Origin of the sequence: Amphibacillus xylanus NBRC 15112 (genome assembly GCF_000307165.1) — a bacterium.
Lineage (GTDB): Bacteria > Bacillota > Bacilli > Bacillales > Amphibacillaceae > Amphibacillus > Amphibacillus xylanus.
This window is the reverse complement of sequence record NC_018704.1, coordinates 1730143-1845485: the sequence shown is the minus strand read 5'-3', so window position 1 is coordinate 1845485 and position 115343 is coordinate 1730143. Positions and strand designations below refer to the sequence as shown.

Sequence of the window (115343 nt, the reverse complement as noted above, 5' to 3'; positions counted from 1 at the left end):
CAGTTCATGAATGAATGATCGATTATTTAAAACCTCTAAATGTATGACGTTGTAATAAAAAACTGAGAAGAAGATAAATCGAGATAAATAGAAGCGGTAGCGTGATTAAGATTGGAGCGATGCGCATTAGCCCAAATAGATTGAGAATGACAGCAAAAATAAACAAAGCCAATCCGATTGCCAAACGAACGAATTGAGTCATATCCATCCCTACACTTCAAAATTAATTTTTAGCTGCTATTCATATAATATGTATATAAAAATAAAAAAATGATGCTCACCAGCTAAAAACCGGTGAACATCATCATAAATTAGTAAAAATATAATTGCTATTGCTTTTGATAATGCCAATATGATTGCCCATTAACATAAACTTTTTTCACAATTTGTTTGAGTTGAAGTTTTTTCATTTCGCGTTCTGCTTTTTTAACAGAAAAATCATAAATAATAGCAATTTCCTCTGAACTTGTGAAATGATAGTATGACATAAAGTCTTCAAGTTCAGGTTTATCAATTGGCTGAATCTGTGTTTGTAGCAATGTTGATAAGACTTTTACATAAATATCGTATCCGTAAGATCCAGCGATTTTTAAGCCTTCATCTTCATCTGATTCACTAAAAAAGACTATTGATGGTGTTTGATCAATTTCCATTTCCCTTGATACTTTTAAATCACATCGCAAGGCTTTTTTTGCACTGTTAGAATGGAGATCGCGTATGAATTCATCAACATCGAGCTTCGCTTCCTTTGCAACCTGGATTAGAACATCATCAATTGAGATGTCAGTCTGATTAAAGAGTAAATGTTCTTGAATTTTTTGCAAGTACCGTCTACCAGCATTAATTCCTTGAAGTTCAGCAGCTTTGATTGCGAAGAAGATGTCTGCTGGATACTTCAATTCTGTTCGGTTAAAATTTTTCGGACCAAAACATTTTTGCGGGTGTAGCATCATGCGATGGTTAATCTCATCAATTTGTTCAGGGTGATTAATAAAAAATTGATTAGTTTGTAATAAATGACTACATAAAATGGGTCGAATCGTAAAAAAACGACCGTATTCAAGTTGTAATTTTCTAATATATGGATTGATTGTCCATGAATTCGGACAGATCGGATCAATAAATAAATAAATTTCAATAGGTTTTTTTAGAAGATCAAAATAGCTACACTGGACCTTTTTTGTACGAGTGTTGAAATCAATGTAAGGTTCAGTTTGTTTGAAGCTCAAATCGATTCTCCTTTCTTTTGGTAAACTGCTGGTTAGACAGTTCATTTCTAAATATATCTACATTGTAACAAGGACTATGATGATTGAGCAACTGATAAGCCTCGATGGAAAAAACTATCAAGCGCCTAACGTTTGAAAGAATCGTGCTATCTTATTGTTTGTTGTCTTTCTTTCAATGTTGTATTTCGTTAAAAAATCAGCTAACTTACTGTTTGCTTGTAAAAAGCTCGTTGCCTCTACTTCGATTTCATAATCAACTACGCCATTATAATAGCTTTTATCTAATACATATGTTATGTCATCATCGTTTAATTCAATACGCTCAGTTTTTAGTTTTCCTCGATATTTGAGGGTTTGATAATCTATTCCTAATTGGTTCAGTATGACTTCAAGCTGATTGATGCGCGTTGGCTGTTCGTTAATCCACTGATCTTTAATTTCAGCAGAAATCTTAACATGTGTCTCAAGTAAACCATCTGCTTGTGGCTGTTTTAACGTTATAACATATTGGCCATTTTTTTCACGTATTCTTAATGCAGAGCCGTGATGTCTTAATGCTAAATCATCTGTTTCAAAATAATAATTAATTTGCGTTTGAACTTGTGCTTGATCTTGAATAAAGTAGTTAAGTACCCGATTATATTCTTGTTCAGTTAACATATTCTTTGCTTCGAATTCCATTTCTTGTTGCAAATGATCAACTCCTTATTGTTCAATGTGACTACGTTACTTTGCTTAAAAAAGTCACAGAAGCGATAAACTTAGTATAGATGATTGTTACGATAAAAGTCGAGAAATCATCTCGAAAAATTAACCTGCTGTGATACAATAAAATTGAAGGTGGTGTAAGAATGAAAGAGCGAATCGATTGGACAACATTTTTAGTCCCTTATCATCAAGCAGTAGATGAATTAAAAGTAAAGCTACGCGGAATGCGAAAACAGTATGAAATTGAAAAGCAATATTCACCGATTGAACTCGTCACAGGCCGCGTGAAACCAGTGGCAAGTATTTTATCAAAGGCGGAACGGAAAAATATTGGCTTGCATGAAATTAAAGAAAAAATTCAGGATATCGGTGGAATTCGAATTGTTTGTCAATTTGTTGATGATATTTACACCATAGTCGACTTACTCCGTGCTCGTCATGACTTTGAAATCATTGAAGAAAAGGATTACCTAAAAGAAAAAAAGTCAAGCGGTTATCGATCATATCATCTTATTATTCGCTATCCAGTTGCCACAATTCATGGTGAGCAGTTTGTCGCTGTTGAAATTCAAATTCGTACATTAGCGATGAACTTCTGGGCAATTAATGAGCATTCACTTAATTATAAATATAGTGGTGAGATTCCAAAGGATATTCAAATGCGGTTAAAAAAAGCAGCGGAAGCAGCCTTTCAATTAGATGAGGAAATGGCGAAGATTAGAGAAGAAGTACAGGAAGCGCAGTGGATTTTTCATAAAAAATAGTAAATGTTAAAAGGTGGCCATGATGATGATGAAGTTTTATGTTGCATCAAAAGGTGATCATAAATCAAATATGATTAAATCTATGGTTGAAAAGTATTTATTGGATTTAGATTTAGAAATTAGTCAAGAAGCACCAGAGTTAGTGATTTCAGTAGGGGGAGATGGAACGTTTTTACATACGGTTCATGACTATTTTCACCGACTAGAAGAGACTGCTTTTATTGGCTTACATACTGGTCACTTAGGCTTTTATGCCGATTGGTTGCCAGAGGAGATTGAAAAGCTTGTGATCGCCATATCAAGAAGACAGTTTGAAATTAAAGAGTACCCTTTACTTTCAATGAGTATTCATAAAGAAGGCGAGACTAAACCAGAAAAGTATTTAGCATTAAATGAAGCGACAATTAAAAAAATTGAAGGCTCTCTCGTTCTTGATGTGAAAATTAACGATATGCATTTTGAACGTTTTCGTGGTGATGGTTTATGTGTCTCAACACCATCAGGGAGTACGGCTTATAATAAAGCGTTAGGTGGTGCGATTGTGCATCCATCGTTGTCAACAATGCAGGTGACTGAAATGTCTTCGATTAACAATCGAGTCTTTCGTACGATCGGTTCACCCCTAATTTTACCGAGCCACCATATTTGTCAGTTTGTACCAGTTAATCGCGATCAAAAGTTTGTATTAACGATTGATCATATGACGAAAAGCGTTGAAAATGTTGTTTCGTTAGAATATACAGTTGCGAAAGAACGGATTCGTTTTGCAAGATTTAGACCATTTCCATTTTGGAAGCGGGTTAGAGATTCATTTATTTCAGATGAGTATTAAGTGTTATTGGAGAAAGGTGTAGAGAGCGTTGTTAATTTGGCAAGTAACAGAAGCGGAGAATCAAATGATTCTCCGTGATTTTTTGAGAGAAAAGATAGGTTTATCACGTGCAATGGTGAAAACATTAAAATTTGATGGTGGACAGATTTTGGTAAATGATGAGTTAGTTACTGTTAGAAAGGTATTAACAGCAGGTGATCAGGTAAGGCTTGTATTCCCTAAAGAAATACGATCACCGAGCTTAACACCAGTTAAGTTAAAGCTAGACATTATCTATGAAGATGACTTCATAATTATTTTAAATAAAGATGCAAATATCGCAGTTATACCTTCACTTGGTAACCAAGAGCCAGCGATTGCGAATGGTTTGATTTATCATTATGATCAACAAAATGTTGATTATACTGTTCATATTGTGACTCGACTAGATCGAGATACGTCAGGGCTAATGCTAGTTGCTAAACAGGATTATTGCCATAGTCTACTACATCAGAAGCCTATAGAACGGCATTATATGGCGCTTGTCCACGGTAAACTAATGAATCATTCTGGCACAATTAATGCACCTATTGGTAGAAAATCTGAATCAATTATAGAACGCATGGTGACACCAGAAGGTAAGCAGGCGATTACGCATTATCAACTTATTCGTGCGTATGATGATTATAGTCTTGTCGCTGTTCAATTAGAAACAGGGAGAACACATCAAATTAGAGTGCATTTTGCTCATATTGGTCATCCGTTAGCCGGTGATCAGCTTTATGGTGGATCAGTAGATTTAGTTAAACGACAAGCGCTCCATTGTACAAAATTATCATTTAATCATCCGATTACGAATGAACGTTTACAGTTTGAATCTAACTGGCCAGAAGATCTTAATGTCATTGAAAAATAGTCGCAGCGTTATTCGTCGTATTGATGAAATTTTTCAGCTTGTAATGGCTGATTAGAAGTAACTGTGACAACTTTTTCCTCAGGTAATTGAAACGCAGCTAGTTTATTACCAAAGACACAACCGAGGTCGATGTTGATTGTTTTGTTTAGTTGTCTCGGTTTTAAAACAGGTGTATGTCCAAAGACAATCCATTGATCACCGTGGTAATCCTTTGCCCAGTCTCGACGAATAGGTCTTCCATCAGGGTGTTTAGCACCAGTGACATCACCATACAAGACGAAAGACTGAACTTTTTTATCATAACGTCCAATGTAATCTGATCGAATTCCAGCATGGGCAACGACGGCTTTTACATCAGGTAATTGGATGTACAAATCAGCTTGCTCATAAAGAGTAATAAATTTTTGCCGTATCATTTTTTGATCGCGATTTGAAAGTGCTTGGTATTCTTCAACAGTCGTTTCAAGTCCATGCTGAATTTGAACTTTATTTCCTAGGAAATATCGATAGAGTTTATTACAATGATTCCCAGGTGTGTAGTAAGCAATTTTATCTACTATGACTAGCTGATAAACGAGTTCAATAACTTTTAATGATGATGGTCCACGATCGGTTAGATCACCTAAAAATACAAGCATTCTTTTTTCAGGGTGGTAGTAATTTTGTCCGTTTGATTGATAGCCTAATTTATCAATTAATTTTAGGCACTCCTCATAACAACCATGGATATCGCCGATAATATCATATTTCATGATTTAAACCTCCATAACACTTGTTTAAGTTAAGTTTAGCATCTGTCTGGTTTTCAATACAAAGAAAGTGTACAATTTTAGTGTAAAGGGTATCAAATAATAGATATTGTAGACAATGTATTGATGAATTTATTAACTTTAGAGAAAGAGGAGGGTTTTAGTTATGAATAATGTGACGATAAATGCACGTGAAAAAATAAACGATGCCATTGAAGCAGCACTTATAAATGAGGATATTAACCAATTTAGGGATGAATTCCTTAAAATACACCCTTATGACCAATCAGAGTTTTTTGAGGCGCAAACTGAGGAAGTTAGATATTTAATTTATTCCTATTTGTCTCCTGAGGAAATGGCTGATGTGATTGAGCATGTCGAACGAGAAAAACAAAGTGATTTTATCGTTGAAATGAATCCAACCTATGCTGCACAAGTCTTAGCTAATATGGCAACAGACGATGCAGTTGACCTTTTAAATGACCTTGATAAAAATAAAGTTGCTAGTTATTTGACGATCATGCCTGAAGATGAAGCTGACGAAATTAAAGATTTATTACATTATGAAGAGAAAACAGCAGGAAGTATTATGACGACAGAATTTGTCGTTGTAAACACTCATATGACCGTGAAAGAAGCAATGCGTCACCTTCGAAAAGCAGCTCCAGATGCTGAAACGATCTACTATATTTATGTCGTAAATGATGATCAGCAATTGATTGGTGTTATCTCATTACGTGATTTAATCATTGCAGAGGGAGATTTGACGATTGATGAAGTGGTGAATCGTCAAATTGTTTCAGTGTCAGTAGGTGATGACCAGGAAGACATTGCACGAATGATGCGAGATTATGATTTCCTAGCACTTCCAGTCGTTGATTTCCAAAATCATTTATTAGGGATTATTACAGTTGATGACATTATGGACGTAATGGATGAAGAAGCAAGTGATGATTACTCCAAATTAGCTGGGGTCGATGTTGACGATGTTGATCAAAACCCTATTACTGCAGCAAAAAAACGATTACCTTGGCTAATCATTTTATTAATTTTAGGCTTATTTACAGCAAGTATTATCGCACGTTTTGAAGAAACGCTTGAACAAGTCGCATTACTTGCGATTTTTATTCCACTCATTGCTGGTATGGCTGGTAATACTGGTACACAATCATTGGCGGTTGCCGTTCGAGGGATCGCAACAGGTGAATTCCAAAAGCACGGTATTGTCAAAACAATTATGCGTGAATCGATAACAGGAATGATTACGGGTATTACGTGTGGATTAGCGATTTGGTTAATCATCTTTATTTGGCAAGGAACGATGTTTTTAGGCTTTTTAGTCGGGCTGTCGATAGCGATAACGTTATTTGTCGCGACGATTTCTGGTGCGCTTGTTCCTTTATTAATGAATCGATTGAATATTGATCCAGCCGTTGCATCCGGGCCATTTATTACGACGATCAATGATATTATTTCAATTACAATATACTTTGGTATGGCAACGATGTTTATGCAATTTTTACTATAAATAAAATAGCTTCATAATTATAAGGACAGCATGAAATAATAATTGCTGTCTTTATTTTGTTTTCAATTAAAGAAAAAAGTTGTTTTTTTTGATTGATTCCGTTAATATAGTATCAGGTACTAATAACAAGTTATAAAATCGCCGGGAGGTTGGTAAAATGAACTTTTCATTATCAGATAAAACATATGTCATCATGGGTGTAGCAAATAAACGAAGCTTAGCATGGGGAATTGCTAAGGCACTTGATCAAGTTGGGGCGCGGTTAATTTTTACTTATGCAAGTGAACGATTTGAAAAACCAGTAAAACAATTAGCCGAAACATTAAGTGGGAACTCGTCATTATTTTATCAGTGTGATGTGTCAAGTGATCAATCGATTCAAGATACATTTAAGCAAATTCAAGCTGATGTCGGTACGATTCATGGCGTCGCTCACTGTATCGCTTTTGCTGAACGAGACGATTTAAAGGGGGAGTTTGTTGATACATCACGTGATGGTTTCTTACTTGCGCATAATATAAGTGCGTATTCATTAGTTGGTGTAGCTAGAGCTGCTAAACCATTAATGACTGAGGGTGGCAGCATTATAACATTAACTTATTTAGGTGGAGAACGAGTTGTCCAGAATTACAATATTATGGGTGTGGCCAAAGCAAGTCTTGATGCAAGCATGAAATACTTAGCCAATGATTTAGGTAAAGATAATATTCGAGTGAATGCTATATCAGCAGGCCCAATCCGAACTTTATCGGCAAAAGGTGTTGGTGACTTTAATTCGATTTTAAAAGAGATTGAAACGAAGGCGCCACTAAGACGAACAGTAACTCAAGAAGAAGTAGGATCTACTGCATATTACCTATTAAGTGATTTATCACAAGGCGTTACAGGAGAAATCATTCATGTCGATGCAGGATATAATATTTTAGGTTTAGCATAAAAAAAACGAGCAGAGCTGCTTGTTTTTTTTATGGGTTATAACACATTTTCGGCATTTTTCATATAGTAATTAAAGAGAGGAGGATGTGTTCATGGCTTCAAAACCATTATTATTTATTGATCAGTCTAGCTCAATGACTCCACATGCGCCAATGCAAGCTGAATACCATACTGAATATGAAGAATCTTCAAACCCATCAGTTCAACAAGAACTGGGTAGACATACGAATCAATCGAGAAATGCATTTAATCAGATGACTATTGAGGAAAAACTAGATTATTTAGCCAAGCCATCTGCTTTTTTACCGAAATTAAACTGTAGATTTTCAGTAGGTAATAAACTTTATCGCGGGAGAATTATAGCTAGAGAAGGACAGCAGTTTGTTTTTGAAGATAGACATACAAAAAGGAAACGGAATTTTATGATTGAAGAGATTAGTGATTTAAGGATCATAGGCTTTTGATAATGGAATTAGCTTCCCTGTCTGAATAGATTGACAATAAACGTGCTAAGTAAAAAGAGGTTCCAATAATGGAACCTCTTGTTTGAACCTTATAGTGCAGTGATTGGAGGTAAGCATGTAACATGACAGAAGCAATCTAAATCTACAGTGATACAAATACCTGTTGCTTGTAAGTTTGCTGTAAATTGAGTAACTGGTGAAACTGGGTCAGCTTCTGGATCATTTGGTGTTCTTAATAATTCAAGGACTGCACAGTTTTTGCTATCAACTTTTTTAACTCTAAAGTAGAAGCTTCCAACTACGTCTGCAATCGCGTTAAATGGTGCACCATATCCTTTAAATGGCGTACAATCTTTACAATATAGCAGGACAGGAACAGTGTCTAAGTTCGTTGGAGCCTGAGTATCACCAAGCAATTCCGCTATTGAACGTTCACAACTTGTATCACAACAATCCCCTGCAATATTGTCCTGAGCTGCAACAATTTCTTTTAATATATCCGCTACACAACTACCTGTGTGATATTTTGAGCCGCATGACATAAGCAATTATCCCCTTTCATATAATCTTCTTCACTTATAAGGTATGTGCAAGTAGTTTGTTAGTGTGGGCAAATGTGGATGGGATAAAAAAAAGGCACATTCAGTTCGTGTTCACATAAACTATTAGCGACTTCATACTTAGTTAGAAAAGGAGTGATAAGTAAATGTCTGATCAAAGAAAAATTATTAAAGTAAAGGACTTGGTAATTCAGGCTGAAAACGTCTATTTTGAACCTATCGTTCGTAAAGGGAGACCAGGACATCCATTCTTTGGCCCTCGTCCACCTAGATTCGAACAATCTGAAGTGGAAAATGAAGAACAACCTATAGAAGAGTCAGAGAATGATGAGGAAGAAGTTGAACAACAGTCAGAAGATCAACCTAATCGTCGTCCACCATTTTCATGGCTTTAGAAAAAATAGTGAAATATTTGCATAAGAGGATCAAGAAGCGGGTATAGATTATTGAGGAGGGATGGTCATGGGATATATTCTGCCAATCACCAATTATCAAACACTACATTACCATGAACGTATCAGCGTAATAGAGCGTGATTTTATTCCAGTAGACCGCATCTACCCAAAAGAGGTTAAAGTCCGCTATTTTACTTCTGCTCATGGTAAAATGGCAAGGTTCACTCACCAATTTAAGCCTTTAAAGCAAACTACAAATAATCAGACGCAACAAACATCAAGTTCAGATCAACATGATGACCGTTATGCTGAAATAACAGGAATTGGCCGCCAAATCAATTATTCTATATAAAAAAAGCCGCTTTTCACATCTTTTGAATGAAAAGTGGCTCATCTTCTAAATACTCTGCATAAAAGATCTCTTCGATTGAAGAGATTTTTTGTTTTTTAATCTGGTCGTATAGCCAGTCTTTGTCTTTGTTGATTTCAGCTAGATTATCTTCAATAATTTCACCATCATTTATTAATGTAACAGGTAAATAGACTTTTTCATCTTGAAGTTTAAGGTCTTTTCTTGTAGGTGTTTGTGAGCGTGTGTTATTTAATACAGATATCGTACCGTCATTTTCTAAAATGGCATATTCGACATCTCTTAATGAAAATACATCCTTTAAGCGTAATAAATGTTGAAATTGATTGATGTCTAATTTGTTTTTCTTCATTGCTTCACGATCGATCTTGCCTTTTCTAACAATAATAGCAGGGCGGCCTTCTAGTAAAGAGCGTGATCCCTTGAATCGTTGAGTAATGAACTCTGTTACATACATTAACGTACCCCACGTAGCAATCGCAAAGGCTACATGTGGTATGCCTACATTTTCATCGTACAAAGCATTACCAACTAACTCACCAAGTAATAGTGCTGAAATAAAGTCAAAGGCAGTTAGTTGTCGAATTTGTGTTTTTCCTAATATTTTTGCAATCACAAATAAGGCAAAATAACCAAAGACAGTCTCGAAAAATACAGAGCTATAATTATATCCCATTTATTGTCCCCCTTTAACTTCATAATGTAAGGTTAGACAAATTTTATAAATTATATACTTATAACTCATCCAGATTGAGCGATAAAAAAACGATGGCATTATTTAGCCATCGTGACATGTTGAATATTTGCTTCGTAAAATGGTTCAGATGAAACGGTGTAACCGAGGGATTGATAAAATTCAATGACTTGAGACTGCGCATTTAAATAAAAGCTTGAAATCTGTTTTTCTGATAAAAATGACTCAATCGCAAGTATCAGCTTTTTTCCATAACCTTTGTTTCGATATGATTTTAATACAGCAACACGCTGAATTTTACCTTTGTGATCAATGATTCGAACTCTTGCCACCGCAATCGGTTCTTGATTCAGATAACCAACAAAATGAATTGCTTCCGCATCATATTGGTCATGCTCAATTTTAGGGTCTACACCTTGCTCTTCAATAAAAACTTGATTGCGAATTGACAGCGCATCTGCTATTTCTTTGTCTGTCTGTGCTTGAATAACTTGAAATGTCATAATAATCCTTTCTTAATAACGCTATTTTTATATTTAATTATTAATTGCAGGTTCTCTTCGCCGTCCTGAGATGTTAACTAAAATCCCTGCTGAGAGTAATGTAAAGACGAGTGATGTTCCTCCGTAGCTAATAAAAGGTAGTGGGATTCCAGTGATTGGTAGCACGCCGCTCACTGCACCTAAGTTAAAGACCGCTTGAATGATAATTTGAAAGGTCACGCCTAACGCTAATAATCTTAAATATAGTGAATCGACTTCTTTTGCGATACGAATACCTCGATATAAAATAAACAAGTAAGAGCCGATTACAAAAATAACAGCAATTAAACCAAGCTCTTCAACAATAACAGCCATAATAAAATCCGTATGAGCCTCAGGTAAGTAGCCAAGCTTTTGCACACTATTACCAAGACCATTGCCAGAAAGCCCGCTTGTAGCGATTGAAATATATGAATTAATTAATTGATAGCCATCACCACTAGGATCATCGAATGTATTCATAAAAGATGTAATTCGATTTAATCGATACGGTTGAGAAATCATAATGAAGAATAATCCAGAAAGCCCGATTGAACCTAGTAATAAAATATGACGCATCTTTACACCACTAAAGAAGATAATTAGACCACAAATTAATAAAATATGAGTTGCAGTCCCAAAATCGGGTTGTTGTAAAATAAGGTAAAAAACAAATGCCAATATTAAGAGAGGAGGTAATACTCCTTTTTTAAATTGGTCGATATAAGGTTGTTTTTTTGCATAAATATGAGCAAAGTAAATGATCATAAATACTTTAACAATTTCTGAAGGTTGAAATGTAAATGGGTATGCAAGCCATCTTCGAGCCTCATTTCGCACAACGCCAATACCTGGAATTAATACGAGAAAGAGTAGAATAATTGAAATAATGATTAAAAATGGGCTTAACTTTCCTAAAGTCTTTAATGAAATAAACGACATGACAGCAAAGACTGATAATCCCAGAACGAGAAACACTAATTGACGCATAAAGAAGTAATGACCATGATCATATTGTAATGTACTAAGCGTATAGCTAGAGCTGTAGATCATAATCGTACCAAAAACTGATAGTGCTAAAACAACCGCAATCAGTCCATAATCAAATTTTTTCAGTCGTTTCTTCATAATCATTTCCCCTATTCCATTGATTCGTCCTCACCAAACATGTAAGTTTTTGTTCTTAGATGGACACTTGTGACTAACCCTAGGGCCATCATATTCGTTAATAATGAACTCCCACCATAACTGATAAATGGCAGTGCAATACCTGTAATCGGCATTAAACCAATTGTCATACCGATATTTTGGAAAATTTGAAACGTATATAGTGCGATAACACCAATGCAAATATAAACACCAAATAACGAATTGGCATTTATCGCAATCGTGATAATTCGATAGATAAGTAAGAAAAATACGATAATTAATAGACTTGTCCCAATAAAGCCAAACTCCTCACCAATGACAGCAAAAATAAAATCAGTGTGAACCTCAGGTATACGTCCACTTTGAACTTGATAGCCTTGATTAAAGCCAGAACCAGTAAGTTGTCCCGATCCAATGCCGAGTAGTGCTTGTTGGAGCTGGTAGCCAAATCCTTGGGAATGCTCGGCAGGATTTAACCAACCATAAATTCTTGAAAGTTGGTGACTATGAATAAGCTTACTAAAAAGCTCAAAATTATTAAAATATAAGAAGACTAACGCGCCTAATCCACTGATTCCTAATGCCGTAAGTAAATAACTCATTTTTAATGAAATACTTGATGTGTAAATTAACATCGCAACAGCAAAGATAATCATTAAAGTTGTTCCTAAGTCAGGCTGTCTTAGGATTAAGACAAGTGGTATTGCTGTAAAGAAGAGTATTTTAATTGTTACAACAATGCTTTCTTTAAAACTAAGTCTGCTCTTTCCTAGTTTTGCAAGTAATGATGATATTAAGATAATTAAGAAGAACTTCATAAATTCTGAAGGCTGAACATCAATAACTTTCAAACTAATTGCACGCTTCGCACCAAGTTTCTCAACACCAAATACCTCAACAGCCATTAGTAGAAGTATGCCACAGATATAGAGTGGGATTGTTAGCTTCTCAAGTATTTCAAAATCAATTGAAGCAACGACCATCATGGCGATAAAACCTAGTCCATAAAAAACTAATTGTCGTTTAACAAAGTATGTACTATCTCCACTGGCATATTGACCAGAGGCACTATAAATAGCTACTAGGCTAAAGATTGCAAGGATAAAGACTAAAAATGCAATTGTATAATCAATTGGAATTCTTCTAGATTGGAGATTGTTTTGTGTTTCCATTTATATTCCTCATTTTCTAAAACGGATTATTAGACATTGTTTTATGTGTGTATTCTTATCATATCAAAAAAAGCTAAAAGGTGTTAATCAGATCAAATTATCTGAAAATTTATCAAGACTTGACGAAAAAGTCTATTTCGATTATATTATAAACACGCTATAAATTAAATAGGACTTAAGCGTATAAATTAACCTTAATAACCTATCCCATATTACGGGCTGTTAGTTCAGCGGGAGAACGCTTCGTTGACATCGAAGAGGTCACTGGTTCGATCCCAGTACAGCCCATAGTAAAAAAGCTTGACCCAATATGGGTTAAGCTTTTTTTTGCTGTTTATTTTTTTGTGGGTTCGTTTTTTTTCTAAACATTGATACGATGATCAATAGGAATGGGATGAATATAGCGACTGTCATATCATAATACGACCAATATTTGGAAATTATTTCGCTGTATTCAGTATAATTTGAAGCAACGAGTATTGACGTTCCAAATAAAATAAAGCCAAATGGATAAGTTAACTGGCGATAATTTTTCAAGTTAAATAGTTGCTTCACACCAATGTGAAATGCATAAGAGTACAGCGTAATTTTAATAAAAACAGTAATCATCCAAAAAATTGCAATTAATCCTTCGATCCTCTGAATGTAGTGCCCGACAGAAATTGACCGTGCTAAGATGAAGGTAGGGTATACGTTACGGATCGTTGTTGGTACGCCTAAAACGATAGTACATAGTAAAACATTAATAAATAATGCAGTACCTCCAAATAATGCACCTGTTAAAAAGTTTTTTCTGAATTTATTTTTTTTCAGTATATTCGGTATAAACATTAAGATAACGATTAACTCCATGAATGGAAATGACGTTGCGATAATCGTTCCATTGATTACTGGTTTAAATCCATGTCCGAGTAATGGCCGAATCCACTCGATTTGAATACTAGGTAATACTAGGGTAAACAATGTCACCAAAAATAAGAAAACGACAGGATAGAAAACTTCACTCACACGTGCAAGTGTTGCTAATCCAGATCGAACGCCAAAGATAATAACAGTAATAAACAATAAATTAATGACCTTTATGGGCGTTTCAAGCAAAATTTGTGTCGTAATAAAATCGCCTAATTCACGTAAAAGGATGGAGACTGAGAATAGTAAATAAAGTAAAAAAAACATTACGACAATTGAGCCAATTGGCTTACCGAGAATTTTTAGAATTACCTGTACAAAGGATAGATTCGACTGAAGTTTACTTACTTTTACAAACAAAAGTACTACGAGTGAACCAAAAAGTAAACTTAATAACATCGAGATCCAAGCATCCTGTTTAGCGACAATTGCTACTGATGCTGGTAAGACTAATATGGCATCACCAACTGTTATGAGCGCAACCATAATGGTAAGTTGATAGGAATTAATCATTTCTTTTGTACTCATTTTAAGTAAGATCTCCTTAACTAAGCCAACTTGCGACAAGTTGGCTTATTGGCTGATAGACTATCTTAAGCCATTTAATTAAACTTGGAACTTTAATGTTTATATTAGCAATCAAATTTATCCCAATACCAATGATTAGGAACATAAAAAAGCTTACTTTATCACTTTTGATATTTTTTTGTTTGATTGTTGGATATTCTATGAAAATGATCATAGCAGCGACAAATAAAATGATTATTATTTTCAACATAACTTACTCCTGAATGTACTGTTGAATTGAATTTTTTGTAGAGCCTAATTGTGTAATGTTCACACCCACATCAATATTGACCTCTAAATTCGCAAAATGCTCTTGCCAATCGTCTTTAAGCTCTGCCCAAACTTTAGGATGATAACGATAGATATCTTCACCAAAGCCAAAGATGTCTAACTGATATTCCGATTGAATCATTTTAATAGATGTTTGAAGATCTGTTTTAAGTTGTTCTGCAAAATTTTTTTCTAGTTCGTTAATTGAATTGGGATCTAATAAATCTAATGAACAATTGGATTCACCAATATTTGCGATTGAACGAATATTAACATCAATGAATGGTTTGCCTTCTTCATTTAGCTTAGCTTTACGTTTAGTTTTGGATTGGAGAATTTCTAAAGATATCTTTCCGCTGTCGGAACAAGTATAGTTTTCAATGGTGTGAGTAATATTGTCTGTCAAATAATTCACCGATTTTATAACCTCTGAATCAATATAACCAATAAGCTTATCCTCTTGTAGGATCCCTGCACCGTTGTAAATATAAGTAGCAGGTGGTTCTGTGCTTTCAGTGTTAGCTTTCGTCGGCCCAACTTCTAGATCACCCACAACATCAATAACAGGGATAATAGGACTTCGCCCAGGTAATGCGATTATATTTAAAAAGTCCCTCATATCCATAATATGAGTACTACCGGTAATATCTGCTGATATCTCTAACATAGAAAGGATCGCTTTCATTGGGATTTTTTCAGTTACGGTTTGCATTTTTAATATATCTTTAGCTTCTGTATCCCTAGTTAATATAATCAAGAAATCAGAACGAAAGTCATTATCACGTGAAAAATAGTCGATAACTGCAGCGATCCCTTCTTTAGCGACCTCCTGACTAATGATAAGCGCTTGTAAGTGAGAGCCATAGGGCCTCTTTGAGTTTGTAAGGCTTAATTTTCTCGTCGCATCATACATCGTTACCCCAAACTCACTCCGAACATTGACAGGAATCACACCGCTCGTACCTAACTGTGAGGTTACTTCACTTGAATTGACGGTTTGTACACTAACTCGATAACCATCCTCAGCTTTATCGATAGCAACGCCAGTAGCTACTGCTAATTCATTTAATTCTTTTTTATCCCAGCATCCAGAAAGAATCAAAATACATATGATTAATAGTAGCCGAAAGTGTAGTTTCATAATAAACGAATCCTTCCTTCTAGTTCAATTGTGTGGTTTCTCATATTTTTGTTAGCATCAATCATCACTAGTTTAAGTATCTCAAACCTAAATTGCTTATCATTTCGGTGGTCGAGGCTTTGGTGTTTGATTTCTAATTAAATTCTTACGCTTTAATTCTTTTGGTCTTGTTCGCATGAACCAAAAGGGGAGTCGAATGAGTGTGTCTTTTTGTTCATCATTAATATAAGGTGCAATTGAGCTCATATATGGTACACCAAATGAGTGAAGATTACATAAATGTAAGACTAATGAGATAACCCCGATCATGACCCCGAATAACCCGAAGCTTCCGGCTAATAGCATTAACGGGAATCGAAGCATTCGAGTAGCAATAGATAAGTCATTAGATGGGAAAACAAATGATGCGATTGCAGTTGTTGAAACGACAATAATTAAAGCTGCTGATACAAGTCCTGCTTCAACGGCAGCTTGACCAATCACTAATGTACCAACGATTGAAATTGCAGAACCAATCACTTTGGGCATTCTCAAGCTTGCTTCTCGCAAAATTTCAAAAGCAACTTCCATTAACAGTGCCTCAAAAACCGCTGGGAAAGGGATCTGTTCTCTTTGTGCAAGCAAACTAAAAAGTAAATCAGTTGGAATCATTTCTTGATGAAATGTTGTGATTGCAATAAATAATGATGGAGCCAAAAAGGCAATTAAAAAACACATATATCGAAGTACACGTAACGCAGAGCTTATGCCGGCTCTTGCATAATAATCCTCAGCAGCTTGAAAGAATTGGACAAATAATGCTGGTGCTAATAAGACGAACGGAGTCCCATCTACTAATATGGCAACACGTCCTTCTAAAATAGCACTTGCTACTACATCTGGACGTTCCGAATTATAGAGCGTTGGGAATGGTGTTAACGCTTCATCCTGAATCAATTCTTCAATATAGCCACTTTCTAAAATGCCATCAATAGCTATTCGATCTAAGCGACTTTTTACTTCTGTTAGTAAAGCTTGATCGACTGTCCCTTCTAGATACATAATCGCCACATCTGTTTGAGTTACTGTGCCAATCACACGACTCTCCATCCATAAATTTGGTGATTTTATTTTCCGCCTAATTAAAGCAGTGTTGGAACGGAGGTTCTCTGTAAATGATTCTTTAGGTCCTCGTAAGACACTATCATTCGTGGATTCTGTAATACTTCTTTGATTCCACTTTCTTAGACCGATTTCAAATCCTTCTGTTTGGCCGTCGACGAGGAATATGACACTCCCTGAAAGTAAACTAACTAATATCGCATCAAGATCACTGATTTCTTTTACGTCAGTTGCGTTCAATACTAGATTTTTTAACTGATCCAATAACGAATTTTTATTTTGAAACTGATTTTCTTTAATATTGTTAAACTTTGCGCCTAACAGTTCATCAATTAACATTTGGAGTGCTACTGTGTCTGTTAATCCATCTGTATAAAATACTGCGACAGATATCTTAGGGTTTGCACCGAGCTTAAACTCTCTTATTACAATATCTTGACTATTTCCTAGCTTTTCAAGAATCGTTTGTTTGTTTTGTTCTAATGAAGCTGATAATGATTCTTTTACTGGTAGTGTTCTTTTCCACATGATAGTTGATCACTCTTTTATTCATGACTTTTAAGTAAAGATTATATTTAACGGAACTATACATTAAAGTATTTCCAGACACGGAGTTTTTATCCTGAGTTATTTTAGTCGTACCATAACCTCTATTTAATTATTTAATGAGACAGTTCAGTTTCAGTCTTGTAAAGAGAGAGTAGTTCAAGACAAAAAAGTTATCTAGATTATTATTTAGTCGTATCAGTTTTTTATACCTAATTGAAATTGTATGGTATGATTTTAATTAGGCTGTTTTTAAAGGAGCGATTATGATTGGTGAAAAGTTATGATTTTACACAAGGGAATATATTCAAGCAACTTTTTGTATTTTCTGGGCCAATTATTTTAACTAATTTACTTCAAATCTCATATCAATTTATCGATAGTTTATGGGTAGGTAATTTAATTGGTGAAGAAGGATTAGGGGCAGTTTCCTTAGCTGGTACAGTCTTAACAACAGTGTTAGCGTTTGTGATTGGTTTAAATAATGCAGCATTAACAATTTTATCACAACAAAAAGGTCGTGGTAGTGAAGCGGGATTAAAGCGATATTTAAATGCATTTATCGTCATCTTAACAGTGCTATCACTGGTATTTGGTATCTTTGGCTTTCTATTCTCGGAGCCTATATTACGATTAATGGGTACACCAGCCGACATGCTAGACATGGCGGATGCTTATTTGAAAATAAGTTTTCTAGGAATTTTATTTATCTATGGATATAATTTTATAGGGACGGTATTTCGTTCAATTGGAGATTCCAAGACGCCATTATATTTTGTTCTGATTGCTGTTATTTGTAATGCGATTATCGATCCAATCTTTATTGCAGGATTTGGTTGGGGAATTAAAGGCGCGGCAATTGCGACAGTCTTTTCTCAAGCGCTGGCATTTCTGATAGGTGCGATTTATACATATAGACATAAGCTTGTACCATTAGTAAAGCCACACTTACCAGCTAAGAATGAGATTTTTACAATCTTAAAATTAGGGGTTCCTGCTGGACTTCAAATGAGTGTGATTTCGGCAGGTAGTATGGCGATTATGGGAGTGGTTACCTCGTTTGGCTCACCGGTTGTTGCTGGTTATGGAGCTGCAAAACGATTAGATAGTATAATTATGCTACCAGCTCAAGCTCTGGGCACATCAGTTAATAGTATGGCTGGACAAAATATTGGAGCTGGTAATTGGAAAAGGGTTCACAAAATTACGTTATATGGCTTTATTTATAATGTTATCTTTATGTTGGGTTTTGCTGTTTTGATTTTTCTGTTTGCTGACTATGGAATTAAGTTATTTCTCCAGGAAGCACAGGCAGTTGACTTTGGGACGAAGTATTTAAAGATCATTGCTTTTTTCTATCCGTTTTTAGGGATTAATTTTATCCTGAATGGAACAGTAAGAGCCTCAGGCGCGATGTTTCAAGTATTAGTCCTTAATTTTATTTCATTTTGGATCTTACGTTTTCCCTTAACATCTATATTTGCTCAGCGTTTTGGTGAGAATGGTATTGGCCTTGGCATGGGGCTAAGCTTTTTAGTTAGTAGTATCGTTGCTTTTCTCTATTATCAATTTGGTAAATGGCGACATAAAGATCTCATTAGGGAAAAATAATATTCTATATCGTTGTTTTTAAATTTGCTCAGCTAAAATAATTTTTCATATTAGAAGGAAGTGGAGATTTTGATTCGTCGTTTTTTTTCTTACTATAAGCCGCATAAGCGCTTATTTATTGTTGATTTTGCATCTGCAGTTATCGTAGCATTATTGGAGTTGTTTTTCCCTGTTGCAGTTCAGTGGTTTATTGATGAACTATTACCGAGTGGAAATTGGAATCAAGTAGTAAAAATAAGTATTTTATTATTTATCGCTTATTTATTAAGTACATTTTTACAATACGTTGTAACCTACTATGGTCATAAATTGGGTTTGAATATTGAATCTGACATGCGTGAAGAATTGTTTAATCATGTTCAAAAACAATCTTTTCGCTTCTTTGACAATACGAAAACGGGTCATATTATGAGTCGAATCACTAATGACTTATTCGATATTGGAGAGCTTGCTCACCATGGACCAGAGGACTTCTTTATTGCTGTGATGACGTTTATTGGTACATTCTCGATTATGTTTACAATTAATACGCGACTCACAGTGATCATCATGTTTATTATCCCTATTTTAATTGTATTAATGAGTTATAGTAATGTGAAGATGAGTCAGACTTGGCGAAAGATGTATGATCATATTGCTGACGTTAATGCTCAAGTTGAAGATGCTGTTTCAGGGGTTAGAGTCGTACAATCTTTTACTAATGAACAACATGAAATGGATCAATTTGCAGAAAACAATAACCTATTTAGATCAGCTAAACTAATGGCTTATCGTGTGATGGCTATTGTACATTCGAACATTTATTTAGTCATGCGCTTTGCAATTCTTTTTGTACTTGTGGTAGGGGCATGGCTAAGCTTTAATGATCAATTGTCTTATGGAGAACTCGTTGCATTTGTTTTATATATGAATGTATTGTTTAACCCGATTCAAAAGATAAGTGCATTACTTGAACTTTATCCAAAGGGAATGGCGGGTTTCAGACGTTTTACTGAATTGATTGACGTTGAGCCAGAGGTTGAAGACCGTCCGGGTGCGATGGAAGCAACGAACCTAAAAGGGGATATCGTTTTTGACGATGTAACATTTGGTTATGAGAAAACGCAAGCTCCAATCTTAAAAAATGTGAGTTTTAATGTGAAGGCAGGAGAAACGATCGCACTTGTTGGACCTTCTGGTGCTGGAAAAACAACGATATCAGCACTAATTCCTAGATTTTATGATGTCGATCGAGGAAGTATTTCGATTGATGGTGTTGATATTCGTGACTATACTAAAACGTCATTAAGACATCAAATCGGTACAGTCCAACAGGATGTTTTCTTATTTACCGGAACTTTAAAAGAAAATATTGCTTATGGAAAGCTAGATGCTACTGATGAAGAAATCATAGAAGCAGCTAGACAAGCCCATATGGAAGATTTTATTAATGAGTTACCAGATGGTTATGATACACAAGTTGGAGAGCGTGGTTTTAAACTATCAGGTGGACAGAAGCAGCGCATTGCGATTGCGAGAATGTTTTTGAAAAATCCTCCGATATTAATATTAGATGAAGCTACATCTGCATTGGATACAGAAACAGAAATGATTATTCAAAAAGCACTAAATGACCTGGCGAAAAACAGAACAACTATTGTTATTGCTCACAGACTTGCAACGATTAAGAATGCAGATCGAATTATGGTTGTCACAAAAGATGGAATTGCTGAAGAGGGTAGTCATGATGAATTAATTGAGCAGGATGGTATTTTTGCAAAGCTTCATAAAATTCAAATGAAATAACAGGTATATCAATGGATTTTGGTCACGAGTGTGGACTAATTTATCATGATATACTTATACGAAAAAACAGGCGCAAATTTTCGCGCCTGTTAAATTTATTTTTCGATTCTTAGATTTGACAGTGTTAAATATTGTCCTTCTGAGACAGTAATGTACGTGTTACTCTCAATATTATCATTTGTGACTATATCTTCTAAGCGATGTGAACTACTAGAGCTAACTTCTAAATACCCCATACCTAATGGTGCATCTTCATTTAATAAAACTTGATATTCACCAGGCTCTATATCGACACCAACCTTATACATTCCATCACGATAAATACCGTCATCAGGTATGACAGATGGGGCTTGATCTACAGGGTACATTTTGCCACTTTGTAATTTGAAATACTCACCATCATTTAATGTAACGTACGTATGCGCATCATTCATTAAGTTATCATTAAAAATTATACTATCTAATTCCCCAGTACTATCTGAGGCACTTTCGATATAACTCATCCCATCAGCAAAGACTAAATATTCACCTGCAGGGATATCGCTGCCAACTTTATATGTTCCAGACTTAATTGCTTCAAATTCATCTTCCTGATCAGTCGGATCCTCTTCAACTTCATCAATGTCTGTATCATCAGCTGGATCTTCAGTTACATCAGGCTCATCAACATTCGTTTCATCAGTTACTTGAGGTTGATCATCAGTTGTCGTTGGATCCTCTTCATCATCATTCGAAAATAATGCAAATAAAACGACAATGATGATTAACCAAAACCACCATCTTTGATAAAATTTCTTATCTCTATCTTTAGCCATTAACTTATCGCTCCTTTATAGAGTTATCAACCGCATAAAATATAGTTTTATTATTGATTAGTTTCGAAAAAATATGCAGTAAGTTATTTCGGTTTGTCGAGATGCGAGCATAATGATGGCTATTTAGCTTTTCTGAAATACGCACGCTATGAAATAGATAGAATTATGTCAGTTAAGCTTGCTCTAGCTGTAAAGCTAATAGTTGTTGAATTATTAATAAAACCGCATCCTCTTCATTTGAGCGTGTAATAAAACTTGCGCGCTCTTTTAATTCTGCTAGCATTGGAAATAACTTTGGTTGATCAATTTTTATGACTTGAATGAATTTCATAATGACTTAATTGGCTATAAAACACGAACAATTGGGTTACAGGTGACGCGGTGATTTCCACTCTAGGCGGACGCTTTCCGCGGGATCGGCCTCAGCTAATTGATAAAAGCTTTCCAAGCTTTTATCACTGGATCTTCGGACACGATTGTTCCCGCTGGAGTCGCCGCCTGCCGTTCTAATCACTTGATTAGGCTTCTTTATTTACGTATGATATTGTATTTTCATTTGTAATTGTTCGTGTTCTTAACTAGATTTTGTATTATGAAATTGACTCACTTAAATAAAGCATGAAGAATAAATAATGATGAGCTGCTTAAACTTACTTTTATCTATGGTCTGAAATTTATAATTGCTCTATATTCTTACTAAAGTTTAATTTAACTAATTCTAGAATAGTTCATGCTATAATAGGATAGATTTGAAGATAGATGTAGAGGAGATTAGTCTTTATGAAACAAAAAAACTTTATCGATTGGTGGTTACGCTTTATTAAAGGGATTTTTATTGGCTCAGGCTTTATTTTACCTGGTGTTAGTGGCGGAGCCTTAGCCGCGGTATTTGGCATTTACGAGCGAATCATCTTATTTTTAGCTAATTTAACGAAAAATTTTAAAGATAATGTACGGTTTTTCTTCCCAGTAGGTCTAGGGGCAGTAACAGGGATCTTTCTACTATCATTTGCGGTCAGTTTTTTATTAGGTAATTATGAAACAATTATCCTTTGGTTCTTCGTTGGATGTATTGTAGGTACCGTACCAGCGCTTTGGAGAGAAGCAGGTAAACGGGGGCGAAATAAAAAGGATATCGTTAATACAGTCATTACATTTATAGTGTTTTTCTTGTTTTTATCGTTTGGTGAACAGCTCCTTACGACTACGATTGAGCAAAATATTTGGACATGGACAATTGCGGGTGGTTTAATTGGGTTAGGGATGATCGTACCTGGACTCAGTCCATCAAATTTCTTAATTTATTTTGGTATGTATAAAGCAATGTCTGATGGGATAAAGAATCTTGATTTTGGTGTTATTATTCCAATTGGTGTTGGTGCTGTATTATGTGTATTAGCACTTTCAAAATTAATTGAATTTATTCTGGACCGTGCGTATTCGACACTATTTCATTTTATTTTAGGTGTTGTTTTTGCATCAACAGTTATGATTATTCCAACAAATTATCAGGGGATTAATTGGATAGGAATACTTTTATGTGTAGTTCTTTTTGAATTAGGAATATTACTTGGTTGGTGGATGAGTGAGTTGGAGCGACGCTATACGTAAACTGATTAATCGCTAAAGGAGCAGGTCATTGGTTAGTGTTTTTACTGATGTTATACAATATCGTGGTTCACATTATCAATTTGGATTTGAGCAAGGTAAGCAATTAAAATCATCGATTCTATTAAGAAATCGGCAAATTCAATCAAAGAAGCGGCGCAAACGTCACTTTTATACAGATGTAAATGAGGCAGTACAATTACTTAACCAATTTAGCCCAATGCTTTTAGCTGAGATAGAGGGGTTAGCCGATGGGTTAGACTGGTCATTTGAGCAAGCAGTTAGAGCATTTAGTGGTTACTATTTAGAAGAGGAAAGAAGCGGTTGTTCGATTATGACAGGTCATGACTTCCTTGTACGTAATTATGATAGTCATCCAAGTAGTTATGAAGGCCGTTTAGTTGTCTATCAACCAAATGATGGGGGATACGCAACAATTGGTCCATCAATGCAAATAACTGGTCGCATGGATGGGATTAATGAGAAGGGCTTTTCCATGGGGTATAATTTTACTAATCGAATTGGTTCTGATGATGGGTTTGTCTGTAATATGATAGGACGCATATTATTAGAAAACTGCGCAACAGTTGATGAAGGTATTGAATTATTGAAAGCTATACCACATCGAAGTGCTTTTTCTTATGTGTTATTTGATCTTACAGGAAGATCTGTTGTCGTAGAGGCTAGTCCGAGAAGTGTTGTTGTAAGGCCAGCTAATATGTGTACAAATCATTTTGAATTACTACATGAAGAAAATCGTTATCAAAGTGATGAATCGATTGAACGATTAAATAAAATCAAAAGCAGTTGGCAACCCAATTTATCAATTAGAGAGGCCTATCAAATGTTTAATGATCGAGCAAACGGGATTTTCTCTGATCGATATGGCGCTTGGTCAGGTACGCTTCATACAAGCTATTATGAGCCAACTACATTAACAGCACTTTACGGAATTGGTGCTAATCAAATACCTGTTCGAATTAATTTGGCAAATTTTTTAAAAGGCGAAACGATTCGAATTAAGCGAGTGACAGGTCAATTAAATGCAGATGTACCTTTTATCAATGATAAATATTCAATTGAATTAAAATAACCTCCCTAAGATTTTTAGGGAGGTTTGCTTGTTTATAATTGAATACCTAATTGCTCAGCTTTCTTACGAATGTAAGCTGTTGCTTTGTCGTATTCTGCTTCTGTATCAAGGTGCTCCATCATTAGTGGAATCTCAGGACCGAGCTTGTCCATACCCAGTAAGAATGCATCATAATCAAGAATACCTTCACCAGGTATTACTTCACTTAAATGTGTTGTAAGCTCTGTTCCAAGTGCAATATCTTTTGCGTGTGCAGTTTTTGTATAAGGTCCTAATTTTTCAAAGAACTCTTCAATCAGCTCACGATTACGATACACTTTTCTTGGACTATTAAGCATATTCACAGGGTCAAAGTGAACAGCAAATTCTTTACGATCAATTGCTTTCATAAGCTCTAAGTATGTTTCTGTATCATCTGGTAGTGCCCATGGCATCATTTCCAGGGCAAAGAATGTGTTAGTAGGCTTTACATCGTCAATAATCTCTTGAACTGTTTTGACAATTAAATTAAAAGTTGCTTCAGAGAAATTATCAGGATGGGGAGCATCCCACTGATTGCCTCGAGATCCAGAAATATTAACACATACATTAGCTCCAATTCGATCTGCAAGTCTTAATTGATCTTTACAATAGTTAATTGCTTTTTCACGCACGACTGGATCAGGACTTATTGGATTTGACCAAGCGCCTACTTCTGCAATAACAATATCTGCAGCTTCAGCGGCTTTCTGATAGCTTAAGATTTCCTCATCACTTGCTGTATGATCGATTGGAAATACAGCAGCACGATAGTTTTTTTCTTGTAATTTTTTTATCCATTTTTCAGGTGTAATATCTTCAATAAAAACTTGTCCACCTAAACGCATATAACCCCTCCCTTTCAAATAACATGTTACCGCTTACTCTATTATAGTATAGCTTATTGTCTATATATAGACGAGTTTTTTATATTAGCTACTTTTTTGGTTGGTTTTGGTGGATTTTCTATAGTTTATTAGGAAAAGTGTATAAAACCGAGGTTTAAGTTTATAGACAAAATCGCTAAACTTATGATGGATGATAGGCTTAGTGAGGAGTGGACATCATGCAATACGAAAACCCAGTAATAAAAGGATTCTATCCAGATCCAAGTATTGTTAGAGTGGATGAAACGAATTATTATATGGCAACAAGTTCTTTTGAATACTTCCCGGGTGTACCAATTTTTCATAGTGTCGATCTTGTCAACTGGCAACAGATTGGTCATGCCTTAACAAGAAAGTCACAACTCGATTTATCAAACACCCCAAGTTCTTCAGGTATTTACGCACCGACTCTACGTTACCATCAAGGAACATTTTATTTAATTACAACAGATGTCCGAGGGATCGGGAATTTTTACGTTACAGCAAAGGATCCCCGCGGTCCATGGTCTGAACCGATTAAGATTCCATATGGAAATATTGATCCATCACTTTTATTTGATGAGGATGGCAAAGTTTATGTAACGGTTCAAAATGGAGCTGGGTTAGATTCACATGTGATTCAATATGAAATTGATCCTTTAACAGGTGAGGCGTTAACTGAACCTGTCAGAATTTTTGATGGAGATGGGGGCGAATGGACTGAAGCGCCGCATCTATACAATATTCATGGTTTATATTATTTACTTTGTGCAAGTGGGGGAACAGGACTTAATCACCGTGCGATAATTGCAAGAAGTGATCAACCGTACGGACCATTTGAATTATGTGAGATGCCAATCTTAACCCATAATCAATTACCCGATCACCCAATTCAAGCACTTGGTCATGCTGACTTTGTCGAAGATAATGATGGCAATTGGTGGGCAGTATTTTTAGCAACTCGCCCAGTCCAAGGTAAATACACAATCTTTGGTCGAGAAACATTCCTAGCACCAATTGAGTGGACAGAAGATGGTTGGCCGATAATTGATCCTAATAAAGGAACAGTTAATCAACTGATGGAATCTACAGAGTTGACGGCAACTAATATAAATAGACCTAATGAGTTTTTTACTGATTTTAAAGAACGAAAAATGTTACCAAACTGGTATTACTTAAGATATCGAGACGAGAATTCGTATTTACATCTTTGTAGTCGAAATGGTTGGTTAAGATTAGATGGAAATAAGGATACTTTAAATGATCAATTAGGTGTACCGGCGTTTATTGCTGTTCCGCAAACTGATATCGATATTGAAGTGTCTACTGAAATGTTATTTTCACCTGAACAAGATCAAGAAGAAGCGGGATTGGTTGCGCGCTTGAATGAACGTGCACATTATGACCTCGTTATAAAACGGATAAAAGGTAAGCGTTATCTTTTAGCTCGTCAAACAGTTACAGGTGACACGGTCGTCTTAGCAAATGTTCTAATCAAAGAAGATCAATTAGAATTGAAGTTTGCGATCGATCAAGAATACTATTATTTCTTATATAAGGCAAAAGGTAAGTCATGGGTTCAATTAGCGAAGAGTCCATTAAAATATTTATCAGTCGAAGAGAATGGTGGTACAGGAGCTGTATTCACTGGCGTTATGCTTGGACTATATGCAACAGGAAATGGTCAAGATAGCAAAACACCTGCGTATTTTAATTGGTTTAAAATTAAACGAACTAATCAAAAGACAGAATAAAAAGGTTGTACAATATATAACGTTGGTGAGTTTGAAAACTTACTAACGTTATTTTTTTATTTTAAGTATGCACTTACCATATATTCAGAATAGTTTTATTCACACATACAACAACGGTCAAATTGAAGGGATTAACAGTTTGAGTCAAGTATTTGTAGGCAATTTTTCTACGTTAATAATGAAAGCGGATTCATCATTTTAAGGTGACCCCTTGATAAAGTTTTTGCCTTTTTTAAAAACCAGATAACTCCTTTAACACGTTGTATATCGGAATATTTGCCTTTCCTTTTAGGTACATAAGATTGTCTCTGGTAACCTGACCAATGGTTCTTTTAACCTTTTCTTTATAATGTCTTGGTGGTTTCTTTTCCAGCTCGATTTCTGTCCATTTATCTATTCGCCCGAATAAAGTCTTTAGGGACAAATTATCCAAGAAGGCCACTAATGCAGTGCCCATGGCACTTACACCTTTATCCGACCAACTACGGCCATTTTTTAGTCTTTTGGCAAACACACTCATGGTTCCCTCTGCGCTTCCCATTGGACGCATACCAGTTGTATCAATTCCCTGTTCTTTTAACCATATTCTATAATCTCCCAATGCTTCTGGATATTTTTCTAATTGGCGGATAAACGACACAAGTCGTTCCTCCTTCTCCTCATCCTCAAGCGTTCCTACGGCACTGTTAAGCTCTGTTAAGAACGTTTTGTATTTGTATGCCGCAAGGGCTTTACGAATGGACCGATAACGAGGATGCTTGCTGAATATACTCTTAACCTCTCGTGCCACATGAAAGCGATCAAGAGAAAAGAATACACGACCTTTAAAATACTCACGACAGGATGTAATCCAGTTGGCACCATCTCCATTTATAACCAGCTTGTGAAAAGTCGGGTCATATTCGAAGTTTTCAATTAGAAAGTCCTCAAAAGCCTCCCAAAAGGGTTGCTTTCCTTTGTGAATAAAATGACGTTTGTTCTTAAGGCTAACCCGTTTTCCATTGACTTCCCATCCTTGATGGACAGCTGCTATTTTCTCTTCTTTTCCCTTTTTCCATTTACCTTGGCGTTTTACAAATAAACCATCTACTTCTACAAATAAGACGGGTTGGAGTATAGGTTCACGCTTTTTAGGTTTACACGTAACCTCTAATAGGTGTTGACGAATTGCCTCATGACTGATAACCCGGTAACCTAATAGAGTTTGTAATGTATTAGCTGCATTTCGATAGGAGCGACCCTTAACAGCTAGCTCAATGGCAGCTTCCTCAATCAATGGACTAAAAGAACCGGCCTCCTCAAACTCTAGATAACGATCAAGAAGATAGACATATTCCCCAGTTGATCGGTCAAGGTAATAATTGCGATATAATTCAATCTCACCAAAGAGACTAGCTATATTAAACTTTCTTTTATCAATAAGACGATAGCGCTTTTTATCACGTTCATCGGCAATCTGTTGGTCCATATCCTCCAAGACCTGTTTCATAACGAAACCAAAGGTTTCTTGTAATTGTCTCCAAACCAATTGCTCAATTTGTTTTAAATTTGGGTATTTTATGATATTCTTTTCCATGAGGGATTCTCCTTTCGGTAATGGTGTTTTAGTAGACTATCATTTTACCAAGGAGTGTCCCTTTTTTCATGACTTTTGCTTTGTTTCCTACCGCGCTATCGCTTGCTGGCCCCTTCACTTAGTGAAGGGGTTAATATATTTTTGCGCCCACAATAATTTTACTCATACGGATTAACAACAAGATCAAGGTACTAAGCAAAGTCGCATACGGTTATCGTAATTTTAATAATTTCAAGAAACGAATTATGATTCACTTCAAGTTTAAATCAATAGAAACAAATTTGAGTAAAAAAATGCAAAAAGAAACACGATAAGAGGCAGCCATTTAATTTAGACGTGAAAAATAGCAGGTGAAATACACGAGACTCCTGCGGGAATAAATCTTTTCGGTGGGACGAGTAATCGCAGTCCCAGCACGAGCTGAAGATCCACTAAGGCAAGCGCTCTTTGCTTGCCTTAGTTAGCTAAAAGCCGTGCCCGCGGAAACATACTAAGATTAGTAGTACAAGACCTAGGCCAGGTTTTGTGCTACTATTTTTTTATAGTAGAAGTGAAGTAAAGCCGAATCACGCTAAGGACCTTGAGTTCGACGATCGGAAACTGGCTAACTTCACTCCCTTATTTGAATCAGCTTAGTATGTTGGGTCCCCAGAGACCGTGTATAAGAAAGTGGAATCGATAAGGTAAAGTGGAGACTTCTACAAAAATATTAAGGAGGAGAAGAAAATGAGATGCGTTATTGCTTTCGACGTTAGTCGAAAGAGTAGTACCATGGCCGCTTACAACGAGCAAGGTAACTGTGAATTTGAAGGGAGGTTAATTCATTCAAAAACGGGATTCTCTAATTTAAGTAAAATCATTAAAGATCTAAGTGAAAAGAATAATTATACCTTAGAATTTGTTTTTGAAGCGACTGGAGTATATTCGGCTGCTTTAGAACGATTCTTACGAGAGAATAATCTCGTTTATTATTCTTTAAATCCTTTATTAGCACACCTTAACACCCAATCTCTAAGAAGAAACAAAACAGATATAAGTGATGCGCATCAACTGGCTAATAATCATTTTAAAAACGATTATTTCCAAACTTATCGCGAAGATTCTTATTACGAACAGATGCGTACAATGTCACGTCGCTATGATGAGATTATGAAAGAGAGGATTCAGTACAAAAATCGACTACATGCATCATTACAATTATCTTTCCCAGACTTTGATACGGCTTTTATTAACAAATCAAAACTTTATTATAATCTTGTACAAGTATTCCCTCACCCAAACTTGATATTAAAACGATCTAAAACAGTTATTAAAAATCGTATTAAAAAATGCACTAAGAAAAACTATTCATTAAAAAAGTTAGAGGAAAGAGCAATTTTATTGATTGAAATCGCAAAGGATTCATTTCCAGCAGTTGATGAAACAGACTATTCTTGTGAGTTAGTAAGGGATTATGCCAAGAAAATATTAGAGATGGAGGAAGAGCAAGATGAAATCATTCAAAGAATGACAGAAATGTCAAAAGACCGTAAAGAATACAGGATCCTTCGGTCATTTCCCGGAATAAAAGATAAATTAGCCTGTAGAATCATAGCTGAACTAGGGGATTTAACACGTTTTAAAAATAATAAACAACTAAATGCATACGCCGGTATAGATATCGTAAGATATCAGTCTGGAAATATGGAGTATAAAGATCGTATAAATAAACGCGGTAATAGTAGACTGCGTGGTATTTTGTATTTTATGATTGTCTCAATGCTTTCTGCTAAAGGAAAACAAATAAATCATTTAGTTGATTATTATTATAAATTAAAAAAACAACCCTATAATAAGCATCATAAGGTTGCAGTAGTCGCTTGTATGAATAAATTCTTGAAAGTCGCATTTCATCTTATTCAAAACGACCTATTGTATGATTATGAGAAAGCTTCAAGCCAACAATAATCATACTATGATTTAATTATAACACAATAGACCTTGAAAAAAAGACAAAAAACACAAGGTCTATTCGAAGTGCAAAATTTTAATTAATTCCCGGAGGGGTACCCCTCCGGGAATTAATTAAAAAAAGGGATTTAAACACTTGACTAAACGTAAGAAAGCGAGTGTATTTCACCTGCGGTGAACAAGTTGTATCTTTATTAAAACTAAGATAAATTTATTTTCGACTAATTATAAAACCTACCAACACTATTTGACATTGAACCAATAAACAACAGTCCAATTAAATGGACTGTTGTTTCATTTCTTTTTCTTTGAGTATTTTGTTAAAGTTGCTGAAAAAGATAATGACTGTTACTGCAACTGCGATAAAGTCAGCAATTGGTTCAGCAACAAGCACACCAAATACTTTATTCGTAAAGAAGAATGGTAAGATTAGAATTAATGGGATTAATAAAATTACCTTTCTCAGTAAAGCTAAGAATAGTGACATTCTTGCTTGACCGAGTGCGATAAATGTTTGCTGACAAGCGATTTGAGCACCAAACATAAAGACGACACCCATATAAATACGCATATTATTCGTTGTAACCTCAACCAAAGATGGATCGCTTGTGAATAGTGCAATAAAAATATTTGGAAAGAATTGAACTACAATCCAAAATATTGTTGAATAAGCGATCGAACTAATAAATAGATATTTAAATGCTTTTTTAACCCGATCAAATTTATTTGCACCGAAATTGTAACTAATAATTGGTTGTGCACCTTGAGTAAGCCCCATTAATGGAAGCATTAATATTTGCATTAAACTTGCAGTGATTGTCATCGCACCAACATTTAAATCACCGCCATATTTTTGGAGTGATGTATTAAATGTAATGTTTAATAAGCTCTCAGTACTTTGCATAATAAATGGTGATACACCTAAGCTAATGATAAGTATGACATAAGATTTCTTTAATCGAATATATTTAGGGTGTATTTTTAGTGTTGATTTTTTACCTGTTAAGAATTGCATGACCCATACAGCTGATACAGCCTGTGAAAAGACCGTTGCAATCGCAGCTCCTTTTACACCCATATCGAATCCAAAGATTAAGATTGGATCGAGCACGATATTAAGTACAGCACCAATTAACACTGTTAACATACTATACTTAGCGAAACCTTGTGTTGCGATATATGGATTTAAACCGAGAGCAAATTGAATGGCAACTGATCCAATGATGACAATTTTAATATAGTCCCAGGCATAATCAATGGTTTGATGACTAGCACCGAACATGAATAGTAAATCTCTCCCAAAAATTAAAAAGACCGCTGTCAGTAGAATAGACAACGCAATCAATAATGCAATACTATTACCGAGAATTTTCTCAGCTTCATCCTTTTTTCCTTCACCTAGTTTAATCGCGGCTTGTGGGGCACCACCCATTCCGACTAGTGAACTAAATGCAGTAATAATCATAAAAATTGGGAAGCCTACCCCAACACCAGTTAATGCATCAGCACCAATATCTGGGATTCTACCGATATATATTCGATCGACGATATTGTAGAGCATATTAACGAGCTGTGCGAAAATATTTGGGATTGCAAGTGCAAATAAAAGCTTGCCTATCGGTGCACTGGCAAGTCTGTCTGTAGTTGTTTCCAAATTTCATTCCCCCTCTAAACTATCTTATCATAGTCATGATAAAAAAGCTGAGAATACAATCTAGCGATTTAAAGGCCTTGGATTTATATGCTCCAAGGCCTTTAGAGAAATTATAATAATGTTGACGCTCCGTCAATATATACTTCTGTTCCTGAGATATGGCTAGCTTGGTCAGAGCCGAGGAAGTACACAAGATCAGCTACTTCTTCAGGGGTACCAGGTTCACCATCTAACGGCTGCGATCCTTCAGGGTATTCTACTGGAATTTCTATTTTTTCAAGGTTTTCTTTTTCGGGAAATGTGTTTTCTTGAATATTAGTTTTTATCCAACCAGGACAAATAATATTAACTCGGATTCGATAGTTAGATAGCTCAAGTGCTGCCATTTTTCCAAAAGCCATTTGCCCAGCTTTACTTGAACTGTATGCTGCCATTCCAAAGCCAGCAAATTCTCTATTCCCATTAATAGAACTTGTAATCACAATACTACCACCGTTTTTTTTCATATGAGGGATGGCATATTTAACGGTTAAAAATGTTCCTTTTAAATTTGTTTCAAGAGTTTCATCCCATTCTGTTGGTGTAATATCTTCAATAGGCGCTAATTTGCCATTTATCCCAGCATTGGCGAAGACAAAATCCAATTGTCCAAAATGGTCAACAATTGAATTGATTGCTTGTTGAATTTGTTCAGGATCTTTGACATCAGCTTCAGCAATAAAAGCTTGGCCATTTTGATTTTCTATCGCCATTTTTACTTTTTTAGCATTTTCCTCTTTGATATCTATTAACCCGACTTTTGCACCAGCTTTTGCAAATCGAATTGCAGTTGCTTCCCCAATGCCGGAGCTTGCTCCAGTTATAATGGCTACGCGATCTTTCAAATCTACTTCACTCCTTTGTTAGTACAATTTCTCTATAATATACCCATTTTTAGAAATAAGACTCTTGATAAATTGATATTTTGGTTCAACGTCAAATAGTGTTGGTAGGTTTTATAATAAGTCGAGAATAAATTTATATTAATCTTAATTAAGTTATAACTTGTTCACCGCAGGTGAAATACACTCGCTTTCTTACGTTTAGTCAAGTGTTTAAATCCCTTTTTTTAATTAATTCCCGGAGGGGTACCCCTCCGGGAATTAATTAAAATTTTGCACTTCGAATAGACCTTGTGTTTTTTGTCTTTTTTTCAAGGTCTATTGTGTTATAATTAAATCATAGTATGATTATTGTTGGCTTGAAGCTTTCTCATAATCATACAATAGGTCGTTTTGAATAAGATGAAATGCGACTTTCAAGAATTTATTCATACAAGCGACTACTGCAACCTTATGATGCTTATTATAGGGTTGTTTTTTTAATTTATAATAATAATCAACTAAATGATTTATTTGTTTTCCTTTAGCAGAAAGCATTGAGACAATCATAAAATACAAAATACCACGCAGTCTACTATTACCGCGTTTATTTATACGATCTTTATACTCCATATTTCCAGACTGATATCTTACGATATCTATACCGGCGTATGCATTTAGTTGTTTATTATTTTTAAAACGTGTTAAATCCCCTAGTTCAGCTATGATTCTACAGGCTAATTTATCTTTTATTCCGGGAAATGACCGAAGGATCCTGTATTCTTTACGGTCTTTTGACATTTCTGTCATTCTTTGAATGATTTCATCTTGCTCTTCCTCCATCTCTAATATTTTCTTGGCATAATCCCTTACTAACTCACAAGAATAGTCTGTTTCATCAACTGCTGGAAATGAATCCTTTGCGATTTCAATCAATAAAATTGCTCTTTCCTCTAACTTTTTTAATGAATAGTTTTTCTTAGTGCATTTTTTAATACGATTTTTAATAACTGTTTTAGATCGTTTTAATATCAAGTTTGGGTGAGGGAATACTTGTACAAGATTATAATAAAGTTTTGATTTGTTAATAAAAGCCGTATCAAAGTCTGGGAAAGATAATTGTAATGATGCATGTAGTCGATTTTTGTACTGAATCCTCTCTTTCATAATCTCATCATAGCGACGTGACATTGTACGCATCTGTTCGTAATAAGAATCTTCGCGATAAGTTTGGAAATAATCGTTTTTAAAATGATTCTTAGCCAGTTGATGCGCATCACTTATATCTGTTTTGTTTCTTCTTAGAGATTGGGTGTTAAGGTGTGCTAATAAAGGATTTAAAGAATAATAAACGAGATTATTCTCTCGTAAGAATCGTTCTAAAGCAGCCGAATATACTCCAGTCGCTTCAAAAACAAATTCTAAGGTATAATTATTCTTTTCACTTAGATCTTTAATGATTTTACTTAAATTAGAGAATCCCGTTTTTGAATGAATTAACCTCCCTTCAAATTCACAGTTACCTTGCTCGTTGTAAGCGGCCATGGTACTACTCTTTCGACTAACGTCGAAAGCAATAACGCATCTCATTTTCTTCTCCTCCTTAATATTTTTGTAGAAGTCTCCACTTTACCTTATCGATTCCACTTTCTTATACACGGTCTCTGGGGACCCAACATACTAAGCTGATTCAAATAAGGGAGTGAAGTTAGCCAGTTTCCGATCGTCGAACTCAAGGTCCTTAGCGTGATTCGGCTTTACTTCACTTCTACTATAAAAAAATAGTAGCACAAAACCTGGCCTAGGTCTTGTACTACTAATCTTAGTATGTTTCCGCGGGCACGGCTTTTAGCTAACTAAGGCAAGCAAAGAGCGCTTGCCTTAGTGGATCTTCAGCTCGTGCTCTTCCCGCAGGAGTCTCGTGTATTTCACCTGCTGTTTTTCACTTCTAAATTAAAGGTGCCCATGAATTCGAAAAAAGAACTCACCAACACCAAAAATTATAGAACCGATATTTTAGTAAAAAAAACCGACTAGCGCTAAAGACTAATCGGTTTATGATAATGTTCTCTGTCGAAAAACTTCTTCAATTTTATTTTCAGGTAGTGGGGGAGTAGTATAATAGCCTTGAATAAAGTCGACGCCTAAGCTGGCGACTAAATCGTATTGTTCTTGGCTTTCAATCCCTTCTGCAACGACTAATAGATCTAATGAGTGAGCCATTTCTATAATTGCTTTTAATATTGCGACATTCGCATCTACCGCTGATAAATCATCAATGAATGATTTATCAATTTTTAAAATTTGGAATGGTAAATGACGTAATGATGAAAGTGACGAGTAGCCCGTACCAAAATCATCTAATGATAATTTTACTCCCATATCAATAAGTTGACCGAGGATCTTCTTACCTTGATCGAAATTATCTATCATCATACTTTCAGTAATCTCAAATGATATTTGTCTTGGATCAATCTCAGTAATATCGAAGATTCGCCTCAACTCTCTTGTGAAATTAGGATGATTAATTTGTCTTGATGAGAGATTAATAAATAACTTAATCGGTAGGTCGAATTGTCGTTTCCACTTTTTCATGACACGAATCGCTTCATAGATCACCCATTCTCCAATTGAGACGATTAAACCAGTCTCTTCAGCTAGAGGAATAAAATCCCGTGGGCTAACTTGACCAAATTCACGTGAATTCCAGCGAAGTAACACTTCAACAGCATAAATATCCTCTGAATTTACGAAATAAATCGGTTGAAAATGAAGTGACAGTTCATCATATTCAATCGCATGGCGTAATTGTTCCTCTAATTTAATTTGATTAACATTGTGATGTTTAATTTGATCATTAAAGATATGAATTCGATTACGCCCTTCAGATTTAGCGCTGTACATCGCGATATCAGCAGATACAAGCAATTCATCTGATTTACAATTATGCGGGAAGACACTAATCCCTACACTTGTTGATATTTGATAATGTCGATGTTCATCGTATATAGGTTGGTTAATCAGATGGACGATATTGCTGGCTAGCTGATAGGCTTCATCATTATCCTTAATATTCGGCATGATGACAACAAATTCGTCCCCACCAAAACGAGCAAAGAACTGGTCATGTGACAAGATCGGTTTTACCCGCTCAGCGATAGTTTTTAAGATGTGGTCGCCGACTTTATAACCATAGCTATCATTTATAATTTTAAAGCGATCAAGATCACATAGAATTAGTGCAAGATTTTGATTGTTTTCTTTTGCTGTCTCTAATACTTTTTCTAAATGATTCTCGAAAGATATTCGATTCGCTAATCCTGTCAATGAATCATAGAAAGCAAGTTCATGAATTTTAGCTTCCACGCGTTTACGATTGGTAATGTCTTTAATTGAGCCAACCGCTGATACCATTTTTCCTTGGCTATAAATTAATTGTCCTATGATATGAATCCATAATAACTGTTTATTCGAAGTGACTAGGCGCACTTCAAAGTCTACTTGTTTGGTTACTTTTCGATCTAATTCAAGTTTAGCTAAGAAAAAGTCTCGATCATTTGGATAGATTAAATTAAGAACATCGATAAAATCTACTTGAGTATAGTTTGTACTCCTACCAAACTGTTGAACGATACCACCGCGACAGGTCACCTGTTTTGTCGTATCTGTATATTCCCATATACCATCGTAGATAATATCAGTGACCATTTCGAGTTGCTGGGCATATGTATTCATGCGTTCGATAATTTGTGCGCGTAAATAGTTAGCCCCAAAGTAGTTTGCTAGTTGATACGTTGTGTGTAAAGGCATGAGCTGCGTAGGAATATCTTCTAATCCTACAAAGCCGAACACACCAAAATAGTGTTCATCTTGAATAATCGGAATGACGATAATTGTATTGTCATTTTTCATAAATGTAGAGTTAAATAGTAATTCTTTCGGTGGGAAATGGTTTACGTCAACTTTCCCGTAAAAATATTGCTCTGTCGGTTTTTCGGTTATCTCTTCAAATGTTTCAAATGTATGTGTTTTAATTGTTTGGTCATCTTTCAACCCAATTAAACCTTTTCTAATTGGCGTCTGATTTAGCCAGTTAAGCTGTAATAATTCTTCTGTATTTAAAAATTGCATTTGTTGTCCCAAAACAAAATTTCTTGAAATCATATTCGATAAATAATCGATTGTTTCAATTGGATTAGTTAAGCCGATATGACCATCTTCCCACTCACAGCCACAGCTACTACGAAATACGGGATAGGCATCTAAGTAAGCACTTTTCCCGTCAAATTTGTGGTTCTCAATATAATATAAGAATGCCTCAACAATATATCGTCCTATATCATAAAAATTAATATGTATCGTTGATAAACTATGTAAGTTAGACTGTGCAACAGGAATATCATCAAAACTAATAACCGCAATATCTTCCGGAACATTAATATTGTAATGTTTTAGCTCATTAATAATTTCAGCAGCGATTAAATCTGTACCACAAATAAGTCCATCAATCTTTTCTTTTGATTGGGCAATTTCATTTGTAATCATAGGAATATTATTTCTATAAGTATCAAAGAATTGATATGTGTGGTTTGAATCACTATGTGTTTCAAACGCCTCAAGACGCTCAATACCATCACGATAATTTTTAGTACCAACATAACTAATTCGATTACGACCATGATTCTTCAAGTGAGTAATCGCTTTAATGATTAGATCTTCGTTATCGATTAAAATTTCATAATCGGTTTCTTGAAGTGAATTAATACCTATAATTGGCTTACCTTGATCTTTAATTTCTTTAATATATTGAGGATCAGTCATATCCATTACGACAACCCAGAGATCAACGTAATCAAGTGCGTAGCCCTCAACATAAGTAGGTGTTGAAGCGACAACGACGACTTTTATTCCTTCTTTATCTGCATAATGAGACAAACTTTTTATAATATTTCCGAAGTAGTAACCATCTAAAGCAGGTGTTAAAAGACCAATCACAAATTGTTTGTTCATTATTTATCACCTTTCTACAATTGGTTCCGCTTTCATAAATGACTAGTCTTATTATACCATGACTTTTTGTGACGAGGAAGGAAAAGATTTTCATATTAGACAAAGATTTATCAGAATAGATAAAAAATTTAATTAAATCTTATTTTCCCTAGGGTAAATTGTGTTAAAGTAGAGGAAAAGAGGATGGAGGGTTGAAAAATGTCAAAAGATTTGCGTATCAAAAGTCATGTGTTTGATGGCGCGCAGCGTGCACCAAACCGAGCGATGTTAAGAGCAGTTGGTCTAACCGATAAGGGTTTTGAGAAACCAATGATTGGCGTAGCAAGTACTTGGAGTGAAGTAACCCCTTGTAACATTCATTTGCACGGTTTAGCAGAAAAAGCAAAGTCAGGCGTAGAAGCTGCTGGCGGATTCCCAATGATTTTTAACACAATTACAGTGGCAGATGGTATTTCAATGGGGACAGAGGGGATGCGCTATTCATTACCAAGCCGAGAAGTTATTGCTGATTCAATTGAGACTGTTGTAGCTGCAGAGAATTTAGACGCTTATGTTGCGATAGGGGGATGTGACAAAAACATCCCAGGTTGTATGATTGCAATTGCAAGAACTGAAGTGCCAGCTGTTTTTGTTTATGGTGGAACAATTGCACCAGGTTATCGTAATGGCCAAAAGCTTGATATTGTTTCTGTATTTGAAGGTGTTGGTAAGCATAATAATGGGGACATTACAGATCAAGAACTCCATGGAATAGAATGTTCTGCATGTCCTGGAGCAGGTTCATGTGGTGGTATGTATACTGCAAACACGATGGCTTCTGCTGTAGAAGCAATGGGGATGAGTTTACCAGGTAGCTCATCTAATCCAGCAGAATCAAAGGATAAATATGATGATGTTGAACGTGCAGGCGAAGCGGTATATAAATTGTTGGAAAAGGGTATTTATCCAAAAGATATTATGACGAAAGAAGCATTTGAGAATGCGATTACTGTGGTAATGGCATTAGGTGGCTCGACAAATGCGGTGCTTCATTTGTTAGCGATAGCTCATTCAATCGGTGTGAAGCTAAGTTTAGACGATTTTGACCGGCTCCAAAAGAAAGTTCCACATTTAGCTGACTTAAAACCAAGTGGGAAGTATGTAATGGAGGATTTATACAAAGTTGGTGGAGTTCCAGCCGTCATGAAGTATTTATTAGAAAACGGCTATCTCCATGGGGATTGCTTAACTGTAACAGGAAAAACTCTAGCAGAAAATTTAGCTGACGCACCAAATCTAGCTGAAGAGCAAAAAATCATTAGACCGCTTGAAGATCCATATCGAAAAGATGGCCCATTAGTGATTTTAAGAGGTAACTTAGCACCAAGTGGTGCGATTGCTAAAGTTTCTGGTGTTAAAGTAAAACGCCATACTGGCCCTGCAAGAGTATTTGATACAGAACAAGAAGCGACTAAAGCCGTAATGGAAAATAAAATAAACGAAGGTGATGTTCTAGTAATAAGGCATGTAGGTCCTAAGGGAGCGCCTGGTATGCCTGAAATGCTCTCAATTTCCGCCATCCTCGTCGGAAAAGGTTTAGGTGAAAAAGTAGCGCTATTAACAGACGGTCGTTTTTCAGGAGGTACCCATGGACTTGTTGTCGGACATATTGCACCTGAAGCACAATCAGGCGGACCAATCGCGATCCTAAAAAATGGTGATCAAGTAATAATTGATTCTGAGACACAAGAATTGACGGTTTCGCTTACAGATCAAGAGATCGAACAACGACTTAGTAGTTGGCAAGCACCTAAGCTTCATCAGAAAGGTGTATTAGGAAAATACGCACATCAAGTTTCTTGTGCATCAAAAGGTGCAGTTACTGACCATTTTGATGATAAATAAAATTAACCATCGGCCCTCTCTTAGGTTTTATTAAGAGGGGGTATTTTATTGACGAAATTGCTTAGGTTCGTTACGATTTGATTCATAGACGTCTCTATCAAGGGGGAAAATTTTTTACTTAAATTAGATAGCGCTTACAATTAAAGGGTGAATTTTTTTATAAGGATGTGACAAAATGGAAGCTATTTATGGTTTGCCAAAGATGAGTGGAGAAATTGATCAGTTGTGGGATACTGTTCCTAAAATGTGTGTTACTTCAAGTGGAGATGTTACATCTACGACTGGATCGGTTAGAGCTATGTGGGATGATCATGCGATATACTTTTTAGTTGAGGTCAATGATGCCATACTCAATGCCGAAAGTCCAACACCTTATTTTCAAGATTCAATCGAGATTTTTATCGATGAATTTAATGATAAGGCCATAAGATATGAGGAAGATGATTTACATTTTAGAATAAATTATAAAAATGAAAAGACAGTTGATAGTGGTAATATTACTCGTCTTTATTCACGTTCAATCTTGACAGAGACTGGTTACATAATAGAGGCCCGAATTGGATTAAGTGAAAAACCGAAGAATGAGCAGGTCATTGGATTTGATTTGCAAATTAATGATGCTGATGCAACTGGTAAGCGAGTTGCGACATTAAGTTTATTTGATCAAACTGGACAAGCATATGCGATGCCAAAATTATTCGGTGAGCTTAAGTTAGTCGGGAAGGAGCCCGGTGAGAAAACTAGCATCAACCGCTATGATTTACTTGCTTATTTAGATTACGCTAAAAGCCTTAATCAAGCGGTTTACATTAATGGAGAAAGTTTGAATGTTAAGATTGATGCTGCAGAAAAGTTATTAGCAAGTCATGAGTTTTCTCAAACTGAAATTGACCAAGCATTAGTTAAGCTTAAAGAAACAGTCGCTAGTTTACGAAGAACTAATCAATATACTGAGCCGCATAGGCTTCCAAAACTTGATCAGTTACCAGATATATTCACATTTGGTGATGGAGCTAAAGTAAATACAGAAGCTGATTGGTGGCAAAGAGCTGAAGAAATTCGGGACATGTATCAATTTTACATGTATGGTTACATGCCAGATACTTCAAAAGAGAAAGTAGGGTTTGAGAGAACTGATTCAGGTATGATAATTAAAATTTCAGTTCAAGATAAAGAAACTAGTTTTCCTGTAATTGTCACGTTGCCAGGAGATCAATCTAAATTTAAGGCTCCATTTCCAGTGATTATTACAAATGGTGGACTTGATCTTGCTTTTGATGAGGAAACGATGTCTTTTGTTCGACCAAAAGAATTGCCAAAAGAAGATTTAGTCAATCAACGAGGTTATGCCGTGATCACAATTAAGCCGGCTAATGTGGCTGCAGATAACGCATCACGAACTGGGGCGTTTTTTGATCTTTATCCATACTCTGAAGTGGATAATGATGTCGGAACTTTAATTGCGTGGGCGTGGGGAGCAGGGAAAGTGATTGATGCACTTGAATTAAATGCTTTTCCAGAGATCAATCCTAAACAAGTAGGGATTACAGGATTTTCACGATTCGGAAAAGCTGCTTTAGTAGCCGGTGCTCTCGATCATAGATTTGCACTCGTTAATCCTCACGCATCAGGACTTGGCGGAATGACACTATTTCGCAGTTCATATAATGGAAAAGTCTATCCATGGGGAGTAGCGGGTCCGGGAGAGGAGATAGGCAGTCTCCAAAGTTCTGCATTAAATCATTGGTTTACATCAGTCTTCTTAGGATTTGAATCGATTGATCAATTACCGTTTGATCAACATCAATTAGCGGCACTCGTTGCACCTAGAGGATTGATCATAACATGCGGTTACGCTGACTATCACACAAATCCTGAAGGTATGTATGATAGTTTACTAGAAGCGAAAAAAGTCTATCAGCTGTTAAATGCGGAGGAAAATATAGGTATCGCCTATCGACCTGGCGCACATTCTATCGAGTTTGAAGATATTGAACGCGTGTTAGATTTTGGTGACCAATTATTTCGCCAAATAAAACCTGCAAAAGATTTTAGTATTGATAAATATGATAAGTAAGCAAAAGACAATTCTACCTAGTCTGAAGTAGGTGGAATTGTTTTTGTTTTTAAGGTTCTATAATTTTTGGTGTTGGTGAGTTCTTTTTTCGAATTCGCTGGCACCTTTTTTGTGTATCCATAGAAAAAGGCCAGTAGATTCCTTTATAATTAAGTCGACGAAAACCAATTTAAAGGAGAATCTACATGGCCTACTCTCATTGTATACGAAAGGCACGCTCGACTTTATGAGCATGCCTTTCAATATCCCCCTATAGAAAAGGGTGCGCGGAAAATCTGTTTCCCTTTATATCGTTAACTGTTTCTTACAAATCAATCTACTCTGACGAACTAACTCGTCGTACTAGAAGCTAAACTGCATTTTTCCCTCGTGCCTATAACTCGGCAGAGTCGAATACTATAAAGCTCAGAGGAGTTTAATAATATTCTTTAGCTGTTAAATATTCTTTTGTCAAAAAATTGTTTTTTACCATTTTACCTGCAAGCGATAGCTTTTAATAAATTGGCTACGTTCCTGACGAGTTTTCTTATCGCCAGCTGTTTAAAACAAATTTTCCGCCAAGGCATTTGATTGAGTAAGTGATTTATACCTTACTACAACCGCCTTGTGGTAATACTATTCCCGTTTTTTCGATAAACAAACACATTTTTCGATATTTTATATAAAAAATTTTAAACAGTTTGTTCGATGATTCCTGCTTGTTGCATTTTGTACATTTGATAGTAGTTACCGTTTAATTCTAGCAGCTCATCATGTGTACCTTTTTCAATCATTCTGCCTTTTTTCATAACAATGATTTGATCGGCATGTTGAATGGTTGATAGTCGGTGGGCGATGATCAACATGGTACGACCTTCAGAAAGGATATTAATCGCATTTTGAATTAATCCTTCTGTCTCTGTATCGATGCTTGCAGTTGCCTCATCTAAAATAAGAATTGCTGGATCAAAGGCTAACGCACGAGCAAAAGATAGCAGTTGTCGTTGACCAGTTGAAAAGTCAGCTCCGTTTTCCCCAACAGGATTATCGTATTTCAGTGGTAATTTCTCAATAAATTCATCTGCACCAACTGTTTTTAATGCTTCAATTGCTTTTTCACGCGTTATTCTCGGATCATTTAACGTAATATTTGATAAAACTGTTCCTGTAAAAATAAATGGATCTTGTAAAACAATATTTATATGCTGACGAACTTGTTGTCGTGATAGTTGTTTATGATCATATTGATCGATTGTAATTGTTCCTTTTTGTTGATCGTAAAAGCGTAGTAATAAATTCATAATTGAGCTCTTACCAGAACCTGTGTGACCAACAAAAGCGACTGTTTCGCCTGGCTCAACCTTAAATGATAAATCTTTTAAGATATAATCATCTTCTTCATAAGCAAAGTGAACATGGTCAAATTCGATTCGACCATTAATTCGAGGAATTTCTTGATGATCAACAACTTCACTTTCTTCATCTAATAATTCAAATACGCGAGAAGCAGAGACACGTGCTTGCTCAAGCTGTGGAAGTTGGTTAATCAACATTTCCATTGGCTCAAATAAACGACCTAAATAATCAGCAAAGGCATAGAGTACACCAGTTGTGATCAGTCCTTCAGAAGTTAACGCACCATTACCAAAGAACCAAATAAAGCCTAAAAGTGCAAAGCCTCTTAATAATCCGACGAGATTAAAAGTCGTATATGCTTCTAATCGAACAAGCTTTTGTTGATAGCGATAATGACGATGATTAAGCTCTTCAAATTCCTCTTGTCGCTCTTTTGTACGTCTAAACGCTTGAATAATAGGCATCGTTTGAATGGATTCGTTAATTGATGCGTTTATTGCACTATTGACTGAGCGAATCACGCGATTAAATTTACCTGCATATTTTGAATAAAATTTAATCCATAAATATAGAGCTGGTATAGTTAATAAGCAAATTAACGCTAGTTTAACATTAAGAATAAATAACGCAATTAGAATCCCTGACATAAACACAACACTATTGACCGCGGTTGCCAACACGTTAACGTATAGTTCTTTAATTCCTTCAGTGTCATTTGTGATTCTTGCTAAAATCTTACCTGCAGGACGATCAACAAAATATTTCATCGGTAATTGTTGAACTTTTGCAAAGGCATCTCGGCGGATATTGACAATAATTCGATTTGCATAGACTAGTAATAAATATGTCTTAAAGTATGCAAATACTGATGAGATTAAAATTAATCCTATCGAAATTGCTAATAATATTGCAATTGGTTTAAGTTCTGGTTTGAAGAATTGATACAATTCAGCGGTTGATAATCGCTCACCCTCGATATCGAAGGTTTCTCCATTGAATTCTGCTACCCAATCCTGATCATCTTCAATTAGAATGTGACTATTAATTGGAACTTGCCCATCAATAAAATAATAGCTTCGATTAGATTGCACAAGTGTATGATATCCTACAACTTGATCATCTGAAGTGACTCGATCTGCTCTTTTGAAATATGTTTCGTTAAATTTAACAGCACCATCTTGGTCCTGTGCTAACTCTACCCATTCTGCTTGAACACCAACAATGTGGTCATCGATTATCGATTTAGCAATAAAAGGTCCAATTAATTCTAATCCAACCCCGATAATTAAACAGGTAAGTGAAAAGACAGCAATTTTTATATTTGATTTTGCATATTGAAATAATCTTTTTTCTGTAGAAGGTTTCATTCTGTCACCTTCCTTTCCATTTGTTGAATCACGTATTGCTCTTGATACCAACCGCCACGTTCCATTAATTGATCGTGTGTACCGCGCTCAACAATTTTTCCTTGGTCTAATACAATAATTTGGTCTGCATGTTTGACCGCAGATAAACGGTGAGCAGAAATTAAGGTCGTTTTATTTTTACGATCTCTTCTTAAATGGTCAATAATTGTGGCTTCTGTCTCTCCATCAACAGCTGAGAGTGAGTCATCTAGAATTAAGATCTCTGGATTAACAAGTAATGCACGTGCCAGTGAGACACGTTGTTTTTGTCCTCCTGATAAAGTGACACCACTTTCTCCAACTACAGTATCTAACCCTTTTGGTAATGCATCGATATCTTCTTTTAAAGAAGTCGATGTTAAAACTTGATAAATTACATCATCACTGATTGGTCCTGTTCCAAAGCTCAAGTTCTCTCTAATTGTTTTTGAAAATAAGATATGCTCTTGAGGAACATAACCAATCCAACTACGCGTCTCATTGAGCGTGAATTGATCAATTGGAATCCCATTAATCGTTAATTCACCAAGTGGTGGAAGATAATCACGTAGTAATTGTTTGAACATTGTTGTTTTACCTGAACCCGTCTTTCCTACAATACCAATTGTTTGTCCGCGATAAATCGTTAAATTAATATTTTCAAGTTGATTTTCTTTCGTACCGGGATACGAAAAACTAACGTTATTAAATGTAATGACTTCAGGAGCGTTAATTGATTTAGGCTCTTTCGGATCGATAACATCTGGCTCTTGATTTAAGATTTTTTCAACTCGATCAAGTGATGCGTGGCCACGCTGCATTACGTTAATTAAATGTCCAAGTGCGATCATCGGCCAAATTAACATACCTAAATACATATTAAATGTAACCAAGTCTCCGATTGATATCAGATTGTTAACCACCATGTAAATCCCGTACCCTAAGCCGATCGCATATGACAAACCAACAAGAATTTTAATTGTAGGTTCAAATAATGCGTCAAGCTCTGCAACAGATTTATTTTTATTAAAAACGTCCTCTGTAATGTCATTAAATCGCTCTTGGTCATGCTCTTCCTGAACAAAAGCTCGAACAACACGGACACCACGAATAGATTCTAGTGTATAGTTGTTCATTTCAGAAAAGGCATCTTGAGCTTCAGTAAATCTTTGATGAATTGACTTACCGTACTTTTGAATGGCTAATGCGATGAATGGCATTGGGATTAAGGCTGCAAATGTTAAAGCCCAACTGATTGTAAATCCCATTGTAAAGATAATAAAAACCATTAACACGGTTGAATCAAACAGTGTTAAAATACCAAAACCGGCTGTCATCATAATTGATTTTAAATCATTTGTTGCCCTGGCCATTAGGTCACCAGAACGATTTTTGCTAAAGAAACTTGGATTCATTTTTAGTAAATGACGCATAAATTTAGACCGCATTTTACGCTCTAAAATAATTGATCCGCCAAATAAGTTAATGTCCCAAATTAGCATAATAAAATACTTTGCAATAATTACGACAAAAAAAGCAATAATTGTTTTTGTTAAAATTGGTTTTGTTAACTCATTGAATTGAATCAAATCTATTGTTTCACCTAGTAGGCGTGGTGGTACCAACTCGAGGATATTAACAATTACTAGTGCAATAATGCCAATTGTATATCGCTTCCAATGCTCTTTAAAAAACCAAGCTAACTTACCTAAAACTGAAAACATTTTGACCACTCTCCATTTCAAAAGACTAAACACTAGACTATAAGGATGTAAAAAATAAAAAACGTATACGCCTGTGACGTATACGTTGCTCATAAGTAAAATGAGAATGAAAGACATAATAACGCTTTCAATTCAAAAAAATACAGAACAAGGCCACAGTATATATCGTGGCCCATAATAAATAAATTTACAATTAAAATTTGATCGAAAATTTATTATCAATAGGGGTCACGAAATTATTAAAACTATTTAAATGTAATAATTTATCTTGATTTACTTGAGTAACAATCATTATCATGACCTCCTTTTTATTATTTTTGATTAATCCGCTATCATTATATAGGCAAACTAATCTTGCGTCAATAAGAAATGGAAAATGTTCTTAATGATTATTGAATTTTATAACATTGAAAACCGTAATTAGAAAGTTGAACTTGGCCGTGTTCATCTAATTCAGCCGCTTGATCTGCAAAAATTGGCTGAGTAGCTTGTCCTGCTAATTCAGGAACTGTAATTATTTGTTCTTGATCACTATTATTGATGACAAAAATTAATTTTTCATTGTCAGTTTGTTTTTGATAAACAATGCTATTTGATTCTTCAAAAATGTGAAGGAATTCAAATTGCCCTTCTGCACCAAATACTGGAGTTTCTTTTCTTAATTGAATGAGATTTTGAATAAATTGACGTAACTCTAGATCTTGTTTGTCTGGATCCCATTCCATACATGCACGGCAGCCAGGATCACCACCACCATCCATTCCTATTTCATCCCCATAATAGATACATGGTGAACCAATAAACGTAAGTAGGAATAAATACATCAATCTCACACGATCTTTGTTTTGGTTAGCTAATGTGAGCACCCTAGGCGTATCATGACTATCTAATAAATTGAAAAGATAGTTTTGAACGTTTTCTGGGTACATATGCATAATTTCAGTTAAACGATTTTTAAACTGTTTGACGTCAATAGAATGATTACCAAAGAAGTCAATCACACTATCAGTAAATGGATAGTTCATTACTGCATCAAATTGATCACCTTGTAGCCATCTCATTGAATCGTGCCAAATCTCACCTAAAATATAAACATCTGGTTTAATTTGCTTAACTTCATTTCTAAACTCACGCCAGAATGCATGGTCAACTTCGTTCGCAACATCAAGTCTCCATCCATCAATATCAAATTCTTCAATCCAATAGCGCGCAACTTTTAATAAATATTCCTTAACTTCAGGGTTAGCTGTATTTAATTTAGGCATATTTGCAACAAATCCAAATGTATCATAATTCGGCTTTTCACCTGGTTTTACTGGAAAATCATAAATGTGGAACCAGTCTTTATATTGTGATGCTTCGCCTTTTTCTAGAACATCTTGGAACTGTTCAAAGTAAAATCCACTATGATTAAATACAGCATCCAACATGACACGAATACCTCGTTTATGACAAGCAGTGACTAATTCTTTTAACTTTTCCTTATCTCCAAATTGCGGGTCGATTTCAAAATAATCGATTGTATCGTATTTATGGTTTGAACCCGCTTTAAAAATTGGTGTAAAGTAAATACCATTAATCCCTAAATCACTTAAGTAATCTAAATGATCAATGATACCCTGGAAATCGCCGCCAAAATAGTTAGTTGGAGTTGGATCATGTTCACCCCAAGGTAAAGTACCTTCCGGATTAATCGAAGGATCTCCATTAGCAAAACGCTCAGGGAAGATTTGATACCAAACTGTGTCTTTAACCCAATTTGGCGCTGAAAACGTATCAACCTCATGTAAATATGGTAGACAGAAATAATAACCAATGGCTTTAGGGGCTTCACTGTAATGTCCGCGTTCAGTAAAGTAACTTATTTGACCATCAAAAGACTCACAATAAAAACCATAACGTAGACGACGGAACTCAGGCTTAATTTCGACTTTCCAATAGTCTAGTGATTCAGTTTGACCTGATATATACATTTCTTTCAGTTTATAATTCCAGTTTTCACCAGTGAAATCATATGGGTCTCCATAGACTAGTGAGACAGATTTTAAATCTTTAGCTTTTGCTTGTAACATGATGTGGACTGTTTCATTATCATAGTTGTACAAATACTGGTTGATCGGCTTGTGATAAATAGCTTCTTTGATCATAAAAATACCTCCATATCATAATATAGGCAATCGATTGCATAAAAAGCGTAGGAGTTGTTCAAATAATCCTGAGATTGATTACCTATATTAACTATAATTGTTCAAGGCGAAATGGTCAATTCATTAAATTTAATGTAATGTAAGTTTAAAAATCACTTAATATAGTGTATAATTAATAAAAATGTTAAACATTAGTAAATACATACAAACGTTTGCATGAATTGTCGGAGAAATTTCATTCAATGTCTTGTTAATTTTTCAAAGGGATGATATTGTTTTTTATGGTGACTTTTTTTATAAAGTTCATATAATTGATACTAAATAATAAAGGATGAACGTGAAATGGCTGTTACAATTAAAGATGTTGCGAAAAAAGCAAATGTTGCACCATCGACGGTTTCAAGAGTTATTTCTGATAACCCGCGAATCAGTGATGCGACTAAAAAACGAGTCAGAAAAGCGATGAAAGAATTAGGCTACCATCCAAATGTCAATGCAAGAAACTTAGCCATTCGCTCATCACAAGCAATCGGTGTGATCATGCCGTCATCCGCTGAAACTTCATTACAAAATCCATTCTTCCCAGAAGTATTACGAGGAATAGGGAGTATGGCACTTGAAACAGAATATTCGTTGTACGTTTCCACTGGTGGTGATGAAACTCAATCATTCGAGGAAGTTAAGCGTATGGTTTTTGGCAATCGTGTTGATGGAATCATCTTACTATACTCTAGAAGAGATGATCCGATCATGAACTTTTTAATTAAAGAAGAATTTCCATTCGTTGTAGTTGGAAAACCTTATAAAAAAGAAAGCCAAATTACTTATGTGGATAATGATAATATTTTAGCGAGTAAAAAAATTACGGAACATTTAATCAGTTTAGGACATAAACGAATTGCATATCTAGGTGGTACAACTGATTTGGTCGTGACAATGGATCGTTTAGATGGATACAAACAAGCATTGGAAGCGGCGAATATACCAATTAACGATAAATTTATTATTCATGATGAATTTCTTCGTTCGAGCGGGCGGAAAGCAGTTGAAAAGTTATTTGCCTTAAATGAACCGCCAACTGCAATTGTAGTTGCGGATGATTTAATGAGTTTAGGTGTTATGAATATGCTTGAAGAGTTAGGTATAGAATGTCCAGAAGATGTTTCTATCACCAGCTTTAACAATTTATATTTATCAGAACTTACGCGCCCGTCACTGACAACTGTTGATATCCAGATTTATAACTTAGGCATTCAAAGTGCAAAAGCCTTAATCGAAAGACTAAAATCAAAAACAGAACCAGTAAAACGCGTCATCGTACCATTCGAAATTAAATACCGTAATTCAACTAAAAAAATTGATCAATAATTATTTTAATAGTAAAGAAAGCGTACTACTTATCTAAAAATGTAGCACGCTTTTTTTATGTGCAATTTTATGGGAAGCGTGCGTCACTTAGTATAGAACGAACCAAATAGACTGACTAAATTTATTAACAAACTAAAATTAGTTTAAATATAGTATAGATAAAAATTAATCTCCATGTTAAACTGGTGGTGAGTGAAATCGTTTGCACTAACATCAAATGCGTTATCAATTGCGCAAGTGACGATTATACAGCTTAGAAAGGAAGTGGATAAGTTGGTGAAGTTGATTAAGAGAAAGAAAGCCAAAAAAGCAGTAAAAGTAAAAACCACGAAAGTACGATCGGGAAGACGGTTAATTCGTCGGCTGTATGTTCTAATTACTGCGATTGTGGGTATATGTGTCATAGCAGCTGGATTAATCTATTACAACAGTGCTAACGTTACGACCCAGACTAAGAATTTAGAAGAAACGGCTGCAATACAGCAAGACTTCTCAGAGTTAGTAAATTACTTAAACCACACCAGTGTTGTATACTATCAATTAGCTACATCAGGTTTCAATCAACAGTTAACGGATGACGCAGCAAATTATTTATCAGAGGCACACACACTTTTTGAGAAGTTATCTACTCAGTTAGAAGGTGACGAGACGCTAGATCACTATTTTGCAAATTTATCTGAGGCGCTTACGGCGTATCAAGCCATCTATGATGAGAATTTTACTACTATATATTTTGGTGAAGAGGCGGATCGGATTGCTAGTCGTGTGGTACTCGTCATTACGAGAACAGATGATTTGATAAATCGAGTAAATGAACGGATTCAGAATTTATTAGAGGAACGAAGAGATCATGTGTCTATTGAATTAGAACAAGCATTAATGCGTTCAGATATTGTTATGACAATTGCTATTATTGTACTTATAATTGTTCCTTTAGTTGCATTACTTATTTTTGCAAGAAATCTGAACAGTGGCGTTAATCTAGTCATGAAAAGAATTAAAGCTTATCATAATGGTGATTTGAGTTACGAACAAATTACGAAAAGAACTGATGAGTTTGCTGAGATTGATAGTCGATTGGCGACAATGGGAGAGAGACTTTATACGATTCTCAACCGAAATAAACTTGTTAGTCAAGATGTATTACAAGTTGTTCAGTCAACATCACAGAAGTCATCAGAGCAACTAAAGAGCATGAGTGAAATTGACCTGATGATGAATGAGTTTTCAAATGAAATGGAAAGACAAACAGATTTCACGTCTTCAATTTCTGCAACTACTGAAGAATTATCATCAAGTGCTGAAGAGATTCAAAGCTCGATCAGTAAAGTAAGTATTCAATTGAAGGAATTAGAAACTGTTTCAAATCAAGGCCTAAATTTAATGAATCATTTAGAGCATACAGTTAATGAACTGAATAATAAAACAACGATTACATCTAACCGTGTTGATCAAATGAAGGATCAGCTAGAACACATTACGTCATTTATTAACGGTATTGATGAAATTGCTAAGCAAACGAATTTATTAGCGATTAATGCTTCAATCGAAGCGGCTAAAGCTGGTAATGAAGGTAGGAGTTTTGCTGTAGTAGCAAATGAAATTAGAAAACTATCTCAGGGTACGAATGAATTTTCCGACCAAATTAAAGACGTACTTGAACAGTTAAATAATGAAGTAGGACAAGTTGTAACAGATTTTGACCATTTTAAAGCTGAAAGTGTAGTTTCATTAGAAACAACTGTGGAATCAGCTGAACTATTTAAACAAATTTCACAAGATAATTCAAAAGTAACTCAAGAACATCAAGAAATTGATATGTCGATTATGGAAATCAATCAAGCGATAGATAGTGTTGTTGAGTCTGTTAATGAGCTTGCTAATGGCGCAAACGTACTGCAAGAAAAGAGTGAATTAGTGGCGAAAATTGTCGAGGATCAAACGATCAGACAAAGAGAGTTAGCAAATGAAGTTACGTCGTTAGAAGAAACAGCAAATCGACTAAATGACTGATTTGTCAATCAATTAAGCGTTTACAAATAAAAATAAAAAATTTTAAAAAAGGGGTTGTATTTTTAATACGAAGAGTAGTATAATGTAATTGTCAATTGGTGCAAACGTTTTCCTTGAAAGAGAAAAAGTTTGCGTACATACCAATTAATTATTTATTGCAATTGATTAGCTGTTGCTAGTCTCGAGTACTTATTTAAGCTATTTTAGTATTTGAATAGGCAACACAAAAAATGATTAAAATGAGTTTAAGTGGGTAACTTAAGTACTAAGCAGGCTAAAAAATTGCGTGGTTGTCATATTTCTATTAAATATTAGGGGGAAGACAAATGGGAAAAAGTAAATCGTTTTGGTTAACGGCAGTTTTGTTATTAGCTATGTCAATGTTATTAATTGCATGTGGAGGCGATACAACAAACAAGTCAGATGAACCAGTTGATGAAGTAGAAGATGTAGAGGATGATTCAACAGATGAGTCAGTTGATACTGATATCCCTGAAAAACCTGAATCATTAGCAATATGGGTAAACGACGAGGAACAACAACTAGATGCTTATGAGCAAATTATTGCACGTTTTGAAGAAGAGTATGGTATAACAGTAAACATCACGCCATACAGCATGTTAGATCAATTGGATGGTATGAGTTTAGATGGTCCTTCAGGTCAAGGTCCGGATTTATTCTTCCAACCACATGATCGATTAGGGGATGTACACTTACAAGGATTAGCTGCTGAATTAGAGTTCACTCCTGAACAAGAAGCTAAACTTGCTGAGTACAACCAAGATGCACTTACTGCATTTAGCTATGATGGAATTCAGTATGGTATTCCAGCAGTTGTAGAAACATATGCGCTTTTCTATAACAAAGAATTAGTTCCAGAAGCTCCTGAAACAATGGAAGACTTAATGGCAACTGCACGTGACTTAACAGAAGGAGATACTTACGGTTTCCTAATGGAAGCACTTAACTTCTATTTCGTATATCCATTCTTAACAGGATCAGGCGGATATACATTTGGACAAGATGCTAATGGTGTATATGATCCATCTGATATTGGATTAAACAATGAAGGATCAGTTGAAGGTGCTAAAGTTATTCAATCATGGTTTGAAGAAGGATTAATTCCACACGGTATTGATGGAGATATCCTTAATGGATTATTCACAGAAGGTAAGGCTGCGATGGTAGTTAACGGTCCTTGGGCACTTACTGATTATGTAAATGCACTTGGTGATAACCTAGGAATTGCACCACTTCCAAAACAAGATGGTGAGCACTTAAGTTCATTCTCAGGAAATAAAGGCTGGTTAGTAAACTACTATAGCGATAACCAATACTGGGCTACTGAATTGGCACTATTCATTACAAACGAAGCTAGCTCAACAACTTACTATGAAGTTGCTGGTGAATTACCTGCACATACAGCTGTTGTAATTGAAGATGAATTAATGGATGCTATCTTTGAGCAAACTCAATATGCTGAGCCAATGCCAAACATCCCAGAAATGTCTAAAGTTTGGGAACCAATTGGTGATGCTCTAACATTTATTTCTCAAGGTGATGATCCACAAGAAGTCCTTGACGAAGCAGTTGAAATAATCAAAGCTGAAATTGAAATAATGGCACAATAAGTTTTGAATGAGGCGGGATTGAGGGAATTAAATTTCTCAATCCCAACTTTTTATTAGGAGGGAAGCCAAATGGCTACGAATGAAAGTCGTAAGACAGAAAACAATCATGAGAGTTCGGCTAAATCAGACACAACTCATAATCCTACTCTAGCTTTGATACTCTCACTAATCCCCGGGCTTGGACAGGTATATAACAAACGTTATATCAAAGGTGCAGTTATCTTCGTATTATTTGCCGCTTTTGTGATTGTTATGTATGACTTTATGACTACAAGTCTTCAAGGCTTAATTACTTTAGGTGAGATAGAGAGAGAACATGACTCACGAGTATTTTTAAGTCAAGGGATTATTAGTTTAATATTTTTAACATTTTTCATTACTTTTTATGTAATAAATGTTCAGGATGCATATCGTGATGCTGTAAAAATTAAAAATGGTTGGAAAGTTACAGGCGTTATTGAAGGATTTAAGAATGCTTGGGATACAAGTTTCCCATACCTTTTAGTAGGTCCTGGACTATTCTTACTTGTATTTGTTGTATTATTTCCATTATTATTTATGGGCTTTTTAGCATTTACAAACTATAACTTATATAATTCACCACCAAGACATTTATTAGAGTGGGTTGGCTTTTCTAACTTCATTAATCTATTTACAATTGGTGAGTGGAGAAGCACATTTTTAAATGTACTATCATGGACGTTAGTTTGGACATTCTTTGCAACGACTTGTTCAATTGTACTCGCTATGTTCTTAGCAGTTCTAACTAATGATAAACGATTGAAATTTAAGAAGTTAATCAGAACAATCCTTATTTTACCTTGGGCAGTTCCTGGATTTGTAACGATTATTATTTTCTCAGCATTATTTAATGATAACTTCGGTGCAATTAATGCTGATATTATTCAACCTCTGTTTGGAGTAACGATTCCATGGTTGACCAATACAACTTGGACTAAAGTTGCTTTAATCATGATTCAAACTTGGTTAGGTTTTCCGTTTATTTACGCATTATTTACGGGTGTATTGCAGGGGATATCAAGCGATTGGTACGAAGCTGCTGATATGGATGGGGCAACACGTTGGCAAAAATTCCGTCATATTACATTCCCGCACTTAATGTTTGCAACGGGACCATTGTTAATTACACAATTTACATTTAACTTTAACAACTTTAATATTATTTACTTATTCAACGCTGGTGGACCGCCAGTTCGTGGCCAATCAGCAGGTGGAACAGATATTTTAATTTCTTGGATCTATAATTTAACGTTCTCTAACTCTCAATATAGTATGGCTGCCGCTATATCGATTATTCTAGGACTAATAGTTGCGACATTTGCATTCTTCCAGTTCCGTCGCTCTAAATCCTTTACTGAGGAGGGCCAATACTAATGACAAAGAAAAACAAAAGAGTTATAAGTAGAAAAACAAAAAACACGATTGAATTAACATTAATGTACTTGGTTATTGCTGTTATGGCTGTTATCATTTTTTATCCACTAGTGTGGGCATTTGGTATGTCGCTTAACCCAAGCTCTAACCTATATGGTGCATCAATTATTCCTGAGAACTGGTCATTTGTACACTACGAGTGGTTATTTACAAACCCTAGAAGTAACTATTTACTATGGTATAAAAACACACTTACAGTTGCACTGTCAGTTTCGTTAATTGGTACATTGATTACAGGCTTTACAGCTTATGCATTTTCACGTTATCGTTTTAAAGGTAGAACATACGGATTATATGCTTTCCTATTGCTACAAATGTTCCCTGTATTAATGGCAATGGTAGCATTGTATATTTTACTGAATACAATTGGTTTATTAGACAGCTTAGTTGGTTTAATTATCATTTATGTTGGTGGAAGTATTCCGATGAACGCATTCCTTGTTAAAGGTTATTTCGATACATTACCACAAGAACTTGATGAATCAGCTAAAATGGATGGTGCAGGTCACTTTAGGATCTTTTTCCAAATCCTATTACCACTTGCTAAACCAATTTTAGCAGTTGTTGCTCTATTTAACTTTATGAGTCCATTTATGGATTTCATCTTACCACGTATCGTATTACGTAGCCCTGAAAAGTATACTTTAGCATTAGGATTGTTCAACTTTGTTAACGATCAATTTGCGAATAACTTTACACGTTTTGCTGCGGGTGCGATTCTGATCGCAGTTCCGATTGCCACAGTTTATTTATTCTTACAGAAGTACTTAATCGGTGGTCTTGCATCAGGGGCAACGAAAGGTTAAAACAGACATCAAAGGGTTCAATGTCAAATAGTGTTGGTTGGTTTTATAATTAATAGAGAATAAATTTATATTCGTTTTAATAAAGATACAACTTGTTCACCGCAGGTGAAATACACTCGCTTTCCGCGGGCACGGCTTTTAGCTAACTAAGGCAAGCATAGAGCGCTTGCCTTAGTGGATCTTCAGCTCGTGCTGGGACTGCGATTACTCGTCCCACCGAAAAGATTTATTCCCGCAGGAGTCTCGTGTATTTCACCTGCTGTTTTTCACTTCTAAATTAAATGGCTGCTTAAATCGTGTTTCTTTTTGCATTTTTTACTCGAATTAGTTTCTATTGCTTTCAACTTGAAGTGAATCAAAATTCGTTTCTTGAGATTATAAAAATTACGATAACCGTATGCGACTTTGCTTGACTGAGTTAGCAAAAAGCCGTGCCCATGGAACGCGGAGGTTCGGCTAACTGCGGTTTATAATGTAAGTTATAAAATTAAATATACTTAAAATAAAAAAGTAACGTTAGTAAGTGTTCAAACTCACCAACGTTATATATTGTACAACCCATCAAAGCATCTTACTCTAGTCATTCTAGGGGTAAGATGCTTTTTAGTTTTTCAATACGTTTATGGATTGTTGTATAAAGCTCACATTTAAATCCTTGCAATTTGAATGCTGTCCCTAATTATAACGACCGAATTGAACTTGGTTATATACTTCATTGATCATTTCATTCAACGTATCAGGATGAAGCGCTTTTGCTAAACTTATTTTTTTACTTAGTGGATGATCGATATCCCCCTCATTAATTTTCTCATCTAAAAATGGAAGCATAAAGTTTTTTAAAGGCAGATAAGCGATGATAATCGGTTCTTCATCTGATTCAATTTCAATATAGATACCGGTTAATTTAACGAAAATAAATCCCTCATAGTCGAAGCGAAGTTTAAATTGACTTTTCTTTGCTTGATTGATCGCTTCAATTTGACTAGGTAATGTGTGAAAAAATACAATTTGCTCAAAAGAATAATGTAGTTCAGATAGTGTTACATGATACTTTTTTAGTGTTTTTCTTGTTATTATTTTTACTTGTAAAAGATAAAAGTACCTTGAAGTAAAAATGATTATGAGAGCTGTAAAAATAACAACTAGTATGAAGTATTGACTCATTTAAATTCTCCTTGATAACAAAGTAATGAGAATGATCTGTTATTATTTAAGTTGTATATTTGAGATGTCGGCATATGAATACACGCAGTTTTTACCTGACTCTTTACCATAATATAATGCCTGGTCAGCAGCTATAGTTAATCGACTAGGTGTTGGTTGAGAAATTTGATCTGTCATCGCATACCCAACTGTGATCGTAATTTTATTCCCAGGTTGTGTTGACTCGTTTGGAAATTCATTAGTTTCAATATTTTTTCTAATTTGCTCGGCAACTTTCCGAACATCACTATCCGAAGTATTAAATAGTAAAACTGAAAATTCTTCACCACCGAACCGAAATGCAAGGTCCGATTCGCGAATTGAATGTTTAATGATATTTGCCAATTGCTCTAATACTTCATTTCCTAGTAAGTGTCCATTCGTATCATTATAATGTTTGAAATAATCGATATCGAGCATAATCATTGCAAGAGAGTCAGTTTGATTGCTATCAAAGTGCTTCTGTAACGTATTTTGTAACGCACGTTGATTATATAAAGACGTTAGACCATCTCGTAATGTTAATTCTTCAATTTCTTGATAAAGCTGTGCTTGTTGTATAGCGACAGAAGCCAATGATGCTAGTGGCATAATGTTATCAATCTCTTGTTCGGTAATCGTTTTCTTTGATACGGGATTATCAACAATTAGTAAGCCAATTTTTTCAGATTGGTAGATCATCGGAATTATCAAAAATTCATCGTAATTGAACAGATTAATTAATAGTTGATGAATTTGATCATGGATCTTATCTCGCTTTACAATCCGATGTTTCCCATTAACAAGCGCATCTTTTAAAATATGATTAGAATCAAGATCAATAGTTAAATGTCTAATCATTTGGTTTAATTCTGGATCGATCTCTTCTTTTTCAATATTCTCAAGTAAATCAATAAAGCTATATTTTTGTTCCGATATATTTCTCCAATTATCAATACCTTCTTTTTCATCAAGTGGGCCAATGCCCATCATCCCTGTGAGTTGGTTGTTGTTTTTATCATGCAAAAACACGATTGCACGATTAAAGCCTAATCCATGTCCAGCAGTTACAGATGTAATAATGATATGCAAAATTTTATCAAGGTCTCTTGTTTGTTGCATTGCAAGACTTATTTCTCTAATAATATTTAGTTGTTTAGAATTTTTTATTAAAAGTGATTTCCATCGTTTTTGTTTGTTAATATAGAACATACAGCGGAAACCTGCAAACGCTATCAAAAGTGTGAGTAAAATAAACAAGATAAAATCATAATAAGTAAATCCATTGACAAAAAAATATGTAGTAGAGGTTACTGGGAATGCAACGAACAACCCTAGATATTGATAAAAGAAAACCGCTAAAAATATAATAAACAATGATAAAGGTAAGATCCACTCTTGGAAGTAGATAATGCTTAGCGAATAGAAATAAATCCCAAATATAAGAATTAGAATTTTGTTTAACTTATTTGATAAATTAAAACGAATAGCATTTAGGAAAAGCGCTAGCACAATTAAGTGAAAAAAGAATATTGGTGTGTTAAAAGACATAGTTGTTCACCTCGGTAAGTTAAACCTTCTTTAGGGCTATTATACCACGGAGATTGAAAAAAACACTTAAAGTAAAATGAATTCTTGAAAAATAACTAGTGAAATAGTAAAATAACGATTAGAATCATGCATAGTTTGAAGGAAAAAACTATGCTTTCTTTTTTGGTGCTTGTGCAATCGCTTTCCTTATTTGACGGAGAATTAGTAAAGGAGCTTGATGAATGTGAAAATTAGTCGATTAAGTTTAAACAAATTTACAATCGTTATTTTAATGATGTGTTTTTTATTTATACCTAATTTAGAGGATGTCGAGGCAGAAGAAAATAGTGATGCGAAGATAATGTTCCAGGCAAATGTAGATCGAGAGCTTCACTATGATCAACATGCGCTACTTGAATTAGAGATCGACAACAAAGCTAATCTAGGGATTACAGAGATTGTAGCTGATTTAAGTCAATTAGGGGGACCTGATCAGTTTTTTATTTCACCTGAATTAAATTGTGTGACCATTTCAGTTCGATCAGATATTGAGCCAGGTGTAAAAGATATTCATGTAAAATTAATTGATGAAAATGGTGATACATATACAACCTCTACAACTGCAACTGTTATTCCTCGTGAGAAAGAAGAACATGAGAGGGATTGGGATGAGGCAGTAATATACTTTATGCTTACAGACCGCTTTTATGATGGTGACTCTAACAACAATGATCCATATCAGATAGACTATCGTGCGATTACTGATAATCCTCGAGGAACGTATCAGGGAGGAGATTTTAAAGGGATTACAGAGAACCTAGATTATTTACAGCGATTAGGTATTAATACGATTTGGATTACACCTATCGTAGAAAATATCGGTCATAACGTTGAGTATAAATCGGATGCAGGATCATATTTTGCATATCACGGCTATTGGGCGAAAGATTTTGAACGATTAAATCCGCATCTAGGTACATTGAATGAATTTCATGCATTAATTGATCAAGCTGCTGAGCGTGGCATTGATATTATGGTGGATGTAGTACTTAATCATAGTGGATATGGTTTAAAGGGTACTGATGAAGTGACAGAACCACCGGTTGGCTATCCAACGAGTGATGATAGAAATAGATTTATAGGCATGTTGCGTGATCGTTCAGGAGCTGGTGATGTCAAAATGGAACTTTCTGGGTTGCCAGATTTTAAAACTGAAGAGGATTGGATTAGACGTCAATTAGTTGAATGGCAAGCAGCATGGATTGAAAAATCAACGACACCGAATGGAAATGCAATTAAAAGTTATCGTGTAGATACGGTTAAACATGTCGATAATGTGACGTGGCAACATTTCAAAAACGAATTAGTCAGAATTGATTCTAGCTTTAAGCTGATTGGTGAGGCATGGGGAGCAAATTATCAGCATGATTTAGGATATTTAAATAGTGGAATGATGGATAGTTTATTAGATTTTGGCTTTAAAGATCATGCCCGTCATTTCGTAAATGGTAGCTTAGAAGAGGTTAATAAACAATTAATTGAGCGTAATCAATCTATTTCAAATATAGCAACATTAGGGCAATTTTTAGGTAGTCATGATGAAGATGGATTTTTATATCGATTAATTAACAATGGTGATAGTGAAGAAGTTGCCCAAGGGAAATTAAAATTAGCGGCAACACTACAAATAACATCAAAGGGTCAACCAGTGATATATTACGGAGAAGAAATCGGTCAGTCAGGTGCAGAAAATTGGCCTGAATATGATAATAGATACGATTTTGATTGGGAGTTAACAGAAAATAATCATATCCTTGAACATTATCAAAGGTTACTAGAGTTTAGATCATCGTTTTCAGAGTTATTATCAAGGGGTGATCGTTCAATGATTGCAGGGTCTAATGACGCTGAATGGCTTTTAGTTGAACGATCTTATCAAGATAATTCAGTATATCTTGGATTTAATCTTGCTGAGACTAAACAAGAGATTAAGTTAATTGTTTCTGAAAAGGATGCAATGATTACCGACCACTATACAGGCAATACATATCAATCGATTGAAGGCTCAAATGGTGAGAATTATGTCTTAATTTCAATGCCTGATTTATTCGATGGTGGAACAATATTGCTGTCAGTAGATAAAGGCGAGATCTTATCAAGTGAACAGTCGATTGAGCCTATTGATTCTGAGGATGAAGAAAGTCTAAATCAATCAGCAATAGAGAATCGTTCAAATGTTTTAATCATCGTCATGTGTTTTGTATTAATTGTTGGTTTAGCTGGCACGATATTATTAGTAACAAAAATAAAGCGACGTAAGTGATAAGGGGAATAAGTTTATGAATACAGAGATAGAAAATGTGAAATATGATTGGAGATACATTGATCGTCATTATAGTTATGATGGCGAGTTAGGACTAATTTTTAAAGAAGATGGATCAGTCGAACTAAAATTATGGTCACCAAGTGCTGATCGTGTTGATGTGATTTTATATGATAAAGATGATCAAAATAAAGTGATTACGGACCAATTAAGCATGGAACAAGGCGACCGTGGCGTATGGTCAATTAGATTAACGGAAAATAACACTGGAATTAATGATTTTACAGGCTATTATTATCACTATTTAATTCACCGTCAGGGAAATTCAGTTTTAGCGCTTGATCCATATGCTAAATCAATGGCTGCATGGGATAGTACGAATGAACAAAATTATATTGGTAAAGCAGCAATAGTTAACCCAGCGAATATTGGCCCTAAACTTGATTATGCCACGATTGAAGGCTATGAAAAACGTGAAGATGCGATTATATATGAAGTTCATGTACGTGATTTTACGTCTGATCCTTCTATTTCAGATCAAATTAGCTACCAATTTGGTACATTCAGTGCTTTTGTGGAGAAATTAGATTATATTCAATCACTTGGCGTCACACATGTTCAATTGTTACCCGTTATGAGTTACTTTTTTGTTAATGAAAATAAAAGTGATCAACGATTACTTGAATATTCATCGATTCATAATAATTACAATTGGGGCTACGATCCTCATAGTTACTTCTCATTAACAGGTATGTATTCGGAAAATCCAAATGACCCTGAGCAAAGAATTGTGGAATTTAAGCGTCTGATTGATGAGATCCATCGTCGTGGGATGGGTGTTCTTTTGGATGTTGTTTATAATCATACTGGACTGCTTCGTGTCTTTGAAGACCTAGAACCGAATTATTATCATTTCATGGATGCGGATGGTACACCACGAGAAAGTTTTGGCGGTGGTCGACTTGGGACAACACATAAAATGTCGCAACGAATTTTAGTCGATTCAATCACTTATTGGATGAATGAATATAAAGTCGATGGATTCCGATTTGATATGATGGGTGATCATGATGCAGAAACAATTCAGTTAGCTTATGATCAGGCCAAACAACTAAATCCGAATGTGTTAATGATCGGGGAAGGTTGGGTAACGTATGTTGGTGATGAAGATGATCCAGATGTTAGACCAGCAGATCAACATTGGATGCAGTATACAGAGAGTGTAGGTTCATTTTCTGATGATTTCCGTGATGAATTAAAGTCAGGATATCATACTGAAGGTGAGCCGCGTTTTCTAACTGGTGGAGCGCGCCAAATTCAACGGATTTATGACAATATCACAGCTAAGCCACATAATTTTAAAGCAACAAATCCAGGAGATGCCGTTCAGTATATTGAAGCTCATGATAATATGACTTTACATGACGTCATTGCTCTTGCGATTAAAAAAGACCCTAAAATCCATACTGAAGAAATTCATAAGAGAATTCGTTTAGGTAACGTGATGCTGTTAACGGCACAAGGGACTGCATTTATTCATGCTGGACAAGAATATGGCAGAACTAAGCAATTTTGTCATCCTGATTTTGTAGGGAAGGTCTCAGATGATAAAGTACCATTTAAATCGACTTTCGTAACGGATGAACATAATCAACCAATTGAGTACCCGTATTTTATTCATGATTCATATGATTCAACAGATGCGGTAAATATGTTCGAATGGGCAAAAGCGACAGATCGTGCTAATTATCCAATTCATACAACGACTCAACTATATACTAAAGGTTTAATCAAATTACGTCGTGCTACTGATGCCTTTAGAAAATCGACAATGGCAGAAATTGATCAAGACATTTCACTCATTAACGCACCAGAAATAAAAGAACAAGATTTAATTATTGGCTATCAAGCAACTGCTAGTAATGGTGATCTATATGCTGTATTTGTTAATGCAGATCATCAAATGCGTCAATTGACACTTGCTTCTGATTATACAAAAGGTGAAATTATCGTTGATCAATTAAGAGCAGGAACTGATCAAATTACAGATCCGATTGGTGTAGAGTTGTCGACTGATTCAATCACAATTTCACCATTAACAGCGACAGTTATCCGGTTAAAAAACCAGATACAATAAATATGAGATGACTACGTCTATACATGTTCTAACAAGAAGTGTGTAGACGTATATTTTTTTACAAAAAACCGAAAAAAGATAAGATAACTATTGAAAAAATATCTAAATAATAGTAAGCTATTGGTGTAAGCGGTTGCGCAATAAAGAATAACCTCCCTCTTTTTTTAAACTTAAATGCAACCGTTTTCACAGTTGTAACTATTCAATCTAATAGAAGAAAGGAGCTTAGTAATTATTTTATTGATTTAAAACGATATGAAAGGAGATTTGTATGATTAGAAAAACAGGATTTAACCGTGTTTTATCGCTATCAATGATCTTTGTATTATTATTAAGTACGATATCAAATGCATTACCTTTTTCATTAGTTTTAGCAGAAAATAATGAGCAAGCGATTTCCGAAAAACAGATTAGAATTCATTTTCAAAATAAAGAATTAAATTTAGATGATCTTCGTTTATGGTATTGGGGAGATTTTTCAGAAGAGCCGCAGGGGAATTGGCCAAATGGAGAACTGTTTAGTCAAGATCAAACAACTGACTTTGGCGGTTATGTAGACATTGGTTTGAAAGATAATGCAAAATCAATCGGCTTTCAAGTCGTCAGTACAGCTGAAGTGAAGCACGTTGATGATGTAAATCTAGAGTTAATTAGTTCAGAGGTTGATGAAATTTGGATCACACGTGATGGTGACGTGTACTACTATGAACCAATTGAATTTGAAGAACCGACAATTCGCGTTCACTACTTAAAAGAATCCGGTGATTATGAGCCTTGGGGGATTTGGTATTGGGGTGATGTTATTCAGCAGTCAAGTGATAAAGGTGACTGGCCTGAAGGAGCAACGCCATTTTTAAATGATCAGGTTGGTCGTTACGGTGCCTATATAGATATTCCAGTGAAAGAAGCTGTGGCTAACTTTGGCTTTTTATTTGTTAATATGGCTGATGATGAATTAAAGACTGAAGATATGACATTCACTGATTATGAAAACCATCAGCAACTCTTTATTAAAGAAGGCATTGATCGTGTTTTCACCAATCCATACTATGTTTCAGAAGCTGAGCCAGAGCCTGAGCCAGAAGAATATGAAGGCGAGGAAAATATTACTATTAGAGCAAGTGTGAGTCGAGATTTTAACTATAATGAACATGCATTATTAGAAGTTGAGATAGATAACCAATCAGATTTAGGGATTAGAAGAATTGAAGCGGATGTAAGCGCTTTAGGTGGGCCGCGTTCATTATTAATTTCACCAGAATTAAATCGAGTGACACTATCTGTCAGTTCGGAGATTGAGCCTGGTGAAAAATTGATTCCAATTAAAGTTGTAGATGAGGCTGGTGGAGTTTATACAACAGAAGCTACTGCAACAGTCACTGAACGTTCTAAAGCAGAAGGTGAACGTGATTGGGATGAATCAATTATTTACTTTATGCTAACTGATCGTTTTGCTGATGGTAATCCAGCAAATAATGATCCGTACGATTTCGATTATGATCAAATCACTGACAATCCACGTGGAGCATATCAAGGTGGAGATTTTAAAGGTATAACTGAAAATCTTGATTATTTAAGTGAGTTAGGTATTAATACAATCTGGATTACACCAATTGTTGAAAATATCGGTCATGATGTAAATTCAGGTTCGAAAAATGGCACATATTATGCTTATCATGGTTATTGGGCAAAAGACTTTGAAAAATTAAATCCGCATTTGGGGACGATCGAAGAATTCCATGAATTAATTGATGCGGCTGCAGAACGGAATATCAACATAATGGTAGATGTTGTGCTTAACCACGTAGGATATGGCTTAAAGTCTGGTGAAAGTTTAGACAATCCACCAGCCGGTTACCCAACTGATGAAGACCGTGCGCGATTTGAAGGCATGATTCGTGATAAATCAGGTGCTGGGGATGAAAAAATGGAACTTGGTGGCTTGCCTGACTTCAAAACAGAAGAAGCTGCTGTACGTGAACAGATTGTAGCTTGGCAAACTAGCTGGCTAGAGAAATCGACGACTTCAAAGGGAAATTCAATTGCCGGTTACCGCGTTGATACAGTTAAACATGTCGATCAAGTGACATGGCAACACTTTAAAAATGAACTCGTTGAACTTGATCCGAGTTTTAAATTGATTGGCGAAGCTTGGGAGCAAAACTATTCATACATGCGCTACTTAAATAGTGGACAAATGGATAGCTTACTAGACTTTGATTTTAAGGGACAAGCAAGTGAGTTTGTTAAAGGTAATCTTGTTCGTGCTAATAATGACTTAATCGCACGAAATAAAATGCTAACAAGTGATGCAACTTTAGGGCAGTTTTTAGGTAGTCATGATGAAGACGGATTCCTTTATACTCAAGGTAATGATGAAGGGAAATTAAAACTAGCTGCATCATTACAAATTACTGCTAAAGGTCAACCAGTTATTTATTATGGTGAAGAGCTTGGACAAACAGGTGCAAATAACTGGCCTTTATATGATAACCGTTATGATTTTGCTTGGGATTTAATAGAAGACAATGATATTCTTGATCACTATCAAACTGTGCTCAAATTTCGCAATGACTACTCAGAGTTGTTATCACGTGGAACTAGATCAACAATAGCTGGTTCTGATGCAGATCAGTGGTTAGTTGTTGAGCGTGCTTATGAAGGTGAGTCCGTATATTTAGGATTTAACGTAGCAGAAGCAGCACAAAAAGTTACATTGTACGTTTCAAATGAGCATACGATCGTAACAGATCATTACACAGATCAAACTTATAATGCTTATGAAAATGAAGCGGGTGAATTTGTTGTTGAAGTTAGCATTCCTAGTCGAGCAAATGGTGGAACGGCTTTATTATCTGTAGAAAACGGTAAAATTTTACCTGGTAAAGCAGAAGGTACGAGTGAAGTACCTGAAGGCTATTTCCGACTTCATTTTGAAGGATTAGATCCAAATGAGCTTGACCAACTAGGTTTATGGATTTGGAATGACGTTGCTCATCCATCAGTAGATTGGCCAAACGGCGCAATTAGTTTTGGTGGGGCAGTAGCGACTGAGTTCGGTTATTACCTAGACATTGAGCTGGCTGAAAATGCTAAACAAATCGGCTTTTTAATTAATAATCTTCAAGGGGCTAACGTGTCTGATGACTTTATTCTTGAACTACTTAGTCCTGAAATGAATCAGGCATGGGTTACCGAAGATCTGACAGTATATAGCTATGAACCACTGAAGAAAGCAAATACGATACGTGTTAATTACTATCGTCAAGATGGTGAGTACGATGGTTGGGGACTATGGACTTGGGGAGATGTAGAAAAAGCGACGGAAAATTGGCCAAATGGCGCGCATACATTTGAAGTAGGTGGCTATGGCAGTTACTTTGATTTACCATTAATTGACGATGCGAAAGAAATTGGCTTTTTAATGGTAAACAAAGAAACAACTAAACAGACGGATAATATGTCGTTTGCCGAATTAGACCAGCATACGCAAATTTTCGTTCGTGATGGTGATCCGAATGTCTATACGAATCCATATTTTGTGAGCAAAGAAGGCTTACGACATGCAGAAGTCTTAACAGATGAAAAGATTGAGCTTGTCTTTAGTAGTGTAGCGGAGTTAACAGAAGCAAGATTATTAGACGGCATTGAGATTATTGATAAAAATGGTGATGCAGTTACTGATTTCACAATTGAAATTAATTCTGAAAATAATACTGTTATTGTGACGGTTAAAGATGCTCGTTTAACAGATATTGCACCATTTGAAATAAAATACGATGGTCGCGAAGCAACAGCAAGTGTAGGCTGGCGCTTAAAAGATGAAGTATATGCCTATGATGGTGAGTTAGGTTTAGATTTACGTGCAGATGGATCTGCTGAACTAAAACTATGGTCACCAAGTGCAGATTCAGTTCATGTCGTTTTATATGATAAAAACGATCAAAATAATCTGATCACAGATGAATTGGAAATGACTTTAGGAGATCGTGGTGTATGGTCAATTGTGTTAGATGAATCAAACACTGGCATAAGTGATTTAACAGGTTATTTCTATCATTTTGCAATTGAGCGAGACGGAAAAACAGTGCTAGCACTTGATCCATATGCGCGTTCTATGGCTGCATGGAACAATAGCGATCCAGATAATTACGTTGGTAAAGCAGCAATTGTAGATCCAAGTACAATCGGACCGAAACTAGATTATGCTAAAATTGATGGTTTTGAGAAACGAGAAGATGCAATAATATATGAAGTGCATGTTCGTGACTTTACATCAGATCCATCTATAGCAGATCAATTAACTAGTCAGTTTGGTACATTTAGTGCATTTATTGAAAAACTTGATTACATTGAATCACTAGGTGTTACACATATTCAGCTATTACCAGTGATGAGCTATTTCTTTGCTGACGAGTTTAATAATGCAAAAAGACTACTTGAGTATTCGTCAACTGGCAATAATTATAACTGGGGCTATGACCCACATAGTTATTTCTCATTAACAGGGATGTATTCAGAAAATCCAGAAGACCCAGCGAAACGAATTGAAGAATTTAAGTACTTGATCAATGAAATTCACAAACGTGGTATGGGTGTAATTTTAGATGTGGTTTATAACCATACTGCTAGTGTTCATATTTTTGAAGATTTAGAGCCGAATTATTATCACTTTATGAATGCTGATGGCTCGCCTCGTGAAAATTTCGGTGGTGGCCGTTTAGGAACAACGCATAAAATGGCTCGTCGGATTTTAGTTGATTCAATTACTTATTGGGTCGATGAATTTAAAGTAGATGGCTTCCGCTTTGATATGATGGGTGACCATGATGCTGAATCGATTCAATTAGCTTACGACAAAGCAAAAGAACTAAATCCGAATATCGTTATGATTGGAGAAGGTTGGGTAACGTTTGCAGGAGATGAAAAGTATCCTGATGTACAAGCAGCTGATCAACACTGGATGCAGCATACTAAAGCAGTAGGCTCATTCTCAGACGAATTCCGTAATGAGTTAAAATCAGGATTTGGTAGTGAAGGACAGCCGCGATTTATTACAGGTGGTGCACGTAATATCCAGCAAATTTACGACAACCTAACAGCTAATCCACATAACTTTAAAGCGGATGACCCTGGTGATGTCGTACCTTATATTGCAGCACACGATAACTTAACATTGCATGATGTTATTGCACAGTCGATTAAAAAAGATCCTAAAGATCATGCTGAAGAAATTCATCAACGCATTCGTCTTGGTAATTTAATGGTACTAACAGCACAAGGAACACCATTTATTCATGCTGGTCAAGAGTATGGACGTACGAAGCAATTCCGTCATGAAGACTTTATTAATGAAGTGCCAGAAAGCCAAGCGCCATATAAATCGACATTTATGACTGATGAAAATGGTAAACCGTTTGAGTATCCATATTTCATTCATGATTCATATGACTCAACTGATGCGGTTAATATGTTTGATTGGGCAAAAGTAACAGATAATGATGCTTATCCAATTAACGTAGCAACGAAAGACTATACTGCAGGATTAATAAAATTACGTCGATCAACAGATGCCTTTAGACGAGGAACAATGGAAGAAATTGAACAATTTGTATCAATGATTGAAGCTCCTGAAATTATGCAAGAAGACCTGATCATCGGCTATGAGGCAATCGACAGTAAAGGTGATGTTTATGCAGTATTTGTCAACGCAGATAGTCAGACCCGTCAGCTTACACTGACAACTGATTATTCAGCAGGCGCGATTATTGTTGATGGAAAAACAGCTGGAATTGATCCGATTAATGATCCTGTTGGTGTAGAATTAACACCGGACTCAATTACATTAGATCCTTTAACAGCGACGGTTATTAAACTTACTGATGATTCAACTGATGATTCACCAGTAGACCCAGAAGATCCTAACGAGGAAACACCAGGAGAAGAAACACCTTCTGATGAAACACCAACAACTGGTGATCAAGTAGAAGATCCATTAGATAGTGATCAAGATACTGAGCAACCAAGCAGTGATGATTCCTCTGGATCAAAAGATACAGGTGGATCTTTACCAAAAACAGCGACACGATTATATAACTACTTGTTATTAGGTACGATGATTCTTTTAGCAGGTGTTGGATTAATTATCTACAATGATAGAAAGCGCAAAAAAGTATAATACACTCTCACACCACCTTACATTCCAAATGTAAGGTGGTTTTTCACTCACTGATACCCCCACAATTTACTAATAGTAAGTCATTATTAAACAGCATGTTAATACTACTAAAATCAATCGGGCTTAATTACTTTAAAAAATAAATATCAACACCTTAAAACTAATCAGGAGACTTTAAAATGCTTGCACATAGAAGGCTGATATGCTATTCTAATCATTACGGTATGCAACCGTTTGCCCTGTTGTGATAAATAGTGAAATGTCATATTTTTTTATTAATAACTTAATAATAATCACAATCTAAATAAAATGGCAAAACTAGAGTAGATTAAGGTAAGAGATAAAAATTAGATGAGAAAGTGAAGGGAGAACGTTATGAAAACAAAAAAGTGGTGGAAAGAGGCAGTTGCTTATCAAATCTATCCAAGAAGTTTTATGGACTCAAATGGAGATGGAATTGGTGATATCCAAGGAATCATTCAAAAATTAGATTATCTAAAGGATTTGGGCATTGATGTCATTTGGATTAGCCCAATTTATGAATCACCAAATGATGACAATGGTTATGATATTAGTGATTATAAAGCGATACTTTCAGACTTCGGTACGATGGAAGATTTTGATTTATTACTTGAAGAAACTCATAACCGTGGTATGAAATTAATTATGGATTTAGTCATTAATCATACATCCGATGAACATGAATGGTTTATTGAATCAAGATCATCTAAAGATAACCCATATCGTGACTACTATATTTGGCGACCTGGTAAAGACGGCAAAGAACCGAACAACTGGGAGTCAATTTTTAATGGATCTGCATGGGAATATGATGAAACAACAGACGAATACTACTTACACGTATTCTCGAAAAAACAACCAGACCTAAACTGGGAGAATCCAAAAGTTAGAGAAGATTTATATGAAATGGTTAATTGGTGGTTAGATAAAGGAATCGATGGTTTCCGAGTTGATGCCATCTCTCATATTAAAAAAGTTGAAGGCTTACCTGATATGCCAAACCCAGAAAACAAGAAATATGTTGAGGCTTGGGATGGCCATATGAATCGTCCTGGTATCGATAAATTCTTAACAGAGTTTAGCAATCGCACATTACGCAACTACGATATTATGACTGTTGGTGAAGCTAATGGTGTTAGCCTAGATGATGCGGAAAAATGGGTTGGAGAAGAGAACGGCTACTTCAATATGATTTTCCAATTTGAACATATCGGACTATGGAATACAAGTTTAGAAGGTGGTCTTGACCTTGCACAATTTAAGCAAACATTGACAAGATGGCAAAAAGGCTTAGAAGGTAGAGGCTGGAACGCACTATTTTTCGAAAACCATGACCAACCACGTTCAGTGTCAGCATGGGGAAATGATACAGATTTAAGAATTACATCAGCTAAAGCATTAGCTACACTTTACTTCTTCATGCAAGGTACGCCATTTATCTATCAAGGACAAGAAATCGGAATGACTAACGTACAATTTGATTCAATCGATGATTATGATGATGTTAGCATGAAGAACTATTACAAGATTCAATTAGCTGAAGGTAAATCACACGAAGAGATCATGCAAGTAATCTGGAAAAATGGCCGAGACAACTCAAGAACACCAATGCAGTGGACAAGCGAACCACAAGCAGGCTTTACTACTGGTACACCATGGATGAAGGTTAACCCAAATTATCCAGACATTAATGTTGAACAAAACCTAAATGATCCAAATTCAATTTATCATTACTACCGTACGATGATTGAATTACGTAAATCAAGCGAAACATTAATTTACGGAACTTATGATCTAGTTGCAGGAGATCACGAGCAAGTCTATGCGTATACGAGAACATTGGGTGACGATCGCTATGTTGTGATTGTGAATATGTTTAATGAAGCAACAACTTTAGATCTTTCAAATGACATGACATTTGTTGAACTTCAATTATCAAACTACCGAATTCACGATGAATTAAATGCGAATATGGAATTACGCCCATATGAAGCTAGAGTATATAAAATTAAATAATTTATCCTAGTATGTTTTAAGTTACTCCCTTTAAGGTAAACAGATTTCATCACGCTGTTTTACTAGAAGGGAGTTTTTTATAAATTGCCTACTTTTCCCCAATTGGAGTGAACACAAGAAAAATGCTATAATATTAGTTAGGCATTTTTTTTGAAGGTAGGTGAACGCAATTAATAAAGAAAAATTACTCGTAATTGATGGCTTTAATTTACTTAGCCGTGGTTATTTTGCCACAGCATACAATCGAACAGAAGATCAATTACCTCGCAACTCAAAAGGACTTTATACAAATGGTGTTCGTGTGTTTTTACAAAAGTTGTTTAACTTAATTGAAGAACACGATACAACGCACCTCGTTGTTGCTTGGGATGTTAAGCGTGAAGAAACTGAGCGACGAATCAAATATGATTTCTATAAAGCTAGTCGTTCTGAACTTGCTCCAGCGTTAATCCAACAACACGAAACATTAAAACAAGTTTTAGACGATCTGCGAATTACACAGTATACGATGCCACCACATGAAGCGGATGATATTATTGGGTCCGTTACGAAAAGATGGTCAAGTGAGATAAAAACAGATTGCTTGATTTATAGTAATGATAAAGATTTCTATCAACTATTAAATGAACATACTTCTCAAATCTTTAATCAAAAAAAGGTCGAAATTAAATATACCATTGATGATTTTAGGGCTGAATTTGGCATCGAACCAATTCAGTGGATCGATGTAAAAGCACTCCTAGGTGACACAAGTGACAACGTACCTGGTGTTCCTGGAGTAGGAGCAAAGTCAGCATTACCTCTTATTCAAATGTATGAGTCAGTTGAAAACCTATATCAACAATTACCAAATATTGATGCGAAATTTAAACGCTATATTAGGAAGTTAACTGATGCCGAAGAACTTGCAGTTGTAAGTAAAGAGTTAGTTACGATCAATCAAGAATTAGATTATTTTAAAATGGTTGATGTTAATGAGTTTAGTTATCAACCAGATTACAATCACATTTTAAATGTACTTAATGAAGTAGAAATACAGATTCGATTAAATATTAGCTAGATTTTATAGAAAGACTAGAGAGGGAGAAAGAAAACTGATGGGGACAGTAATTTTATACTTTTTGATTAGTTTATTGGCAAGCACGATCGGAGCAATCGCTGGGATTGGTGGTGGCGTGTTTATTAAGCCTATTCTTGACTTTCTAGGCGATTATCCACTTGCAACGATTGGTATACTCTCATCGACAACCGTTTTTACAATGTCGTTAGTATCTCTATGGACAAGACGACGTGAAGTTAAAGTAATGGATCGAGCAACTTCACTACTTCTCGCTTTAGGTGCTGTTATCGGTGGTCTTGTAGGAAAAGTGATTTTTAAATATCTTGCGACATATAGTTGGGTTGGGAATGTCCAAACGATTTCACTAATCATAATTTTTAGTGCCGTCTTACTCTACGTACAATTTAAAGATACATTCCCTAGCTTTTATATTAAGAATAAGTCAGTAATATTAGCAATGGGATTAGCATTAGGGGTATTATCTGCCTTTTTAGATATTGGCGGGGGTCCACATAATATTGCAATATTAAGTTTGTTTTTCGCAATGGATGCTAAAAAGTCAAGCCTTTATTCACTATTCATTATTTGCTTTTCACAACTTTCAGGATTGCTATTTACATTTATCAGTACTAGCTTATCAAGTTTAAGCCTAAACATGCTACCAGGTATGATAATCGGCGGTGTATTAGGCGGAGCACTTGGATCAAACCTATCAAAGTGGTTCACAATCCGTGCTGTTGAAATAGTCTTTAAGTTATCACTTGCAGGACTTGTATTATTGAATTTATATAATTTATATCTATATCTGTAAGTGTAAAAAGAGGAGATACAGGATAATAATTCCCGTATTTCCTCTTATTTTTTTAAAAAAAGCTGAACTAAATGTAAAAAATCTATACTTTTTAGGGTCTGATTTCATAAAAGTTATAGTTTGTAAGGAAATATCTAAATGTCATACGGTTACAAACAATGTAAGCGTTATATAAAATGAAGGGGCGTACATATTAATTTATGGAAGGAGGCAACTGTAGAATTATCGTTAGTACATTAGGTCATCAAGATTTCCGCATCAAGAAGTTTTTACTTAAGCTAGAAGCACAGAGTAATACAGGATTTATTGAAATTCTATTAAACTTCTAGGAGGAATGTAGAAAGATGGTTAGGATGATTAAGAAGTATGAACGAACGATTGCAATTCTATTAATTGCTTTCTTAGCAGTACCACTCAACCTGTTCACTTCGCTAGCAACAGTTATGGCTAGTGATGGGGAAGAGGCGGAGTATACAACAGTATACGAAACAGATTTTAGCAAAGATGATCATAAGATTGGCACTCAGGCAGGTGGAAGTGGATCTGTAAAAGAAGTTACTATCGATGATAAAACTTATGATGCATTTTTCATGGAGCATCGGCCAGATGGTAACTGGAATTCTCCAACCCTGTCATATGCAGATGCAGGCATCGAATTTGGTAAGATATATCGAGTTACAGCAGAATTCTATACTAATTCAGATGAGTTTGGTGGAGGGAATTATCAACTAACGACAAGCGACCATGAAAATCCAGACATTAATGAGAACAAGAAAATAGTTCCAAATGAAATAGTTGAAATGAGATATGAAGGTGTTATCGAGATTGAGACGAATAATCATATTCGTTTCCAAACATCTGGGGAGGAAGCGGACTCACTTCAATATTATTTGCTTAGTGTCAAAGTTGAAGTATTAAATACTGATGAAGAAACTGAAACACCAGGAGAACCTGAGGTACCAGAAGAAGAATTCGAACCAGTAGTGATTTATGAAAACAATTTTGAAAATAACGATTTAGATGGTTGGTTTGGTAGAGGTCCTGCAGAAGTTGAGATTACAGATGATGAATCTGGAGATAACAATGCAGTATTAGTTACAGGACGTACTGTTAGCTGGCATGGTCCAGGAATTAACTTGACGGAATTATTAGAATCTGGAGCACAGTACGAAATGGAAGTGTCTGTCAAGCGTGTTAGTGCAGAGGGAGAAAGTACCTTTGATGCTAAAGTAGCAGAACAACCTGAATTTTATAATCCTGTATCTACAAGTACTATAACTGATACTGAATGGACTATTCTAAAGGGGACATATATTTTAGAAGGAAATGTAACGAATGCAGAATTTTATGTTGAAAGTAATAATCCAACAGAAGATTTTTATGTGGATAATGTAAAAATCACTCAACTCACTCCAGGAGAAGACCCTGGTGATCGTGAAGAAATTCCTGAAGATGAAAGAGTTGCAATCTTCACAGACTTTGAAGATGGCACAACTCAAGGTTGGGAACGACGTAATGGCCATGAAGAATTAAGCATTGCTAATATTGGTGCAAATGATAGTTCTCATAGTCTATTAGTTGAAAATCGTCAAAGTTCATCAGACGCAGCTAAAATAGACGCCTTAAATAAATTGTATGCGGGTTATGACTATAAAATAAGCGTGTGGGTGAAATTGGCAGAAGGTGAGCCGAGTACAGGATTACATGTATCAGCCGCACAAGATGAATCTACTTACCCTACTGTCGCTGATCGTCAAATGGTTACATCTGATGAATGGGTATTACTTGAAGGTGAGTATTATGTACCAAATAATGTTGATGAAGTGTATTTCTATGTAGAAGAAGAGTACAATCCAGATTCAACATCTGGAGTCTCCTATTATATTGATGATTTTAAAGCAGAAGTAATTTTCAAAGACAATGATGTGCAAAAGGACTTAACACCTTTAAAGGAGATATATGAAGATTATTTCTATATTGGAAATGCTGCAGAAAACTTTCATTTCAATGGGAGAACAGGTGAATTATTAAGACATCACCATAATTTGGTGACGGCAGAAAATGTCATGAAACCAGATTCTTTCTATAATGAAATTATAAATGACGATGATTTTGTAGTGGATTTAGAATATACTAATTCTAATCAAACTCAATTCCTTAACAATGCTAAAGAAAATGGATTATTAGTTCATGGTCATGTACTAATTTGGCACTCACAATCTCCAGGATTACTTTGGGGCACTGATACAGGTAGAAAAGATGTAGAAGGTAATCGAATTTATGAGCCAATTGCAAGTCGAGAACAAGCCTTAGCAAACATGCAAGAACATATTGAAAAAGTTATGACTGATGCTCATAGAGTTGCTGGTAATTCCATAATTAGTTGGGACGTTGTAAATGAGGCATTAGAAACAAGAGATTGGAGTAATCCAGAAGATTGGCAATCTAAATTACGTTCCACTCCTGATGTAGGTTGGCTCCATTCAGTTGGTGATGACTATATCTATGAGGCCTTCAAACATGCACGTAAAGTTGCTGATGAGTTAGGCCGTCATGATATGGTTCTATACTATAATGACTATAATGATCATGATCAAGGAAAAGCTAGAACAATGTATCATATGATTAAGGATATTAATGAGCAGTATGCTGAAGACTTCCCTGAAGATTCACGTAAATTAATATCAGGTGTTGGTATGCAGGCTCACTATACTACAACAGTGAATGTTGAAAATGTTAGAGAATCTTTAGAAAGATTTATTGATTTAGAGATAGAAATTGGTGTCACCGAATTAGATGTTGGGGCTTCTGAAAGTACAACATTAACTGAAAGAGAAAATTTAGAGCAAGCATACTTCTATGCTCAACTATTTGATCTATATAAAGAACATTCAGATCATATTTCTCGAGTCACTTTCTGGGGCTTAAGTGATGGCCATAGTTGGAGAAGTGCAACTAACCCATTATTATTTGACCGTAATTTGCAAGCGAAGACAGCTTATTTTGCTGTAGCTGATCCTGAAAAGTATCTAGCTGAAAACGAAGATCCAGGTGTAGTGATAGCAAGACAAGGAAACGCAGCCTTTGGAACACCAGTAATTGATGGAGAAATCGATGATATTTGGAATGAAGCACCAGCACTTCCTATTAATCGATTCCAAACGGCTCATAATGGTGCTACAGGAGAAGCAAGAGTATTGTGGGATAATGAAAACCTTTACGTGTTAGTTGAAGTTAATGATAATGGACTTGATAAATCAGCATCAGATGCTCATGAACAAGATTCAGTAGAAGTATTTATTGATGAACAAAATACAAAAGCTGCATCATACGGTGATGGGCATGCACAGTATCGTGTAAACTTCGATAATGAGCAATCCTTTAACGGTGATGTAAGCGAAGACTTTGAATCAAGAACTGTCGTTAATGGAACAAATTATCTTGTAGAAATGAGAATTCCATTCAAAACAACGACACTAGATTCTGGTCAAGTGATTGGTTTTGATGTTCAGATTAATGATGCTGTTAATGGTAGCCGAAATAGTGTTGCTATTTGGAGTGATTATAACTCCGGTATGGGTTGGTCAGATCCATCTGTGTTCGGTGAATTAACGTTAATTGCAGGTAATGAAATTATCATCGAAGAAGATGAAGAGATCGTAATCGAACCTGAACAAAAGGTAATCGTTAAATCAGGTGATAAAGAAGTTTCAATCAAGACACCTGTCGATTTACCAACTGGAACAAAAGTTAAAGTTAATTTTGTAGATCCAGAAACAATCGAAGATCCTAAATCTGAATCAGGAGAAGATCTGAATGTAGCCGGTGAGATTGTGGAGGTAGACTTAACTTACCCAGAAGGATATGAAGACTTTAAAGGTGAGTTTGAATTAGTCCTTTCATACAATAGAGATTACGACTGGGTTTCAGTATTCTATCTAAATGAAGATGGGGTATGGGAGCGTCGTACTGGCGGTGTAATCGATCGTGAAAATGAAGTAGTTCGTATTACTGTTCAAGGCTTCTCAACATACGGTGTCTTTGAAGTCACTGCTGATGAAGTGATTGAAGATTTAGAGGAAGTCATTCGTGATTTAACAGATCGTATTGACAACCTAGAAGGTAATGCTGATGAATTACAAAATACAATTGATGAATTAAGAGCAAAATTAGAAGAAATAAGTACATCTAATCAAACGCTTCAAGATCTAATTAATCAATTGTTAGCAAGATTACAAGAATTAGAGGATCGTGTTAACGAATTAGAAGGTGGCGACACCACAACTCCAGATCAAGATGACGAAGATTCAGATCCGTCTGATGATGACTCAGGTCCTGTTTTAGAAGATCCTGATGCTGACACGGATGAAGATTCTGATGAAGATGCAGATAAGGATACTGATTCAGATTCATCTGATAAAGATGGTGATGCTCTACCATCTACTGCTACATCACTATTCAATTACATGTTAATTGGAATGATGATCTTAATTGCAGGTGCAGGATTAGCGCTTTATAGCTACAAGCGTAAAAATGCATAATAGTTAAATGATACTCACCCTACTCAAATTGAGTGGGGTGAGTTTTTGTTTTGGAAGTTTTTAAGAGTCGGGATATAGTTTTTAGGATAACATATATAGGTTTCTTGTTTACTTAAAATAGTATTTTCTATAAAATATAGGGTAGATCCAACAATTTTCGTAGATTTTTATATGGAAATGTAAGGGTTTACAATGACGTCAGGAGGGGCGAAAGTATGATAAATAAGTTGAAGCGAAGAATTGTGTTGATGCTAATTATATTATTAATCTTTCCATCAAACTTAGTATCACCATTAATCGTTGTTAATGCTGATGAAGAAACTGTTATTTTCCATGAAACATTTGATGAGGATGATATGCTCTTTATTCAATCTGGTGGAGCATCATTAGCTTATGTATCTGATGTTGATTTTACTGATAATGGTCATGCATTGCATGTATATCGACGAATGAATGATTATGATGGGGCTGATCTTCCATTTTTATCTTTAGGGCTTAAGGATGGGCGTACATATTCTGTTCAAGTTGAAGGTTATGTTGATAGTGATGAAGAGGTGCCAAATGGTGCAGAGGTCGTAATCTCATTAGTTGACAGTTATACTTGGATCAAAAATTTAGCACTTGAAGCTGGTAAAGCTTTTAGTTTATCAACGCGATTTACTGCTGATTTTTCTACTGATAATATCCTTAGGATTCAGACAAATGAAGCTGGCGCTAAGGTACCTTTTTATATTACTGAGGTTTTAATTAAAGAATTACATGAAGACTCTAGTGATCAGAACGATACTGAACGAGGGCCGATTCAATTATTTGAAACAATCACATTTGAAAACGGTGAGTTGAGTGGTTTTGAGCCAAGAGGTGGTGTGGAAAAATTAACAATCACTGATGAAGTGAATAATACAGTAGGTGGCTCAATGGCACTTAAAGTAGAGAATCGAGAGCAGAATTGGAATGGGCCGTCACTTCGAATTGAAAACTTTATTGAAAAGGGCAGTGAGTATCATTTATCTGCATGGGTGAAATTGCTTGAGCCTAGCAGTGCGGAAATTACTTTATCGACGCAGGTTGGTAGTGGGGATTACGGGGCCTCTTACATGAATATTCAATCGAAAACAGTCTCGGCTAGTGATGGTTGGGTAGAGCTAGAGGGCACGTTTCGATACAGTAGTGTAGGTGATGAGTACGTTACACTTTATATCGAGAGTGCTAATCCTGAGGCTTCATATTATATTGATGATATTAGTTTAGTTAAGACTAATGTTGAGAAACTCGAAATTGAACAAAACCTAGTCCCTATTAAAGAGGTTTATCAAGATTATTTCTTAATTGGTAATGCAGTGTCTACTTCTGATTTTGATGGTGATCGTTTAGCTCTACTAACTGGTCATCATAATTTAGTAACAGCTGAAAATGCGATGAAACCTGACTCAGCATATAATAATGGTCACTTTGATTTCAATGCAGAGGACATGTTGATTCAAATGGCTGAAGATCAGGGACTTGCTGTACACGGTCATGTGCTTGTGTGGCACCAACAGTCACCTGAATGGCTTTGGGCAGATAATAATGGCAATCCATTATCGAGAGAAGATGCACTTGTTAATTTAAGAACACATATTGAAACGACTGTTGAGCATTTTGGCGAAAGAGTTATTTCATGGGATGTTGTTAATGAAGCGATGAATGATAACCCACCAAATCCAGAAGATTGGCAAGGTTCGTTGCGTCAATCTGGTTGGCTTCAAGCGATTGGTCCTGATTATATAGAGGAGTCATTTAGAATTGCCAAAGAAGTGATTGATGAAAATGGTTGGGATATCAAACTATATTATAACGATTATAATGATGATAACCAACAAAAAGCAGAAGCCATTTATCAAATGGTAAAAGAAATTAATGAGCGGTACGCTGAAGAAAATGATGGTGAACTATTAATTGATGGCATTGGTATGCAAGGACATTATAACTTAAATACAAATCCAGAAAATGTTCGCCTATCACTTGAAAAATTTGCATCATTAGGTGTTGAGGTTGGTGTAACAGAACTCGATATTACTGCGGGAAATGATGGAGTACAAACTGAAGAAGAGATGAATCAGCAAGCATATCTTTATGCACGGCTATTCCAAATTTACCGCGAAAATCATGAACATATATCTAGAATTACTTTTTGGGGATTAGACGATGGCTCAAGTTGGCGTTCAGATCAGAGCCCACTATTGTTTGATCGAAATCTACAGGCAAAGCCAGCTTACTATGCGATCATTAACCCTGATCAATTTTTGGCCGATTTTGAAGCAGTTGAAACAAATGCGCTAACTGCAAAAGCAGCGTTTGGAACGCCAGAAATTGATGGGGAAATTGATAAGATTTGGGGAGAAGCACCTATTTTATCAATTGATCGTTATCAAGGTGCATGGCATGGTGCAAGTGGTGAAGCAAGAGTATTATGGGATAATGAGAATCTTTACGTATTAGTCCAAGTTAATGATTCGGAACTTGATAAATCAGCTGCTGAAGCTCATGAACAAGATTCAGTTGAGGTATTTATTGAAGAAAGTAATCAAAAATCGACATTCTACCAGCAAGGTGACGCGCAGTATCGTGTGAATTTTGATAACGAAACGTCATTTAATCCAGGCGAAGCAAGTGAAGGTTTCGAGTCGGCAACAGCGATTGATGGTACAAACTATCTTGTTGAGATGAAGATTCCATTCAAAACGATTACACCTGGGGCTGATTTAGAAATTGGTTTTGATATTCAAATTAACGATGCAGTTAATGGTTCAAGAGAAAGTGTCGCTGCTTGGAATGATCAAAGTGGTGTTGGCTATCAGGATCCATCAGTATTTGGTAACTTGAAGTTAGCAAGCTCTATCGATCAAAGTGAATTGACACCAATTGATGATTCAGCGAGTGATCTGACAGCTTTATATGTTGCAATTGCAGTATTAGCAGTCGTTTTAGCAGCTGGCGGATTGACGCTTTATAATAAAAAGCGTCAGCAATAACAATAAATTAACCATCCTACTCAAAGTAGGGTGGTTTTTTAGTGGGATTGGTTACATCAGCTCAAGGACTCGTTTTATACATGGCATAATAAGTCGAGAACTTTACATCTATCGACGATAACGACTAAAAAAACCAAAAAGATAAACAAGATTCTCTGATGAAAAACTTAGATCAATAGCTAAAAAAGTAAACTTTTTCAGAATTTCTGCGTGTGCGATTTTCAAAATCTGTCGTTATTCTATAGGTACCGCGGAATAATGAGTCAGGCGCCTGCTTTTAGGAGCAGTGTGATGTTTGAAAATTTTAATTTGTTGTTGCGAGAGTATGAACCAATGATTTACCATTTATTAAATAAGTATGGGGTGAAGGATCCTGAAAAAGAGTATTATCAGGAGCTTGCAATAGCACTTTGGCAAGCATCAAAACAATATGAAGGGGGTGTGATGAAGTTTTCAACATTCGCTTATTCGAAAATGAAATATCGTTTAATCGATCTTTTTCGGAAAGAAAACCGATTAAGTGAACTGAAAAAGAAGCTTCAGCAAGAGCAGCGGCAATTAGTGGTTTACGTGGAACAACGCTATGATGATGATCATGTATTTTTTCAACAAGTTAGGCAGGTTCTAACTGAACGGGAATGGTTATGGCTTGAAGGAGAGATTTTTCAAGGTAAAACCTTAGTTGAAATTGCTAAAGAGCATCAGGTAAAGCCAGATGCTGTTCGCAACTGGAAGAGAAGAGCAACTGCAAAAATTAAAAAGTTACTCTAAGTAATTCAAAAAAGTGGCAATCAAGCAATATTTTGATTGCCTGATTGCCACTGCTAAATATAAATTAGTTACTTAAATCTTCGCCATTTGAAGCGATAACTTTTTTATACCAATTAAATGATTTCTTTTTCGTTCTTTTTAGCGTTCCATTACCTTCGTTATCGCGATCTACATAGATAAAGCCATAACGTTTTTTCATTTCTCCAGTACTTGCGCTGACGAGATCGATACAGCCCCATGTTGTGTAACCTAATAAATCAACACCGTCAAGTTCTACCGCATCTTTCATTGCTTCGATATGTGCTTTTAAGTATTCAATGCGGTAATCATCTTCAACATAGCCGTTTTCATCAGGTGTATCAATGGCACCTAAGCCGTTTTCAACAATAAATAGTGGTTTTTGATAACGGTCATAAAGTGAGTTCATTGTAATTCTTAATCCAAGTGGATCAATTTGCCAACCCCATTCACTTTGTTTTAGATAAGGGTTTTTAACAGAGGCAAATAGGTTACCTGATGTTTTTTCATTAACTTCTGGATCTGTAGATACGACACGAGATGAGTAATATGAGAATGAGATAAAATCAACAGTATGATTCTTAAGTAGTTCAAGATCATTTTCTTCCATTTCAATCTTAATGCCATTACGCTCTAGTTTTTTCAATCCGTAAGCAGGGTATTCCCCACGAACTTGAACATCGATAAAGAAGTAGTTGTCACGATCTGATTGTTGAGCTTTTAGAACATCCTCTGGACGACATGAGTATGGATAGTATTCTCCAGCTGCTAGCATACAACCAACTTTATTCTCAGGATCGACTTCATGAGCAATACGTGTAGCAATTGCGCTTGCGACTAATTCATGGTGTGCTGCTTGATATTTGATTTGTTCTTCATCTTCGCCTTCTTCAAAGTAAAGACCAGCACCTAAGAAAGGAGCATGAAGAATCATGTTAATTTCATTAAATGTTAGCCAGTACTTCACAAGCCCTTTGTAGCGACGGAAGATGACTTGGCAAAGATTTTCATAGAAATCAATCAGTTTTCGGTTACGCCAACCGCCGTATTCTTTAATTAAGTGAATTGGACAATCGAAGTGTGTAATCGTAACGAGTGGTTCGATGCCATGCTTATGACATTCTTTAAATAGATCTTCATAGAATTTAAGTCCTGCTTCGTTTGGTTCTGTTTCATCACCATTTGGGAAGATGCGGCTCCAAGCAATTGATAAGCGATATGTTTTAAAGCCCATTTCGCCAAATAAGGCAATGTCTTCTTTGTAACGGTGATACATATCAATCGCTTCTTTTGCAGGATAGAAATAACCTTCCTCAAAATCAAGCATTTTCTTTTTACCTGTAATGATTGCTCGACGGTCAGGTCCGTGTGGTATGACATCAACGTTAGCTAGACCGCGACCATCCGCATTATAACCACCTTCACATTGATTGGCTGCAGTTGCTCCGCCCCATAAAAAATCTTCTCTAAATCCCATTGTAATCCTCCTAGATAATGTAGTAATTAGAGAAATGACAGGGTCATATAAATGTCCTGTCATCTCTCCTTTGTAAAAATTTATTTAGCGAATTGCTTTAATGACTTTATCACCGACTGCAACTGTTTTGTCAGTTACTGTAATAATATCCCCGTAATCAGGAGTATTAGTAATTACAACTGGTGTAATTGTCTTATACCCTTTATCTGCAATAAAATCTAAGTCAAATGTAATTAATTCATCTCCAACATTAACTTTTTGATCTTTTTTAATAGCATATTCGAAGCCTTCACCTTTTAATTGAACAGTGTCAATTCCTACGTGGATTAATAGCTCCATACCATTTTCGCTTGTTAATCCAACAGCATGTTTTGAATCAAAAATTGCTGTAACAGTACCTGCAATTGGTGAATAAACTTTACCTTCTGCTGGTTGAATAGCAATACCTTTACCTAAAATCTCATCTGAGAACATTCCATCTTCTACTTGAGAAAGTGAAACTGCCTTACCTTTAATAGGTGATACGATTACTTCTTCAGTACCAGACGCTTGAGTATTTGATAATTGATCATCTTCTTGGTTTGGCGTGTCTTGTGTTTCAGGATCTTTGTATAAAATATAAGAGATAACGAATGCAATCACAATCGCAACTGCCGCACCAATAATAGCAAAGATTAAGTGTTGTAATGTGTCATCACCGATATAACTTGGTAATGTTAGTAAACCTGGTGAACCACCTGAGAAGTTCTTAACTTTAAAGATACCCATTACTAGTCCACCTAAACCGCCACCAACCATTGCAGCATAAAGTGGTGTTTTAAAACGTAAGTTAATACCGTATAATGCTGGCTCAGTAATACCGAAAATCGCTGTTAAACCTGCAGATGAAGCAAGTTGTTTAATTGTAGAATCTTTACTCTTAATTGATACCGCTAAAGCAGCAGCACCTTGTCCAACGTTAGATGCTAACATACCAGGGTAGACAACAGTATCATAACCGTTAACCATTCTGTTATTAATACCAATTGGTACGATACCGTAGTGTGTACCTGTTGCTACTAATAATGGTGAAATCGCACCGATTAGAGTCGGAACTAACCATGGGCTAAATGTTTCTAATGCAACAATACCTGATGAAATAATATCACTAATATAATGTCCTAGAGGCCCGATTACTACAAGTGCTGCTGTACCAACAACTGCGATTGTAAGTAATGGCTTTGTAAAGAATTTAACTGCTTTAGGTGATACACGATCAGCAATTGGTTCTACAAATGACATAAACCATACTGATAAGATAATTGGAATAACCGATGAAGCGTAACCAACTGGAGATACTGGTAATCCAAAGAAGCTAATGCCATCTGTACCTTCAAGTCCATTGACCATTGCAACGAAGTTAGGGTGTAATAGAATTCCACCAACCATCATTGCTAAATAAGCGTTTGTATTAAATTTCTTCGCTGATGATACAGCAAGTAGAATAGGTAAGAAGTAGAAAGCAGCATCAGCCATAAAGTTAACAATTTGGTATGACTGACTTTCATTACTTACTAAATTAAAGACAACTAAAAGTGATAGTACAGCTTTTAACATACCTGCAGCTGTAATCGCTGGTAAAATCGGTGTAAAGATACCTGTAATTGTGTCAATTACTTTTGCAATAACTGAACGATCATCATTTTCATCTTTAGTGCTATTGCCTTGATTTAGTGATGGTGCTTGGTTTGTAAGTTCTTTATGGACTCTACCAACATCACTACCGATGATTACTTGGTATTGACCACCTTTTGATACAACTCCCATAATTCCCGGTGTTGCTTTTAATTTTTCCGTATTTGGTTTGTCGTTATTTTTTAAGTTAAAACGTAAGCGTGTTGCACAGTGTCCAACATTAGCGATGTTCTTTTCGCCACCAACGTTTTCTATGATTGTTTTTGCTAAATCTGAATAGTTCACGTTAATTCTCCTCCTAATAATAAAAAATAAAAAAACCTAAGTGAATATTACTAGACTCATTTTGAGTCAGTATATTACTTAGGTATAGCCTGCATAATCAGTAACAATCCTATTCAAGGTATTTAATTATTTGTGATTCTTCTAATATGAATCGTTAGATAAATCATTTCATCTTCTTTTAAATCCCGATCAAATTCTTTAATAATATAATCGCGGATTTTTAGTGCACATGTATACTCTTCTTTATATCGTTCCTTCAACATGAAAAGAAAGCCTTCATCTTTATTCTTCTCAAGTTCAACACCGCTAAATAATCGATGAATAAAAAACTTAAGATGTGTGATAAACCGTTCATAATTCAATGAATATTCATCCAAATCCATTTTATAATGGTACTTAACGATATTAAGGATATTTTGAATAATTTGCGTCATTTCTGACACTTGACTAATTTTCGAATTATCTAGTTGTGCATTGACGATATGAAGCGCGATAAAGCCTGCTTCATCTTCTGGTAAATCAATATTCAACTTATTACGAATAATCGAAAGTGCTTCTTTCCCAATTAAAAATTCATGGTTATAAAATCGTTTGATTTCCCATAAAAGTGCATTTCTAATCGGTAAATCCGTTTTGTATCGTTGGATCGCATTATCAATATGATCGGTAAGAGTGATATAAATATTATCACTAAGCTTCTTTCCTAATGACGCTTTTGCAAAACTAATGATTTCATTAGCAATTTGAATATGTTCTAGTTCAACATTTGCGAGTAATTCAGTCAATTTGTTTGTACTTATGCTTTTATTACTCGTATAAATTTTTTCAACTGCATCTAAGTCAATCGGGTCATTAACCTTTTTTTGAAAGCCAATTCCTTTTCCCATGACAATGACTTCATTGTTTGCGCTATCAATTGATTGGACAATATTATTATTAATCACTTTTTTTACTTTCACAAAGCTATTCTCCTCATAATAAACCAAATCAGCTAGCTAATAAATGTGTCTATCAAGTATAGCCTGTTTAAAACAGTAACAACCTCGATAACTATTTTTTATTAGAACATATCATAAATTGAATGTCAACTATTAAATTTTGACATGAATTAAAATTGGAAATTATTGGGGTTTTTCAGAATTAAAGAAAAGTTCTCAAATAAAGTTTGACAACTTTATTTGTCATGTGGTAATCTGTGGTTGACAATTAAACTTGTCAATATGACTAATTATATTGTCATAGGAGGTTAAGCAAATGCCGCTTTACAATCAGTTGAAAATGTATCGAGCAAAGTTAGGTCTAAATCAGGCGGAGATGGGTAAACGTGTTGGCGTATCACGACAAACGATTAGTTTAATAGAGCGTGGAGACTATTCACCATCTGTCACATTGGCACTGAAGCTTGCGCAAGTGTGCGGAGTAAAGGTTGAAGATATCTTTAATTATGAGGAGGATGAAAATGAGTCAAAAGAAACGTGATCAATTAAAAATGTTAAAGTTAATGGGATTTGGGGCAATTACTGGTGTTGGACTATCAATCTTGTTTTTCTTCGTAAATCGAGTAACAATAAATTTTGATTTTCTAATAGAATATAGCTTGTATATTCAAATTGCGGTTGTCATCATCTTCTTTTTACCGACGGTTTACTGGATCCAGTCAGCAAAAAAGATAATTAATATGAGAGATGAGACGATTGATGTTGATGATGATCTACACAGTGAAGCGTTAGAACGCTTGTTATATAAAGGTCTGTTATTCAATCGACTATATTTAATCCTAAATTTTTTAAGCGCTGGATTAGCTTTCGATTTTAGTAATCGATACTTTATCATCTCAATATTAGTATTTCTGGTCACTATTTTACCTGGTTCAATGAATGAAGTGAAAATTATCCGGCTTATTCAAGCAAAAGACCCAATGAAGCAGGGTGACCCGACTTCGATAAAGTTTAATAAAACGTATTTTGAAAGCTTAGATGAAAGTGAGAAAAATCAAGTGTATCAAGTGACATACCATACTTTTAAGTTTATGGAGTATACTTTTATTGTCGCATTTGGCTTGACACTTGCTTTGAAAATGTATTTTGATATGGGAAATGCTCCGATGCTAACGGTTGGTCTATTGTGGTTAATTCAATCGATTGTTTATTTTTATTACTCGAAGAAATATAGTAAATTTCAAACTTTTGTTTGATTATAAATATGATGTTTTACAAATTTTTTTTAGTAAAACTAGCTCTGATAAAGTAAATCAGATAATCTGTACTTTGTCAGAGCTTTTCTTAACTTATTGTAATTGAGGTGTTCTTATGCTACTAAGTTTGATGTTATTATTGATCATCGGTTTTATTGCAGCAAAACTTGTTAGTTATATCCGTTTGCCAGGTTTAATTGGCATGTTAGTTGTTGGTGTTGTTCTTGGACCATATTTATTTAACATATTAGATGCGAACCTATTACTTGTATCTCAGGATTTACGCCATTTTGCTTTAGTTGTTATTTTGATCCGTGCAGGGTTAGGTTTGCAACGTACTAATTTAAAAAAGGTTGGTTTGCCTGCTTTGAAAATGAGCTTAATTCCATGCTTGTTCGAGGGTTTTTCAGTGATGATAGCAAGTTATTATCTGCTTGATTTTAGTTTGATTGAAGGTGGGATGCTAGGGTTTATCTTAGCTGCTGTATCACCAGCAGTTGTTGTACCGAGCATGATTGAATTACAAGAAGCAGGCTATGGAACAAATAAAGGGATTCCAACGTTAATACTAGCTGGTGCTTCAATTGATGATGTGTTTGCGATTACTTTGTTTAGTTTCTTTTTATCAGCGGCTGTTGGAGTTGAACAGAGTATTTTATCCGTGATTGTAAAAATTCCTTACACGATTATTGGTGGAATTGTTGGAGGTATCGTTGTTGCATTAATAATAGTGTTGGTATTGCGTTCAAAACGTGTAGCGTTCAATCAAACGGAGTCATTGTTAATTTTATTAACATTTGCAGTTTTATATTTTTACATAGGTGAGAAACTAGAGTTAGCAAGTTTATTAGGTGTGATGGTTTTAGGTTTTGTAATCTTAGATCGTGAGCCTAAATATGCAAAGCAGTTCTCGATTAGTTTAGCTGCTATTTGGGTGTTTGCCCAAATAATCTTATTTACACTTGTTGGTGCAGAGGTGAATATCCAACTGGCGCTAGAGGCAGGGGTAATTGGGCTTGTCATTATCTTAGTAGGTTTAGTTGCACGTAGCCTTGGGGTCTTGATAGCGACGGCAAATACGAATCTTTCTTTTAAAGAGCGAGTTTTCTGTATCATTGCCTATTTACCAAAAGCAACAGTTCAAGCTGCGATTGGTTCATTACCTTTGACAGCTGGTCTAGAATCTGGTGGTGTAATTTTAGCGATTGCTGTTTTATCAATTGTCGTTACAGCACCACTTGGCGCAATCGGTATTAGACTTTCAGCTCCACGATTATTGATGAAAAAATCTTAAGAAAGTTTTTATTAAAAAGCTAACGTATTGGCTTGAATTGGTTTATAATTGTTTAAAAGCTAAGGAGTTGGGGGAATCATGATGTTTAAGTTTGAGATTGAACCTGGGTTAGCATTAAAGCCTTTAGAGCTGGGTGATGCGAATGCACTGTATGAGATGATTGATAAATCAAGAGAGCATTTGCGAACATATTTACATTTTGTTGATATGACAAAAAGTGCTGCTGATACGAAAGCTTTTGTTGAGCAATCAGTTCGTAGTAATGCGGAACAGAATACATTTGTTGCTGTGATTTTGGTTGATGATCAAATGGCCGGTTTAGTTGGTTATAACCAAATCAATTGGACGAATAAGAACGCAGAGATTGGCTATTGGCTAGGTGCACCATTTGTTCGAAAAGGTGTGATGACTAAGGCAACGCGTGTCTTGATTGATTATGGTTTTAATCATTTTGGTTTAAATCGAATTGAGCTTAGAGCAGCAAAAGAAAATCTCGCGAGCCGTGGAGTAGCTGAAAAGCTGAATTTTGTTTATGAAGGAACAAAACGACAATGTGAGTGGGTGAATGAAGTATGAGTAAAATTATTGTGGGCGCAAAAATATATTAACCCCTTCACTAAGTGAAGGGGCCAGCAAGCGATAGCGCGGTAGGAAACAAAGCAAAAGTCATGAAAAAAGGGACACTCCTTGGTAAAATGATAGTCTACTAAAACACCATTACCGAAAGGAGAATCCCTCATGGAAAAGAATATCATAAAATACCCAAATTTAAAACAAATTGAGCAATTGGTTTGGAGACAATTACAAGAAACCTTTGGTTTCGTTATGAAACAGGTCTTGGAGGATATGGACCAACAGATTGCCGATGAACGTGATAAAAAGCGCTATCGTCTTATTGATAAAAGAAAGTTTAATATAGCTAGTCTCTTTGGTGAGATTGAATTATATCGCAATTATTACCTTGACCGATCAACTGGGGAATATGTCTATCTTCTTGATCGTTATCTAGAGTTTGAGGAGGCCGGTTCTTTTAGTCCATTGATTGAGGAAGCTGCCATTGAGCTAGCTGTTAAGGGTCGCTCCTATCGAAATGCAGCTAATACATTACAAACTCTATTAGGTTACCGGGTTATCAGTCATGAGGCAATTCGTCAACACCTATTAGAGGTTACGTGTAAACCTAAAAAGCGTGAACCTATACTCCAACCCGTCTTATTTGTAGAAGTAGATGGTTTATTTGTAAAACGCCAAGGTAAATGGAAAAAGGGAAAAGAAGAGAAAATAGCAGCTGTCCATCAAGGATGGGAAGTCAATGGAAAACGGGTTAGCCTTAAGAACAAACGTCATTTTATTCACAAAGGAAAGCAACCCTTTTGGGAGGCTTTTGAGGACTTTCTAATTGAAAACTTCGAATATGACCCGACTTTTCACAAGCTGGTTATAAATGGAGATGGTGCCAACTGGATTACATCCTGTCGTGAGTATTTTAAAGGTCGTGTATTCTTTTCTCTTGATCGCTTTCATGTGGCACGAGAGGTTAAGAGTATATTCAGCAAGCATCCTCGTTATCGGTCCATTCGTAAAGCCCTTGCGGCATACAAATACAAAACGTTCTTAACAGAGCTTAACAGTGCCGTAGGAACGCTTGAGGATGAGGAGAAGGAGGAACGACTTGTGTCGTTTATCCGCCAATTAGAAAAATATCCAGAAGCATTGGGAGATTATAGAATATGGTTAAAAGAACAGGGAATTGATACAACTGGTATGCGTCCAATGGGAAGCGCAGAGGGAACCATGAGTGTGTTTGCCAAAAGACTAAAAAATGGCCGTAGTTGGTCGGATAAAGGTGTAAGTGCCATGGGCACTGCATTAGTGGCCTTCTTGGATAATTTGTCCCTAAAGACTTTATTCGGGCGAATAGATAAATGGACAGAAATCGAGCTGGAAAAGAAACCACCAAGACATTATAAAGAAAAGGTTAAAAGAACCATTGGTCAGGTTACCAGAGACAATCTTATGTACCTAAAAGGAAAGGCAAATATTCCGATATACAACGTGTTAAAGGAGTTATCTGGTTTTTAAAAAAGGCAAAAACTTTATCAAGGGGTCACCTTAAAATGATGAATCCGCTTTCATTATTAACGTAGAAAAATTGCCTACAAATACTTGACTCAAACGTGGGTGAATGATCGCTTTGTTGATCATGTGATTTATGGTATGTTAAAGAGTGAATGGAAGATGAATGAATGAGAAAGTTGGAGTTGAATGAATAAACAAACATTTCGTGTAACAGAAAAGACTGAGTTACTGCCGTTTTTATTAACAAAGATTGATCGTGGTCGAAATTATGTCAAGGGTGTTTTAAAGCGAGGTCAAGTTCTCGTTGATGGGAAGCAGGAGACGAAGTTTAATGCTATATTATTACCGAATCAGCAAGTAGATGTGCTCAAGGAAGCGCCATTGATTCATGCATTAAAAGGAGTCGAGATTTTATATGAAGATGATGATTTGATCGTAATCAATAAAGAAGCGGGCTTATTAACAATGGCTTCTCAACGTCATGATCGTCAGCGGACTGCATATCGTGAACTAATGGCCTACGTGCGACAACAGGATCCTAAAGCACGAATTTTTATCGTCCATCGCTTAGATCGTGATACTTCTGGTGTCATTGTTTTTGCAAAAAATGAGCATACAAAATATGCGTTGCAGAAAAATTGGCATGATGTTGTTGAAGAACGAACTTACCTTGCTTATGTGGAAGGGAAAGTGGAACAAAAAGAAGGTACGATTAAGTCATGGCTGAAGGAAACAAAGACGCACAAAGTATATGTGACGCCGAATGCAGAAGGTGCGAAAGAGGCAGTTCTACATTATAGTGTCATACGGTCTGGAAGTCAGTATTCTTTATTAAAAGTTAATTTAGAAACTGGACGGAAAAATCAAATTCGGGTTCAGCTTGCAGAAATTAATCATCCCATTGTCGGTGATAAGCTATATGGTGCGACTGGAAATCCAATTGGTCGCCTTGGGCTACATGCATCAGTTTTAGCATTTAAGCATCCGACTACTAAGAAGCTCGTTCGTTTTGAAGCACCTAGACCTAAGCAATTTAAGGTAAAGTAAGATGTATGTTTCGATTCCAGAAGCGGCAGAATACTTGGATATCTCTGAACGTGAAGTGAGACAATTAATCTTTGAACGAAAAATTCGTGCTGTTCATGATGGTGAACAGTACTTAGTTAATACGAATCAGTTTGAAACACATTTTAAACAGTTAGAGAATTATCGACAATTAATTGAAGAAATTTTATCTGAACCAATACCTGAAAGTCCTGATGTAAAAGATGAGGACTAATTACAATCACCTGCTACTAATTTAGTAGGTGATTTTTTATCTGTTCGCACTATAAAGTAGTGCGTTCGCACCCAAATCTGGAATTTCGCACTACTTTGTAGAGCGATCGCACTCAATTAAACAATTTCGCACTATCTAGTAGTGCGTTCACACCATAATGTAAAATATTTCATTTTTTATAAAAAGTAGTATCTATTTTCTTATTTCTCCGCCTTAATACTGAGAAGAATTAAATCTCAAGTCGGTATATTATATTGAAAATTCAGGTTATAATTTAGCTACAATTTCTAGAGAGGTGATGAGATGGAGCCAATTGTTCGAGTTGAAAATGTTAAAAAGTCCTACAAAAAGAGAAAAGGCGATTCAGTAGTTAAGGCAGTCGATAATATTTCGTTTCAAGTACATAAGGGTGAAATTGTTGGTCTACTTGGACCAAATGGTGCGGGGAAAACGACAACAATTAAGATGATTTGTGGTTTGTTGAAAATGGATGAAGGCAAAATTATTGTTAATGGCCTTGATAATAACAGACATCGGTTAAAAGCGCTTAATCATATTAGTGCTGTTTTAGAAGGGAATCGGAATCTTTATTGGCGTTTAACAGTACGAGAAAATCTTGAGTATTTTGCAGGAAACAGAGGCAAGTCGAGAAAACAAATTCAACCAAAGATTGATCATTTATTAGAATTGTTCCACCTTAAAGATAAGGAGAATGAACTTGTTAATCGCTTATCGCGCGGTATGCAACAAAAACTAGCAATTGCAGTAGCAATGCTTGCTGATACTGACATCATTTTACTAGATGAACCAACGCTTGGTCTTGATGTTGAAACAAGCTATGAAGTTCGGGATATTTTAAAACAGATTGTTGAGAATGAAGAGCGCACAATAATTATTAGTTCACATGATATGGGTGTAATCCAGGCAGTATGTGAGCGGGTCATTATTATTAATCATGGAAAAGTGGTAACAGATAATCGTGTTGAAGAATTGATGGAATTATTCAATGCGCGTCAATATTCGATTACGTTGGGTGAACCATTATCCGAACAACAACTAGCTCAACTAAATGCATGTTTTCCTAGTTATTCATATGATGCTAATCAAGTAAAACCAAATCTAGTCGTTGAGTTATTAAGTCCTGATCAAATTTATCAAGTTTTTGATATCTTGAAGCAAGACGGGACGACAGTAGAAAATATCGATCGTAATCTAATTAATTTTGAACAAGTATTTATGAAGATTATCAAGGGGGAAGCGGATTATGAACTTGATTCATCTGTTTCAAGCTAACTTTCGAAAACAAATAATTGAAATGAAGCGTTACGCACCTAACACTGTTGCATTGTTTCTAACAGTTTATATCATTTTTATCGGTATGTTTTTCGGTATTCAATTGATCGGGAATCCGGATACTCAATCGACTACGATTCAGTATACAATTGCTAGTTATATCTTTTGGTATTTAGCGATGATGATCGTCAATGGCATGGGGTATGAGATTGTTAGTGAATCGATGAGGGGGACCTTTGAACAATTAGGGATGTCCCCAAGTGGTATCTGGAAGACTCTCACTGCTAGATTACTAGCTGAATGTATACTACATTCGATCATGGTGACTATTCTCTTGTATTTATCGATGCTGACAAGTGGAGAATGGTTAAATATTGATCTCATCTCGATCATTCCAATTTTTATTTTAACGTGTGCGAGTATGTTTGGTTTATCATTTATAATTGCAGGGCTGACAATCATCTTAAAACAAATACATGCTTTTTTACAAATCTTTCAATTTGTCTTAGCGGCATTAACGATGATTAGTGTATCCTCATCAGTGATACAGTTATCACTCCCGTTTACTAAGGGGATAGATATGATTCGGAAAATTATGGTTGAAAACTATTTCTTAACAGATTTTAGTTCGTTAGATTTTATCGTTTTAATAGCAAATGCTATCCTCTATGTTGGCGTAGGACTCACTTTTTACTTGTATTGCGAACGGTACGCAAGAAGTAAAGGATTGCTTGGTCAGTATTAAAGCTTTTAGAAAAAAGTTACCCTACTTGAGCTGAGCTATGATTAAAGGTAGAATAATAATCAGAAAAGAGGGGTTATATGACAAATAGAAAAGTAGAACTTATTAAACAACTAGTAAATATTCCAAGTCCATCTGGAAACACAGGAAAAGTGATTCAATTTGTTGAAGATTATTTTCAAAACTTAGGGGTTGAAACGAAGCGGAATCGTAAAGGTGGTTTAATCGCGACAATCCCTGGTGAGAACGATGAACAACACCGGATGTTGACAGCGCACGTCGACACGCTTGGGGCAATGGTGAAAGAAATTAAATCAAATGGTCGGCTTAAGCTAGATCTAATCGGTGGCTTCCGTTATAACTCAATTGAAGGCGAGTATTGCCAAATCGAAACGTCATCTGGTGAGGTTTTTACCGGTACAATATTAATGCGACAAACTTCTGTCCATGTCTATAAGGATGCAGGAACTGCTGAACGAAATCAAGATAATATGGAAGTTAGAATTGATGCAAAAGTGTCATCTGCAGATGAAGTAAGAGCACTTGGTATTGAGGTTGGGGACTTTGTTTCTTTTGATCCTCGTGTTGAAGAGACAGCCAATGGCTTTATCAAATCACGCCACTTAGACGATAAAGCAAGTGTTGCAATATTAATGGAAGTCGTCCGACAAATTGTTGAAGATAAGGTAAAACTACCTTATACAACCCATTTCCTAATTTCAAATAATGAGGAAATTGGCTATGGTGGAAACTCTAATATCACGCCTGAAACAGTAGAATACCTCGCAGTTGATATGGGGGCAATGGGAGACGGTCAATCAACTGATGAATATACAGTCTCGATTTGCGTGAAAGATGCAAGCGGGCCATATCATTATGGATTAAGAAAGCATTTAGTTGCGCTTGCAGAGGAAAATCAGATTGAATACAAGCTTGATATTTATCCATATTACGGATCAGATGCATCAGCGGCAATCCGTTCTGGGCATGATATTATCCATGGACTAATTGGACCAGGGATTGATTCTTCTCATGCATTTGAACGTACACACGTTGATTCATTAGCACATACTGAAGCATTAATTAAAGCATATCTAGTATCAGAAATGTTATCATATTAAAAGTAAGACGAGAGATGACTGTTTAGTAAAGTTGTCGCTCGTCTTTTTTTGATTGAAATGGATAGGTGTTAGCAGCAATGTTTATTACAAAAGGAAAAAATAGTTTAAATTAATACTTTACCTGTCGTAGTATCCGTTGTATAATTAAGTTACTACGACAGGTGGAGTATAGGGGGTGGCTAATTGTTATCAAGTGATATTATGAGAGGATATAACGATCCGATTATTTTAAGCTTACTTTTAGAAGGTCCTTCTTACGGATATGAAATCTCAAAATTAATTAAAGAACGATCAAATGGAAATTATGTAATGAAGGAAACAACTCTTTACTCTGCTTTTGCTCGGTTAGAGAGAAACGGTTATATCGAATCAAGTCAAGAGATGAAGACACAAGGAAGAAAACGAACGTACTATCATATAACAGCATCAGGTCGAGCCTATTTAAGGGAAAAAGCCGATGAGTGGGTCGTTACTCAAAAAGTTGTAAGTCAATTTTTAACGAAAGGTGGAAATTAGGATGGACACGATTATGTCGTATTTGGAAACGATGTTTGCTAAGTTACCGAAAACACCAGAAGTTGAACAAATTAAACAAGAATTAAGCATGAATATGGAAGAAAAGTATCACGAGCTGATTAACCTTGGGAAAACCGAAAATGAAGCAATTGGAACGGTGATTAGTGAGTTTGGTAATATTGATGAACTAATGGAGGAACTCGGTTACGCAGTTGAAGAAGAGGCTGAGCGGGCATTGTCAGATCAAGAAGTAAATGATTTTTTAGCAGAGAACAAACACTTCGGAAAAATGATTGGCATCGGAGTCAGTTTGATTTTACTGGCTGCTTCAATATTTATGTTAATTAATGGTGTGGTGTCCGTAATGGAAATCGAGAATCGGCTATTAAATATTGCTGGTTTAATCCCATTATTATTGATGGTTGCGGTCTCAGTCGCAATTTTCATTGTTGCTGATCACCGGATGGAACCATTTAAAGCGATGCTACACAACTATCAAATAACGCCAAATCAAAGGTATCGATTAGAGCAGGAGGCAAATGAATTTCGCTCTGATCAATTGAAGGCTGTCGTTATCGGTGTTGTGCTATGTATTGTAGCACCTCTAGTTTTAATAATAATTTCAGTAGTAGATGGCGCCTATGCTAGTATTGGCGTAAGTATTTTGCTTGGATTAATCGCAATCGCAATCTTTTTGTTTATTTACTATGGTGAACAAGATTCAGCATACAAAAAATTACTCCAAGAACAAAATTACCAAAAACCAAATGCAGACGAAGAAGATAAAGTCGTCGGTGCTGTTGCAGCATTTGTATGGCCATTAGCTGTCGCTATATTTTTAATAACTGGGTTCATCTTTAACCAATGGCACATTAATTGGTTGATCTTCCCGATTACAGGCTTATTATTTGGAGGATTTGCAGCTGTTCGAAGTATTATGAATGAAGATTAAGAAAAAAAGTAGTTGTATTTATGTAATCAGCATGTTATATTACTAGAGCGATGAGCTATTTTGCATAAGACGCACACTTCAAATGTCTATGTGGAGACAGTGATGCGCCGCAAATTTCTAGATCACTCGTCCAGGATCGAGTGATTAACCGACTTCTTATAAGAGGTCGGTTTTTATTTTGCTTTGGTAAGGAAAAAATTTCAAATCAAATAGACGATTATACGTTTTAATGCTAGAATTTATATAATCATAGAGAAAGAGGCATGTGATTATGAAAAAATATCTGCTACTCATTTTTGTGATTCTTATACTAATCATTATAGTCGTTAAAGATACAACAGCTATTAAAGTCAATTCAATTACGATACATAGTAAAAAATTATTAAGCAGCCAAGAGATACATATGCTTCAAATTACAGACGTTCATAATCGGAATCTTGATGGAAAATATCATCATCTTACAGAGTTGAAACCAGATTTGATCGTCTTAACAGGAGATTTAATTGATCGAAAAACGACAGATTTAGAGAATACGAAAAATTTATTAGCTCAGCTTTCGACAATTAACTGTCCAATCTATTTTGTTTCTGGAAATCATGAGCAAGATAGCTTGATTTTTCATCAGTTAAGACAAGTTTTAAATGACTACGGTGTGACCGAATTAGTCAATGAAACTATCAATCTTACTATCAATGATGTGTCGTTCAATTTAGTTGGAATTTCAAATTATACGACTGGTCATGCAGATATCGATGCTGCGTTTGAAGCGGTTGATCTATCAAAACCAACTGTATTTTTATCACATGCGCCTTTAACGATTGATCATCAAGTAGAGCTGATTTTGAGTGGACATACACATGGTGGTCAAATCCGAGTACCTTTTATCGGAGGAATCATCGCACCTGATCAAGGGGTTTTTCCAAAATATGATAAAGGATTGTATCAATTAGATTCAGGTGCAAGTCTGTATATTGATAGTGGACTAGGTACTAGTGTGTGGCCAATTCGATTTTTGAATCCAGCGCAAGTATCAATGATAACTCTTACAGGTAAAAACTAATTATTGGAATATTGAGTGCGAAAAAACTAATTTATGTGCGAATTATTAAATTTGAGTGCGAACGCACTATGGTTATGTGCGAAAACGCATAATTGAGTGCGAACGCACCCGAAATGGAAATAGAAGGAGAATTATAATGAAGAAATTTTTTATTAGTTTAATGACGATACTATTTATTCTTACCGGTTGTGGCTCGAGCTTAAGTACAGACTATCAACAAGCTGAACCAGTTAACCAATCTGAAAAAACGATTATTGAAACTGAAGATGATGATCAAATAGAAGTGGAAGAGGATGAAGAACTTGAAGATTCAGAAGTAGAATCGAAAGATGAATCAAAAGAAGAATCAAAAGAAGAGGAGACAACGACTCCAAAACAAGTCTCAGGTAACTTAAAAGTTCACTTTATCAATGTCGGACAAGCCGATGCGACGCTATTTCAAACTGGTGATGTTAATATACTTTTTGATGCAGGGAATTGGAACCGTCGAGATGTAGTAGAATATTTGTTATCTGTCGGTGTTGAAAAAATTGATTTACTAATCGGTTCACATCCAGATGCAGATCATATTGGGCAAATGCCATTAATCTTAGATCAGTTTCAAGTTGATGAAGTTTGGATGTCTGGTGTTGAATCGACATCGAAAACCTTTGAAAATACGTTAGATAAAATTATTGAACATGGTGTTAGCTATCATGAACCACGAGCTGGTGAAAGCTATCAACTTGGTAATCTATTTTTAGATGTGATTGCACCAAAGCAATTAACGAATGACTCGAATGAAGATTCAATTTCAGTTTATTTTGCATTTGGTAAGACAGGGATTGTAATGACGGGGGATGCAGGTGTTAGAGCAGAAAGTGCGATGTTGGATGTACGTGGTAATTTATCTGCTGATATTTTACATGCTGGTCACCATGGATCAAGCACATCTACAAGTGAATCATTTTTAAAGGCAGTTGATCCGAAATATGTGATTATATCAGCCGGTGCCAATAATAGTTATGGTCATCCACACGTTGAAGTTGTAGACCGACTCGTTAAATCGGGAGCGGAAATTTATGCGACGTATCAGCATGGAACAATTATTTTTAGTTCTGATGGAAATTCAGTTAAGCTTGAGTCTACAATTGATCAAGCATTTATTCCACCGAAGGCTACTGTAAGTAAAAATGAATCAAGTAGCTCCAATAATTCAAGTAGTACAAGTTCATCTAGTACTAAAGAAAAGCAACCAACAAAACAAAAAGAAGAAAAGTCAAAGCAAGAGAAACCAAAACAACAAGATGAGAAACCGAAGCAAGAAAAACCAAAACAACAAGAAGTTAAAAAAGAGGTTCCAGCAGGTTGTATTGATATCAATACAGCAAGCGAACAAGAATTGATGGAGATTATTCATATTGGTGAGGTTAGAGTAAAAGATTTAATTGAGTTGAGACCTTATAATTCTGTTAATGATCTGAAGCGGATTAAGGGCATTGGTGATGCTCGTCTAAAAGATATTATTAATGAACAAAAAGCATGTGTGAGGTGATTAAATGAAAACAGAAGCAATGATTGATCGATTTACTGAAAATGATCTGGCAGTTGTGTTAGCAGAATCAATTGGGAAGGAATTTTTAATTGATAAAAATCAATTGCCAGAAGGGGCAGAGCGAGGCGATTATTTAGTCTTAGAGCTTGATGATGATGTTGTTGTTTCAATTGAGCTTGATCAGGACAAGACTCGTGAACGAAAGTCTGCTGTTCAATCGAAATTAGCGAAATTGCGTGCAGCTTCGACGGGGAGTCGCTTTAGAAAAAAGGAGATCGAATGAAAAAATATTTCAGTTTATTGCTTTCAGTTGGTGTGCTTGTTTCGTTAATGGCGCCGGTTGATTTGTGGCTCGCGCCGAATTATTGGGTTAAATCAGCGGTTAAAATCACTTTATTTGTAATCGTACCGCTCGTATTAAATTGGATTTTTAAGTGGATTAACTTGAAAGAATTACTCTTCTTTAGAAAAAAAGGCCGAAAATTAATTGTTGTTGGTAGTGTGATCATTTATCTGTTTATTATTGGTGTGTATTTAGCAATTGGTCATTTGTTTGATTTAACTGGTGTGACGGTAACACTCGAAGAAACGATGGCGATTAATCGAGATAATTTTATCTTTGTTGCATTATATATTCCAATTGTAAATGCATTTATTGAAGAATTTTTCTTTCGAGGAATCTTATTTCTAACGTTAATGCAATACGTAAAGACAAGCTATGCTTATATAATTAGTGCTGGGATCTTTAGTATTTATCATGTCGCAATAATGACAAACTGGTTTTCTGTGCCATTGTTCATTTTGCTAGTATTTAGTTTATTTGTCGCAGGAATATTGTTTAATTGGATCAATGACAAGACAGGATCAATTTATGGATCTTATTTTGTCCATGCAGCTAGCAATCTAGCGATTAATACGATTGGTCTACATTTATTTGGGATCATTGGTTAAGTAAAAAGTCTTCACTCAGATGTAAACTGCCCCCTGTCTACTTGACAGGGGGCAGTTCATTTAATAGCTGGCGCTTTTTCTGTATAGATCAAATCTTAATAGCTATCTCCATTGAAAATTGAATTTTTTACAATGACATAATCTACATTGCGGATTGCCATCACGTGGTTACCGCCTGCGTATGAGATTGAGGATTGGAGATCTTGCTCCATTTCTGTAAGTGTATCTTGGATTGATCCTTTATATTCAACGTGCATTTTCTTTCCTTCGACATTGCGTCGCTCACCTTTTTGGTATTCTGAAGCAGAGCCAAAGTATTCTTTATACAATTTACCATCAATTTCAATCGTTTCACCTGGTGATTCCTCATGACCAGCAAATAATGAGCCGATCATAACCATTGTCGCACCAAATCGAATCGATTTAGCGATATCACCGTGTTGGCGAATTCCGCCATCAGCAATAATAGGCTTACTTGCTGCTTTAGCACACCATCTTAATGCAGCCAATTGCCAACCGCCTGTACCAAAGCCTGTTTTTAGCTTAGTAATACATACTTTACCAGGTCCAATCCCTACTTTAGTTGCATCAGCACCAGCATGCTCAAGCTCACGTACGGCCTCTGGTGTTCCAACATTACCAGCAATGACAAAAGTTTCAGGTAATCTTTCTTTAATATATTGAATCATTTTGATGACATTATTTGAATGTCCATGAGCCACATCAATCGTAATAAACTCAGGGACTAATTTTTCCTCAACTAATAAATCAACAAACTCATATTCTTCTGGTTTTATACCAACACTAATCGAAGCGATTAGTTTACGTTCATGCATGTCTCTAATAAATTGTTCACGTGTTTCTGGTTCAAAACGGTGCATAACATAAAAGTAATTATTCTCCGCTAAATAGATAGCAAGCTTTTCATCAATAATTGTTTGCATATTTGCCGGAACAACAGGCAATCTAAATGTATATTTACCTAATTGCACTGATGTGTCACATTCTGAACGACTTGTTACTATACTTTTTGCGGGAATTAACTGAATATCTTCATAATCGAATACATTATCCATTTATAACACTCCTAAACACGAATGATTTTTATATGTTAGCCATAAATCGTTCGGCCATTACGTACTATATAATAAAATTAACCCAATGTCAAAGGTTTTCCCCTTAAAATCTGAATATTTTACAAAGACAGCAATTAATTAATCTCTTTATAACAAATAAGGAAGGATATAAATCAAGTAGGTCTTTAACTAGCGAATTTTAACTTTATAATATAAAAAAAGAAGCAAGATCACCCTATTGTTGATTTTGCTTCTTTTTTGTGTTTTTGATTCAATTAATTTTAGGATAGTGAATTAAATGCTGATCCTGAAAGGTCAAAAATAAAATATACTAATATAAGCATAACTATTGTAAGAACTAGATAGCTTTTTCCAAACCCTTTAAAAAACATAAAAAGGCTAATAATTGCTCCGATTAAAAAGAACACACCCGCAGCAAGTATAGCTAGATAAGACATGTGGTTACCCCTTTAATATAATTGTAAATTATTTTTACTCTATTCCATATAAATGTGTACATAATATATTATATAACGGCTGTCAAGTTAAAATATGGTTACAATCAATTGTCAGTAGTTTAACACAGCAAAAAACTTATCAAACAAGATATTAAGGACTTTATATTAAATATGGGTAGCTAGTATTTTATCCTGAAAAATTGCAGAATATAAACCAATTCGGTTATACTGAGATCAAACTAACTGAGGTGATGTACGTGGAGAGAGCAGAGCGTTTTATAGTGGCATTTAACAAAATAGAAAAGTATTTTAATCAACAAATTGATGATACGAGCTATGTTCCGTTTTTTAGGGCTGTATTACGCTTGAGGAAAACTGATGCAATTGTCAACCGCTACCATAATGATTTATTGGAGTATTCTGAGCTTCGTAATGCCATCGTCCACGAGCGTACCGAAGTTAACTATACGATTGCTGATCCGCATATTGAAGTTGTAGAGGCGATTGAAAAAATAGCAGCTGAGATGGTCGCGCCAAAACTAGTTATTCCTACTTTTGCAAAAACATTAAAAGTTCTTCAAGCAGATTTAACTGTAAAATCTGTATTAAATGTCATTCGTGAGACTAAGTTTACGCAATTTCCTGTATATCGTAGTAAGCAGTTTGTCGGATTAATTACAGATAAAACGGTATTGCACTGGCTTGCAGGTCAGCTAAATGGGAATTTTAATGAAATCTTAAAAACCCCGATTATTCAATTGGTTGACGATCGTGAATCAGAGCCTAATTATCATTTTATTCCACGTACAATGGATATTTATCAAGCAGAGTCATTACTATTAAAAATGTATAAAAAGCATCAAGGTATTGCAGCGTTATTAATTACAGAAGACGGTAAGCCTAATCAAAAGCTATTAGGAATGGTTACGCCAAGTGATTTATTACATGTGCCTTAATAAAAGTAGGTTTGTAATCATAGTAAATAATTATTGAAATATTAGTTTATACAAGTAAACTCCTAGAGCAAGTGATTGAAAAACACACTGCTCTAGGAGTTTTTATTGTTTATGCATAATGAAATTTTTATCTTACTTTATTGTAATCTTAGCTGTGACGATTGCTAAATCTGGATTTAAATCCTTTTCTTCAGTTAGAGCAAGAATTGGATAGCCATCAACGTCAAAGTGAACTCGACGGATACCAGAACTACGTGGAGCGTTAATACCTGGGCGAGCATGGTACGTGTTCCAAACATTACCGTCCTCGTCAGTTACATAAGCGTTATGTCCAGGTCCATATTCACCTTCAACATCATTTAAGGTTAGTAATGGATAGTTTGTTTTAACCCAGCTTGATGGCTCTAATAAGTCAGAATCTATATCAGCTGTAAGTAGTCCAACAACATATGTGCTATCTACTGCTGCCCCTGAAATAGTTAAGAAAATCTTCCCATCACGAATGAGTGGGTAAGGTCCTTCAACAACAGGAGTGTGGTTATTATCCCAACCGTAATCTGGTTTAGCGATAGTAACGATATCTGAAATAAGCTTCCAAGGTTCATTTGGATCAGCTTCAGCAATACAAATCCATGCACCTAAATCATAAGGTTTGAGTGGACGATGTGACCAGGAAACAAAATAGCGTCCCTTATTAGGGATGACAGTCATATCGAGTGTGATTCCGTTCTCAATTAATGGTGTACCGTCTTTTTTAACGACCATACGCGGCATTTCCCAATCTTCTCGAATCATTGGGTTGCCACCTTCTTTTAATCTCATGACTTGTGCTGCCTGATCCTCAAATCGACCAGGTGATCCAGCGTGGAAGATGTAGAATCGATCATTTAAAATATGGAACTCTGGTGCCCATAACAAGCACTTAAATTGTGGATATTGTTTTGTATCCAAAATTAATACCTCTTGAGCTGTCACAAGTCCAGGAATTGTATCTGCTTCTCGAATATATAAACTATTATTGCCGTCAGCGTCATTAGTTGCAATAAAGTAGTACTTGCCATTCCATTTACCAACACATGGATCTGCTCGATTCCAAGCGATCGGGAATGGGAAATGATCTTGATGTACTTTTCCTTTTATTTCATATTCCCCAGGCACGGAAAAATCGATTTGATCTGCATACCAATCAATTTTTTTCTCGCTCGTTGTACCATCACTATAAACGGCTGTTGCTTTGATCGCAGCTAATTCTCCCATTGATGATACTTCAATGGATTCAGGCAATTGAATTTCGATATTATGTGGTGTGACGAGTTTTTTAATTAAGTAATCTCCAAGTTCATCAGAAATTTCAATCGTATTTCTTGGAATAACGCCTTCAATATCTGTTTCAAACTGATCAAAGTTTTCTAATGGTAGTTGCTCGATTTCCTTTTTACTATCAAGATCAATTGCTGATCTAAAATCAGTAGTTGTCACTTGGTAACAAGAACCATTTTCTTCTTTCCAGTTGATGACGTAGTGATCTGTTGATGGATCATAACTAGCGGTTACGTCTACAATTGTTTGATCAGACAATTTAAGTAATGGGAGTTCAGTGTATGATAGTAAATTTTTTGATTCAAAAACTAAAATACACCCTTTACTTATTTCATCAGCTGTTCCATCTGGATTTACTCGAACTGCAACAACAGCGAATTCATCATTTCTCGCTTTGAATAACCAAGAATTGATGAGTGATTTTGAATGTAGAACTTCATTTTCATCCTCATAGGCTTTGGCGAATAGGATCCCAAAGTTTGAGTTTAGTGCTTGAAATGGTTCATCATCTTTCTTTAGTGCTAAGTGCATACTTTTAGCGAGCTTTTCACTATATAAATCGGTATGCTTTTCTACTCTTTGATAGTTTAATAATGTGTACATGAATATACCTTCTTTCCTTGAGTAATGTTTGTGCATAAATTATAATAGAATTGATTTTTTCTATTATGATACATAAGTGAGGTGTGCCATGAATTTGATCCGTTATATTGGATATGACATCAAACATGGAGCTAATTTTGTTTTTGATTTACCGAATGGACACGATTGTTGGTTATTTTTACTCACGCATACGCCGGCATATTTCTATGTCGACGGTCAGTTAGAGGAGTATCCCGCTTATTCTGCAATTTTATTTCCACCTAATCAAAAGATCTATTATTCTGCTAGTCAATCAATTTATGAAAATGATTGGATTCGCTTTGACTCCGATGAGGCATATGTTTGTGACTTTCCAATTCAGGGCAAGCCTTTTTCGCCACAGGATCCAGAGTATTGTCATCAAATCATAAAATTATTAGCGTGGGAGCATGCAGAGTCCAACGATAAATCAAATGAAATTATTCATCACCTGCTTTCAGCTTTATTTAAAAAACTGTTAGATCATGACGATGAAAATTTAGCGATTCAGCATCAACTCATCCAGTTACGTAAGGAAATATATAATTCACCCGAGAAGGAGTGGTCTGTTAAGCTTATGGCGGAAAAACTAAACATTAGCCCAAGCTATCTTCAGGCCATTTACCGGGAAAAATTTAATATTTCATGTATGAATGATGTGATCAATCGACGGATTAACTTTGCTCAAGACCAATTATTAAACTCTAATCTATCAGTCAATGAAGTTGCGTTAATGTCAGGCTACCAAAATATCGAACATTTTCATCGTCAATTTAAAAAAATAACGAAGCAGACCCCATTAGAGTATCGAAGATCATCAATTAGAGAAAAATAATTGACAGCTGATCGGTATGTACAAATAACCGTATATCTCTATACTACTTGATTCTAGCTGAAAATAAATTGATATATGGTCTTTATTTATTGATTTATTCTATTATGATAAAAAATGCTAGTTGCTCTTAGATTCACATTTGCACAATGTCAAGTGAATCTTAACTAAGAACAACTAGCATTTTTTTAATTGTTGACGCCATCAACTATTCGTTTGATTTTTTCATTAAATGGTGCAATCGGGACAAATCTTGCTTCACGTAAATATTCTTTACCTTGATAGAATAAAATTAATACTGGAACAGTAAAGATATTATATCGTCCTGCAATTTCAGGGACATGATCTGTATTTACTTGTCCTGTTTTTATTTGTGGATATTGCTTCATGACTGTTTTAATTTGTGGTAAGAGGCTGTGACATACACTACAATTTGGTTTTGAGATAAATAAGAAAGCCAGTTTGTGATTTAATACAAATGCTTCAATCTCGTTCATGTTTGGCAATTCTTTAAATGGTTCCACATTGCTCGCTCCTATTAGATTAGTTTGTAAGTTCATTTAAACACGACACAACTGAAAGTTCAATGACTGAGCTTTAATAGCAACTAATAGATAATAGTTAAATTTAATAGCCTTGATAAAACTCGTGTCGTAGAAAGGGTGGGAAAATGAGTAATCTTGAATTATCAGCAACACTTGCTTTAGGTGCGGGAATTGTTTCTTTTTTGTCACCATGTACATTACCGCTTTTTCCAGCGTATTTATCTTATATTACCGGCGTTAGTGTTAAAGATCTCATGGTTCATCGGCGTCAGTCTCATATGCATATGACGATACTGATTCATTCTATCGTATTTCTATTAGGTCTATCGGTAGTCTACTTTAGTTTAGGGATTGGTGTGTCTGTATTTGGTCAATGGCTCCAAGGGCTTTTGATAGGAAGAACAGGCTTACTCATCCAAAGGTTAACCGGCATTTTGCTAATCATGACAGGGTTAGTCATAGGTGGCTGGCTGACAATTCCAATCATGATGAAGCAATACACACTCCCAAGAGTAAAACGACCTGTTGGCATGTTGAGGAGCTTTTTTGTAGGCTTTGGTTTTTCTGCTAGTTGGACGCCTTGTATAGGTCCGATCTTTACTTCAATCTTACTGATTACGGGATCAAATCCTACTCAAGGTCTGCTTTATACGAGTTTATATATTATTGGTTTTTCATTACCATTTATAATTTTTAGTTTTTTCCTAGGCTATGCGAAGTGGCTGATTAAGTATAGCGAAAAAGTCATTAAATTAGGTGGCGCTCTAATCGTCATATATGGTCTGTTATTATTTTCAGGCCAGTTGACGAAATTATCGAATGTGTTACTACGAATGATCCAAGAATCATGGTTCTCTAATTTGGGATAGGGGAGACAGAGATGAAAAAAATCATTATTTATAGTGCTATAAGTTTGATGTTGATTTGGACAATATTCTTATTTTTATCAGAATCTGATCGGAATAGTGAAGGAGAAAAGCTAATTGATGAAATCACAGAACAGTTAAATGAAGAAGATGATTTCATCAATCAAGATCTAGAAATCGGCGTAAATATTGGTCAATTAGCGCCAGACTTTATGACGAATACCTTAGCAGGTCAACAGATTAAATTATCAGATTATGTAGGAAAGCAAGTTATGTTGAACTTTTGGGCAACGTGGTGTCCACCTTGTCAAGCAGAGGTGCCTGATATGGAGCGACTTTACCAAGAACATGACATTGAAATATTGGCGGTAAATATTACATCAACTGAAGCAAGTTTAGAAGATGTAAGTCAATTTGTTAATGATAACGAATTAACTTTTAAAATACCAATAGATTTAGATGCCAATATATCTGATCTCTATTTCATTCAATCAATCCCGACTACTTTCATGATTGACTCGTCAGGAAAAATTGCTCATAAAATTATTGGTGCAATGGATTATAACATGATGCTCGAGTTATTTCGTTCAATGGATTAATTAATGATCATGGTAGAAATCACTCATTAGACAGTGCTTGTCATTAGTGATCTTTTTCACGTTTATATTTAGAAAATTGGCTCATAATAATCAAATGATGTCATACCCTGGATGCTAATTTAGTCTTGACTTATAATAAGTTTTTATTTATAATAATTATAAGTTAATAGATAAACTAAACTAATCTAATCAAGATTACCTTCTCGATTAGCGCTTATGTTTAGTTTGAAAAGAAAAGGGTAGATATTAAAACAGATCTATTGATAAAAAAATAGGAGGTCATCATATCATGGCAGAAAATAAAGCATTAAAAGATCATTTAAATGTTGCAGTCGCAACACAAGGTATGTTATTTACAAAATTACATCAATATCATTGGTATGTGAAGGGAAAACATTTCTTCACATTGCATGAAATATTCGAGAAATATTACGATCAAATTAATGAATACTTTGATGAATTTGCAGAGCGCTTATTGACGATAGAAGGTCGTCCATATTCAACGCTTCAGGAGTTTATCGAGCATTCTATTATTAAAGAAAAGCCATATACATCTGAAATGAGCCAATCAGAGATGGTTCAAAGTGTGATTGACGATTTTAAGAAAATTGTTGAGCATGCTTCAGAGGGAATTGAGTTAGCAGGGGAAGCAGATGATCCTGTTACTGAAGATCTCTATATTGGTTATAAAACAGATCTAGAGAAACACATCTGGATGCTAAAAGCATACTTAGATAAATAATAAGAGTTCAATGTCAAATAGTGTTGGTAGGTTTTATAATTACTCGCGAATAAATTTATATTAGCTTTAATAAAGATATAACTTGTTCACCGCAGGTGAAATACACTCGCTTTCCGCGGGCACGGCTTCAGCTAACTAAGGCAAGCAAAGAACGCTTGCCTTAGTGGATCTTCAGCTCGTGCTATTACCGCAGGAGTCTCGTGTATTTCACCTGCTGTTTTTCACTTCTAAATTAAATGGCTGCTTCATATCGTGTTTCTTTTTCATTTTTTCACTAGAATTAGTTTCTATTGATTTAAACTTGAAGTGAATCATCATTCGTTTCTTGAAATTATAAAAATTTTGATAACCGTATGCGACTTTACTTAGTACCTTGATCTTGTTATTAATCCCTTCAATTCGACCGTTGTCGTATGTGTGAATAAAACTACTCTGTTTATATGGTAAATACATTCTTAAAGTTTTTAGACTAGTTTTCAAACTTACTAACGTTATATATTGTACAACCATAATAAGATAAACCCAGGAATATCTCCTGGGTTTTCTGCATAATTAAATGTATTCAGTTTGGAATAAAGGATTATATAGCAACTTGTAAAGTGGAATTTCCATTCAGTTTGTGTTGCTCGTCATATACATGTAAGTCAACAGGTGTATTGCTTTCGTTTGTGATCGTGACTTTTTCTTGATCAACCTGAACCATCAGGCGTGCACCACGGAATACAATTTTAAACGAGAATGAGTTCCAATTGCCTGGAATGAATGGATTTAGACAAAGTTGATTGTCTCTTATCTTCATTCCGCCAAATCCTTGTACAACAGACATCCATGTTCCTGCCATGCTTGTTGTATGACAGCCGTCTTCAGTATCGTTATTATAATTATCTAAGTCGAGTCGTGCAGTGCGTAAATACATTTCATAAGCTTTATCTTTGTAACCTAATTGACAAGCTAAGATTGAGTGAACGCAAGGTGATAACGAAGATTCATGCACTGTAATTGGTTCATAGAAATCAAAGTTTCTCCTAATCGTATCGAGATCGAACTCGTGATTTAAGAAATATAATCCCTGTAAAACATCTGCTTGCTTAATAAAGCATGAGCGTAAAATTCGATCCCATGACCAATTTTGGTTTAGTGGGAGATGTTTTTTGTCTAGTTCAGCAACAGGGATGATTTCTTTATTTAAGAAGTTATCTTGCTGTAAGAAAATATTTCGTTCTTCATCAATTGGATAATACATTTTATTAATGATATCTTTCCACTGGTTAACTTCTTCTGGTTTAAGCTCAAGTTTGTCGATCCAAGTTTGATAAAGCTCAAGATCTGTTGCTTTTAAGTGATCTAACACTTCAATGGTGTATTCTAATGTCCAACTTGCAATTCTATTTGTGTACCAGTTGTTGTCAACGTTATTTTCGTATTCATTAGGTCCTGTTACACCTAACATCATATAGACATCTTTAGCTGGAACATAGTTTACACGTTCTTCCCAGAATCGTGAGATTTCAATTAATACTTCAATACCGTACTCGCCAAGATAAGATTGATCACCTGTATAGTTCACGTAATTATAGATGGCATATGCAATCGCACCATTACGATGTATCTCTTCAAATGTAATTTCCCACTCATTATGACATTCTTCACCATTCATCGTAACCATCGGATAAAGCGCACCTTTACTAAAGCCGAGCTTTCGTGCATTTTCCTTCGCCTTTTCAAGATGGTTATAACGATAAATTAATAGATTTCTAGCAATTTCTTGGTCTGCTGTTGCTAAGTAGAATGGTAAACAGTAAGCCTCTGTATCCCAATAAGTACTTCCGCCATACTTTTCACCAGTAAATCCTTTTGGACCAATATTTAATCGTTCATCTTCACCAGTGTAAGTCTGATTTAATTGGAAGATATTGAAGCGGATACCTTGTTGGGCTGCGACATCACCTTCAATAATAATATCGCTATCGCGCCATTTCAGTGCCCATGCATCTGCTTGTTCTTGTTTTAAGACATCAAACCCTTTTGCAACCGCCTGACTTAGTACAGTTTTTCCTACGGTTTCTAATCTGTCAGTGTCATGATCCCGATTCGTTACATTTGCAGCGTATTTATAGATGGTCGTTGTTACATCTTTAGTGAGTGGTAAGTCATAGTTTAAGCTAGTAAATTTAAGTTTTTCTTCTGGTTTAGCGCTAATCTTTTGTTTTTCACCATTAATAAAAATTTGAGTTTCTACAGTTGAGCAAAAATGAAAATCTAATTTCTTCGTTTTTAAAGTAACAGACATTTGGTTATCGTTAATCCATGTGTTAACAGGATCCCAAAACTTTTCATCATAGTTTGCATCTTTATTTTTTATATCTCCATCAAGATATGAAGTTAAGTTTAATGTTCCGGAAAAATTAATTGGTGTAATGTCATATTTAAGTGCACCGATCTCTTTATCAACGATACTAACGAAACGAGTTGCTTGAACTTTAACCTGCTTACCATTTTGAAGCTCAGCGACAAAAGTACGTTGCAAGTAGCCTTCTTTCATATTTAACTCTCGAACAAATTCATGTACTTTTGCTTGGTAAAGATCGAGTTCTTCACCGTCGATGATGATGTTTAATCCAATCCAGTTTGTGGAATTTAATACTTTTGCGAAATATTCTGGGTAACCGTTTTTCCACCAACCGACCCGAGTTTTGTCAGGATAATAAACACCAGCCATATAACTTCCTTGGAGAGAATCGCCAGAATAGGTTTCTTCAAAGTTTGCTCTTTGGCCCATGTGGCCGTTGCCAATACTGAAGACACTTTCTGAAACTTCGTGATTTTCTGGGTCAAAACCTTCTTCAATAATTGACCACTCATGTTCTTTTAAATACTTTTTCATTTTAAACCTCCATTCAAAATAGTTGATTTAGAGCAACCGTTTGCATTGATAGTTAAAAAAATAAGCCTTTTATACGCGATAAGGTCATATCTTCCATCGTATCAATATAAAGGTCTGCTCCAGCTAAAACTTTTGGATCACCTACACCAACAACTTTCATTCCAGCCCGTTTTCCAGCTTCGATTCCTGATTGAGCATCCTCAAATACAACACAATTTTCAGGTTCAACGTTAAGTTTTTTAGCTCCTAAAATGAAAACTTCAGGATCTGGCTTTGCTTTATTAATGGCGTTACCATCTACAATAGCACTAAAATCATCATATAATCCGATTTTTTTTAAAATCATCGGTGCATTTTTACTCGCAGAGCCAAGTGCAAAAGGAATACCATTTGATTTCAGCTCATATAAAAATGCTTTTACGCCAGGTAGTATGTCACGTTCATCCATATTTGAAATGGACTCAACATAACGTTGATTCTTTTTGCTTGCTAGGGATATTTTTTCTGATTCGCTAACTGAAATATTACCGATTTCTAATAGAATATTTAACGAATCCATTCGACTGACACCTTTTAGACGTTCGTTATCTTCAACTGTAAAATCAAAACCTAGCTCATCTGCAAGCTGCTTCCAAGCTAAGTAATGATGCTTTGCAGTATCGACAATAACACCGTCTAAATCAAATAAAACGGCAATTTCATTTTTCAATGACTCACCAACTCCTTTCATAACTATATTTACTTTATTTTAGCGTAGTAATGACAAAAAAGAAAGCGTTTTAATCAAATAAGTTATGAAATTAATTTATCAATTGATTATAAAAATTATTTACTAGCATTCTAAAAATGATTGAAAATAACTAAGAAGGAGGGAGGGCAGGTATTTAATCGTTAAGGATGGTTTGTACTTTTTCTAACAATCCATTAAATTCTGGCTTTGTGACAAAATCAATGGCTCCTGCCAACAAGCACTCTTCTATATTAAAGCTTGTCCCAAGTGCTGAGCACATTAAGATTTTAGCTTTGGGATCAATGCTTTTAATCCGCTTTAATACATCCAAACCCGTCAATTCTGGCATATTATAATCTAAAATGACGAGATCAGGTTTGATTTTTAGATAGATTAAAATTGCCTCAAGTCCACTCGATGCTTCAATTGTATTGATGGTCTGATTACTTGATAAAATTCGTTTAATCCATGTTCTCATGAAAGAAGAATCATCAACGGTAAGTACTGTATACATATTATTTCTCCTTTCATCATAAATGATGATTGAATTATTATATCAAACAATAATATATTTCGACAAATTTCGAGAACTGTTTAAAAAATAATTTGGTCAGCCAAAAATGACTGACCATTAGTCATCTTAGTAAAAAGAAGCGCCAACAATGATAAGCAAAATAAAGAGTACGACGATTAAGGCAAATCCACCACCATAACGGTATGGAGTAGGTTGTTGAACTGGTTGTTGATAGCAACATCCGTAATCATACATGAAAATCTCACCACCTTAGACTCGAGATACATTAATATATGCGTCTGTCGCGTGAATGCTAGGGCATTAGTCTAGATTGAGCTTAAAAGTAGTGGTGAATGAATTAATTTTGATTTAAAATTGCTTCGATCGCAAGTGCAACACCATCTTGATCATTTGAAGTAGTAATATGATCTACTAATGGTTTGATTGATTCTTTTGCATTCGCCATTGCAACGCTAGTGCCTGCGTATTTAAGCATTGAGAGGTCATTTTCATTATCACCAATTGCCATGATTTGCTCTTTGGTTATCTTTCTCTTTTGGGCGAATTTCTCTAATGCGATACCTTTTTGTGCATTGGGATGATTAAATTCTAAGTTATCAAATCCGGATGACGTAATCAGTAATTCAGCTTCATTTGCAAGTGCTGTTTTTATCGTTGTTAGTTTTTGAGGATCAAAGCACAATGCTAAAGCCTTAACAATTTCGATAGTTGGATCATTTAATATTGAAGAAAACGAATCAACAAATAGGAATGATTCTTCTTGGAATCTTTGATTAACTCTTTGTTGAACTTCAGCCTCTGATAGTTCGGGATGATTTGAACGAATAGCATTAACTAAAATCTCTATTATTTCATTTTGTTGCTTTGCGAAAATGCCTTTATTTGTGTATATCTCTAGATAAGCACCGTGAGCTTCTGTAATCGCAATAATTTTTACGATGTTTTCTTTACTCATCGTAATTGAAGATAATTTTTCATGATTTTCTTGATAGATTTCTGCACCGTTAACGCAAATCTTCGGACAAACGATCTCGGCTTCTTTAATTGGTCGGTTAGCAGATTCAAAAGATCGTCCAGTTGCAACTACAACTTCAATACCTTTTTCTTGTGCTTTGAGAATGGCTTGTCTATTTCTTTCGCTAATATTCCCAGTCGAATTTAATAATGCCCCATCTAAATCTATTGCAATTAATTTTATCATAATCTCTAGTTACTCCTTTGGTGATTGTAAATTTTATCTTGAAAGTTGTAGTTAGTATTCTAATTAACTAAACCGAGTTGTTTTAAACCATTAAAAATACCATTATCGGTAACAGATGTTGTTTTATAACGAGCATATTTAAACAGTTCTGGGTTAGCATTTCCCATTGCGAAGCTATGTCCTACTGAGGTTAACATTTCTCGATCATTTAAGCCATCGCCGAATGCAATCGCCTGTTCTGGATTAAGATCGTATTCGTTAAGAATAAATTTAATCGCCTCGCCTTTGTTCGTCGTATCTTGAATAATATCGTAAGAATCCCTCATTCCATCTACATTTACTTCCGATAAAAAGATTGATTCTCTTTGATAATGCTTTAGATGATCTTCTTTAACATTTATCACAGTTCCACCTAAGATAGAATCTTGATTTGTATCTGTATAAATTTCATTTTTGGTTAAGTCGAAATAATTGAAGAAATGTTTAATATAGGGTTTATCAAGATTGGAAAATAGGTTTGCTTGATTCGTATAGAATACAAAGTCTTCATCTAACTTTTTTGTTGTTTCAACAAAGTGGCTCACAAGCTGTCGATCCATTGGTTTTGAGTAAATTTCTTTTCCTTGATCAACAGCATATGCACCATTATAGCCAATGCAACTATTGATCCCGAGTTTTTCAGTCAATTGACTAATTTCATGAAGTGGACGACCAGTTGCTAAAAACACTTTAACTCCACGTGCTTTTACTTGTTTAATTGCCTCGATCGTTGAGGCTTGAATCGTATGGTCTGGTAATAATATCGTCCCGTCTATATCTAAAAATAATATTTTTTCAGTGATCATTTGCCTCTCCTTTAAATGAATGTTTGTGCTAAGATAAACTATATCATAAAAGAAAATCCTTTTGTGGAATGAAAGAGAGAGAATGGATGGGGTGGTCGGTTGTGTCAGCATTTAATCAACAATTTATATTATCAGTAATTATTATTAGTTTAGGTTTTATCTTTAAGAAAATGGGGTTATTAAAGGAAACAGATGGAGCAATTATATCAAGATTAATCTTTAATTTAACTTTACCTGCATTAATTATTGCATCATTTAGTCAACTAGAATTAGAAATTTCGTTAATTATCTTGATCATTGCTGGTTTTGGCTTTGGCTTAATCCTTGCATTGATCGGTATCTTTGTATTTAGGAAAGAACCGGCATCATATAAAGGTGTACTCATTATGATGATTCCTGGTATGAACATCGGCCTATTTGCATTTCCCTTAGTAGAAGGTATTTGGGGGGCAGAAGGGATTAAGTATTTCGGTATGTTAGATGCAGGTAATGCTTTTATTGTCTTCGGTTTAACATATTTACTCGGTAATTATTATTTAGACCGCGATGAACCGATAAAGTTTAGTCACGCAGTTAAGAAATTGACAAACTCTATACCATTAATGGTGTATTTAATCGTATTTGTTTTTAAAATATTGTCAATACCGTTTCCAAATGTAGTAGTGAAAGCTGCATCAGTCATTTCAGGGGCAAATATGCCGCTATCATTATTATTGTTAGGGCTTTATTTAAGCTTTACATTTGATCGACGTTATTTATCGCGATTGATTAAATATTTAGTTACAAGATATGGTGCGTCACTTTTCATTGGAATACTCATATATTTCTTTTTACCAGTTTCAGAAATGATTATGATGACTTTATTAATTGGTTTATGCTTACCAATTCCATTATCAGTTATTCCGTATGCTGAAGAGTTTAAATATGATCATAAGTTTGTTGTTATGGTATCGAATGTCACGATTTTAACGAGCTTTGTCTTGATTTGGTTGATGACTAATTTATTATTTTAATAAAACTAAAAATAATGTAGAAAAAATCACTTTATTGTCCAAAAAAAGTCTATTATATGCTATGGTTGAGCTATAAACCAAAAAAATAGGTGATAAAATGGAAAAGAAAACAGTAATGGTCGGATTGACTCTATTAATCATT

93 protein-coding genes and 1 tRNA gene (1 of these 94 running past the window's edge) are annotated in these 115343 nt (G+C 35.4%); 56 read left to right on the top strand and 38 right to left on the bottom strand.

Features of this window, described 5'->3' with window-relative positions:
* Window positions 1–329: 329 nt before the first annotated feature.
* Both AXY_RS09070 and AXY_RS09065 read right to left on the bottom strand, forming a co-directional pair.
* Window positions 330–1229: a DsbA family protein gene (locus tag AXY_RS09070; RefSeq protein WP_015010505.1), complete on the bottom strand. Its 900-nt coding sequence runs from the start codon at window positions 1227–1229 to the stop codon at window positions 330–332.
* A gap of 117 nt (window positions 1230–1346) precedes the next feature.
* The gene (locus AXY_RS09065; protein WP_015010504.1) at window positions 1347–1922 is read right to left on the bottom strand and encodes a CYTH domain-containing protein; all 576 of its coding nucleotides are present in this window, start codon (window positions 1920–1922) and stop codon (window positions 1347–1349) included.
* A gap of 158 nt (window positions 1923–2080) precedes the next feature.
* Here AXY_RS09065 and AXY_RS09060 point away from each other — a divergent pair, with 158 nt between their 5' ends.
* The 3 genes from AXY_RS09060 to AXY_RS09050 are packed head-to-tail and all read left to right on the top strand — an operon-like array spanning window position 2081 to window position 4428.
* Entirely contained in the window at window positions 2081–2701 is a 621-nt protein-coding gene (locus AXY_RS09060; protein WP_015010503.1) for a GTP pyrophosphokinase, read from the top strand.
* A gap of 28 nt (window positions 2702–2729) precedes the next feature.
* Window positions 2730–3533, top strand: a complete 804-nt coding sequence (locus tag AXY_RS09055) for an NAD kinase (RefSeq protein WP_041450337.1) — start codon at window positions 2730–2732, stop codon at window positions 3531–3533.
* A 28-nt stretch (window positions 3534–3561) separates the two neighbouring features.
* Window positions 3562–4428, top strand: coding sequence for an RluA family pseudouridine synthase (locus AXY_RS09050; protein ID WP_015010501.1), 867 nt, complete (start codon window positions 3562–3564; stop codon window positions 4426–4428).
* Window positions 4429–4436: 8 nt separating this feature from the next.
* On the opposite strand, the gene prpE is transcribed toward AXY_RS09050, so the two are convergent.
* On the bottom strand, window positions 4437–5180 hold the full coding sequence (prpE, locus tag AXY_RS09045; protein ID WP_015010500.1) for a bis(5'-nucleosyl)-tetraphosphatase PrpE: 744 nt from the start codon (window positions 5178–5180) through the stop codon (window positions 4437–4439).
* Between the two features lie 163 nt (window positions 5181–5343).
* On the opposite strand from prpE, the gene mgtE reads away from it, so the two are divergent.
* The 3 genes from mgtE (at window position 5344) to AXY_RS09030 (ending at window position 8105) form a co-directional block, all read left to right on the top strand.
* Window positions 5344–6705, top strand: a complete 1362-nt coding sequence (mgtE, locus tag AXY_RS09040; RefSeq protein ID WP_015010499.1) for a magnesium transporter — start codon at window positions 5344–5346, stop codon at window positions 6703–6705.
* Window positions 6706–6862: 157 nt separating this feature from the next.
* On the top strand, window positions 6863–7642 hold the full coding sequence (gene fabI, locus AXY_RS09035; protein ID WP_015010498.1) for an enoyl-ACP reductase FabI: 780 nt from the start codon (window positions 6863–6865) through the stop codon (window positions 7640–7642).
* Window positions 7643–7733: 91 nt separating this feature from the next.
* Entirely contained in the window at window positions 7734–8105 is a 372-nt protein-coding gene (locus AXY_RS09030) for a CotO family spore coat protein (RefSeq protein WP_015010497.1), read from the top strand.
* 89 nt (window positions 8106–8194) lie between these two features.
* Here the strand turns inward: AXY_RS09030 and AXY_RS09025 are convergent, their stop codons facing one another.
* Window positions 8195–8647, bottom strand: a complete 453-nt coding sequence (locus AXY_RS09025; protein ID WP_015010496.1) for a CotY/CotZ family spore coat protein — start codon at window positions 8645–8647, stop codon at window positions 8195–8197.
* Window positions 8648–8811: 164 nt separating this feature from the next.
* On the opposite strand from AXY_RS09025, the gene AXY_RS09020 reads away from it, so the two are divergent.
* Window positions 8812–9060 carry a hypothetical protein gene (locus AXY_RS09020; RefSeq protein WP_015010495.1) on the top strand — a complete coding sequence of 83 codons (249 nt, stop codon included), beginning with the start codon at window positions 8812–8814 and terminating at the stop codon, window positions 9058–9060.
* A 67-nt stretch (window positions 9061–9127) separates the two neighbouring features.
* Window positions 9128–9412, top strand: a complete 285-nt coding sequence (locus AXY_RS09015; protein WP_015010494.1) for a hypothetical protein — start codon at window positions 9128–9130, stop codon at window positions 9410–9412.
* Window positions 9413–9425: 13 nt separating this feature from the next.
* Here the strand turns inward: AXY_RS09015 and AXY_RS09010 are convergent, their stop codons facing one another.
* The 4 genes from AXY_RS09010 to AXY_RS08995 form a co-directional block, all read right to left on the bottom strand.
* Complete coding sequence (locus AXY_RS09010) at window positions 9426–10106, bottom strand: DUF421 domain-containing protein (RefSeq protein WP_015010493.1); 681 nt, start codon at window positions 10104–10106, stop codon at window positions 9426–9428.
* Between the two features lie 98 nt (window positions 10107–10204).
* The gene (locus AXY_RS09005; protein WP_015010492.1) at window positions 10205–10627 is read right to left on the bottom strand and encodes a GNAT family N-acetyltransferase; all 423 of its coding nucleotides are present in this window, start codon (window positions 10625–10627) and stop codon (window positions 10205–10207) included.
* A 33-nt stretch (window positions 10628–10660) separates the two neighbouring features.
* Complete coding sequence (ftsW, locus tag AXY_RS09000) at window positions 10661–11773, bottom strand: putative lipid II flippase FtsW (RefSeq protein WP_015010491.1); 1113 nt, start codon at window positions 11771–11773, stop codon at window positions 10661–10663.
* Window positions 11774–11784: 11 nt separating this feature from the next.
* The gene (locus AXY_RS08995) at window positions 11785–12966 is read right to left on the bottom strand and encodes an FtsW/RodA/SpoVE family cell cycle protein (RefSeq protein ID WP_015010490.1); all 1182 of its coding nucleotides are present in this window, start codon (window positions 12964–12966) and stop codon (window positions 11785–11787) included.
* Between the two features lie 216 nt (window positions 12967–13182).
* Between AXY_RS08995 and AXY_RS08990 the strand changes: the two genes are divergently transcribed.
* Window positions 13183–13254 (top strand) — tRNA-Val (locus AXY_RS08990).
* Window positions 13255–13281: 27 nt separating this feature from the next.
* Here the strand turns inward: AXY_RS08990 and AXY_RS08985 are convergent.
* The 4 genes from AXY_RS08985 to AXY_RS08970 all read right to left on the bottom strand — a co-directional run bounded on the left by AXY_RS08985 (window position 13282) and on the right by AXY_RS08970 (window position 17482).
* Window positions 13282–14403, bottom strand: coding sequence for a GerAB/ArcD/ProY family transporter (locus AXY_RS08985; protein ID WP_015010489.1), 1122 nt, complete (start codon window positions 14401–14403; stop codon window positions 13282–13284).
* Window positions 14404–14419: 16 nt separating this feature from the next.
* Window positions 14420–14650 (bottom strand): hypothetical protein, encoded by a 231-nt coding sequence (locus tag AXY_RS08980; protein WP_041450158.1) that lies wholly within the window; start codon window positions 14648–14650, stop codon window positions 14420–14422.
* Between the two features lie 6 nt (window positions 14651–14656).
* A complete protein-coding gene (locus AXY_RS08975) occupies window positions 14657–15853 on the bottom strand; it encodes a Ger(x)C family spore germination protein (RefSeq protein WP_015010487.1) in 1197 nt (398 codons plus the stop codon).
* 99 nt (window positions 15854–15952) lie between these two features.
* A complete protein-coding gene (locus tag AXY_RS08970; RefSeq protein ID WP_015010486.1) occupies window positions 15953–17482 on the bottom strand; it encodes a spore germination protein in 1530 nt (509 codons plus the stop codon).
* 291 nt (window positions 17483–17773) lie between these two features.
* Here AXY_RS08970 and AXY_RS08965 point away from each other — a divergent pair, with 291 nt between their 5' ends.
* Together AXY_RS08965 and AXY_RS08960 are read left to right on the top strand one after the other, a co-directional pair.
* The gene (locus AXY_RS08965; protein WP_015010485.1) at window positions 17774–19111 is read left to right on the top strand and encodes an MATE family efflux transporter; all 1338 of its coding nucleotides are present in this window, start codon (window positions 17774–17776) and stop codon (window positions 19109–19111) included.
* 69 nt (window positions 19112–19180) lie between these two features.
* The gene (locus AXY_RS08960) at window positions 19181–20896 is read left to right on the top strand and encodes an ABC transporter ATP-binding protein (protein WP_041450157.1); all 1716 of its coding nucleotides are present in this window, start codon (window positions 19181–19183) and stop codon (window positions 20894–20896) included.
* A 95-nt stretch (window positions 20897–20991) separates the two neighbouring features.
* On the opposite strand, the gene AXY_RS08955 is transcribed toward AXY_RS08960, so the two are convergent.
* Complete coding sequence (locus AXY_RS08955) at window positions 20992–21711, bottom strand: hypothetical protein (RefSeq protein WP_015010483.1); 720 nt, start codon at window positions 21709–21711, stop codon at window positions 20992–20994.
* A gap of 172 nt (window positions 21712–21883) precedes the next feature.
* A complete protein-coding gene (locus tag AXY_RS12805; RefSeq protein ID WP_015010482.1) occupies window positions 21884–22042 on the bottom strand; it encodes a hypothetical protein in 159 nt (52 codons plus the stop codon).
* Window positions 22043–22491: 449 nt separating this feature from the next.
* Between AXY_RS12805 and AXY_RS08950 the strand changes: the two genes are divergently transcribed.
* Together AXY_RS08950 and AXY_RS08945 are read left to right on the top strand one after the other, a co-directional pair.
* Window positions 22492–23322 carry a DUF368 domain-containing protein gene (locus tag AXY_RS08950; RefSeq protein WP_015010481.1) on the top strand — a complete coding sequence of 277 codons (831 nt, stop codon included), beginning with the start codon at window positions 22492–22494 and terminating at the stop codon, window positions 23320–23322.
* Window positions 23323–23350: 28 nt separating this feature from the next.
* Window positions 23351–24412 carry a C45 family autoproteolytic acyltransferase/hydolase gene (locus AXY_RS08945; RefSeq protein ID WP_015010480.1) on the top strand — a complete coding sequence of 354 codons (1062 nt, stop codon included), beginning with the start codon at window positions 23351–23353 and terminating at the stop codon, window positions 24410–24412.
* 32 nt (window positions 24413–24444) lie between these two features.
* On the opposite strand, the gene AXY_RS08940 is transcribed toward AXY_RS08945, so the two are convergent.
* Window positions 24445–25278, bottom strand: a complete 834-nt coding sequence (locus AXY_RS08940) for a sugar phosphate isomerase/epimerase family protein (RefSeq protein WP_015010479.1) — start codon at window positions 25276–25278, stop codon at window positions 24445–24447.
* A 218-nt stretch (window positions 25279–25496) separates the two neighbouring features.
* Between AXY_RS08940 and AXY_RS08935 the strand changes: the two genes are divergently transcribed.
* Entirely contained in the window at window positions 25497–27050 is a 1554-nt protein-coding gene (locus AXY_RS08935) for a glycoside hydrolase family 43 protein (protein WP_015010478.1), read from the top strand.
* Window positions 27051–27282: 232 nt separating this feature from the next.
* On the opposite strand, the gene AXY_RS08930 is transcribed toward AXY_RS08935, so the two are convergent.
* Window positions 27283–28626, bottom strand: a complete 1344-nt coding sequence (locus AXY_RS08930; RefSeq protein WP_015009875.1) for an ISLre2 family transposase — start codon at window positions 28624–28626, stop codon at window positions 27283–27285.
* Window positions 28627–28763: 137 nt separating this feature from the next.
* Here AXY_RS08930 and AXY_RS13200 point away from each other — a divergent pair, with 137 nt between their 5' ends.
* Both AXY_RS13200 and AXY_RS08925 read left to right on the top strand, forming a co-directional pair.
* A complete protein-coding gene (locus tag AXY_RS13200; RefSeq protein ID WP_197536015.1) occupies window positions 28764–28940 on the top strand; it encodes a transposase in 177 nt (58 codons plus the stop codon).
* A gap of 412 nt (window positions 28941–29352) precedes the next feature.
* The gene (locus AXY_RS08925) at window positions 29353–30573 is read left to right on the top strand and encodes an IS110 family RNA-guided transposase (protein WP_015010477.1); all 1221 of its coding nucleotides are present in this window, start codon (window positions 29353–29355) and stop codon (window positions 30571–30573) included.
* A gap of 280 nt (window positions 30574–30853) precedes the next feature.
* Here the strand turns inward: AXY_RS08925 and AXY_RS08920 are convergent, their stop codons facing one another.
* The 4 genes from AXY_RS08920 to AXY_RS12300 form a co-directional block, all read right to left on the bottom strand.
* Window positions 30854–32230: an MATE family efflux transporter gene (locus AXY_RS08920; RefSeq protein ID WP_015010476.1), complete on the bottom strand. Its 1377-nt coding sequence runs from the start codon at window positions 32228–32230 to the stop codon at window positions 30854–30856.
* Between the two features lie 110 nt (window positions 32231–32340).
* Window positions 32341–33114 carry an SDR family oxidoreductase gene (locus AXY_RS08915; RefSeq protein ID WP_015010475.1) on the bottom strand — a complete coding sequence of 258 codons (774 nt, stop codon included), beginning with the start codon at window positions 33112–33114 and terminating at the stop codon, window positions 32341–32343.
* Window positions 33115–33459: 345 nt separating this feature from the next.
* Complete coding sequence (locus AXY_RS08910; RefSeq protein WP_015009078.1) at window positions 33460–34680, bottom strand: IS110 family RNA-guided transposase; 1221 nt, start codon at window positions 34678–34680, stop codon at window positions 33460–33462.
* A 465-nt stretch (window positions 34681–35145) separates the two neighbouring features.
* Window positions 35146–38100 (bottom strand): EAL domain-containing protein, encoded by a 2955-nt coding sequence (locus tag AXY_RS12300; protein WP_015010474.1) that lies wholly within the window; start codon window positions 38098–38100, stop codon window positions 35146–35148.
* A gap of 198 nt (window positions 38101–38298) precedes the next feature.
* On the opposite strand from AXY_RS12300, the gene ilvD reads away from it, so the two are divergent.
* Window positions 38299–39984 carry a dihydroxy-acid dehydratase gene (ilvD, locus tag AXY_RS08900; protein WP_015010473.1) on the top strand — a complete coding sequence of 562 codons (1686 nt, stop codon included), beginning with the start codon at window positions 38299–38301 and terminating at the stop codon, window positions 39982–39984.
* A gap of 175 nt (window positions 39985–40159) precedes the next feature.
* Window positions 40160–42061, top strand: coding sequence for a glucuronyl esterase domain-containing protein (locus AXY_RS12295; protein WP_015010472.1), 1902 nt, complete (start codon window positions 40160–40162; stop codon window positions 42059–42061).
* A 671-nt stretch (window positions 42062–42732) separates the two neighbouring features.
* On the opposite strand, the gene AXY_RS08890 is transcribed toward AXY_RS12295, so the two are convergent.
* From AXY_RS08890 to AXY_RS08880, 3 genes are all read right to left on the bottom strand, one after another.
* The gene (locus tag AXY_RS08890) at window positions 42733–44763 is read right to left on the bottom strand and encodes an ABC transporter ATP-binding protein (RefSeq protein WP_015010471.1); all 2031 of its coding nucleotides are present in this window, start codon (window positions 44761–44763) and stop codon (window positions 42733–42735) included.
* Window positions 44760–46505 (bottom strand): ABC transporter ATP-binding protein, encoded by a 1746-nt coding sequence (locus AXY_RS08885; RefSeq protein ID WP_015010470.1) that lies wholly within the window; start codon window positions 46503–46505, stop codon window positions 44760–44762. The genes AXY_RS08890 and AXY_RS08885 overlap by 4 nt, the downstream gene beginning before the upstream one ends.
* Window positions 46506–46894: 389 nt before the next feature.
* Window positions 46895–48652, bottom strand: a complete 1758-nt coding sequence (locus AXY_RS08880) for a glycoside hydrolase family 13 protein (protein WP_015010469.1) — start codon at window positions 48650–48652, stop codon at window positions 46895–46897.
* A 342-nt stretch (window positions 48653–48994) separates the two neighbouring features.
* Between AXY_RS08880 and AXY_RS08875 the strand changes: the two genes are divergently transcribed.
* The 5 genes from AXY_RS08875 (at window position 48995) to AXY_RS08855 (ending at window position 55925) form a co-directional block, all read left to right on the top strand.
* Complete coding sequence (locus AXY_RS08875) at window positions 48995–50020, top strand: LacI family DNA-binding transcriptional regulator (RefSeq protein WP_015010468.1); 1026 nt, start codon at window positions 48995–48997, stop codon at window positions 50018–50020.
* Between the two features lie 192 nt (window positions 50021–50212).
* Window positions 50213–52033 (top strand): methyl-accepting chemotaxis protein, encoded by a 1821-nt coding sequence (locus AXY_RS08870; RefSeq protein ID WP_015010467.1) that lies wholly within the window; start codon window positions 50213–50215, stop codon window positions 52031–52033.
* Between the two features lie 326 nt (window positions 52034–52359).
* On the top strand, window positions 52360–53664 hold the full coding sequence (locus tag AXY_RS08865) for a sugar ABC transporter substrate-binding protein (RefSeq protein ID WP_015010466.1): 1305 nt from the start codon (window positions 52360–52362) through the stop codon (window positions 53662–53664).
* 69 nt (window positions 53665–53733) lie between these two features.
* A complete protein-coding gene (locus tag AXY_RS08860) occupies window positions 53734–55059 on the top strand; it encodes a sugar ABC transporter permease (protein WP_015010465.1) in 1326 nt (441 codons plus the stop codon).
* Window positions 55059–55925 (top strand): sugar ABC transporter permease, encoded by an 867-nt coding sequence (locus AXY_RS08855; protein WP_015010464.1) that lies wholly within the window; start codon window positions 55059–55061, stop codon window positions 55923–55925. Before AXY_RS08860 ends, AXY_RS08855 begins: the two co-directional genes overlap by 1 nt.
* Window positions 55926–56600: 675 nt before the next feature.
* On the opposite strand, the gene AXY_RS08850 is transcribed toward AXY_RS08855, so the two are convergent.
* Complete coding sequence (locus AXY_RS08850) at window positions 56601–57089, bottom strand: hypothetical protein (RefSeq protein WP_015010463.1); 489 nt, start codon at window positions 57087–57089, stop codon at window positions 56601–56603.
* 42 nt (window positions 57090–57131) lie between these two features.
* Window positions 57132–58319, bottom strand: coding sequence for a GGDEF domain-containing protein (locus AXY_RS08845; protein ID WP_172635005.1), 1188 nt, complete (start codon window positions 58317–58319; stop codon window positions 57132–57134).
* A gap of 562 nt (window positions 58320–58881) precedes the next feature.
* Here AXY_RS08845 and AXY_RS08840 point away from each other — a divergent pair.
* The 10 genes from AXY_RS08840 (at window position 58882) to AXY_RS08800 (ending at window position 81509) form a co-directional block, all read left to right on the top strand.
* The gene (locus AXY_RS08840; RefSeq protein WP_051007534.1) at window positions 58882–60960 is read left to right on the top strand and encodes an alpha-amylase family glycosyl hydrolase; all 2079 of its coding nucleotides are present in this window, start codon (window positions 58882–58884) and stop codon (window positions 60958–60960) included.
* Between the two features lie 16 nt (window positions 60961–60976).
* Window positions 60977–63097 (top strand): pullulanase, encoded by a 2121-nt coding sequence (locus AXY_RS08835; RefSeq protein ID WP_015010460.1) that lies wholly within the window; start codon window positions 60977–60979, stop codon window positions 63095–63097.
* Window positions 63098–63368: 271 nt separating this feature from the next.
* Window positions 63369–69275, top strand: a complete 5907-nt coding sequence (locus tag AXY_RS08830; protein ID WP_015010459.1) for a pullulanase — start codon at window positions 63369–63371, stop codon at window positions 69273–69275.
* Between the two features lie 375 nt (window positions 69276–69650).
* Window positions 69651–71312 (top strand): glycoside hydrolase family 13 protein, encoded by a 1662-nt coding sequence (locus tag AXY_RS08825; RefSeq protein WP_015010458.1) that lies wholly within the window; start codon window positions 69651–69653, stop codon window positions 71310–71312.
* A 160-nt stretch (window positions 71313–71472) separates the two neighbouring features.
* Window positions 71473–72372 (top strand): 5'-3' exonuclease, encoded by a 900-nt coding sequence (locus AXY_RS08820; protein WP_015010457.1) that lies wholly within the window; start codon window positions 71473–71475, stop codon window positions 72370–72372.
* A 37-nt stretch (window positions 72373–72409) separates the two neighbouring features.
* On the top strand, window positions 72410–73183 hold the full coding sequence (locus AXY_RS08815; RefSeq protein WP_015010456.1) for a sulfite exporter TauE/SafE family protein: 774 nt from the start codon (window positions 72410–72412) through the stop codon (window positions 73181–73183).
* A gap of 200 nt (window positions 73184–73383) precedes the next feature.
* The gene (locus AXY_RS13080; RefSeq protein ID WP_269447580.1) at window positions 73384–73512 is read left to right on the top strand and encodes a hypothetical protein; all 129 of its coding nucleotides are present in this window, start codon (window positions 73384–73386) and stop codon (window positions 73510–73512) included.
* 15 nt (window positions 73513–73527) lie between these two features.
* Window positions 73528–77724 carry an endo-1,4-beta-xylanase gene (locus AXY_RS12290; protein ID WP_015010455.1) on the top strand — a complete coding sequence of 1399 codons (4197 nt, stop codon included), beginning with the start codon at window positions 73528–73530 and terminating at the stop codon, window positions 77722–77724.
* Between the two features lie 215 nt (window positions 77725–77939).
* Window positions 77940–80738 carry an endo-1,4-beta-xylanase gene (locus AXY_RS08805; protein WP_015010454.1) on the top strand — a complete coding sequence of 933 codons (2799 nt, stop codon included), beginning with the start codon at window positions 77940–77942 and terminating at the stop codon, window positions 80736–80738.
* Between the two features lie 291 nt (window positions 80739–81029).
* Window positions 81030–81509, top strand: a complete 480-nt coding sequence (locus tag AXY_RS08800) for a sigma-70 family RNA polymerase sigma factor (RefSeq protein ID WP_015010453.1) — start codon at window positions 81030–81032, stop codon at window positions 81507–81509.
* Between the two features lie 64 nt (window positions 81510–81573).
* On the opposite strand, the gene AXY_RS08795 is transcribed toward AXY_RS08800, so the two are convergent.
* From AXY_RS08795 to licT, 3 genes are all read right to left on the bottom strand, one after another.
* Window positions 81574–83004, bottom strand: a complete 1431-nt coding sequence (locus AXY_RS08795; RefSeq protein WP_015010452.1) for a 6-phospho-beta-glucosidase — start codon at window positions 83002–83004, stop codon at window positions 81574–81576.
* An 84-nt stretch (window positions 83005–83088) separates the two neighbouring features.
* Window positions 83089–84963, bottom strand: a complete 1875-nt coding sequence (locus AXY_RS08790) for a beta-glucoside-specific PTS transporter subunit IIABC (protein ID WP_015010451.1) — start codon at window positions 84961–84963, stop codon at window positions 83089–83091.
* A gap of 122 nt (window positions 84964–85085) precedes the next feature.
* Window positions 85086–85922, bottom strand: coding sequence for a BglG family transcription antiterminator LicT (licT, locus tag AXY_RS08785; protein WP_015010450.1), 837 nt, complete (start codon window positions 85920–85922; stop codon window positions 85086–85088).
* A 295-nt stretch (window positions 85923–86217) separates the two neighbouring features.
* Here licT and AXY_RS08780 point away from each other — a divergent pair, with 295 nt between their 5' ends.
* The 16 genes from AXY_RS08780 to AXY_RS08705 all read left to right on the top strand — a co-directional run bounded on the left by AXY_RS08780 (window position 86218) and on the right by AXY_RS08705 (window position 99978).
* Window positions 86218–86442 carry a helix-turn-helix transcriptional regulator gene (locus AXY_RS08780; protein ID WP_015010449.1) on the top strand — a complete coding sequence of 75 codons (225 nt, stop codon included), beginning with the start codon at window positions 86218–86220 and terminating at the stop codon, window positions 86440–86442.
* Window positions 86423–87157: a DUF3169 family protein gene (locus AXY_RS08775; protein WP_015010448.1), complete on the top strand. Its 735-nt coding sequence runs from the start codon at window positions 86423–86425 to the stop codon at window positions 87155–87157. The genes AXY_RS08780 and AXY_RS08775 overlap by 20 nt, the downstream gene beginning before the upstream one ends.
* Before the next feature lie 130 nt (window positions 87158–87287).
* Complete coding sequence (locus AXY_RS08770; RefSeq protein ID WP_231841340.1) at window positions 87288–88451, top strand: cation:proton antiporter domain-containing protein; 1164 nt, start codon at window positions 87288–87290, stop codon at window positions 88449–88451.
* A gap of 81 nt (window positions 88452–88532) precedes the next feature.
* A complete protein-coding gene (locus AXY_RS08765; protein ID WP_155835487.1) occupies window positions 88533–89027 on the top strand; it encodes a GNAT family N-acetyltransferase in 495 nt (164 codons plus the stop codon).
* 162 nt (window positions 89028–89189) lie between these two features.
* Complete coding sequence (locus AXY_RS08760) at window positions 89190–90533, top strand: ISLre2 family transposase (RefSeq protein WP_015009875.1); 1344 nt, start codon at window positions 89190–89192, stop codon at window positions 90531–90533.
* 183 nt (window positions 90534–90716) lie between these two features.
* A complete protein-coding gene (locus tag AXY_RS08755) occupies window positions 90717–91577 on the top strand; it encodes an RluA family pseudouridine synthase (protein ID WP_015010445.1) in 861 nt (286 codons plus the stop codon).
* 1 nt (window position 91578) lies between these two features.
* Window positions 91579–91809 (top strand): excisionase family DNA-binding protein, encoded by a 231-nt coding sequence (locus AXY_RS08750; RefSeq protein ID WP_015010444.1) that lies wholly within the window; start codon window positions 91579–91581, stop codon window positions 91807–91809.
* Window positions 91810–92112: 303 nt separating this feature from the next.
* Entirely contained in the window at window positions 92113–93102 is a 990-nt protein-coding gene (locus AXY_RS08745) for an ABC transporter ATP-binding protein (protein ID WP_015010443.1), read from the top strand.
* Entirely contained in the window at window positions 93074–93847 is a 774-nt protein-coding gene (locus tag AXY_RS08740; RefSeq protein ID WP_015010442.1) for a hypothetical protein, read from the top strand. Before AXY_RS08745 ends, AXY_RS08740 begins: the two co-directional genes overlap by 29 nt.
* 77 nt (window positions 93848–93924) lie before the next feature.
* Window positions 93925–94965, top strand: a complete 1041-nt coding sequence (locus AXY_RS08735; protein ID WP_015010441.1) for a M42 family metallopeptidase — start codon at window positions 93925–93927, stop codon at window positions 94963–94965.
* 183 nt (window positions 94966–95148) lie between these two features.
* Window positions 95149–95481, top strand: a complete 333-nt coding sequence (locus AXY_RS08730) for a PadR family transcriptional regulator (protein ID WP_041450155.1) — start codon at window positions 95149–95151, stop codon at window positions 95479–95481.
* Between the two features lies 1 nt (window position 95482).
* Window positions 95483–96433 (top strand): permease prefix domain 1-containing protein, encoded by a 951-nt coding sequence (locus tag AXY_RS08725; protein ID WP_015010439.1) that lies wholly within the window; start codon window positions 95483–95485, stop codon window positions 96431–96433.
* 271 nt (window positions 96434–96704) lie between these two features.
* On the top strand, window positions 96705–97493 hold the full coding sequence (locus tag AXY_RS08720) for a metallophosphoesterase (RefSeq protein ID WP_015010438.1): 789 nt from the start codon (window positions 96705–96707) through the stop codon (window positions 97491–97493).
* Window positions 97494–97629: 136 nt separating this feature from the next.
* Complete coding sequence (locus AXY_RS08715) at window positions 97630–99027, top strand: MBL fold metallo-hydrolase (RefSeq protein WP_015010437.1); 1398 nt, start codon at window positions 97630–97632, stop codon at window positions 99025–99027.
* Between the two features lie 4 nt (window positions 99028–99031).
* Window positions 99032–99310, top strand: a complete 279-nt coding sequence (locus AXY_RS08710; protein WP_015010436.1) for a DUF3006 domain-containing protein — start codon at window positions 99032–99034, stop codon at window positions 99308–99310.
* On the top strand, window positions 99307–99978 hold the full coding sequence (locus AXY_RS08705; protein WP_015010435.1) for a CPBP family intramembrane glutamic endopeptidase: 672 nt from the start codon (window positions 99307–99309) through the stop codon (window positions 99976–99978). Before AXY_RS08710 ends, AXY_RS08705 begins: the two co-directional genes overlap by 4 nt.
* A gap of 95 nt (window positions 99979–100073) precedes the next feature.
* Here AXY_RS08705 and guaC read toward each other — a convergent pair whose 3' ends face one another.
* Window positions 100074–101054 carry a GMP reductase gene (gene guaC / locus AXY_RS08700; protein WP_015010434.1) on the bottom strand — a complete coding sequence of 327 codons (981 nt, stop codon included), beginning with the start codon at window positions 101052–101054 and terminating at the stop codon, window positions 100074–100076.
* 709 nt (window positions 101055–101763) lie between these two features.
* Here guaC and AXY_RS08695 point away from each other — a divergent pair.
* Window positions 101764–102468: a CBS domain-containing protein gene (locus tag AXY_RS08695; RefSeq protein ID WP_231841339.1), complete on the top strand. Its 705-nt coding sequence runs from the start codon at window positions 101764–101766 to the stop codon at window positions 102466–102468.
* 132 nt (window positions 102469–102600) lie between these two features.
* Here the strand turns inward: AXY_RS08695 and AXY_RS08690 are convergent, their stop codons facing one another.
* Window positions 102601–104391: a family 43 glycosylhydrolase gene (locus AXY_RS08690; protein ID WP_015010431.1), complete on the bottom strand. Its 1791-nt coding sequence runs from the start codon at window positions 104389–104391 to the stop codon at window positions 102601–102603.
* Between the two features lie 88 nt (window positions 104392–104479).
* Here AXY_RS08690 and AXY_RS08685 point away from each other — a divergent pair, with 88 nt between their 5' ends.
* Window positions 104480–105244, top strand: coding sequence for a helix-turn-helix transcriptional regulator (locus AXY_RS08685; RefSeq protein WP_015010430.1), 765 nt, complete (start codon window positions 104480–104482; stop codon window positions 105242–105244).
* 185 nt (window positions 105245–105429) lie between these two features.
* On the opposite strand, the gene AXY_RS08680 is transcribed toward AXY_RS08685, so the two are convergent.
* On the bottom strand, window positions 105430–105765 hold the full coding sequence (locus tag AXY_RS08680) for a thioredoxin family protein (protein ID WP_015010429.1): 336 nt from the start codon (window positions 105763–105765) through the stop codon (window positions 105430–105432).
* A gap of 146 nt (window positions 105766–105911) precedes the next feature.
* On the opposite strand from AXY_RS08680, the gene AXY_RS08675 reads away from it, so the two are divergent.
* The 3 genes from AXY_RS08675 (at window position 105912) to AXY_RS08665 (ending at window position 107993) form a co-directional block, all read left to right on the top strand.
* A complete protein-coding gene (locus AXY_RS08675) occupies window positions 105912–106655 on the top strand; it encodes a cytochrome c biogenesis CcdA family protein (RefSeq protein WP_015010428.1) in 744 nt (247 codons plus the stop codon).
* Between the two features lie 11 nt (window positions 106656–106666).
* Window positions 106667–107251, top strand: a complete 585-nt coding sequence (locus AXY_RS08670; RefSeq protein ID WP_015010427.1) for a redoxin domain-containing protein — start codon at window positions 106667–106669, stop codon at window positions 107249–107251.
* 289 nt (window positions 107252–107540) lie between these two features.
* Complete coding sequence (locus AXY_RS08665) at window positions 107541–107993, top strand: Dps family protein (protein WP_015010426.1); 453 nt, start codon at window positions 107541–107543, stop codon at window positions 107991–107993.
* A gap of 207 nt (window positions 107994–108200) precedes the next feature.
* Here the strand turns inward: AXY_RS08665 and AXY_RS13195 are convergent, their stop codons facing one another.
* The 7 genes from AXY_RS13195 to AXY_RS08635 all read right to left on the bottom strand — a co-directional run bounded on the left by AXY_RS13195 (window position 108201) and on the right by AXY_RS08635 (window position 114188).
* Window positions 108201–108503 (bottom strand): transposase, encoded by a 303-nt coding sequence (locus tag AXY_RS13195; protein WP_070104675.1) that lies wholly within the window; start codon window positions 108501–108503, stop codon window positions 108201–108203.
* A 70-nt stretch (window positions 108504–108573) separates the two neighbouring features.
* On the bottom strand, window positions 108574–110877 hold the full coding sequence (locus tag AXY_RS08655; RefSeq protein WP_015010424.1) for a glycoside hydrolase family 65 protein: 2304 nt from the start codon (window positions 110875–110877) through the stop codon (window positions 108574–108576).
* A 52-nt stretch (window positions 110878–110929) separates the two neighbouring features.
* Complete coding sequence (gene pgmB / locus AXY_RS08650; protein WP_015010423.1) at window positions 110930–111607, bottom strand: beta-phosphoglucomutase; 678 nt, start codon at window positions 111605–111607, stop codon at window positions 110930–110932.
* A 154-nt stretch (window positions 111608–111761) separates the two neighbouring features.
* Window positions 111762–112121: a response regulator gene (locus AXY_RS08645; protein ID WP_015010422.1), complete on the bottom strand. Its 360-nt coding sequence runs from the start codon at window positions 112119–112121 to the stop codon at window positions 111762–111764.
* A gap of 126 nt (window positions 112122–112247) precedes the next feature.
* A complete protein-coding gene (locus AXY_RS12605; protein ID WP_015010421.1) occupies window positions 112248–112376 on the bottom strand; it encodes a YjcZ family sporulation protein in 129 nt (42 codons plus the stop codon).
* A gap of 103 nt (window positions 112377–112479) precedes the next feature.
* On the bottom strand, window positions 112480–113343 hold the full coding sequence (locus tag AXY_RS08640; RefSeq protein ID WP_015010420.1) for a Cof-type HAD-IIB family hydrolase: 864 nt from the start codon (window positions 113341–113343) through the stop codon (window positions 112480–112482).
* Between the two features lie 59 nt (window positions 113344–113402).
* Window positions 113403–114188 (bottom strand): HAD family hydrolase, encoded by a 786-nt coding sequence (locus tag AXY_RS08635; RefSeq protein WP_015010419.1) that lies wholly within the window; start codon window positions 114186–114188, stop codon window positions 113403–113405.
* Window positions 114189–114256: 68 nt separating this feature from the next.
* Between AXY_RS08635 and AXY_RS08630 the strand changes: the two genes are divergently transcribed.
* Window positions 114257–115201 (top strand): AEC family transporter, encoded by a 945-nt coding sequence (locus tag AXY_RS08630; RefSeq protein ID WP_015010418.1) that lies wholly within the window; start codon window positions 114257–114259, stop codon window positions 115199–115201.
* A 97-nt stretch (window positions 115202–115298) separates the two neighbouring features.
* On the top strand, window positions 115299–115343 hold the 5' end (the start) of the coding sequence (locus AXY_RS08625) for a hypothetical protein (protein ID WP_015010417.1). It continues 618 nt past the right edge of the window; 45 of the gene's 663 nt are visible here — the first part of the coding sequence; it begins with the start codon at window positions 115299–115301; its stop codon lies off the right edge, out of view.

Coding starts and splice junctions, on each gene's coding strand:
- AXY_RS09060 (WP_015010503.1), top strand. CDS start 2,081: ATGAAAGAGCGAATCGATTGGACAACATTTTTAGTCCCTTATCATCAA.
- AXY_RS09055 (WP_041450337.1), top strand. CDS start 2,730: ATGAAGTTTTATGTTGCATCAAAAGGTGATCATAAATCAAATATGATT.
- prpE (WP_015010500.1), bottom strand. CDS start 5,180: ATGAAATATGATATTATCGGCGATATCCATGGTTGTTATGAGGAGTGC.
- mgtE (WP_015010499.1), top strand. CDS start 5,344: ATGAATAATGTGACGATAAATGCACGTGAAAAAATAAACGATGCCATT.
- fabI (WP_015010498.1), top strand. CDS start 6,863: ATGAACTTTTCATTATCAGATAAAACATATGTCATCATGGGTGTAGCA.
- AXY_RS09030 (WP_015010497.1), top strand. CDS start 7,734: ATGGCTTCAAAACCATTATTATTTATTGATCAGTCTAGCTCAATGACT.
- AXY_RS09025 (WP_015010496.1), bottom strand. CDS start 8,647: ATGTCATGCGGCTCAAAATATCACACAGGTAGTTGTGTAGCGGATATA.
- AXY_RS09020 (WP_015010495.1), top strand. CDS start 8,812: ATGTCTGATCAAAGAAAAATTATTAAAGTAAAGGACTTGGTAATTCAG.
- AXY_RS09015 (WP_015010494.1), top strand. CDS start 9,128: ATGGGATATATTCTGCCAATCACCAATTATCAAACACTACATTACCAT.
- AXY_RS09010 (WP_015010493.1), bottom strand. CDS start 10,106: ATGGGATATAATTATAGCTCTGTATTTTTCGAGACTGTCTTTGGTTAT.
- AXY_RS09005 (WP_015010492.1), bottom strand. CDS start 10,627: ATGACATTTCAAGTTATTCAAGCACAGACAGACAAAGAAATAGCAGAT.
- ftsW (WP_015010491.1), bottom strand. CDS start 11,773: ATGAAGAAACGACTGAAAAAATTTGATTATGGACTGATTGCGGTTGTT.
- AXY_RS08995 (WP_015010490.1), bottom strand. CDS start 12,966: ATGGAAACACAAAACAATCTCCAATCTAGAAGAATTCCAATTGATTAT.
- AXY_RS08985 (WP_015010489.1), bottom strand. CDS start 14,403: ATGAGTACAAAAGAAATGATTAATTCCTATCAACTTACCATTATGGTT.
- AXY_RS08975 (WP_015010487.1), bottom strand. CDS start 15,853: ATGAAACTACACTTTCGGCTACTATTAATCATATGTATTTTGATTCTT.
- AXY_RS08970 (WP_015010486.1), bottom strand. CDS start 17,482: ATGTGGAAAAGAACACTACCAGTAAAAGAATCATTATCAGCTTCATTA.
- AXY_RS08955 (WP_015010483.1), bottom strand. CDS start 21,711: ATGGCTAAAGATAGAGATAAGAAATTTTATCAAAGATGGTGGTTTTGG.
- AXY_RS12805 (WP_015010482.1), bottom strand. CDS start 22,042: ATGAAATTCATTCAAGTCATAAAAATTGATCAACCAAAGTTATTTCCA.
- AXY_RS08950 (WP_015010481.1), top strand. CDS start 22,492: ATGAAACAAAAAAACTTTATCGATTGGTGGTTACGCTTTATTAAAGGG.
- AXY_RS08940 (WP_015010479.1), bottom strand. CDS start 25,278: ATGCGTTTAGGTGGACAAGTTTTTATTGAAGATATTACACCTGAAAAA.
- AXY_RS08935 (WP_015010478.1), top strand. CDS start 25,497: ATGCAATACGAAAACCCAGTAATAAAAGGATTCTATCCAGATCCAAGT.
- AXY_RS08930 (WP_015009875.1), bottom strand. CDS start 28,626: ATGGAAAAGAATATCATAAAATACCCAAATTTAAAACAAATTGAGCAA.
- AXY_RS08925 (WP_015010477.1), top strand. CDS start 29,353: ATGAGATGCGTTATTGCTTTCGACGTTAGTCGAAAGAGTAGTACCATG.
- AXY_RS08910 (WP_015009078.1), bottom strand. CDS start 34,680: ATGAGATGCGTTATTGCTTTCGACGTTAGTCGAAAGAGTAGTACCATG.
- AXY_RS12300 (WP_015010474.1), bottom strand. CDS start 38,100: ATGAACAAACAATTTGTGATTGGTCTTTTAACACCTGCTTTAGATGGT.
- ilvD (WP_015010473.1), top strand. CDS start 38,299: ATGTCAAAAGATTTGCGTATCAAAAGTCATGTGTTTGATGGCGCGCAG.
- AXY_RS12295 (WP_015010472.1), top strand. CDS start 40,160: ATGGAAGCTATTTATGGTTTGCCAAAGATGAGTGGAGAAATTGATCAG.
- AXY_RS08890 (WP_015010471.1), bottom strand. CDS start 44,763: ATGAAACCTTCTACAGAAAAAAGATTATTTCAATATGCAAAATCAAAT.
- AXY_RS08885 (WP_015010470.1), bottom strand. CDS start 46,505: ATGTTTTCAGTTTTAGGTAAGTTAGCTTGGTTTTTTAAAGAGCATTGG.
- AXY_RS08880 (WP_015010469.1), bottom strand. CDS start 48,652: ATGATCAAAGAAGCTATTTATCACAAGCCGATCAACCAGTATTTGTAC.
- AXY_RS08875 (WP_015010468.1), top strand. CDS start 48,995: ATGGCTGTTACAATTAAAGATGTTGCGAAAAAAGCAAATGTTGCACCA.
- AXY_RS08865 (WP_015010466.1), top strand. CDS start 52,360: ATGGGAAAAAGTAAATCGTTTTGGTTAACGGCAGTTTTGTTATTAGCT.
- AXY_RS08860 (WP_015010465.1), top strand. CDS start 53,734: ATGGCTACGAATGAAAGTCGTAAGACAGAAAACAATCATGAGAGTTCG.
- AXY_RS08855 (WP_015010464.1), top strand. CDS start 55,059: ATGACAAAGAAAAACAAAAGAGTTATAAGTAGAAAAACAAAAAACACG.
- AXY_RS08850 (WP_015010463.1), bottom strand. CDS start 57,089: ATGAGTCAATACTTCATACTAGTTGTTATTTTTACAGCTCTCATAATC.
- AXY_RS08845 (WP_172635005.1), bottom strand. CDS start 58,319: ATGTTCTATATTAACAAACAAAAACGATGGAAATCACTTTTAATAAAA.
- AXY_RS08835 (WP_015010460.1), top strand. CDS start 60,977: ATGAATACAGAGATAGAAAATGTGAAATATGATTGGAGATACATTGAT.
- AXY_RS08830 (WP_015010459.1), top strand. CDS start 63,369: ATGATTAGAAAAACAGGATTTAACCGTGTTTTATCGCTATCAATGATC.
- AXY_RS08825 (WP_015010458.1), top strand. CDS start 69,651: ATGAAAACAAAAAAGTGGTGGAAAGAGGCAGTTGCTTATCAAATCTAT.
- AXY_RS08815 (WP_015010456.1), top strand. CDS start 72,410: ATGGGGACAGTAATTTTATACTTTTTGATTAGTTTATTGGCAAGCACG.
- AXY_RS13080 (WP_269447580.1), top strand. CDS start 73,384: ATGGAAGGAGGCAACTGTAGAATTATCGTTAGTACATTAGGTCATCAA.
- AXY_RS12290 (WP_015010455.1), top strand. CDS start 73,528: ATGGTTAGGATGATTAAGAAGTATGAACGAACGATTGCAATTCTATTA.
- AXY_RS08805 (WP_015010454.1), top strand. CDS start 77,940: ATGATAAATAAGTTGAAGCGAAGAATTGTGTTGATGCTAATTATATTA.
- AXY_RS08800 (WP_015010453.1), top strand. CDS start 81,030: ATGTTTGAAAATTTTAATTTGTTGTTGCGAGAGTATGAACCAATGATT.
- AXY_RS08795 (WP_015010452.1), bottom strand. CDS start 83,004: ATGGGATTTAGAGAAGATTTTTTATGGGGCGGAGCAACTGCAGCCAAT.
- AXY_RS08780 (WP_015010449.1), top strand. CDS start 86,218: ATGCCGCTTTACAATCAGTTGAAAATGTATCGAGCAAAGTTAGGTCTA.
- AXY_RS08775 (WP_015010448.1), top strand. CDS start 86,423: ATGAGTCAAAAGAAACGTGATCAATTAAAAATGTTAAAGTTAATGGGA.
- AXY_RS08770 (WP_231841340.1), top strand. CDS start 87,288: ATGTTATTATTGATCATCGGTTTTATTGCAGCAAAACTTGTTAGTTAT.
- AXY_RS08765 (WP_155835487.1), top strand. CDS start 88,533: ATGTTTAAGTTTGAGATTGAACCTGGGTTAGCATTAAAGCCTTTAGAG.
- AXY_RS08760 (WP_015009875.1), top strand. CDS start 89,190: ATGGAAAAGAATATCATAAAATACCCAAATTTAAAACAAATTGAGCAA.
- AXY_RS08755 (WP_015010445.1), top strand. CDS start 90,717: ATGAATAAACAAACATTTCGTGTAACAGAAAAGACTGAGTTACTGCCG.
- AXY_RS08750 (WP_015010444.1), top strand. CDS start 91,579: ATGTATGTTTCGATTCCAGAAGCGGCAGAATACTTGGATATCTCTGAA.
- AXY_RS08745 (WP_015010443.1), top strand. CDS start 92,113: ATGGAGCCAATTGTTCGAGTTGAAAATGTTAAAAAGTCCTACAAAAAG.
- AXY_RS08740 (WP_015010442.1), top strand. CDS start 93,074: ATGAACTTGATTCATCTGTTTCAAGCTAACTTTCGAAAACAAATAATT.
- AXY_RS08735 (WP_015010441.1), top strand. CDS start 93,925: ATGACAAATAGAAAAGTAGAACTTATTAAACAACTAGTAAATATTCCA.
- AXY_RS08725 (WP_015010439.1), top strand. CDS start 95,483: ATGGACACGATTATGTCGTATTTGGAAACGATGTTTGCTAAGTTACCG.
- AXY_RS08720 (WP_015010438.1), top strand. CDS start 96,705: ATGAAAAAATATCTGCTACTCATTTTTGTGATTCTTATACTAATCATT.
- AXY_RS08715 (WP_015010437.1), top strand. CDS start 97,630: ATGAAGAAATTTTTTATTAGTTTAATGACGATACTATTTATTCTTACC.
- AXY_RS08710 (WP_015010436.1), top strand. CDS start 99,032: ATGAAAACAGAAGCAATGATTGATCGATTTACTGAAAATGATCTGGCA.
- AXY_RS08705 (WP_015010435.1), top strand. CDS start 99,307: ATGAAAAAATATTTCAGTTTATTGCTTTCAGTTGGTGTGCTTGTTTCG.
- guaC (WP_015010434.1), bottom strand. CDS start 101,054: ATGGATAATGTATTCGATTATGAAGATATTCAGTTAATTCCCGCAAAA.
- AXY_RS08695 (WP_231841339.1), top strand. CDS start 101,764: ATGTACGTGGAGAGAGCAGAGCGTTTTATAGTGGCATTTAACAAAATA.
- AXY_RS08690 (WP_015010431.1), bottom strand. CDS start 104,391: ATGTACACATTATTAAACTATCAAAGAGTAGAAAAGCATACCGATTTA.
- AXY_RS08685 (WP_015010430.1), top strand. CDS start 104,480: ATGAATTTGATCCGTTATATTGGATATGACATCAAACATGGAGCTAAT.
- AXY_RS08675 (WP_015010428.1), top strand. CDS start 105,912: ATGAGTAATCTTGAATTATCAGCAACACTTGCTTTAGGTGCGGGAATT.
- AXY_RS08670 (WP_015010427.1), top strand. CDS start 106,667: ATGAAAAAAATCATTATTTATAGTGCTATAAGTTTGATGTTGATTTGG.
- AXY_RS08665 (WP_015010426.1), top strand. CDS start 107,541: ATGGCAGAAAATAAAGCATTAAAAGATCATTTAAATGTTGCAGTCGCA.
- AXY_RS13195 (WP_070104675.1), bottom strand. CDS start 108,503: ATGGTTGTACAATATATAACGTTAGTAAGTTTGAAAACTAGTCTAAAA.
- AXY_RS08655 (WP_015010424.1), bottom strand. CDS start 110,877: ATGAAAAAGTATTTAAAAGAACATGAGTGGTCAATTATTGAAGAAGGT.
- pgmB (WP_015010423.1), bottom strand. CDS start 111,607: ATGAAAGGAGTTGGTGAGTCATTGAAAAATGAAATTGCCGTTTTATTT.
- AXY_RS08645 (WP_015010422.1), bottom strand. CDS start 112,121: ATGTATACAGTACTTACCGTTGATGATTCTTCTTTCATGAGAACATGG.
- AXY_RS12605 (WP_015010421.1), bottom strand. CDS start 112,376: ATGTATGATTACGGATGTTGCTATCAACAACCAGTTCAACAACCTACT.
- AXY_RS08640 (WP_015010420.1), bottom strand. CDS start 113,343: ATGATAAAATTAATTGCAATAGATTTAGATGGGGCATTATTAAATTCG.
- AXY_RS08635 (WP_015010419.1), bottom strand. CDS start 114,188: ATGATCACTGAAAAAATATTATTTTTAGATATAGACGGGACGATATTA.
- AXY_RS08630 (WP_015010418.1), top strand. CDS start 114,257: ATGAAAGAGAGAGAATGGATGGGGTGGTCGGTTGTGTCAGCATTTAAT.